Here is a 115343-nt window from a genome sequence, read left to right on the forward strand (position 1 = left end):
TGGGTTGATAGGCCGGATGTGGAAGCCCTGTAAGGGGTGGAGCTGACCGGTACTAATAGGCCGAGGGCTTGTCCTCAGTTGCTCGCGTCCACTGTTTGGTTCCCGGGTTGCGAACAGTCGCACCGGTGAACATGCAAGAACACCTAACTGAAGAGTGTGCTTGTTCGCTTGGACTCTGTCGCAGTCCTGCCGTCATGGCGGGGCTGACCCGATAGCGTTTCGGTGGTCATAGCGTTAGGGAAACGCCCGGTTACATTCCGAACCCGGAAGCTAAGCCTTTCAGCGCCGATGGTACTGCAGGGGGGACCCTGTGGGAGAGTAGGACACCGCCGAACAATCTTTCCAGACCCCTGGTCCTGGCCTACGTGCTAGGACCAGGGGTCTTTTGCATGCACTCACGCAGCGCGGTGTCCCCGTGGATACGGGAGACTTGTACTACAGCAGCACGATTCGAGGAGTCACGTCGATGTCCAACTCGCCTGAAGACCGGCCCGAGCGTCCCGAACGCCGGGACTCGCGCCCGAACGGCGGTGGCGACCGTGGGGGTTACCGCAGCGGCGGCCCGCGGCGGGACGGTGACCGCCCGAGCGGCGGCGGCTACCGCCGCGACGACCGTCGTGACGACCGCCCGCGCTCCGACGACCGACGTGACGACCGCAGGGACGACCGTCCCCGTGGGCCGCGTCGTGACGGTGACCGTCCCGGTGGTGGCGGTGGTTTCCGTCGTGACGACCGGCCGCGTTCGGACCGTCCGTACGGTGGCGGCAGCGGTGGCGGGTTCCGCCGCGATGACCGCAGGGACGACCGCCCGCGTGATGACCGGCCGCGCTACGACCGTCCCCGTGACGACCGGCCTCGTGACGATCGCCCGCGCTACGACCGACCGCGGGATGACCGTCCCCGTGACGACCGCCCGCGTTTTGACGACCGCAGGGACGACCGTCCCCGTGGGCCGCGTCGTGACGGTGACCGTCCCGGTGGCGGTGGTGGTTTCCGTCGTGACGACCGGCCGCGTTCGGACCGTCCGTACGGTGGCGGCAGCGGCGGCGGGTTCCGCCGTGACGACCGCAGGGACGACCGCCCGCGGGACGACCGTCCCCGCGATGACCGGCCGCGCTACGACCGCCCTCGTGACGACCGCCCGCGTTTTGACGACCGCAGGGACGACCGTCCCCGTGGGCCGCGCCGTGACGGTGACCGTCCCGGTGGTGGCGGTGGCTTCCGCCGTGACGACCGTCCCCGCGATGACCGGCCGCGCTACGACCGTCCCCGTGACGACCGCCCGAGGTACGAAGGCTCGCGGGACGACCGTCCGCGCCACGACGGCCCGCGCGAGGACCGTCCCCGCTACGACCGGCCCAGGGACGACCGTCCCCGTGGCCCGCGCCGGGAGGACGACCGCGGCGGCTTCCGCCGTGACGACCGTCCCCGTGACGACCGTCCGCGCTATGACCGCGACCGCGACCGCGACCGCGGCCGGGACGACCGGCCCCGTGACCGTGACGACCGTCCGCGCGGACCGCGCCGGGAGGGCGGCGGCGACCGCGACCGCGGCGGGTACGGCGGCCGGCGTCCCTTCGTGGAGGGGCGCGGGCGGTTCGAGAACCGCGGCGGCGGCCGGGACGACCGCCGGGAGGACCGCGAGCCGGTGCGCCGGCTGCCGATCCCGGACGAGGTCACCGGGAACGAGATCGACCCGAGCGTGCGCCAGGAGCTGATGAGCCTGCCCAAGACGCTCGCCGACGACGTCGCCCGCAACCTGGTCATGGTGGCCCGGCTGCTGGACGAGGACGCCGAGCAGGCCTACGCGTACTCGCGGGTCGCGCTGCGCCTGGCGTCGCGCGTCGCGGCCGTACGGGAGGCGGCGGGCTTCGCGTCGTACGCCAGCGAGCGGTACGCCGAGGCGCTGGCCGAATTCCGCGCGACGCGGCGGATGACCGGCACGGTCGACCTGTGGCCGGTCATGGCGGACTGCGAGCGCGGGCTCGGGCGCCCCGAGCGGGCGTTGGAGATGGCCGGTGCGCCCGAGGTGCACAAGCTCGACAAGGCCGGCCAGGTCGAGATGCGGCTCGTCGCCGCGGGTGCCCGGCAGGACATGGGGCAGGCCGAGGCGGCCGTCGTCACGCTGCAGAGCTCGGAGCTGGCGTCGCACGCGGTGCACCCGTGGACGGCGCGGCTGCGCTACGCCTACGCCGACGCGCTGCTGGCCGTCGGCCGGGAGCACGAGGCGCGCGACTGGTTCGCGAAGGCGGCGGAGGCCGACCACAGCGGCACCACGGACGCGTCCGACCGTCTCGCGCAGCTCGACGGCGTCGAGTTCGTCGACGCCTTCGACGGCTCGGACGCAGAGGACGCGACCGACGCGACCGAGGCAACGGAGCCGGAGGCCGCCGAGTCCGAGGACCGCTTCGCGGACGTCGACGACGCGGACGACGCCGGTACGGCCGATGACGCGGTCAGCGACGAGGACGACGAGGACGAGGTTGACGACGACCACGACGACGTGACCGGCGACGACGACGGCAAGGCGCCCGCAGAAGCGCCCACCGCGCCCACCGCCGCCCCCGCCGAGGACGACGACCTCACCGACGAGGCCGAGCCCTCCTCCTTCCTGGACTCGCCCTTCCGCGCGCCCGCGCCGGGCAGCGACCAGGACTGATAGGCAGCACCTCCGGAGGGAGGGGCGGCGGGCTCCGGCCCGCGGCCCCTCCCTCCCCTCATTCCCGGCCTGCGGTCATTCCAGGTCCAGACTGCGCATGACGAGCCCGCTCGCAGGTTTCGGGCCGAAGGACGTGGACTTGCGCGGCATCATCACGCCCTGCCGGGCCAGGTCCATGACGACGCTCTCCCGTACCGGGTGCATGAGCACGGCCGTGCCCGCGTGGCGGCGGGCCTGCTGCACGGCGGCCTCCGCGGTGTGCAGGTAGCCGATGCGGTCGGGGGAGTCGGGGATCTGCCAGATGTGGTCGAGCAGCGCGGAGTGCAGCACGGTGGCGTCCAGCCGGCGCCACGCCTCGGGCCGGTCGGCGGGCACCCAGCGGTCCAGCCGCGCCAGGTCCGGCCGGTCGAGCAGGTGGAAGCCCGCCTCCCCCGACAGCAGGAAGGCGGTGCCGTCCGCGGCGGCCCCGGCCAGGGCGTCGAGCGCGGCGCCCAGGTCGTGCCCCGGCAGCGGGCGGACACGGAAGTACGGCCGCGCGGCGTCCAGCGCCCGGGCCACCGGCAGGTGGTGCAGGACGCGGTGGATGGCGCGGACCCGCAGCGGGTGGCGGGCGGTGTCGACGAGCAGCACGAGGCCGTAATCCCACGCGGTGCCCGCAGGGTGGTCCGCCTGGAGCCTGCGGTAGGTGGCCCAGCGGTGGTGGCCGTCGGCGATGAGGGCCTGGCGGCGGGCGAGGTCGGCGTGGACCGCCGCGTGCTCGGCGGGGTCGGTGAGCGCCCACAGGCGGTGCCGGACGCCGTCCTCGGTCGTCGTCGCGAGCAGCGGCTCGCGCGCGTCCGCGGTGGTGTCGACGAGGGACGCGGTCGCGTCGCCGTCGCGGTAGGCGAGCAGCAGGGGCTCCAGATTGGCGCCGGTCGCGCGCATGAGGGCGGCGCGGTCGGCGACCGGGCCCGGCATGACGTCCTCGTGCGGCAGCACCACACCCGCCTCCGGCGGGGAGAGCCGCAGGGCGCCGATGACGCCGCGCTGAAGGTGGTCGCCGTCGCGCTGCTCGTAGACGTACAGCGCGGGCCGCGGGTCCGCGGCGAGGACGCCCGCCGCGCGCCAGGCGGCCAGCGTCCGGGCGGCCTGGCGGTGCTGCTCCGCGGGCGTCTCCGCGTCCGGCAGGATGAGCCGGACGACGTTGTACGGGTCGGCCGTCTCCAGGTGCCGCTGCCCGTCGGGGCGCACGACCACGTCGTACGGCGGCGAGGTGACCGCGGCGAGGCTGCCGACACGGGCGGCGGCGTACCGCAGACCACGGAAGGGAGCCAGGTCGAGGCCCCGCGCAGGAGGGGGACCGGGGTGGGGTCCGTCGTCGGGTCCGGGGTGGGTCATCAGCGCATGCTACGTCCGCGACCGGCATGGGGGATGATCGTCGAGGACAACGACACGACCTGCACGGCCGGAGCGGCCGGACGACGAGGAGCGAGCCTCAGCCATGACTGACCGGACCAGTCCGAGCGGCAGCGCGCAGCCGCTCGACACCGCGTACGACACGGCGCTGCTCGACCTCGACGGGGTCGTCTACAAGGGCGGCGACGCCATCGATCACGCCGTCGAATCCCTCACGGCCGCCCGCAAGGACGGGATGCGGCTCGCGTACGTCACCAACAACGCCGCCCGCACGCCCGCGGCCGTCGCCGAGCACCTCACCCACCTCGGCGTGCCCGCCGCCGCGGAGGACGTCATCACCTCCGCGCAGGCGGTCGCCCGGCTCATCGCCGACGAGGTGCCCGCCGGCTCCAAGGTCCTCGCGGTCGGCGGCGAGGGACTTTTCGCCGCGCTCCGCGAACGCGGCCTGGAACCCGTCGAGTCCGCTGCCGACGACCCAGCCGCGGCCGTCCAGGGATACGGGCCCGAGCTGCGCTGGTCGCAGCTCGCGGAGATGGCGTTCGCGGTGAACGCCGGGGTGCCGTGGTTCGCGTCCAACACCGACCTCACCATTCCCAGCGCGCGGGGGATCGCGCCCGGGAACGGCGCGGCCGTCGAGGTCGTACGGATCGCCACGGGCGGCAGCCCGCGGGTCGCCGGGAAGCCGCTGCCGCCGATGCACCGGGAGACGGTGATCAGGACGGGGGCGAAGCGGCCGCTCGTGGTCGGGGACCGGCTCGACACGGATATCGAGGGGGCGTATGCGGGAGGGGTCGACTCCCTCCTCGTCCTGACCGGGGTCACCACGGCGGCGGCTCTTCTCGCCGCGGAGCCGCGGCATCGGCCGACGTACGTCGCCCGGGACCTGCGGGGGCTGCTCGCCCCGCACCCCGAGGTCACGTGGTCCTCCGAGCAGGCGCGTTGCGGGGCGTGGGCCGTGGCGCCCTCCCGCTCCGGCCTTTCCCTCACCGGTGAGGGCGACCCCCTCGACGGCCTCCGCGCCCTCTGCGCCGCCGCCTGGACCCGTCCGGACCTGGACCCTTCCGCAGCGCTGGACGCGCTGGGCCTCTAGCGTTTTCCCGCGCCTGGCGGCGCGGGGTGTTTCCCACCCCCAGCCACCCGTGCAGATGAGGGGCGTGTGCACGCCTTCCTGTGGGGGTGCACCGCCGTCGGGGGCTACCCGCAGTCCCTCACACATCCACCCCCACCGGCAGGCAGCCGCCAACGCTCCCGGGAGGGGGACGGTGCGGGGTGCCCCCGCAGGAATGCGCACGCAAGACCCGCCACCTACCCCCATGACGTCAGACGCGCATTCCGAGGAGGTGCCCCGTGCCGGCACCCGACCCCACGGCCGCACGCAACGCGCGATGCCCCGCCGGGTAACAACAGGGGCGCGAGGAACTGCGCGAGCAACCCACCACCGGCGGACGATCGCGCAACACACCGCACCCCCCACCCCGAAGCGCAGCCCCCTACGTCGACTCCTCCAGGAGCGCGTCCTCCGTCGTGCCCGCGCGCCAGTAACCCGTGAAGCGGACGGCGGGGCGGGGGAAGGCGCGGGGGCCCACGAGGTGGCGGCGGACCTCGCGGACGAGGGAGGCTTCGCCCGCGAGCCACGCGTAGGGCCGCCCGGCGGGGAGCGTGGCGGCCGCGACGGCCTCGGCAAGGGACGCGGGCCGGGTCAGCCAGCTGACCTCGGCCTCGCACTTCGTCGGGAGCTCCACCCGGTCAGCAGGATCGCCCACCGAGATCCACGCCTTCACCGGCGTACCCGCCGGCAGCCACTCCAGGATGCCGGCCACCGCCGGCACCGCGGTCTCGTCCGCGCACAGCAGCACCCAGTCCGTCCCCTCCGGCGGCCGGAAGTCGACCCCGCCGTTGTCGGTGACGACGGGGGCGAGGAGCGCGAGCCGGTCGCCGGGGGCGGCGGCGGAGGCCCAGCGGGACGCGGGACCGAGGTCGCCGTGGAGGGCGAAGTCGATGTCCAGCTCGTCGGGGTCGCGCCGCACGTCGCGGACGGTGTATGTGCGCATGATGCCGCGCACCGCGGGGTCGAGGGCGCGCCAGCGCGCGTACCAGTCGGTGTCGAGGACGTCGGGCAGGACGGGCGCGTCCTGCCCCGCCTGCGGCAGGAAGAGCTTGAGCCGCTGGTCGCGCCCGCCGCTGACGACGGCCCCGAGGCCGCCGACCCCCCCGAGGCCGGCGCCGCCGGCAACCGCGCCGAACACGACCCGCACCAGCGACCGCGACAGCCGCTCGGTGCGCAGCACCTGGACGTCGAAGAAGCGATATGTCGGCTCGGCCATGGCGTCAGCTCACCTTCTTCGCGCCGGTGACGGTCTTGGTCAGGGCCTCCAGCTGATCCGCGCACTTCGCGTAGGAGAAGATCGGCTCGCTGGGCCAGGGGAAGATCTGCCCGGCCTTGACGGCGGGCATCTGCTGCCAGGTGGGGCGCCCGGTGAGGTCCTTGGGCTGGAGGGTCGCCGAGCGGCTGTCGAGCATGAGGACGTCGGCCTTGTACTTGTCGGCGTTCTCCCAGCTGAGCGTCTCGAAGAAGCCGCCTTCGACCTTGTCCGGGACGATGAAGTCCACCCCGAGGCTCTTGTAGTACGTCAGGTCGGCCGCCGAGGAGGGCGTGGAGACGTAGAAGGAGTCGGCGCTCGCCGAGCAGGCCATGACGGTGATGCCGCCGGCGGCCTTCGCGGCGGCCCGCAGATCGGCCGAGGCGGTCTCGAAGCGGGTCTTGGCGGCGGCGTTGACGGCGGAGCCGAGGTCCGCGCCGAGGGCGGTGGCGAGTTCGGCGTAGCGCTGGAGCGGGGTGGTGAGCGGGACACCGGCGACATTGACGGCGACGCTGGGCGCGAGGGCGAGGATCTTGGCGCTGCTCTGCTCGGGCACGTACCAGAGGGTTTTGGCGTCGTAGGTGTGGCTGACGAGCAGGCCGGGGCCGAGGGCGGCGTACTTCTCGATGTTGAACTCGCCCCAGACGTTGCCGATGACGGTGACCTTCGTGACGTCGAGGTCGCCGGCCTGCGGGTCGGGGGAGCCGTCCTTGCGAGTGGTGGGGCCGAAGACGCCGGCGCACTCGACGCCGTAGTCGTGCAGGGCCGCGGCGGAACCGACGTACGCCACCAGGTTCTTCGGCGCCTTGCCGAGCGAGACGGCCTTCTTGCGGTCGTCGGTGAAGCTGAAGGGCCCGGACGCCCCGGCGCCCGCCGACGCCGAGCCGGAGCCCGAGCCCGAACCGGAGCCGGAATCCGCGCCGGAACCTGAACCGGAGTCGGAACCGCCGCAGGCGGCCAGCAGCGCGCCGGCGCCCAGCGCACCACCGGCGGCGAGCACACCGCGGCGGGACATTCCGGACGTACGGGAAGGGGTACGGGGCGAGGTCATGGGAGGGTGCCGCTCTGCTCGGAAGTACGTTAGCGAGGTTAGGCTAACCTAAGCTCCGTGTTGGTTGACCAGGACTCCCCACCCCGCGCCCCCGCCGCCCCCGCCACGGGCCCCAGCGCCCGATCGCAGGTCACCCGTGGTGCCGGGCTGCTCGCGGCCCTCGCGGTGCTGCTCGCCGTCGCCGCGGCGAGCATCGCGGTCGGCGCCAAGGACATCCCGCTCGACCAGGTCTGGCACGGCCTCTTCCACTACGCCGGCACCGACGACGACGTGGTCGTCCGCAAACTCCGGCTGCCGCGTACGGTGCTGGGCCTCATGGTGGGCGCGGCCCTCGGCGTCGCCGGCGCCGCGATGCAGGCCCTCACCCGCAACCCGCTCGCCGACCCCGGCCTGCTCGGCGTCAACGCGGGCGCGGCCGCGGCGGTCGTCACCGGCATCAGCTTCTTCGGCGTCACCTCGCCGAGCGGGTACGTGTGGTTCGCGCTCGCCGGCGCCGCCGCCGTGTCCGTGCTGGTCTACGCGATCGGCGGCAGCCGCTCCGCGACCCCGGTACGGCTCGCGCTCGCCGGAACGGCGGTGACCGCGCTGCTGCAGGGCTGGAGCAGCGCCGTCCAGCTCACCGACAGCGTCGCGCTGGACCGTATGCGGTTCTGGCAGGTCGGCTCGCTGGCCTCCGCCGACATGGCGACCGTGCGGCGTATCGCGCCCTTCCTCGCCGTCGGCGCGGTGCTGGCCTTCGCCGCCGCCCGCCCGCTCAACGCGATCGCGCTCGGCGACGACACCGCGCGCGCCCTCGGCGCCCGGCTCACCGGCACCCGGGTCGCCGTGATGGCGGCGATCACCCTGCTGTGCGGGGCGGCCACCGCGGCCTGCGGGCCCATCGTCTTCGTCGGCCTGATGGTCCCGCACATGGTGCGCGGCATCACCGGACCCGACATGCGCTGGACGCTGCCCTACGCGGCCGTCCTGTCACCCGTGCTGCTGCTGGGCTCGGACGTGCTGGGGCGGCTGCTGACACGGCCCGCCGAACTCCAGGTCGGCATCGTCACCGCGGTCGTCGGCGGCCCGGTCTTCATCGCGCTGGTCCGGCGCCACCGGACGGCCGAGCTGTGAGCCGCGAGCGGGCCGGGGACCGTACCCTCCGCCACGTCCGCACCCCGCGCGGCGGGCTGTCGCTGCGCGTCGACCGGCGCGCCGCGCTCGCGGGGGCGGGCCTGCTGGCCGTCGCGCTCGGCGCCGCGGTCGTGCTGGTCGGCACCGGCGACTACGCCGTCGCGCCCGCCGACGTCCTGCGCACGCTGGTCGGGCACGGCACCGCGGGCCAGGACTTCGTGGTGCGCCAACTGCGGCTGCCGCGCGTGCTGGTGGCGCTGCTGGTGGGCGCGGCGCTCGGCATGGCGGGCGCCGCCTTCCAGAGCGTGTCGCGCAACCCGCTGGGCAGCCCCGACGTCATCGGCTTCGGCCAGGGCTCGGCGGCGGGCGCGCTGCTGGTGATCGTGCTGGCGCACGGCTCGTCCCTGGAGGTCTCCGCGGGCGCGATCGCCGGCGGGCTGCTCACCGGCCTCGCCGTCTACGCGCTCGCCTGGCAGCGCGGGATGCACGGCTACCGGCTGGTGCTCGTCGGCATCGGCGGCTCCGCGATCCTCGCCGCCGTCAACAGCTACCTGCTGGTGAAGGCGGACTTCGTGGACGTCGCCCGGGCCGTCATCTGGATCAGCGGCTCCCTCGACGGGCGCGGCTGGGAGCAGGTGTGGCCGCTGCTGGGCTGCTGCGCCGTCCTGATGCCGGTGCTGCTCGCGCAGGGCCCCGCGCTGCGGATCACCGAGATGGGCGACGACGCGGCCCGCGCGCTGGGCGTCCGCGTCGAGCGGGTGCGGCTGACCGCCGTGCTCTGCGCGGTGCTGCTCACCGCCGCCGCGACCGCCGCCGCCGGGCCCATCGCCTTCGTCGCGCTCACCGCGCCCCAGCTCGCCCGCCGGATCACCCGCACGCCGGGCGTCGGCCTGCTGCCGTCGGCGCTCATGGGCGCCGCGCTGCTGGTGCTCGCCGACCTCGCGGCGCAGCGCGCGTTCGGCTCCGGCCAGGTGCCGGTCGGCGTCGCCACCGGGGTGCTCGGCGGCGGCTACCTGCTGTGGCTGCTCGTCGAGGAGCGCCGGGCGGGCCGGATATGACCCCCGCCGCCCACCGGTCGCGGACCGGACCGCGTACGTACCCACCGCCGCGCGGCGCACGCACCGAACACCACCGAACGACCGCTCCGGGAGCAGCAGTATGACCAGTCGCCATGCCGACACATCGACGGGCAGCACCGGGGAGCCGCGGCTGCGGGCCGACGCGGTGACGCTCCGGTACGACCGGCGGGTCGTCACCGAAGGGCTCAGTGTCGACATACCCGACCGCTCCTTCACCGTCGTGGTCGGCCCCAACGCGTGCGGCAAGTCGACATTGCTGCGTGCGCTCGCCCGGCTGCTCAGGCCTGCCGAGGGCAGGGTGCTGCTGGACGGGCGGGCGATCGGCGGCCTGCCCGCCAAGTCCGTGGCCCGTACCCTCGGGCTGCTGCCGCAGACCTCGGTGGCGCCCGACGGCATCACCGTCGCCTCGCTCGTGGCCCGCGGCCGCTACCCGCACCAGGGGCTGCTGCGGCAGTGGTCGGCCGAGGACGAGCGGATCGTCGCGGAGTCCATGGCCGCCACCGGTGTCGGCGCGCTCGCCGGGCGCCGGGTCGACGAACTGTCCGGCGGGCAGCGGCAGCGGGTGTGGATCGCGATGGCCCTGGCCCAGGAGACACCGCTGCTGCTGCTCGACGAGCCCACCACCTACCTCGACATCCAGCACCAGATCGACGTCCTCGACCTGTGCGCGCGACTGCACGAGGAGGGCGGGCGCACGCTCGTCGCCGTCCTGCACGACCTCAACCAGGCCGCCCGCTACGCCACCCACCTGATCGCGATGCGCGACGGGCGGATCGAGGCGCAGGGGCCGCCCGCCGAGGTCATCACCGCCGAGCTGGTCGAGCGGGTCTTCGGGGTGCCGTGCCGGGTCATCGAGGATCCGGAGAGCGGGACCCCGCTGGTGATCCCCGCGGCCCGCCGCCGCAAGGGCGCCGCCGTCACAGCAGCGAGCGCAGCCGCAGCACGTCCCGCAGCGACGCCTGCACCCTGACCCGGCCGCTGCCCCACGCCTTCGCGAAGCCCAGCTCGCCGCCGACCATCGCGACCAGGTCGTCCCCGGTCATCGTCAGCCGGATCTGGGCCTTGTCGGCAGGGACGCCCGGCACGGCGGTCACATCGGTGATCGTGCCGTCCGCCAGCCGCCCGGTGAAGGTCGTGTCCAGGTCGGTGATCCGGCAGCTCAGCGAGCGGTCCAGGGCGGTGGCCGAGCGGAGGTCGCCCTCGGCCTCCGCCATCTTCCGCGCCAGCTGGTCGAGTGCGGTGCGGCACTCATCGAGGGTGGCCATCGGAGCGGTCTCTCCCGGTCGCGGTTACGTCGCCACGACCGTACCGCAGGGCACCGTCGGCGGGCCGACGCGACCGGAGGCGGTAGCGTCTTGACCACGGGGGTCCGCGCGCGGGCCGCCGGCCGGACGATGTGTCAACGGGCGAGGCGAGGAGTGAGAGCGATGCGGGACGCGCTGCGTACCTGTCTGCAGATCGCGGGCGGCCTGACCGAGGCCACCCGCCGCCGTGCGGTCGACGCGGCCAGGGACATGCTGGACCAGACCGGCATCGACGTGGACGCCGTGCAGCGGCGGATCAACTCGGCCATCCCGGCGGAGGTGCAGACGCTCGCCGACGAGCTGATGGCCGCCGGTCGCGCCAACCGCGACCTGCTGCTCGGGATCGTCCGGGAGGAAGTCGACAAGACGATGAGCCGGGTCGGCCGGCTCGCCGACGAGGTCACGAAGGTCGGCGTCGTGCTGGAGACGCTCGAACGCCGGATCCGCAACCTGGAGTCGGACGCACCGGAGGAGGAGCGGCCGCCCGCCGCCGCGAAGCCCGCGCCGTCCGCGCGGCCCAAGCCCGCGCCCGCGCCGCCGGTGGAGCACGTGCCCGTCACGACCGAGCCGCCCGCGCCGGCGAAGAAGGCGGCGCCCGCGGCCCGCAAGTCCGCCGCCGCCAAGCGGGCCACCACCGCCAAGTCGGCCGCCGCCCACCAGACGACGGCTCCCACGAAGGCCGCGGCGAAGAAGTCCGCGGCCCGCGCCTCGGCCGCCGCGGGCAGGAAGGCCGCCGCCACCCCGAGGACGACGGCGAACCCGCGCCGCACGACCGCGGCCACCGCGCAGGACGCCGCGGCGCAGACCCCGGCGCCCGCGGCGAAGAAGAGCGCGGCGAAGAAGGCGCCCCCGGCGAAGAAGGCGGCCCCGGCCAAGAAGGCGGCCGCGAAGAAGGCCGCCGCCCCGGCCTCCGGCGGCGCGGCGCCCGCGAAGAAGGCCGCGGCCGGGAAGACCGCGGCGAAGAAGGCTCCCGCGGCGAAGAAGACGGCGCCCCCGGCCCCCGCGAAGACGCCCCCCGCCTCGGACTTCTCCGGCGCCACGCCCGCCAACGAGGCCGCGGCCAAGAAGACGGCCGCCAAGAAGGCCGCCGCGAAGAAAACCGCGGCCGAACGGCCCGCCGCCGCGAAGAAGACCGCCCCCGCCAAGAAGTCCGCGCCCTCCGCCGGATCCGGCGATGAGTGAGCCCGCCGCCGAGCCGGGCCCGTACGCGGGACGCGCCGCCTACGCCGGGTCGCCCGCGGACGTGCCGGGCGTCGTCCCCGGGCAGGGCGCCGGGCCAGGCGTGTACGCCGGGCGGGGCGGTCACGGCGAGCCCCCGGCGGATCTGCCGGTCGGTGTGCCGGGGCAGGGCGTCGAGTCCGCCCCGTACGCGGGACGCGCCGCCCACGCCGAGCCGCCCGCCGATCTGCCCGGCGTCGTCACGGAGCAGGAGCCCGGGGGCGTGCCCGAGCAGCGTGCCGCCGGCGACGAGCCTGCCGCGTACGCCGAGGACGTCCCCGCGCGGCCCGAGCCGCTGGGGGTGGTCGTCCCGGCGACCGGGAACGCCGACGTGGACGCGGCGCTCGCCCGGCTCGCGGACGCCGACGAAATCCCCACGCACTCCCACATCGAGGTGTACGAGGATGTGCACCACGGGCTGCGCGACGCGCTCGCGGCGCTGGACGAGAACAGGAGCTGAACCGTACGTGGCAGTGGCACGACGCCGCCTCGACGCCGAACTGGTGCGGCGCAAACTCGCGCGCTCGCGCGAGCACGCCGGCCAGCTGATCGCCGCGGGCCGGGTGACGGTGGGTGGCGCCACCGCGACCAAGCCCGCCACGCAGGTGGAGACCTCGGCCGCGCTGGTGGTCGCCGAGAGCGGGGACGACCCGGACTACGTCTCGCGCGGCGGCCACAAGCTGGCCGGCGCGCTCGCCGCCTTCCAGCCCCGCGGGCTGGCCGTCGCCGGCCGCCGGGCGCTGGACGCGGGCGCGTCCACCGGCGGCTTCACCGACGTCCTGCTGCGGGCGGGTGCCGCGCAGGTCGTCGCCGTCGACGTCGGCTACGGGCAGCTCGCGTGGTCCCTGCAGAGCGATCCGCGGGTCGTGGTGAAGGACCGCACCAATGTGCGGGAGCTGACGCTCGACCACATCGACGGCGAGCCCGTCGACCTGGTCGTCGGCGACCTGTCCTTCATCCCGCTCGGCCTGGTGCTGCCCGCCCTCGTACGCTGCGCCGCGCCCGGCGCCGACCTGGTGCTGATGGTCAAGCCGCAGTTCGAGGTGGGCCGCGAGCGGCTGGGCAGCGGGGGAGTGGTGCGCAGCCCGCAGCTGCGCGCCGAGACCGTGCGCACGGTGGCCGGGCAGGCGGCCGGACTCGGGCTCGGCGTGCTCGGCGTCACCGCAAGTCCTTTGCCAGGGCCCTCGGGGAACGTGGAGTATTTCCTGTGGCTGCGCGCCGGCGCCCCCGCGCTGGATCCGGCCGATGTCGACCGTGCCGTGGCGGAGGGGCCGAACCGGTGACCATCGTGAGCGAGACGCAGAACCGTACCGTCTTCCTGCTGACCCACACCGGCAGAGCGGCCGCGATCCGCAGCGCCGAGCGGGTCGTGCAGGCCCTGCTGCGCTGCGGGATCGGCGTGCGGCTGCTCGCCGAGGAGGCCGTGGACCTGCCGCTGCCCGAGGCGGTGGAACTGGTCGCGGTGGCCGGTCCCGAGGCCGTCGAGGGCTGCGAGCTGATCGTCGTGCTGGGCGGGGACGGGACGCTGCTGCGCGGCGCCGAGTTCTCGCGCGCCTCGGGGGTGCCGCTGCTCGGCGTCAACCTCGGGCGGGTCGGCTTCCTCGCCGAGGCAGAGCGGGACGACCTGGACAAGGTCGTGGACCGCGTCGTCACCCGCGACTACGAGGTCGAGGAGCGCATGACCCTCGACGTGCTGGTGCGCAACGACGGCTCGGTTGTGCACACCGACTGGGCGCTCAACGAGGCGTCGGTGGAGAAGGCGTCCCGCGAGCGGCTGCTGGAGGTCGTCACCGAGGTCGACGGCCGGCCCGTCTCCCGCTTCGGCGGCGACGGCGTGGTCTGCGCGACCCCGACCGGCTCCACCGCCTACGCCTTCTCGGCCGGCGGGCCCGTGGTGTGGCCCGAGGTCGAGGCGCTGCTCATGGTGCCGATCAGCGCCCACGCGCTCTTCGCCAAGCCGCTCGTCACCTCCCCGCGGTCCGTGCTGGCGGTCGAGGTGCAGCCCGAGACGCCCAACGGCGTGCTGTGGTGCGACGGGCGGCGCACCGTCGAACTGCCCGCGGGCGCCCGCGTCGAGGTCCGGCGCGGTGCCGTGCCGGTGCGGCTGGCACGGCTGCACCACGCGTCCTTCACCGACCGGCTGGTGGCCAAGTTCGCGCTGCCCGTCGCGGGCTGGCGCGGCGCCCCGTCGTAGCCGGCGGGGAGCCGACCGACCGGCGGGCGTCGCGCCGGGCACGGAAAACCTCGTATGGTCGTATCCGTGTTGGAGGAAATGCGGATCCGGTCGCTGGGTGTCATCGAGGACGCCGTGGTGGAACTCTCACCCGGCTTCACCGCGGTGACCGGCGAGACCGGTGCGGGCAAGACCATGGTCGTCACGAGCCTCGGCCTGCTCCTCGGCGGCCGGGCCGACCCCGCCCTCGTGCGGATCGGCGCGGGCTCCGCGGTCGTCGAGGGCCGCGTGACGATGAAGCCGGGCGACCGCGCGGCCGTACGCGCCGCCGAAGCCGGGGCGGAACTCGACGACGGCGCGCTGCTCATCAGCCGCACGGTGTCCGCGGAGGGCCGCTCGCGCGCGCACCTCGGCGGGCGCAGCGTACCCGTGGGGGTGCTCGGCGACCTCGCCGACGACCTGGTGGCCGTCCACGGCCAGACCGACCAGCAGGGCCTGCTGCGGCCCGCGCGGCAGCGCGAGGCGCTCGACCGCTACGCCGGTGCCGCGCTCGGCGCGGCGCTGGAGAAGTACGGGGCCGCCTACCGGCGGCTGCGGGAGACCGCTGCGGAGCTGACCGAACTGACCACCCGGGCCAGGGAACGCGCCCAGGAGGCGGATCTGCTGCGCTTCGGCGTCGAGGAGATCTCCGCCGCCGAGCCGCAGCCCGGCGAGGACGCCGAACTCGCCGCCGAGGCCGAGCGGCTCGGGCACGCCGAGGCGCTCGCCTCCGCCGCGACCCTCGCGCACGCCGCGCTCGCCGGCAACCCCGAGGACCCCGAGAGCGTCGAGGCCGGCAGCCTCGTCGCGGGCGCGCAGCGCGCGCTCGACGCCGTCGCCGCGCACGACCCGGCCCTCGCCGGGCTCGCCGGGCGACTCGGCGAGCTGGGCATCCTGCTCGCCGACGTGGCCGGCGAACTCGCCGGTTACGCCGACAACCTGGACGCCGACCCGCTGCGGCTCGCCGCCGTCGAGGAGCGCCGCTCCGTCCTCGCGCACCTCGTCCGCAAGTACGGCACCGACATCGACGAGGTCCTCGCGTGGGCCGGGCAGAGCGCCGCCCGGCTCGCCGAACTCGACGGCGACGACGACCGCATCGCCGAACTCACCGCCGAGCGCGATGCGCTGCGGGCCGAGCTGGGCGCGCTCGGCCAGCACCTCACCGACCTGCGCACCGAGGCCGCGGAGCGGTTCGCCACCGACGTCACCGCCGAACTGGCGTCGCTGGCGATGCCGCACGCGCGCGTCAGCTTCGCCCTCCGGCAGAACGAGGTGCCCGCCGCCGAGGCGGAGTCCGGCATCGAGATCGGCGGCCGGGCCGTCGCCTACGGGCCCACCGGGGCGGACGAGGTCGAGCTGCTGCTCGCCCCGCACCCCGGCAGCCCCGCGCGGCCCATCGCCAAGGGCGCGTCCGGCGGTGAACTCTCCCGCGTCATGCTCGCCGTCGAGGTCGTCTTCGCCGGGTCCGACCCCGTCCCGACGTACCTCTTCGACGAGGTCGACGCGGGGGTCGGCGGGGCCGCGGCGGTCGAGGTCGGCCGCCGCCTCGCGCGCCTGGCGCGGACGGCGCAGGTCGTGGTCGTCACCCACCTTCCGCAGGTCGCCGCGTTCGCCGACCGGCAGCTTCTGGTCGAGAAGACGAACGACGGTTCCGTCACGCGGTCGGGTGTCACCGCGCTCGACGGCGAGGCCCGCGTCCGTGAGCTGTCCCGCATGCTCGCGGGCCAATCCGATTCCGAATTGGCCCGAGCGCACGCCGAGGAGCTCCTGGCTGCCGCCCGCACCTCCCTCTGACCCTCCCCCGGCGGGGGCTGCGGCTGCCCTTGCGCAGGGCGGTGCTTATCAGGGGCGCGGGGAACTGCGCGAGCAACCCACCACCGGCCGGTGGTCCGGACACGACAGCAACTGCCCCTTCGGGTCGGTGACTACCCGCGCCCCCGGTGGGGGCTGGCCGCGCAGTTCCCCGCGCCCCTGCGGGGCGCCCCGCGCGGCCCCTGCGGGGGCAAGGGGCGTCACCCGTACGGGTGGTTCGGGGGGTCGGGGGACCCGGGGAAAGGGGCCCGCGCAAGGGCCTGCTCTTGCGGGGGCTGGCATGCTGGATGCCGTCGTCCAGATCTCAAGGAGCGGTAGGCCGCGTGACTCGCACCTCGGAGCCCTTCGCCGGGCAGCTGCACGCCGTGCACGTGCTGGGCACGGCGGCGGGTGCAGGCGCCGGCGCGCACGTCAGCTCGCTCGTGGGCGGGCTGGTCGCGCGCGGGGTCGAGGTCACGGTGTGCGGGCCGGCGGGCGCGGAGGCCGACTACGGGTTCGGCCGGACGGGCGCGCGGTTCGTGCCCGTCGACCTGGGCGTGCGCCGGTCGCGCGCGGACGCCCCGGTGGTCGCGGCGCTGCGCGCCGCCTTCCACGGCGCGGGCGTGGTGCACGCGCACGGCCTGTGGGCGGGCTTCCTCGCCGCGCTCGCGCTCGGCGGGCGGCGCGTCCCGCTGGTCCTGACGTGGCACGGCGGCGCCCCGGCGGAGGGCGGCCGCGGGGTGGTGCTGCGCTGGCTGGAGCGCCGGGCGCTGCGTACGGCCACCGTCGTGCTCGGTGTGTCCTCGGAGCTGGTGGACCGCGCCCGCGCGCTCGGCGCGAAGGACGCGCGCTTCGCGCCCGCCGCGGTGCCGCGCCCGGCGGGCCGGCCGCCGCTCCCGCCCGAGGAGGGGGAGCGGCTGCGGCAGAAGACCCGCGCCGACCACGGCGCCGTGGACCGCCCGCTGCTGCTCTCCGTCGGCATGCTGGAGCCGCAGCAGGGCCACGACCTGCTGCTGGACGCCGCCGGGCTGTGGGCGGGGCAGGATCCGGCGCCGCTGGTGGCCATCGCGGGCGAGGGCGGCCGGCGCGCGGAGCTGGAGCGGCGGATCGAGGCCGAGCGGCTGCCGGTCGTGCTGCTCGGCGCCCGCGACGACGTCCCCGACCTGCTGGCCGCCGCCGACCTGGTGGTGCTGCCCAGCCGCTGGGAGGCCCGCCCGCTGATGGCGCAGGAGGCGCTGCACGCCGGGGTGCCGCTGGTGGCGACCGACGTGGGCGGGACGCGCGAGCTGGTCGGCGACGCGGCCGTCCTCGTGCCGTACGGCGACCCGCTCGGCCTGGCCCGCGCGGTCGCCGATCTGATGGCCGACCCCGCCCGCCGTACCGCCCTGTCCGTGGCGGGCCGCGCGCAGGCGGCGACCTGGCCCTCCGAGGACGACACGGTGGCCCAGGTGCTCAGCGTCTACGACGAGCTGACCCAGCGGGCGTGAGCCGCCGGGCCCGCCGTAAGCGGTTCCGCACCGCGCGTAGAGGCGGCGCGGACCGGCTCAGGCGCGGAAGGCGCCGACCGCGGTGAGCCGCAGCGCGGTGTCGATGAGCGGCACATGGCTGAAGGCCTGCGGGAAGTTGCCGACCTGGCGCTGGCGGCGCGGATCCCACTCCTCGGCGAGCAGCCCCAGGTCGTTGCGCAGCGACAGCAGCTTCTCGAACAGCCGCCGCGCCTCCTCGACCCGGCCGATCATCGCGAGGTCGTCGGCGAGCCAGAAGGAGCACGCGAGGAAGGCGCCCTCGTCGCCGGGCAGGCCGTCGAGGTTGTCGTCGCCGCTGGTGTCGGTGCTGGAGGTGGGGTAACGCAGCACGAAGCCGTCGGAGGTGGACAGCTCGCGCTGGATCGCCTCGATGGTGCCGATGACCCGCTTGTCGTCCGGCGGCAGGAAGCCCATCTGCGGGATGAGCAGCAGCGAGGCGTCCAGCTCCTTGGAGCCGTAGGACTGCGTGAAGGTGTTGCGCTCCTTGTCGTACCCCTTCTCGCACACGTCGTAGTGGATCTCGTCACGCAGGTCCTTGAGCCGCTCCAGCGGCCCGTCGACCTCGCCGGACTCGATGAGCTTGACGGTGCGGTCGACCGCGACCCAGGCCATGACCTTGGAGTGCACGAAGTGCCGGCGCGGGCCGCGCACCTCCCAGATGCCCTCGTCGGGCTCGTTCCAGTGCTTCTCCAGGTAGCGGATGAGCTTGAGCTGGAGCACACTCGCGTAGTCGTTGCGGGCCAGGCCCGTCATGTGGCCCAGGTGCAGCGCCTCGGTGACCTCGCCGTAGACGTCCAGCTGGAGCTGGTGCGCGGCGCCGTTGCCGATCCGGACCGGGGTGGAGCTCTCGTAGCCCGGCAGCCAGTGCAGCTCGTTCTCGCCGAGCTCGCGCTCGCCCGCGATGCCGTACATGATCTGCAGATTCTCCGGGTCGCCGGCGACCGCGCGCAGCAGCCACTCGCGCCAGGCCTGCGCCTCCTCGCGGTAGCCGGTGCGCAGCAGCGAGGACAGGGTGATCGCGGCGTCCCGCAGCCAGGTGAAGCGGTAGTCCCAGTTGCGCACCCCGCCGATGTCCTCGGGCAGCGAGGTCGTGGGGGCGGCCACGATCCCGCCGGTGGGGCCGTACGTGAGCGCCTTGAGCGTGATGAGCGACCGGACCACCGCCTCGCGGTAGGGCCCGGTGTACGTACACTGCGCGACCCACTCGCGCCAGAAGTCCTCGGTCGCGGTGAGCGAGCCCTCCGGGTCCGGCAGCGCGGGCTGCGGCTTGTGGGAGGGCTCCCAGCTCACGGCGAAGGCGACGCGGTCGCCGGGCCCGACGGAGAATTCCGAGTACGTCGTCAGGTCCTTGCCGTACGTGTCGACCTCGGCGTCGTACCAGACCGAGTCGGGCCCGGCCACCGCCACCGTGCGGTCGCCGACCTTGTGCACCCACGGCACCACCTGGCCGTACGCGAAGCGCATACGCAGCGCCGAGGACATCGGGACGCGGCCGCTGACGCCCTCCACGATCCGGATCACCTGCGGGGCGCCGTCGCGCGGCGGCATGAAGTCGATCACCCGGACCGTGCCGCGCGGGGTGTCCCACTCGGACTCCAGTACGAGCGAGTCGCCGCGGTAGCGGCGGCGTGTCGCGGGCGGCGGCGGGGTGCCGTGGTGGGCGGGGCCCAACCGCCAGAAACCGTGCTCGTCGGTGCCCAGCAGCCCGGCGAAGACGGCCGGGGAGTCGAAGCGCGGCAGGCACAGCCAGTCGACCGTGCCGTCGCGGCAGACCAGTGCGGCGGTCTGCATGTCTCCGATGAGTGCGTAATCCTCGATACGCCCGGCCACGTGCTTCTCCAGTCGAAACGACACCGCCGCCCCACGGACGGGGGCGGTCTTGCGGTCTGGGGATATTCGACGAGCTCTTGATCCGGGAGCGGGCGGGATGATGCCGTGCCGGCCGGCTCGCACAGGTGCGTCCCCGCAGAATACGTCGTCGCGGGGTGCCGGTGTGCGTCTCCGGCGATCTTCGCTGGGCCGCACGGGTGCAGTAGGGGGCGCACTTCGGCATATGCGCAGGCGAACGGCCACATGGCCGGGGTGTGGCGGTTGTGTGGCCGAGGTGTGCCGGTGGTCCGGCCGAACCCCGGCGGTGGTCTGGCCGGGGGGCAACGGTGGTCCGTCACGGATCGTATACGGTCCGTCGGCCCCGGCGGAGGCTGTCCGGCGGGGCAACGGTGGCCCGTGCGGAGGCCGCCCCGGGACCACTTTCAGGGGCAATGGTGACCCGCCGGGGTGCCGCGCACCGTCGCTGCCCTGCACCGCTGATACCCTGGTAGCCCGTGGGCCGGTGGGCTGAACCACTGAACCGCCCGACGGCGCTCCGCGAGCGAGCACCGTCCCGACCTCACCTCGCGACCACGGGAGCCCCCTTTGGCTATTGCGCCGAAATCCACGATGACCAAGCACATCTTCGTCACCGGCGGTGTGGCCTCCTCGCTCGGCAAGGGGCTCACGGCGTCGAGTCTCGGCGCACTGCTGAAGGCGCGGGGCCTGCGGGTCACGATGCAGAAGCTCGACCCGTACCTGAACGTCGACCCCGGCACCATGAACCCGTTCCAGCACGGTGAGGTCTTCGTCACCGACGACGGCGCCGAGACCGACCTCGACATCGGCCACTACGAGCGCTTCCTCGACGTCAACCTCGCCGGCTCGGCCAACGTCACGACCGGCCAGGTCTACTCCACCGTGATCGCCAAGGAGCGGCGCGGCGAGTACCTGGGCGACACCGTCCAGGTCATTCCGCACATCACCAACGAGATCAAGTCCCGCATCCGGCGCATGGCCACCGACGACGTCGACGTGGTGATCACCGAGGTCGGCGGCACCGTCGGCGACATCGAGTCGCTGCCCTTCCTGGAGTCCGTGCGCCAGGTCCGGCACGAGGTCGGCCGCGACAACGTCTTCGTCGTACACATCTCGCTGCTGCCCTACATCGGCCCGTCCGGCGAGCTGAAGACCAAGCCCACCCAGCACTCGGTGGCCGCGCTGCGCAACATCGGCATCCAGCCCGACGCGATCGTGCTGCGCGCCGACCGCGAGGTGCCGACCGCGATCAAGCGCAAGGTCTCGCTCATGTGCGACGTCGACGAGGACGCGGTGGTGGCCGCGATCGACGCGCCCTCCATCTACGACATCCCCAAGGTGCTGCACACCGAGGGCCTGGACGCGTACGTCGTGCGCCGCCTGGACCTGCCCTTCCGCGACGTCGACTGGACGCAGTGGGACGACCTGCTGCGCCGCGTCCACGAGCCCGCGCACGAGGTCACGGTCGCGCTCGTCGGCAAGTACATCGACCTGCCCGACGCCTACCTGTCGGTGACCGAGGCGCTGCGGGCCGGCGGCTTCGCCAACAACGCCAAGGTCCACATCAAGTGGGTGCTGTCCGACACCTGCAAGAGCCCGGCGGGCGCCGCCGAGCAGCTGCGCGACGCCGACGCGATCTGCGTGCCCGGCGGCTTCGGCGAGCGCGGCATCGAGGGCAAGGTCGCCGCGATCACCTACGCGCGGGAGAACCGCATCCCGCTGCTCGGCCTGTGCCTGGGCCTGCAGTGCGTCGTCATCGAGGCGGCCCGCAACCTGGTCGGCATCGCCGAGGCCAACTCCACCGAGTTCGACCCGGCCACCGCTCACCCGGTCATCTCCACCATGGCCGAGCAGCTCGACATCGTCGGCGGCAAGGGCGACCTGGGCGGCACCATGCGCCTGGGCACCTACCCCGCCAAGCTCGCCGAGGGCTCCATCGTCCGCGAGGTCTACGGCGACCAGCCGTACGTCGAGGAGCGCCACCGGCACCGCTACGAGGTCAACAACGCCTACCGCGCCGACCTGGAGAAGACCGCCGGCATCCTCTTCTCCGGCACCTCCCCGGACAACAAGCTCGTCGAGTACGTCGAATACCCGCGCGACGTGCACCCCTACCTGGTGGCGACCCAGGCGCACCCCGAGCTGAAGTCCCGCCCGACCCGGCCGCACCCGCTCTTCGCGGGCCTGGTCAAGGCGGCGGTCGCCCGCAAGGCCGGCTGACCGGCCGGATCCCCCCGCGTCACATTCCCCCTTCCCGGAAGGCGCAGCATGCTCAAGGACACCCCGGAGGAGTGGCAGGTCACGGCCACCGCCACGCCCTTCACCGGAGCGAAGACCAGCGTCCGCAGCGACCGGGTCGTCATGCCGGACGGCAGCACGGCGACCCGCGACTACCAGGTCCACCCCGGTTCGGTGGCCGTCCTCGCCCTCGACGACGACAACCGGGTGCTGGTACTGCGCCAGTACCGGCACCCGGTACGCCACCGCCTCTGGGAGATCCCGGCCGGCCTGCTCGACGTCCCCGGCGAGAACCCGCTCCACGCGGCGCAGCGCGAGCTGTACGAGGAGGCGCACGTCAAGGCGGAGGAGTGGCACGTGCTCGCCGACGTCTACACGACGCCGGGCGGCTGCGACGAGGCCGTGCGCATCTTCCTCGCCCGCGGCGTCTCCGAGGCGGAGGGTGACCGCTTCGCGGTCTCCGAGGAGGAGGCGGACATGGAGCTCGCGCGCGTCCCGCTGCCGGAGCTGCTGGCCGGCGTGCTCGCCGGGGAGCTGCACAACAACTGCCTCGTGGTCGGCGTCCTCGCGGCGCAGGCCGCGCTTTCCGCTGCCGCGGGTGTGTCCGGGCTCCGCCCCGCCGACGCGCCGTGGCCGGCCCGCCCCTTCGAGAGCTGACCGCTGCGCGGGGCTTTTCGGGGGCTGCGGCTGCGCGCCGCGGAGGCTGCGCATGCCGCGCCGGGCACCATCAGGGGCGCGGGGAACTGCGCGAGCAACCACCCACGTGGCGCGGGTAGTCACCGGCCCGGAGGGGCAGTTGCTGTCGTTTCCGGACCACCGGCCGGTGGGTGGTTGCTCGCGCAGTTCCCCGCGCCCCTGAAAACGCTTGCCCGGCGTGGCGGGGCGTGCCCTCCTGGGCGGGGGAAGGCCTGACACGGGGCCCCCGGCGTCAACTACGCTCACGCCAAAGCTCACCCGCAGGGTAAGGAGTGGCCAGCGTGGACGACGGCACCCTCCCGCGGGGGCGCGGGAACGCGCAGGTCACCCCCCTTCCCCCGCCCCCGGCGGGCTTCTGCGGCCGCAAGCGCGAACTCGCGGAGCTGGCGGGGGAGATCGGCCGCCCGGGGCTCGGCGGCGAGCGCCCGGACGCGCCCCGCGTCCTGCTCGTCGCGGGCCGCCCCGGCACCGGCCGCACCGCGCTCGCGCAGCGGCTGGCCGAGCAGGTCGCCGACCGCTACCCCGACGGGCAGTGGTTCGTGCGGCTGACGGGCCCGGCGGGCGTACCCGTGCCCGCCGAGGAGGCGGCCCGCGGGCTGCTGCGGGCGCTGGACGCGCCCGAGGGCGCGGACCTGCGGGCGGCGACCGCGGGGCGGCGGCTGCTGCTCGTGCTGGACGACGTCGCGTCCGCGGACCAGCTCACCGCGCTGCTGCCGGCGAGCGCGGGGAGCCTGGTCGTGGCCACGTCGGGCGGGCCGCTGCCAGGGGTGCCCGACGTACGCCCGTGCACCCTGGGCGGCCTGGACACCCCCGCCGCGGTCGAACTGCTGGCGCGGGCGATCGGCGAGACCCGGGTGACATGCGACCCCCGCGGCGCGGAGTCGCTCGTGCACGTACTGGCCGGCCACCCCACCGCCCTGCGCCTGACAGCGGCCTGGCTGGCCGCCCGCCCCGGCGTGTCGGTCGCCGACGCGGCGCTGCGGCTGCGCGACATCCCCCCGACCCCGCCGACCCTGCCCGAGCGGGAGGCTCCCGGCATTTCGCCAGGCACCGGTGGTTCGCGCGGCGCGGCCGGGCGGGGGGCGTCCGCCGCCCCGCTTGCGCAGCCCGCGCCCGGGGCAGTCCGGCGAGGCGCACCCGCGGCCGGGCGGGGGACACCTGCCGCCCTGCCCGAGCGGGGGGCGTCCGCCCTCCCGGGCGCGCAGACCGCGGCCGGAGCGGCCGGGCGAGGGGCACCCTCCGCGCCCGGCGCGGCTTCCCCGTCCGAGCGGGAGGCTCCCGGCATTTCGCCAGGCACCGGTGGTTCGCGCGGCGCGGCCGGGCCGGGGGCGTCCGCCGTCCCGGGCGCGCAGCCCGTGCCCGGGGCGGCCGGGCGGGGGGTGCCCGCCGTCCCGGGCGCGCAGAACGCGGCAGGCGTCAGCGGGGGTGCGGTCGCGCCCGGGGAGCTCGTGCGGGCGTTTCGGATGGTGTACGAGGGGTTGCCGGGGGGTGCGGGGCGGATGTTGCGGCTGCTGGTGCTGGCTCCCGCGGGGGTGGTGGACGCGCAGGGGGCGTCCGCGCTCGCCGGGTGTCCGGTGGAGGCCGCGCAGGGGGCGCTGGAGGACTTCGTACGGGGTGGGCTGCTCGCGGGCGGGGCGCAGCGGTACGCGGTGCCGGGGTGCCTGGAGGGGCTGCTCGGCGCGCTGCTGGCGGCGCGTGAGACGCCCGCGGACGTCACGCTGGCGCGGGCCCGGATGCTGGAGCGGACCGTACGGCTGCTGCTGTCGTGCCGGGCGGCGCTCGCGGGGGAGCCGCTGGACGAGGCGGTGCCCCGCGCGCAGCGCTTCGACTCGGCCCCCGCCGCCGCCGGCTGGCTGGAGGCGCGGCTCCCGGCGCTGCTCGCGGCGTCGCGCGCGGCCGTCGCGGACGGCGAGCTGGACACGCTGGCCCGCCGCCTGGTCGCCGCGCTGGTGCGGGCGCTCGCCGCCTTCCCCGGCGGCGACGCGATGGCCGCCGAGCGCTACGAGCTGCACACGCTCGTGCTGGGCGTCGCCGAGCGGCGCGGGCTGCGCCGGGAGGAGGCGGCCGCGCTCATCAACCTCGGCGACCTGGACGCCCGCGCGGGCCGTACCGACCGCGCGCTCGACCGCTACCGGATCGCCCTGGACGCCGCCCGCGCCGCCGACGACCGGCAGGCCGAGGGCCGGGTCCTGGAGTCGCTCGGCGGCACGTACCTGGAACGGCGCGACCCGGGCCGCGCGCTGGACTGGTACGGCCGCGCCCTCTCGCTGCGCCAGGGCACCGGCGAGCAGGCCGACCAGGCGCGGCTGCGCGGCAGGATCGCCGTCCTGCTGGCGCACGGCGGCCGTTTCGGGCCCGCGCTGCGCGAGTGGCGCAAGGCGGCCGGGCTGCACAAGCGGCTCGGCGACCTGACGGGGCAGGCCCGCGCGCTCGCGGAGGCGGCGCGGGTGCAGGAGGCCGCGGGGCGCCCGGAGGACGCGATGCGCAGCTGCCGGGACGCCCTCTACTGGGCCCGGCAGGCGGGCGACCGGCGGCTGGAGGCGGCGCTGCTGCTGCGGCTGGCGGATCTGCTGGACCGGCTGGGCGACCCGGAGGGCGCCCGGCTCCAGCGGGAGAGCGTCCAGCGGATGTCCGAGCGGGCGTCGGCCGCCGCCGCGCCCGGCACCGCCGCCGTACCGGGGCCCTCCGCCGCGCCCGGTCCGGAGAGCGCCCCGGCCCCGGACACCGCCCCGGATGCCGCCTCGGACACCGCCCCGGACGCCGCGCGGCCGTGATCCGGACGCAACTCCGGGGTCACGAAGTGACGGGATCATGAGACGTCGCGCCCGTCTCTGATCAGGCGCGACCCGTCGCCAGCCTACGAAAATGCCAATACCGCTCAGAAAATCAACCACTTTGTAAGGCTGGACAGCAGCTCCTCCTTCACTAGACTGGGCCATGCCGCGCACAACGCGGTCAGGTCCGACGTGTCGTGCCAACCTGCACCATGTCAGGACAATCTCACCCAACCACCCCTGGGCAACCCTGAGCGCAAGGACCGTGATCGACGTGAAGGTGGGCATCCCCCGCGAGGTCAAGAACAACGAGTTCCGCGTGGCCATCACCCCGGCCGGCGTGCACGAGCTGGTGCGAGGCGGGCACCGGGTCGTCGTCGAGGAGGGCGCGGGCGCGGGCTCGTCCATCCCGGACGAGGAGTTCGCGGCGGCCGGCGCGGCCGTTCTCCGTACCGCCGACGAGGTGTGGGCCGAAGCCGATCTGCTGCTCAAGGTCAAGGAGCCGGTCGCCGAGGAGTACCACCGGCTGCGCAAGGACCAGACGCTCTTCACCTACCTGCACCTCGCGGCCTCCCGGGCGTGCACGGACGCGCTGCTGGAGTCCGGCACCACCGCGATCGCGTACGAGACGGTCGAGACGCCCGACCGCCGGCTGCCGCTGCTGGCCCCGATGTCCGAGGTGGCCGGGCGGCTCGCCCCGCAGGTCGGCGCCTACCACCTGATGCGCTCGGCGGGGGGCCGCGGTGTGCTGCCCGGCGGGGTGCCCGGCGTGCAGTCCGGCCGCGCGGTCGTCATCGGCGCGGGCGTGTCCGGCTGGCACGCCACCACGATCGCGCTGGGCCTGGGCTTCCACGTCACGCTGCTCGACAAGGACGTGAACAAGCTGCGCGAGGCCGACAAGGTGTTCGGCAACCGCGTGCAGACCGTCGCGTCCAACGCGCTCGCGCTCGAACAGGCCGTGCTGGAGGCCGACCTGGTGGTCGGCGCCGTCCTGATCCCGGGCGCCAAGGCCCCCAAGCTCGTGACCAACGAGCTGGTGTCGCGGATGAAGCAGGGATCCGTCCTTGTCGACATCGCGATCGACCAGGGCGGCTGCTTCGAGGACTCGCGCCCCACCACGCACGCCGAACCGACCTTCACCGTCCACGACTCGGTCTTCTACTGCGTCGCCAACATGCCCGGCGCGGTGCCCAACACCTCGACGTACGCGCTGACCAACGCCACGCTGCCGTACATCCTGGAGATCGCCGGCCGCGGCTGGCAGGAGGCGCTGCGCCGCGACCCGGCCCTCGCGCTGGGTCTCAACACCCATGAGGGGCAGGTCGTTTACGGTCCGGTGGCCGACGCGCACGGACTCGAACCGGTCGAACTGCGCACACTGCTGGGCTGACCGGGACATCCGCCGGCGCCACGGCGGCCCCGAAGTGCCAACTGTGCACCTACGGCCGGGTCTTGCACGCGCGAGACCCGGCCGTTCGTGTCGTTACGCCCTTGACAGAGGGGTGTTCGGTTGCCGACACATCGTGCCGTGTCCGGCGGATTGTGTTGCTGTGAACCACCGACACGCCATAGAGTCGCGAAACGTCGGCTGTAGTCACGCTGACCTGTTGAGAAGTTTCCTGGTCCCCAAGGAGGTAAGACGACTTGTGAATGAGTCGACATTTGCTCCCGGGAGTGGCCAACCAGCAATGACCGTCGGCTCCGTCGCCGTGCACACCTTCGAGTCACGCAGAGCCGAACCCGCCGACCCACAAAGCGCGTACGCCATGGGCCCTTACGACGACAACGACGACCTGCAAGACGGTCAGTTCTACGACCCCGACGCCGAATACGAGCCCGACCCCGAGTACGCCGCGACGCTCGCGCCCGACGCCGCCCGCCAGCGCCGCGAGCGCGTCGGGCCGACCGGCCGCCCGCTGCCGTACTTCCCGATCCCCAACCCGCTCACCGACCACGGTCCGGCGAAGATCGTCGCGATGTGCAACCAGAAGGGCGGGGTCGGCAAGACCACCTCGACCATCAACCTGGGTGCCGCGCTCGCCGAGTACGGCCGCCGGGTGCTGCTCGTCGACTTCGACCCGCAGGGCGCGCTGTCCGTCGGGCTCGGGGTCAACCCGATGGAACTCGACATCACGGTCTACAACCTGCTGATGGAGCGCGGGCTCGCGGCCGACGAGGTGCTGCTGAAGACCGCGGTGCCCGGCATGGACCTGCTGCCGAGCAACATCGACCTGTCCGCCGCCGAGGTGCAGCTGGTCAGCGAGGTCGCCCGCGAGTCGGCGCTCGCGCGCGCCCTCAAGCCGCTGCTGCCCGACTACGACTACATCGTGATCGACTGCCAGCCCTCGCTCGGCCTGCTCACGGTCAACGCGCTCACCGCGGCGCACTCCGTGATCGTCCCGCTGGAGTGCGAGTTCTTCGCGCTGCGCGGTGTCGCGCTGCTCACCGAGACGATCGAGAAGGTCCGCGAGCGGCTCAACCCCGAGCTGGAGCTCGACGGCATCCTCGCCACCATGTACGACTCGCGGACCGTGCACAGCCGCGAGGTGCTCGCGCGGGTCGTCGAGGCCTTCGACGACCACGTCTTCCACACCGTCATCGGCCGCACCGTGCGTTTCCCCGAGACCACCGTCGCGGGCGAGCCCATCACCACCTACGCCTCCAACTCCGTCGGCGCCGCCGCCTATCGCCAACTCGCCAGGGAGGTGCTCGCCCGGTGCCACGCCGAGTGACCCTGCCGGGCGCCGACGAGCTGTTCCGGACCACCGGGGGTGCGGCGCTCCAGGCCCCGCAGCCCCGGCAGCAGCCGCAGCAGCAGCACTCCGGGGGCGAGGCGCAGGGCGACACCCGGCAGCGTCCGGCCCAGGAGCAGGCGGGCGGGACGGCCGGCGGCGAGCAGGACACGGCCGGCGAGGAGCGGGGCGGCAGCGAGCCCCGCGACGCCGGCCACGGGCAGGGCCGCGACCGCGACGACAGGGACCGGCAGGACCGCAACGGCCCAGGCGCCGCCGAGCACGGCGGGCGGGACGTCCCGGTCGGCCGCCGCCCGCAGGTCGGCCCGAGCGGCACCGTCAACGGCACCGCACCCGCGGCCCCGCCGCAGGTGCCCGCCCAGCCCGGTGGCCCCGGCGGCTCCGCCGGCCAGCACCCGGCGCCGCCCGCCGCACAGCAGGGGCCCGCGGCTTCCGCCGCCCGCCGCAAGGCACCGCGGCAGAACCGCCGCCCCAGCGGGCGCGAGCGGCACGACGAGAAGATCACCGTCTACGTGTCCGCCGAGGAACTGATGGACCTGGAGCACGCCCGGCTGGTGCTGCGCGGCGAGCACGGCCTGGCCATCGACCGCGGCCGGATCGTCCGCGAGGCCGTCGCCGTGGTGCTCGCGGACCTGGAGTCACGCGGCGACGCCAGCATCCTCGTACGGCGGCTGCGCGGGCGCTGAGCCGCGCCGCGGCCGCTCCGGGGGGAGGTAACCTGCCGATTCCCGCCCCCGCACACTGGACCTCGATGCCGACCTCCCCGACCGACCCCGCCGACCGACCCCGCCGCCGCCTCGGCCGCGGCGTCCCGACGCACGCGGAAACGCCGTCCCCGGCGGAGGACGTACGGGCGGACGTACCGCCGGACACGGTGGAGGCAGCGGAGCCGGCGGACGTACCGAGGCCCGTGGACGTACCGCCGCCGGTGGACGCGACACCAGGCGCGGCGGCCGGGGAAGCGCCGGACGGGCCCGCGGACGGCGGGGACGGCTCCGGTGACGGCGGCGACGGCTCCGGGGACGGGGAAGAGGCCGACGACGGGCGCTTCACCGTACGGCTGCACAATTTCGAGGGGCCCTTCGACCTGCTGCTCCAGCTGATCGCCAAGCACAAGATGGACGTCACCGAGGTCGCGCTGTCGAAGGTCACCAACGAGTTCATGGCGCACCTCCACGGCATGGGCCCGGACTGGGATCTCGACCAGACCACCGAATTCCTGGTCGTCGCCGCCACGCTGCTGGACCTCAAGGCCGCCCGGCTGCTGCCCGCCGCCGAGGTCGAGGACGAGGCCGACCTCGCGCTGCTGGAGGCCCGCGACCTGCTCTTCGCACGGCTGCTCCAATACCGCGCCTACAAGCAGATCGCCGCGATCTTCGCCGAGCGCCTGGAGCACGAGGCGCTGCGCCGCCCGCGTACGGTCGGCCTGGAGCCGCAGCACGCCGAGCTGCTGCCCGAGGTCGTGCTCAGCATCGGCCCCGAGCGCTTCGCGCAGCTCGCCGTCAAGGCCATGCAGCCCAAGCCGCGGCCGCAGGTCTACGTCGACCACATCCACGCCCCGCTGGTCAGCGTGCGCGAGCAGGCCGAGCACGTGATCGCGCTGCTGCGCGAGCGCGGCAGCGCCAGCTTCGGCGAGCTGACCGCGGACGCCCCCGACACGCTCACCGTCGTGGCCCGCTTCCTGGCGCTGCTGGAGCTCTACCGGGAGAAGGCCGTCGGGCTCGACCAGGAGGAGGCGCTGGGCGCCCTCCAGGTCCACTGGACGGGCGGCGAGCAGGCGCCGGACGCCCCGCTGGTGACCGACGAGTTCGACCAGGAGGCCGGGCCGGGGAAGCAGGGGAGGCCCGGGAAGCAGAGCAGGCAGGGCGAGGGGGCCGCCGCCGGGAGCGCGGCGGCCGGGAACGGAGCACAGGGATGACCGAGGTGACGGATCTCACCGCGGGGCTGGAGGTGCCCGAGCAGCAGCCCGCACCCGCCGGGCTGCTCTCCGCGGCCACCGCCGGGCTGGAGCTGAAGCCCGCGCTCGAAGCCGTCCTCATGGTGGTGGACGAGCCCGCGACCGAGGAGCAGCTCGCGAAGGTCCTGGACCGGCCGCGGCGGGCGATCGGCAGGGCGCTGCGCGAGCTGTCCGACGACTACACGCGCGAGGGCAGGGGCTTCGACCTGCGGCTGATCGCCGGCGGCTGGCGTTTCTACACCCGCCCGGACTTCGCGCCCGCGGTGGAGAAGTTCGTCCTGGACGGCCAGCACGCCCGGCTCACGCAGGCCGCCCTGGAGACGCTCGCGGTCGTCGCCTACCGGCAGCCGGTCAGCCGCTCGCGGGTCTCGGCGGTGCGCGGCGTCAACTGCGACGGGGTCATGCGCACCCTGCTGCAGCGCGGGCTGGTCGTCGAAGGTGGGACGGAACCCGAGACAGGTGCGATCCTGTACAGGACGACGAACTACTTCCTGGAACGCATGGGCCTGCGCAGCCTCGACGAGCTGCCCGAGCTCGCCCCGTTCCTGCCGGAGGCGGACGCGGTCGAGGCGGAGTCCCAGGAGGGGCTGCCGTCGTTCGATCCTGACGCGCCGGACGAACCCTCGACACTTGCGAAGACGGACGACTGATGCGAAGCAGCGACAGGAACAGCGGCGCCGACCGGACCCCCAGGAGCGGAGGGGGCGCCCCCCGGCGGGGCACCGGCACGGGCGGCCGGGGCGGCAGCGGCAGCTCCGACCGCCGCGGCGACGCGCCCCGCCGTGGTGACGCCCCCCGCCGTGGTGACGCCCCCCGGCGCGGTGAGGGCGGCGGCCGCGACGAGGCCCCGCGCCGCGGCGACGGCGGCCCGCAGCGCCCGCGCAAGCCGCGTCCCGAGGAGCGCCGCTACGACGTCGGCGACACCGGCCAGTCCGGCGCGAACAAGCCCGGCGGCATGCCCCGCACCAAGCCCGGCGGCCCCGGCCCGGCCGGCAACCGCGGCCGCGGGCGCGGCAGCGTCCCGGCCCGCCCCCGCGAGCTGGACGCGCAGATCGAGGAGCGCAACCGGGAGCGGCACAGCAAGCCCAAGCTCAACCTGCCCAAGACCTTCCCCGGCGCCGAGCAGGAGGGCGAGCGGCTGCAGAAGGTGCTGGCCAGGGCGGGCATGGGCTCGCGGCGGGCGTGCGAGGAGCTCATCGAGCAGCACCGCGTCGAGGTCAACGGCCGGATCGTCACCGAGCAGGGCCTGCGCGTCGACCCCGAGCACGACGAGGTCAAGGTCGACGGCCTGACCGTCGCGACCCAGTCGTACCTGTTCTTCGCGCTCAACAAGCCCGCGGGCGTCGTCTCCACCATGGAGGACCCGGACGGGCGGCAGTGCCTCGGCGACTACGTCACCAACCGGGAGACCCGGCTCTTCCACGTCGGCCGGCTCGACACCGAGACCGAGGGCCTGATCCTGCTCACCAACCACGGCGAGCTGGCCCACCGGCTGACGCACCCGCGCTACGGCGTGCAGAAGACCTACCTCGCCGCGATCCAGGGCCCGCTGCCCCGCGACCTGGGCAAGCAGCTCAAGAGCGGCATCGAGCTGGAGGACGGCTGGGCGCGCGCCGACCACTTCCGCATCGTGCAGAACACCGGCAAGAACTACCTGGTCGAGGTCACCCTGCACGAGGGCCGCAAGCACATCGTGCGGCGCATGCTCGCCGAGGCCGGCTTCCCCGTCGACAAGCTCGTGCGCACCAGCTTCGGCCCGATCCCGCTGGGCGACCAGAAGTCCGGCTGGCTGCGCCGGCTGACCAACACCGAGGTCGGCATGCTCATGCGCGAGGTCGACCTCTAGAGCGCGGGTGCCGGGTCCGGCGCGTCCTCCGCGGAGGCGCGCCGGACCCGTACCAGGAAGTCCTCCACCCGCGCCCGGTCCGGCTCGGCGGGCAGCGGGGTACGGGCCGCGGCGGCGTCCACCTCCTCGTGCAGCGTCCGCATCCGGGCGCGCACCTCTTCCCAGCCGACCTCGCCGCGGCGCACCGCGAGCAGCTCCTCGCGGTCGTCGCCGACGTCGACCGTCAAGGTGCCCGTACGCAGCAGGTCGCGGCAGGTGATCAGCAGCCGCAGCAGGTGCATCGCGTGCTTCCAGCGCGGCGCGCCCTCCCGCCGGATGTCCGCCTCCACCTTGCCGAGCTGCTGCTCGGCGTAGCCGCGGAAGGACGCCTCCACCTGGCGGGAGAGGAACGCGTCGCGCAGCTCCAGCAGCTCCCGGCCGGTCGCGTCGGCGTGCTCCACCAGCGGCGAGTGCAGGCACTCCAGCAGGTTGGGGTTGGCGCGCAGCGCGAGCGAGCAGAAGCGCTCGATCTCCCAGGAGAACTCCTCCTCACGCGGCCCGGTGACATGCGTCGGCGGCTTGTCCAGCCGCCAGAAGAGCGGCGTCGGCGCCACGAAGACCCCGCGCCGGTCGGTGTCGCTGCCGTCCGTCGCGAGCCCGAACGCGCGCGAGCCCATGACACACGCGTAGACCGTGTGCTCCCGGACCAGGTCGTGCCCCAGCGATTCGCGCATGGGGGCGATTATCGCGACCGCGTCGGCATTCTGCCGGGGAATTCCTGCTTCGGACGGTGAGCGGGTGGTCGACGGGGAGTACGGGACCGCTGGGGCCGCCTTCGGCCGGCCGCGCGTCTCGCAGTGCGGTCCCGGGTCTCGCGGCGGGCCCGCGCTGGCTACGCTGGACGCCCAGGTTCCCCCGCCCCCGTACCCCCAGGACACCCCCACGTGAGAACCGCACTGGTCATCGGCGCAGGGCTCATCGGCACGTCCGCCGCGCTCGCCCTCAGCGCCCGCGGCGTCGACGTCCGGCTCAGCGACCACGACGAATCCACCGCCCGCACCGCGGCGGCGCTCGGCGCGGGGAGCCTGTACGAGGCGGCGGCGGGCGCGCCCGTGCCCGTCGACCTGGTGATCGTCGCCGTGCCGCCCGCGCACGTCCCGGCCGCCCTCCGCGACGCGATGGCCCGTGGGCTGGGCCGCGGCTACCTCGACGTCGCCAGCGTCAAGGGCGGCCCGCGCCGCGACCTGGAATCCCTCGGCGGCGACCTCACCCGCTACATCGGCACCCACCCGATGGCGGGCCGGGAGCGCTCCGGTCCGCTCGCGGCCACCGCGGACCTCTTCGACGGCCGCCCCTGGATCCTCACCCCGACACCGGACACCGACACCGAGGTGCTCAACCTCGCGCTGGAGCTGGTCGCGCTGTGCGGGGCCGTCCCCGTCGTCATGGACGCCGACGCGCACGACCGCGCCGTGGCGCTCGTCTCGCACACCCCGCAGCTCGTCTCCAGCATGGTCGCCGCCCGGCTCCAGCACGCCGAGGACAGCACGGTGCGGCTGTGCGGGCAGGGCATCCTCGACGTCACCCGTATCGCCGGTTCCGAACCCGCGATGTGGATGGACATCCTCGCCGCCAACCCCGGCCCCGTCGCCGACGTCCTCGCCGACATCGCGACGGACCTCGGAGCGACCGTCGAGTCCCTGCGGGCGCTGCAGAGCGCCGACGAGGACAAGCGGCGCGGGGGCGCGGAGGGCGTCGCGGACATACTGCGGCGCGGCAACGCGGGCCGCAGCAGGGTCCCCGGCAAGCACGGGACGGCGCCGGCGGCGTACGAGGTGGTGGCCGTCCTCATCGGGGACCAGCCCGGCGAGCTGGCCCGCCTGTTCGCCGACGCCGGCGCGGCGGGGGTCAACATCGAGGACGTGCGGATCGAGCACAGCACCGGCCAGCAGGCGGGCCTCGCCCAGCTCTTCGTCGAGCCCCGCTCGGCCCCCGTCCTCAGCGCGGCCCTGCGCGACCGCGCCTGGTCCCTGCGGGTCTGAGCCCCGGGGCGTCGGAGGGGGCGCCGGGAGGCCGGTAACCTTGGGGGAATGGCCCGGCGGCGAGCCGGTTGGCACGACAAGGGAAAGGCCCACCGTGGAGAACCCGGTGATCGTCGCGATCGACGGCCCGTCCGGCACAGGCAAGTCCAGCACGTCCAAGGCGGTCGCCGTCCGGCTGGGGCTGAGCTACCTCGACACCGGCGCGCAGTACCGGGCCATCACCTGGTGGATGCTGGCGAACGGCGTGGACGTCGCCGACCCCGCCGCGATCGCGGACGCGAGCGGCAAGCCCGTCATCGTGTCCGGCTCCGACCCGCTCGACCCGCGGATCACCGTCGACGGCGTGGACGCCTCCGGCCCGATCCGCTCGCAGGAGGTCACCGCCGCGGTGAGCGCGGTCAGCGCGGTGCCCGAGGTGCGCACCCGCATGGTCGAGCTCCAGCGGGCCGCCGCGGCGGCGGCCCCGGCCGGCATCGTGGTCGAGGGCCGCGACATCGGCACCACCGTGCTGCCCGACGCCACGGCGAAGATCTACCTGACCGCCTCCGCGGAGGTCCGCGCGGCCCGCCGCAGCGGCGAGCTGAAGGGCGCGGTGAGCGTCGCCGCGACGCAGGAGGCCCTGGTCAAGCGGGACGCCGCCGACTCCGGCCGGAAGACCTCCCCGCTGGCGAAGGCCGCGGACGCGATAGAGGTCGACACCTCGGAGCTGACCCTGGACGAGGTCGTCGACCGGGTCGTCGCCCTGGTGGGGGAGAAGAAGGCGACCGCGAGGTGACGACCGCACCGCCCAGTCCGCGCGGCGCCGCCGTCGCCCGCGGCATCGGCATCGGCCTGATGAACGGCCTGTGGCGCCCCCGCGTGCTCGGCGCCTGGCGCGTCCCCGCGCAGGGCCCGGTCATCCTGGCCGGCAACCACGCGCACAACGTCGACGGCCCGATGCTCATCGGCACCAGCCCGCGCCCCCTGCACTTCCTGGTGAAGAAGGAGGCCTTCGTCGGGCCGCTGGACCCGTTCCTGCGGGCCATCGGCCAGATCGAGGTCGACCGTACGGGTGCCGACCGCGCCGCGATCACCAACGCCCTGAAGGTGCTGGAGAACGGCGGTGTGCTGGGCATCTTCCCCGAGGGCACGCGCGGCACGGGCGGCGACTTCGCCCAGCTGCGCGCCGGGCTCGCCTATTTCGCCGTACGCTCGGGAGCGCCGGTCGTTCCGGTCGCTGTGCTCGGCAGCGCCCGCAAGGGCCGGCTGGTGCCGCAGCTCCCGCCGCTGCGCAGCCGTATCGACGTCGTGTACGGGGAGCCGTTCACAGCCGTCACGGAGGGCGGGCGGCGCACCCGGGCCGCGATGGACGCCGCGACCTCCTACATCCAGGAGCGGCTGACCGCGCACATGGCCGAGGCCCGGCGGGCCACCGGCCGCTGAACCACCGCCGCCGCACCGCGGCCGGCCCCCCGGGGCCGGACGGTGCCGCGCGCACCACTGTTGACCGACGGAGAGACCGATGGACCAGCACGACCAGCACGGCGACACCGGCGCGCTCGGCGACGCCGAGTACGCCGAGTTCATGGAACTCGCCGCCGAGGAGGGCTTCGACCTGGAGGACGTCGCCGACGACGTCGCGGCGGCGGGTCACGGCCCGCTGCCGGTGCTCGCCGTCGTCGGCCGGCCGAACGTCGGCAAGTCGACCCTGGTCAACCGGATCATCGGCCGCCGCGAAGCGGTCGTCGAGGACCGTCCGGGCGTCACCCGCGACCGTGTGACGTACGAGGCGCACTGGAACGGCCGCCGCTTCAAGATCGTCGACACCGGCGGCTGGGAGCAGGACGTGCTCGGCATCGACGCCTCGGTGGCCGCACAGGCGGAGTTCGCGATCGAGGCGGCCGACGCGGTCGTCTTCGTCGTGGACGCCACGGTCGGCGCGACCGACACCGACGAGGCCGTCGTCAAGCTGCTGCGCCGCGCGGGCAAGCCCGTCGTGCTCGCCGCCAACAAGGTCGACGGCCCCTCCGGCGAGGCCGACGCGGCCACACTGTGGAACCTCGGCCTCGGCGAGCCCTTCCCGGTCTCCTCGCTGCACGGCCGCGGCACCGGCGACCTGCTCGACGCCATCCTGGAGGCGCTTCCCGAGGCCCCCGAGATGACGTTCGGGACCACGGTCGGCGGCCCGCGGCGCATCGCGCTCATCGGCCGTCCCAATGTCGGCAAGTCGTCGATGCTCAACAAGATCGCCGGCGAGGAGCGGGTGGTCGTCAACGAGATGGCCGGCACCACCCGCGACCCGGTCGACGAGCTGATCGAGCTCGGCGGCAAGACCTGGAAATTCATCGACACCGCGGGCATCCGGCGGCGCGTCCACCTCACCGAGGGCGCCGACTACTACGCGAGCCTGCGCACCGCCGCCGCCCTGGAGAAGGCCGAGGTCGCGGTCATCCTCGTCGATGTCGCCGAGACGCTCGCCGAGCAGGACATGCGCATCATCTCGATGGCCGTCGAGGCGGGCCGCGCGGTCGTCATCGCCTACAACAAGTGGGATCTGCTGGACGAGGAGCGCCGCTTCTACCTGGAGCGGGAGATCGAGCGCGACCTCGTCCAGGTGCAGTGGGCGCCGCGGGTCAACGTCTCCGCCCGCACCGGACGGCACGTCGAGAAGCTCGTCCCGGCGATCGAGACCGCGCTCGCCGGCTGGGAGACCCGGGTGCCCACCGGCAGGCTCAACGCCTTCCTCGGCGAGCTCGTGGCCGCCCACCCGCACCCGATCCGCGGCGGGAAGCAGCCCCGCATCCTCTTCGGCACCCAGGCCGGGACCAGGCCGCCGCGCTTCGTGCTCTTCGCCTCCGGCTTCCTGGAGGCGGGCTACCGGCGCTTCATCGAGCGCCGGCTGCGCGAGGAGTTCGGCTTCGAGGGCACACCCATCCAGGTCTCCGTGCGCGTCCGCGAGAAGCGCGGCCGCAAGAAGTGACCGGACCGCCCGGGGGCCCCGCCCCCGGGCGGCGCCGTCTCACAGGTCGTGCAGCCGGTTGTCGCCCTGCCCCGGCGGCAGCGCGGCTGGACCGTTCCCCCGGTGCCGCCCCGGCGCGGCGGGCGGCACCTGCGGCTGCCACATCCCGAAGCCGTTGAACTGCAGCGACTCCTCGCCCGTCCGGTCCCCGGGCAGCGTACGGAAGAGCCGCCGGTATTCGCGGTAGAGCGCGTCGTAGATCGGTGTGGCAGAACCACCGCTCACGTCGGCGTCCTGCGCTCTGCGCATGGGCGGGATGTAGCGCTGGAACGGGGACCGGGAGGAACCGTCGAAGATCTGCACGTACCGCCCAACGACCCGGCTTCCCCGCGGGATGCGGGCCGCCCGGCTGAACTTTCCGCGGGGCGGTACGCCTCCGCGCCGCACGGGGCGGGCGTTTCGCGCCGGCGGCGCCCCTGGAAAACGCCCACCCCGCGCGGCGCGGCAGCGGCGGTCAGGTTCCGGACAGCGGCATCGCGGCGGACACCAGCTGGCCCCTGGCGCACGCGCGGTCGAGCGCCTCGCGCAGGAGGTCCTCCCGGGGCTGCCGCCCGACCGACCCGGCGGGACCGGCGTAGACGAACACCGCGTTCGTGCGGTGCACGGCGGCCCGCCAGCCGTCGCTGACCTGGAGCGGCTGGTGCGCCTGCCACCACGCGGCGGCGGGCGCGCCGCCCACCGGGGGCTGGAGCACGGCGTGCAGCCTGCCCATGGCCAGCAGCACCGACCAGCCCCCGAGCGGGGACGGCGGCGCCGAGAGGTCGAGCTGCGGCATGAAGCCCTGCTCGATGAGCAGCGGCAGGAAGTCGTCGCCGCCCCCGGTCGCGCCGGCCCGGGCGACGGGCCCGGTCGGCTCGATCACCAGCGCGGGGTGCAGCGCGTCCTCGACGATGATCAGCCCGCAGGTGATGCCGAGCACGGCCTGCCGCGGTACGGCCTCCGGCGCGGGCGCCGGGGCGGGTACGTGCGCGGGCCGTACCGGCGAGTGAAACGGTACGGCAGGTGCGGGCGGCGCGGGCTCCTCGCCGGCGATGCTGCGGACCGCGCCCTGCAGCTGCTCCTCGGCGACCGGGACGACCTGCGACGGGATGCAGGCGGCGTGGGCGAAGGCGAGCACCGCGGTCTCTTCGCCGACGAAGAGCACCGTGCTGGTCCGCTCCTGCGTGCTGTCCCCGGGGGTGCGGCAGGACGAGCAGTCGTACGTGCCCGGGGCGTTCTCGCCGGCGAGGAGGCGCCTGGTCTCCTCCTCGCCGATCTCGGCTCGTACCTCGTCGCTCACGTCGAGCAGGGGCGCCACGGGAGTCTCCTTGGTCCGTTCGGCCGGGCCTGCCCCGGCGCACTGTGACAACGGACGGTCTGCGCGCGGAGTCACGGTTTGCGCTCCCGTCGCTTGCGACCCGCACGCCGGACTGGGCCGAACGGGTGCGCCGGAGCGCGGGACGGGGCGCGGCTCCCTCAGGAGCGGGGGAACGCGTGCTTAGCGTGGGCCGATGAGCGAGAAATCGTCTTATCGTCATGTGTCGAGGTGCCAACGCGCCGCCGCTGTCGCCGGTTTCGGCGCCGTGGCCGTCCTGCCGCTGGCCGCCCAGCCCGCGGCGGCCGCGCAGGCGCCCTTCCCCGCGCGTCCGACGGCCGCGCTCGGCGGCGTCCCGGCGGCCGGGCTCCCGGCGATCGGCTTCCCGGCCGGCGCCCCGCGGACCGGTGTCCCGGCGGCCGCGGGCGTACCCGGCCTGCCGTCCGGCGTCCCGGAGGCGCCGCCGCGCGCCCGCTCCGTCTGGGACGACCTCGCTCAGTGCGAGAGCAGCGGCGACTGGCACATCAACACCGGCAACAGCTTCTACGGCGGACTCCAGTTCTGGCAGCCGACCTGGGAGGCGTTCGGCGGCCTGAAATACGCCGCGCGGGCCGACCTGGCCACCCGCGCGCAGCAGATCGCGATCGCCGAAGCAGTGCTGCGGGAGCAGGGCTGGGGTGCCTGGCCGGTGTGCTCCAAGCGGCTCGGGCTCAGCGGCAGGGCGGCCTCGGTGCACGCCGTCGAGTCCGGCGAGACGCTGGCCGGCATCGCGCGTGCCGAGGGTCTTCCGGGCGGCTGGCAGAAGCTCTGGACGCTGAACAAGAAGGCCGTCGGCGCCGACCCCGACAAGCTGATGCCCGGCACTCTCCTCAGCCTGAAGTGAATTGCGCGGCGCGTGCCGGAGGCCGCGCGGAATGCCGGGCGGGCCGCCCGTTCTCCGCCCGCCTCCGGCCCGCCGCCTGAATCCCGGTTGAACTCCGGCCGAACACCCGGTGCCGCCGGGATCCGGGGCCCGGCCGCCCGCCGCGCCCCGGGCCCGGGGGCCCGCGGCGCGACGGAATTCCGCCGCCCGATACCCCGCCACCGCCTCGCCCGGACCGGGCGAGCGGCCCGGAAGGCGCCGTCCTCCGGGGAGTTGGCGGGTGTCCGAATGGCAATCCGTCCCGCTATAGCGGCCGCCCGTGAGTGGCGGGCATTGCAGCGAGTTGTGTGTAAATCGTGTGCACAGGAATTTCCGGCCCACTGTTATTCACCCAGGCGCAATGTCCGCGATGCACGATCCGTGACGCGAGCACGGCAGCTCCTCGCGGGGCAGGGCGGCGCCAGGAGCGGCGGCGGCCTACGGTGGCAGGCATGGCCCCCGCATCGCACCCCGAAGACCCCCGTCCCGAAGACCCGCGCTCCGAAGGCCCCGGCCGCGAGGAGCCCCGTTCCGAAGACCCCCGCCCCGGCGGGCCGTCCGCGCGGAGCACTCCCGCGCAGCCCTTCCCCGGCGGCATCCCCGCCGACGACCTGGACGCCTATGTCGGCCTGCCGCAGCGCGAGGCCGAGCAGCGGGCGTACGAGCGCGGCTGGCGGCCCGTCCGCAGCCTGCCGCGGGACGCGGTCGTGACCATGGAGTACGTCGCCGGGCGGCTCAACTTCACGCTCGACGGCGGCCGCGTCGCCCGCTGCTGGACCGGCTGAGGCCCCCGGGCCCCGGGCCCTTGCACGGGTGCGGGCCGGGTGCCGTACCGCCGTGGCGGCGGGGCACCCGGCCCGGAGCCGGTCGAAGGGGGTGGAGGGGCGGCGAGAGGGCCGCGGGGGGTCAGCCGGCGATGCCGCGGCCGCGGGCCTGCTGGTGGACCAGCGGGCCCGCCGAGCGCGGGTGCTCGCTCTGCTGCGGGCGGCGGCTGCCGGCGGGGGTCGTCGTGGTGCGCTCGTGCCGCCCGGCCGTCTGCCGGGCCGCGGTCGCACGGGCCGCGGTGTGCGGGCCCTTCGCCGTGACCGGCTGGCGCGGCGCGGACGTGCCGTCCGGGCCGTCGTCGTCGCCGTCCGCGCGGGCCAGCGCCCCGGCCGGGACCGCGGTCAGCGACCGGGCCGTACGGCGGCTCCCGCGGTGGAACAGCCGCGCCCAGCCGGCGGTCAGATGGGCCTCGGCCGAGGCCATCGCCGGTTCGAACCAGGGCAGCGCCAGCAGGATGAGGAGCCCGGCCGCCCAGCCGAGCAGCACGTCGCTCACCCAGTGCGTGCCGAGGTAGACCGTCGTCGCGCCCACGCCGAGCGCCAGCAGGGCGCTCGCGATCGAGCCCCAGCGCCGCGCGCGCGGTGTGGTGCCCAGATACGCCAGAACGCCCCAGGTCACCACCGCGTTGGCGGTGTGACCCGAGGGAAATATGTCGCCGCCGGCGAACATCTCGGCCGATCCGACGCTCGTCGCGTAATGCGGGCCGAGCCGTCCGAGGCCGTACTTCACGGCCCCCACGGTGATGTTCAGCAGCAGCAGGGAGGTGCCCAGGACCAGCAGCGGATACAGCGTCCGGCGGCGCCACGCCCGCCAGCTCAGCCACGCGAGCACCATCACGGCCGTGGGGCCGCGCTGGCCGAGGACCACGAAGTAGTCCAGGAAGGCGTGGATCTGCGGCCACTGCTTGTAGGGACGCCACAGCATGACCTGCCAGTCGAGCGTCACCAGCTTGGACGTGGTGAGGACACCCACGACGATGGCCACGTAGACGGCCAGCGTCGCACCGAACAGCCATACGCGTGTTCGACTCATCCGGCCGAGGGCCCGACGTGTCGGGCGCTCCGCGGCGCGGTGGAGCCTGTCATCGGTACGCACCCAATTGACGTTACAGCGTGTGACGGCATGGGTCGGCCGATAGGGCTGCTTTGTAATGACGATGTGATGTGGACTGCGTCTCACCACCCCTTTGGAGGACGGGGTTTCGGCGGAATGCGGTCCGCGCGGGCGGTTAACCCAGGGGTGGTGATACTCACATGAGCGTCTTCTTATTTATCGCTTATTTCCCTCACCTTTCTCCCTGGTTTCCCGTCCGCTGAGCGGACGCCGGTGACCGGCGGTGCCCGCCCCCGCGGCCTGCCACGACTGCCCCTGCACCCCGCCGCGGCCGCCCCCGCACCCCGCCGCGACCGGCCGCGCCGCCCTCGCCGGGCCCTGGACGCGGGCGAGACTGGTCCGTAACGTCGGCGTGGCCGTCGTTACCACTGCTAGTTTTCCGGCCGGAGGTCCCTGCCATGCCGCCCGCTTCCGCCCTGCCGCCGTTCGACCCCTACGACCCGCTGGGCCTGGACGACCTGCTGAGCGACGAGGACCGCGCGGTCCGCGACACCGTACGGGCCTGGGCCGCCGACCGTGTGCTGCCGCACATCGCCGGCTGGTACGAGCGCGGCGAGCTGCCCGGCATCCGCGACCTCGCGCGCGAGCTGGGTGCGATCGGGGCGCTCGGCATGCAGCTCACCGGCTACGGCTGCGCGGGGGCCAGTGCGGTGCAGTACGGGCTGGCCTGCCTGGAGCTGGAGGCGGCCGACTCCGGCATCCGCTCGCTGGTGTCGGTGCAGGGCTCGCTCGCCATGTACGCGATCCACCGCTTCGGCTCCGAGGAGCACAAGCAGGAGTGGCTGCCGCGGATGGCCGCGGGCGAGGTCATCGGCTGCTTCGGCCTCACCGAGCCCGACCACGGCTCGGACCCGTCCGCGATGCGCACCCGGGCCCGCCGGGACGGCACCGACTGGGTGCTCGACGGCCGCAAGATGTGGATCACCAACGGGTCGGTCGCCGGGGTCGCCGTCGTGTGGGCGCAGACCGAGGACGGGGTGCGCGGCTTCGTGGTGCCGGCCGGCACCCCCGGCTTCAGCGCTCCGGAGATCCACCACAAGTGGAGCCTGCGCGCGTCCGTCACCAGCGAGCTGGTCCTGGACGGCGTCCGGCTGCCCGGCTCCGCGGTCCTCCCGGAGGTCACCGGGCTGCGCGGCCCGCTCAGCTGCCTCAGCCACGCCCGCTACGGCATTGTGTGGGGGTCGATGGGCGCCGCCCGCGCCAGCTTCGAGGCGGCGCTGCGCTACGCCCGCGAGCGCGAGCAGTTCGGCCGCCCGATCGGCGGCTTCCAGCTCACCCAGGCCAAGCTCGCCGACATGGCCGTCGAGCTCCACAAGGGCATCCTGCTGGCCCACCACCTGGGCCGCCGGATGGACGCCGGGCGGCTGCGCCCCGAGCAGATCAGCTTCGGCAAGCTCACCAACGTCCGCGAGGCGATCGAGATCTGCCGCACGGCCCGGACCGTCCTCGGCGCCAACGGCATCTCGCTGGAATACCCCGTCATGCGGCACGCCACCAACCTGGAGTCGGTGCTCACCTACGAGGGCACGGTCGAGATGCACCAGCTCGTGCTGGGCAAGGCCCTCACCGGATTCGACGCCTTCCGCGGCTGACGGCCGCCCCACCTGTCCACCGCCGCGTGTCTCCATGTGGACATGCGGCAGGACGCGGTGCAGCCGCCGCGGCTGCCGCGGGCCGGCGGGGCGGACGCGCCCGGCCGGGTGCGCGGACCGACGCTCGGGGCCCGTGCTCGGGCCGGCGTCCGGGTCCGGGCGCACGGCAGGACTCCCACCGGACGCGCGCCGCGCGGTCCGGTGAGAGCCCTGCTCAGCTCTGGTTGAAGAAGCCGTCGCCGCCGCGGCGGTCGTCGGCGTTGAGCACCGAGTAGTCGGCGGGGGTCAGCAGGAAGACCCGGTTGGCGACCCGCTCGATGGAGCCGCGCAGGCCGAAGGTGAGGCCCGCGGCGAAGTCGACGACGCGCTTGGCGTCACCGGACTCCATGGCCGTGAGGTTGACGATCACCGGGACGCCCTCCCGGAAGAGCTCGCCGATGCCGCGCGCGTCCCGGAAGCCGTCAGGGGTGACGGTGGCGATCCGCCGGCCCTGTTCCAGCGCGGCCTCGTTGGCGATCCGCACCCGCGGATCGGTCACCCAGCTGTCGACACGCTGGGACTGGGGGCCCTCGCCGTAGTCGGCGTACTCCTCGTCGTAGTAACCCTCGCCGCCGTTGTCGTCGACGAGGCCCAGCCAGGCACTCGCCCGTCGAACCGATCCCATGGACGCCTCCTCTCTCGCACGCGGTCAGTACCGTCCGTCCGCAGGTCCTATCGTCGTTCATGATGTGGATAGTCCGCCAAGCGGATAGCCGCCACTCGGGCGAGTTGTGACGGTACTGGCACACACGATAGTGGCGTACCGTCAGGCTGCCGGAGGTGTAGGGAAGGTGACGATCCGATGGGAACGCATTTCACGTCCGGGTGAAGCGTGCGGCCGTACGGCCCCGCACGGGGCTGACCGGCCAGGACGCCGGCACCGTCGCTGACGGGGCGCCGGCGGCGGCGCGGCCCGGATCCGGGCGGACCACCATGATGCATTCTCAGCCGATGTTCCGACAGGCGTTAACATGACCAGCGCTCACTTCAACCGAGCTTGAGCGAGCGCGAACCGAGTTTGCCTGTGACCCGCGGGAATTGCGGGGCACGCGGGGTCAGCGGGGGGAATGCATGTTCGGCATCATCAGGCCGTGCCGCCACCGAATGTCCGAGGGAATGGCCGCCTCGTGGGTCGCCCACCTGTGCGGGCTGTGCCTGGCGCTGCGGGACGGCCACGGCCAGGTGGCGCGAATAGCCACCAACTACGACGGTCTGATCATCTCCGTCCTCGTCGAGGCGCAGACGGCCGCCGACGGCGGGCAGCAGCGCCGTACCGCGGGACCGTGCCCGCTGCGCGGGATGCGCACCGCCCCGGTCGCCACCGGCGAGGGCGCCCGGCTCGCGGCCGCGGTGTCGCTGGTGCTGGCGTCGGCGAAGATGCGCGACCACGTCGAGGACCGGGACGGCGCCTACGCGCGGCGCCCGGTCGCCGCCGCGGCCCGCGGGGTCGCCCGCCGCTGGGACCGGGCCGGCGCCCGTACCGGCGAGGACCTGGGCTTCGACACGGCGGTGCTGGTCGACGCGATCGGCCGGCAGGGCGCGATCGAGGCCGCGGTCGGCCCCGGCACCCCGCTGCTCGCCGTCACCGAACCCACCGAGACGGCGACCGCCGCGGCCTTCGCCCACACCGCCGTCCTGGCCGGGCGCCCCGGCAACAAGGCGCCGCTGGAGGAGGCCGGACGGCTCTTCGGACGGCTCGCCCACCTGCTGGACGCCGTCGAGGACCTCGCCGAGGACACCCGCACCGGCGCCTGGAACCCGCTCACCGCGACCGGTACCGGCCTCGCCGAGGCCCGCCGGCTGTGCGACGACGCGCTGCACGGCATCAGGCTCGCGCTGCGCGACACCGACTTCGCGGACTCCGCCTCCGGGCGGCTCACGCATGTGCTGCTCGTCCACGAGCTGGGACGGTCCGTGGACCGGGTGTTCGGCGGCGGCAGCTGCGCCCACCCCGCGCACCGCGAGGCGCAGGCGGCGGACGGCGCGGCGACCGGGATCGCCGTGCACGACAGCGGCATCCAGGCCGGCGGCTTCCAGCCCGGTGGCGTCCAGGCCAGTGGCAACCCCTTCGGCCCGAATCCGTACGCGCCGAACCCGCCGGGCAGCCCGGCCGATCCGGGCCAGAGCCCCTACGCCCCGGGCGGTCCCGGCATTCCGGGCGGCTTCCCGCCGCCGCCCGGGCCCCCGCGCCGCCGCGGGCTGCTGGCCGGGTGCCTGGTCTTCACCGGGCTCTTCTGCACCTGCCAGATGTGCTGCGCGACGCACGAGAACCCGTGGAGCCGCGAGCGCAAGGAGCCGTGGTGCGACGACTGCGACTGCGACGGCTGTGACGGGTGCTGCGATTGCTGCAACTGCTGTAACGGCTGCGATGGCTGTGACGGTTGCGACTGCGGGTGCGACTGCTGACAGCGGCCGCCCGCGGGTTCACGCGAGGGGCGGGCGGCGTCTGCGGTGGTGTCGCGTCCCGCGGGATTGCCCGAGGGAGGGGCGGGAGTGGGGCGAGACCGGCTGTGTGAAGGCGGGTGATCCGTCGAGGCGGGTCAGCGACCGCAACACGAGGCCGACCACACTCGACACAGGTCGATGTGGCCGCGGGTGACGAGCCGGCAGCTGCGCATGGCCACAGTGCAGCAGCCGCCACCGCGATCCGTCAACGTGCCGAGACGCCGTGTCCACAAGCTGGACATGCTTGACAGCGGGTCACTTCGGCGGCTTAGCCTCGTGTCAAGCCCTGGTGGCCCAGTCGCGTTGAGGGACGCGACGGCTCTGTGTGAAGGCACCCGCCCGTGCCTCTTCCGCGTGTCGACGGAGCCTTCGCATGCCTGCCCACACCTCGCTTCCCTCCTTCCGCCCCCTGCCTTCCGGTCGCTCCGGGCCCTCCGCCTCCGCGCTGCGCCCGCCGCCCGCCGCCCCCTTCGTCCGCGGCCGCACCCTGCACCTGGCCGCCGCGATAGGCGGCGGCCCGCCGCAGGAGGCCGCGTACTACCGGGAGCTGGCCCGGCTCGCCGAGGCCGGCGGGCTGGATTTCGTGACCCTCGGTCCCGGAGCGGCCGGCGGCGGGCTGCTGGACGCCGTCGCGCTGCTCGCCGGGGTCGCGCCCGCGACCGACCGGATAGGCGTGGTGCCCGCGGTCCTCGCGTCCGGCGCCGAGGCCGCCGACCCGCTGGTCATCGCCCCCGCGCTGGCCGCCCTGGACTGGGTCAGCCGCGGCCGGGCGGGCTGGGCGGTCGAGATCCCGGCCGCGCCCGCCCCGCGGGTCAGGGGGCGTACGCGGCCGCCGCGGCCCGAGGCGCTCTGGCGGGCGGCCGGCGACACCGCCGAGGCCGTCCGGCGGATGTACGGCGCCCCCGGCGGGCCGCTGCCGCCGCGGGCCGCGCCCGTCACCGTGCTCGACGCCACCGAACCCGCCGCCCGCCGGACCGCCGCGCGGCACGCCGACCTGGCCTTCGTCCGCGCCGTGGGCCCCGAGGACGCCGGGCGGGCCAGGGCCGAGGTGCGAGCGCTCGCCGCCGAGGCCGGGCGCGGCCCGGAACCGCTGCCGGTGCTCGCCGACCTCGCGGTGGACCTCTGCGGCGGCGAGCGCGGCCCGGAGCCCGGCGCCGAGATCGCGCTCGCGGCGGACGCGTCGGGCGGTGTGCTCTTCCGCGGCGGCCCGGTCGACCTCGCCGACCTGATCGCCGACTGGCAGCGGCAGGGCGCGGTCGACGGCTTCCACGTCCGCCCGGTGGAACCCCGCCGTGACCTGGAGCGCTTCGTCAACGGCACCGCCGCGCTGCTCCAGCACCGCGGGCTCTTCCGCTCCTTCCACCCCGGTTCGACGCTCCGCGAGCACCTGGGCCTGCACCGGGCGGGGAATGGGCCGGGCGCCGCCCCGCTGCCCGCCCCCGTGGGCCGGGCCCGTACCGGGGCGGGGTCGTGACCGGGCGTCAGTCCGGCGGGGTACGGCCGCTGCACCTGGCCGTGCTGCTGCCCGCGGGGGGCGGCAGCGGGGCCGGGGAGCCGCCGGACTTCGCCGAGTGCGCCGCGCTCGCCGGGGCCGCCGAGCGCGCGCTGTTCGACTTCGTGCTGCTCGACGGCAGCGGCGGTCCCGAGCCGGTCACGGTGCTGCACGCGCTGGCCGCGCTGACCGAGCGGATCGGGCTGGCCGTGGCCTTCCCGGCGGGGGCCGCGGGCCGGGCGCCGTACGACCTGGCCCGCCGGATCGCCGTACTCGACCGGCTCAGCGGCGGGCGCGCGGGCGGCCCGCCGGGCCGGTCCGGCGAGATCGCCGGGCCCCAGGGGCGGCCGGTGGCAGTGGACTTCGGCGGCACCCCCGAGGTGCTGCTCACCGGCCGGACGCCCGGCGTGCGGCGCCGCGGGCGGCGGGTACGGGTCCTCTCCCGGCTCGACCTCGCCGGCTCCGTGCCCGCCGCGCCGGATCTCGCGGAGCGGCTGCACGCGCAGGTGCAGAGCGCCGCGACGGACGGCTTCGTGCTGGCCCCCGACCCGGCGGCGGGCGGCGCGGGCCTGGACGCCTTCGTGGAGCAGGTGGTGCCGCTGCTGCGCGAGCGCGGGTCGCTGCGCACCGCGTACACGGGCACGACGCTGCGCGAACACCTGGGGCTGCCGCGGCCGGCGGGGTGAGCGGCGCGGAGGCGGGGCGGGCGCGGGGCGCGGTGCCGGATGCGGGGTGCGGGTGCCGGGGGAGTGCGTAGGGCGTGCGGGGGCGCGCGCCTGGGGTCCTTGGCAACTCCTGGTGCGCCGGGCGCGTTTGGGACCGCCGGGGTGCATGCGTTACGGGGAGGTTTCCGGGGCGAAGGCCCTCTTGTGTGTTCCCTGTGGGCCCTGAATACTCCCATGAGTGCCCGTCAGGCTGAGAGCGCGCCCGCTCATCCGTGCGCACTTGACAGTACATCGACAAAAATGACGGGTGCTGACCAGCACCGACAAGAGCCACCTCCATCCCCACAGGAGGATCGAGTGAAGTCCACCCGACGCATACAACTCCTTGCCGTCACGAGCGGCATGCTCGCCGCGACCGCCTTCGCCGTCCCGTCCGCCGGCGCTCTCACCCCTGCCGCCGGCGCCGCGAAGGCGTCCCCCGGGGCGGCCGCATCGCTGGCCGCCACCCTCGGTGCCGAGCGCACCGCCGGGTCGTACTACGACAGCGCGACCGGGACCTCGGTCGTCAACGTCACCAGCACGTCCGCGGCCGACGCCGTACGCTCCGCCGGCGCGACCCCGCGCCTGGTCGCCCACAGCTCCGCCCAGCTGGCGAAGGCCGCGAACGCGGCCGAGGCCGCCGATGTCGCGGGCACCTCCTGGGCGGTCGACCCGCGCACCGACACCCTCCAGGTCAACGCCGACAGCCGGGTCACCGACGCCCAGCTCTCCGCGCTCGTCAAGGCCACCGCGGGCTACGGCGACGCCGTCCGCGTCAACCGCGTGGCGGGCAGCTTCAGCAAGCTGCTCTCCGGCGGCGACCCGATCCTGACCACGCAGTGGCGCTGCTCGGTCGGCTTCAACGTCCGCAGCGGCAGCACGTACTACTTCCTCACCGCGGGCCACTGCACCGAGGGCTACCCCGACTACTACACCAGCTCGAGCACGTACATCGGCCCGACCGTCGGGACGAGCTTCCCCGGCAACGACTACGGCATCGTCCGCTACGACAGCTCCGTCGCGCACGACGGCACCGTCGGCAGCCAGGACATCACCAGCGCCGCGAACGCCTACGTCGGCGAGCACGTCACGCGCCGCGGCTCCACCACCGGCGTCCACAGCGGCACCGTCCAGGCGCTGAACGCCACCGTCAACTACGGCAACGGCGAGATCGTCTCGGGCCTGATCCAGACCAACGTCTGCGCCGAACCGGGCGACAGCGGCGGCTCCCTCTACGACGGCACCAAGGCCATCGGCCTGACGTCGGGCGGCAGCGGCAACTGCTCCTCGGGCGGCACGACCTTCTTCCAGCCGGTCACCGAGGCGCTCAGCGCGTACGGCGTCAGCGTCTACTGACGGTCCGCCGGCGGCGCCCCGCGCGCCACCAGTCGCGCCCCCGCTGTTTCCCTGGGCAGCGGGGGCGTACCGCTGCCCGTACGCGGAGCGGGCCGGCGGGGCTGTCGGCGGGCGCTGGCACACTGGCGGCATGCTGGAAACCTCCGCGCGGCTGCTGCGCCTGCTGTCGCTGCTCCAGTCCCGCCGCGAGTGGAGCGGGCCCGAGCTGGCGCAGCGGCTCGACGTGACCGCGCGGACCGTCCGGCGGGACGTCGAGCGGCTGCGGGCGCTCGGCTACCCCGTGCACGCCGCCCCCGGTACGGCCGGCGGCTACCGGCTGGGCGCCGGGGCCGCGCTGCCGCCGCTGCTGCTGGACGACGAGGAGGCGGTCGTCGTCGCGCTGAGCCTGCGCACCGCCGCGCGGGCGAGCGTCGAGGGCATCGAGGAGACCTCGCAGCGCGCGCTCGCCAAGCTCGAACAGGTCCTGCCGTCCCGGCTGCGGCACCGCGTCCAGGCGATGCAGGCCGTCACCGTGCAGCCGCCGGGCCCCGGTCCGAACGTCGCCCAGGACGTGCTGACCACGCTCGGCGCCGCCTGCCGCGACCACGAGCAGCTGCGCTTCGACTACCGCGACCACGGCGGCAGCACCACCCGCCGCAGCGTCGAGCCCTACCGCCTGGTGCACCACTGGCGGCGCTGGTATCTGCTGGCCTACGACGTCGAGCGCGGCGACTGGCGCACCTTCCGGGCCGACCGCATCGAGCCCAGGACACCCACCGGCCCGCGCTTCACCCCGCGCGAGCTGCCCGAGGACGCCGCGTCGTACGTCGCCAAGGGCGTCACCCAGCGCGTCTACCGCTACCAGGCGCGCATCGTGCTGCACGTCGCCCCGGGCTTCCTGGAGTCCAACGGCTGGACGGGCTTCGGCACGGTCACCGCGCTGGACGACGGGACGTGCGAGCTGCGCACCGGCTCCGAGACGCTGGAGGCGCTCGCGATGTACGTCGGCATGCTGGGGGTCGAGTTCGAGGTGATCGAGCCGCCGGAACTGAGCGTACGGCTGCGGGAGGTGGCGGACCGGCTGGTCCGGGCCGCCGACGCGTCCCAGGAGCGGGCGGCGGCGGACGCGCCCTAGAGGTCGGGCCCCTGCCCCTGCCTCTGTTCCGGCCCCTGTTCCGGTTCCGGTTCCGCCAGCGGGAGGACCATCGCCGTCACGCCGATCCCGACCGTGCCCGGCGCGTGCGGGGCCTGTGCCGCGTCGTGCAGCTCCTCGAAGAGCGCGGCGAGCCGGTGCCGGAAGCCCGTCCAGACCTCGGGCGCGACCCACAGCTCCGCGTCCGTGGTCACCCCCTCGGCGCCCGGTGCGCGCCGGCCCGCGCGCTCGCGCAGGTTGTGCGCCATGGCCTCGGCGATCAGCCGGACGCCCTCGTGGCGCTGGTCGGACAGCGGGGAGCCGTGCACCGCCCGGTAGCGGCGCTCCCGCCCGCCGCGCTTCTCGCGCACCTCGGCCAGCTCGACCAGCCCGACCGCGTCCAGCCGCCGCAGGTGCTGGCTGGCGAGCGCGTGCGAGATGCCCAGCTCGCGGGACAGCTCGGCCGCGGACAGCGGGACGTTCCAGACCAGCGAGACGATGCGCAGCCGTACGGGGTGGGCGAGGGCGCGGAGCAGGGGGTCCGTGGTGCTCATACGCCCATTGAACCGCTTCCGCTTCCGGGGGCGGGGTGCGGTCGGCGACTCCCAAGCATTAGGTTGGGGGTCATGTCCGTACGGGAGGTGCTGCGCGACCGCGGCGCGGCGACGTATCTGGGTGGGGTCCTGGTCTCCGGGTTCGGCGACTCGGCGATGATGCTGGTCGCCGGGGTGTGGGTGAAGACGCTCACCGGCTCCAGCAGCCTGGCCGCCGCGGTGAACGCGTGCCTGTGGGCGCCGACCCTCTTCGGGCCGCTGCTCGGCACCGCCGCCGACCGCTTCCGCAGGCGCCCGCTGCTGGTCGCGGTGAACGCCGTGCTGGCCGTGCTGCTGCCCGCGCTGCTCGCCGTGCGCGCGGGCGGGGACGTGTGGCTGCTGCTGGTGGTGCTCACCGCGGTCGGCGTCGGGTCGGTGCTGTGCGACGCCGCCCAGGCGGGCCTGGTGGTCAGCGCCGTCCCGGCCGAGCTGCGCGGCGATTTCAACGGCCTGCGGATGACCGTCAACGAGGGCATGAAGCTGCTCGCCCCGCTGGCCGGCGCGGGCCTGTTCGTCCGCTGGGGCGGCGGCGCGGTCGCGGCGCTGGACGCCGTCACCTTCGCGCTGGCCGCGCTCGCCTTCGCCGCCCTGCGGGTGCGCGAGCAGCCGCCCGTCCCGCCCGCCGGGTCCTGGCGCGAGCAGACCGCGGCGGGCGTACGGGCGCTGCGCGGCAATCCGCTGCTGGTACGGCTGGTGGGCGCGGGCGGGGCGGCCCTGCTGCTGTCCGGGGTCAGCAGCGCCGCGACCTACGCGCTGGTCGACGACGGGCTGCACCGCCCGCCCGCCTTCGTCGGCGTGATCTACGCGGTGCAGGGCGCGGGCTCGGTGGTGGCCGGGATCGCCGCGGGCGCCGTCATGCGCCGGATGCCGGAGCGGGTCTTCGCCGCCGCCGGGCTGCTGCTGTTCAGTGCGGGCGTCGGGATGCGGGTGGTGCCGTCGCTGCCGACCGTGTTCTGCGGGGCGGTGGCGATCGGGATCGGGCTGCCGTGGGTGGTCGTCGCGGCCTTCACCGCCGTCCAGCAGCACACCGAGCCCGCGCTCGTCGGCCGGGTGGCCGCCGCCGCGGGCACCGTGGTCTTCGGGCCCACCGCGCTCGCCACCGGGCTGGGCGCGGGGCTCGTCGCGCTCGCCGACTACCGGATCCAGCTCGCCGGGTCCGCGGCGGCCGGCGCGCTCACGGCGTGGCTCCTGCTGCTGCGCCGCCCGCGCCCCGCCGGCCGTGACGGAAATCTCCCGGCGCCCCGCGGCCGGGACACCGGCGCCAAGTCGCCCACCCCGCCCGGGAGATGACGTACGAGGTCCGGATCCGGCCGCCCCTTCCGGCGGCCGGATCCGCTGCTGCGCCCTGCTTCGGCTCGCTGACCTGGGGCAACCGCGATACGCTAATCGAACGAACGTACGAGAAACGTTCGGACGACTGGCCGAAATGGGGTGGGGCAGTGGAGGTGCGACATGGCGGGCTTCGCGCATCTGCATGTCGCATCCGGTTACTCCGAGCGCTACGGCGCCGCGCACCCCGAGCAGCTCGCCGCGCGGGCGGCCGAGCGCGGCATGGGCGCCCTCGCGCTGACCGACCGGGACACCGTGACGGGCGCGGTGCGCTTCGCGCGGGCGTGCGCCGAGCACGGCGTCCGGCCGGTCTTCGGCATCGACCTCGCCGTCGCGGCCCTCGCCCCGCCGCCGCCGGGAGCGCGCCCCGGAGCGCGCCCCGGACCGGCGGCCGGAGCCCGGCGCACCCCGGTGCGCGGCGGTGCGCACGTCGTCGAACCGCCATTGCGCTTCACGCTGCTCGCCCGCGACCGCGAGGGCTGGGCGCGGCTGTGCCGGATCACCTCGGCGGCGCACGCGGGCACCGCGTCCGGCGCGGCGCCCGTGGAGGTCCCGTGGGAGGCGCTGCGCGAGCACGGCGGCGCCGGGCTGACCGTGCTGCTCGGGCCGACGTCGGAGCCCGTGCGCGCGCTGGCCGCGGGCCGCGAGGACGTCGCGGTGGCGCTGCTGCGGCCCTGGTGGGAGGTCTTCGGCGAGGGCCTGCGCCTTGAGGCGGTCGTGCACGGCCGGCCCGGCACCGGTCCCGGCTCGCTGCGGCTGGCCGCCCGTACCCTCGCGCTCGCCGACCGCACCCGTACGCCCGCGGTGCTCACCAACGCCGTCCGCTACGCCGACCCCGCCCAGCACCGGCTCGCCGACGTCCTGGACGCCGCCCGGCTGCTGCGGCCCGTCGACCGGCGGCGCCTGGACGGCGGGGAGCGCTGGCTCAAGGACGAGCCGGAGATGGCCCGGATCGCGCAGCGGATCGCCGAATGCGCGGGCAGCGGCCCGCGCCGGGCCGGGCGGCTGCTCGCCGACACCGCCGCGGCCGCGGCCGCCTGCCGCCTCGACCCGCAGGCGGACCTCGGCCTCGGCACCCGGCACTTCCCCGAGCCCGAGGTCGTCGGCGCCGCCCGGGGCGGGGCGCGCGACGAACTGCGGCGGCGCTGCGCCGCGGGCCTGGAGCGGCGCGGCCTGGACCGGGAACCGGCGGTGCGGGAGCGGCTGGAGAGCGAGCTGGGCATCATCGGCGAGCTGGGCTACGACGCGTACTTCCTGGCCGTCGGGCAGGTCGTCGCCGACATCCGCGAGCTGGGCATCCGGGTCGCCGCCCGCGGCTCGGGCGCCGGGTCGATGGTCTGCCACGCCCTCGGCATCGCCACCGCCAACCCGCTCGACCACCACCTGCTGTTCGAGCGCTTCCTCAGCGAGCGCCGCCGCAATCTGCCCGACATCGACATCGACGTGGAATCGGCGCGGCGGCTGGAGGCGTACGACGCGGTCTTCCGCCGCTTCGGCCACGAGCGGGTCGCGGTCACCGCGATGCCCGAGACCTACCGGGCCCGCCGGGCGCTGCGCGACACCGGGCTCGCGCTCGGCATCCCGCCGCACGACGTGGACCGCATCGCCAAGAGCTTCCCGCACCTGCGGGCGGCCGACATCACCGGCGCGCTGGCCGAACTCCCCGAACTGCGCGCCCTCGCCGCCGAGGCGCCGCGCTACGGGCCGCTGTGGGAGCTGGCCGAGGGGCTGGACTCCCTCGTCCACGGCATGGCCATGCACCCGTGCGGGGTGATCATCAGCGACGCGACGCTGCTGGACCGGCTGCCGGTGCAGCCCACCCCGCAGGGCGACTACCCGATGGCGATGGCGGCGAAGGAGGAGGTCGAGGCGCTGGGCAACATCAAGCTCGACGTGCTGGCGGTGCGGATGCAGTCGGCGATGGCGCACGCCGTCGCCGAGATCGAGCGCGCCACCGGCGACCGGATCGACCTGGACGACCCGCGGCAGGTCCCGCTGGACGACGTCTTCGCCTTCAAGCTCATCCAGGCCAGCAACACCATCGGGATGTTCCAGCTGGAGTCGCCCGGCCAGCAGGACCTGCTCTCCCGGCTCCAGCCCCGGGACGTCCAGGACGTCATCGCCGACATCAGCCTCTTCCGCCCCGGCCCCGTCCAGGGCGGCATGCCCGAGCGCTACATCGCCGCCCGGCACGGCGGCGACCCGCACTACGCCCACGAGGCCCTGGAGCCCGTGCTCGCCGACACCTACGGCGTGACGATCTGGCACGAGCAGGTCATCGAGACGCTGCACGTCATGACCGGCTGCGACCGGGACCGGGCGGAGGTGGGCCGGCGGCTGCTCGGCGACAAGGAGCAGCTGCCGCTGATCAGGGAGTGGTTCCACCGGGCCGCCGCCGCCCGCGGTTTCTCCGCCGCGGTCCGCGACGAGGTGTGGGCCACCGTCGAGGCCTTCGGCGCGTACGGCTTCTGCCGCGCGCACGCCGTGGCCTTCGCCGTGCCCGCGCTCCAGTCCGCGTGGCTCAAGGCGCACTACCCGGCCTTCCTGCTCGCGGGCCTGCTGGAGCACGACCCCGGCATGTGGCCCAAGCGCGTCATCGTCGCCGACGCCCGCCGGGGCGGGGTGCCCGTGCTGCCCGTCGACGTCAACCGCTCCCGGGCCGGGCACGTCGTGGAGCGGGCCGAGGGGGAGCGCTGGGGTGTGCGGCTCGCGCTGGCCGGGGTCCGCGGGATCACCGCGGAGGAGTGCGGGCGGATCGCCGCGGGCAGCCCGTACGCCTCGCTGTCGGACTTCTGGCAGCGCGGCCGCCCCAGCCGCCCGGTCGCCGAGCGGCTCGCCGAGATCGGCGCGCTCGACGTGCTGCACGACGGCCGGCTCACCCGGCGCGACCTGCTGCTCCAGATCGCCGAGCTGCACCGGCAGTCCCGCGTCCGCACCGCGGGCGAGGGCCAGCTGCCGCTGGACACCGGCGCGATCGGCGGCTCCGAACCCAGCGGGGTGCCCGAGCTGACCGGCCGGGAGGCCCTCGGCGCGGAGCTGGACGCCCTCGGCATCGACGTCTCCCGGCATCTGATGGAGCACCACCACCGGCTGCTGCGGGAGATCGGCGCGACCGACGCCGCCCACCTCGCCGCCCTCCCCGCCGGCCGCCAGGTCCTGGTCGCCGGGGTGCGCGCCGCGACCCAGACCCCGCCGATCGCCAGCGGCAAGCGCATCATCTTCGTGACCCTGGAGGACGGTTCAGGGCTGGTGGACCTGGCCTTCTTCGAGGACTCCCACGAGGCCTGCGCGCACACCGTCTTCCACTCCGGGCTGCTGCTGGTGCGCGGTACGGTCCAGGTCCGCGGCACCCGCCGCACGGTCGTCGGCACCATGGCCTGGGATCTGGAGAAGGTCGCCGCCACCCGGCGCGACGACGGGCCCGAGGCGGCGCTCGCCCTCCTGGGCGCGCAGGACCCCCACCCGACTCCGGCGCAGCCCCCCGGCCGCACCCTCGCCGACGGTACGGCCGGCGCCCGCCTCCACCCCTACGCCGACCTCCAGCCCCCCGGCACCCGCACTGCCGACCTGCGCCGCCTCGGCCACCGCAGCTCGGGAAGCGCGGGATGACGCGCACACCCCGCCGTGAGGGCGCCCTCACGGCGGCGTTCACGGGCGCCCGCCCGGAGGTGCGTCCCGGGCTTCGCCCGGAGGGCTGCCCGGGCGCGGAGGCCGTCGCGCCGCTGCCGCCGCGGCCCGCGGGGCGGCCGGATCCCTTTGCGCCGGCCGCCGCCGGTGGGGTCCCTGCAGGCCCGCAGGCCGCTCCCGCCCTGGCCGCTCCCGGCCGTACGGACCCGGCCGCCCCCGGCGGTACGGTGCCGGCCGTACCGGGCGGGGGGCGGACGCGGCACATTGCGCATCTGCGGCTGCACGGCACGCTCGACGACGGGCGCTACGCCGCCGTGCTGGCCCTGCTCGGGGACATCACCCCGCACGTCCAGGCCTTTCCGCCCGACGCCGTGCAGCTCGATCTGACCTCGGCGCTGCGCTACTTCGGGCAGGATCCCTACGAGCTGCTCCAGATGGCCCGGATGCGGCTCATGGCGATGTACGGCATCGCGAGCAGCGCCGGTCTCGCGGGCAACCGGATGCTCGCCGCGATGGCGGCGGCGTCGGAGCCGCGGCAGGCCACGCAGATCCCGCGCGACCAGGACGCCACGGAGCGCTGGCTGCGCCCCCGCCCGCTGACCGCGCTGCCCGGCGTCGGGCAGGCCACGGCCGCCGCCCTCGGCCGCTACGGTCTGCATACCGTCGGCCAGGTCGCCGACCTGCCCCCGGCGACCCTCCAGCGGATCCTGGGCGCGGGCCCCGCCCGGCTGCTGGCCGAGCGCGCCCGCGGCCGCGACCCCCGCCCGGTCACGCCCCAGGCCCCCGCGGCCCAGCTGGCCGCCGACCTCCGCTACGAGCGGGACTGCCTGGATCCCGCCCGGCACCACCAGGGCGTCCTCGGCCTCGCCGAGCAGCTCGGCCGCCGGCTGCGGGCCGGGCGCCAGGTCACCGGCGGCCTCACCCTCACCGTCCGCTACGCCGACCGCAGTTCCACCACCCGGACCCGCGCCCTGCCCGAACCCACCGACCACTCGCCCGACCTGGCGGCCGCGGCCCTCGGCATCCTCGCCTCGCTGGGCCTGCAGCGCGCCCGGGTACGCTCCCTCGCCCTGCGCGCCGACCGGCTCGCCCCGCGCGAGGCCGCCCACCGCCAGCTCAGCATGGACCCCGCCGAGGACCGCGCCCGCGCCCTGGAGGCGGCCGCCGACCGCGCCCGCCACCGCTTCGGCCCCACCGCCGTCCTCCCGGCCACACTCGCGGGCCCGGAGCCGCCGGGCACCTGAGACGGCGCCGCCGGCGTGACGTGCCGACCACCTCCTTCGCGACGTGCGGGACACGGAACGGAGGCGGCAGCAGTGAGCCGTGCGAGTACGTCGGACGCGCCACGTTCGTGCCGGGCATCGCCGGCGCCGCGGAGTGTTCTGCGGCCGATGCCGGAGAGCCGGCGGTGAGCGCCCCGCGAGAACCGCCGGGCCGGAGCGTGGTGCTCCGGCCCGGCGTCCTCCTCGCCGACGGTTGTGCTTCCGCGGCTAGCTGTGCGTGTTGAGTACGTTGGTACGGGCGAGCGACCAGGAACCGGCCGTGCTCGCCCACCCCTGCGGCTGGCTGAGGAACACCCCGGGACGGGTGGCCGAGCCGGTCAGGACGGACGTGTAGACGCCTCCGCTGCCGTCGTCGTTCAGGGCGGCGAGGTCGTCGATTCCGTCGCCGTTGAAGTCACCCGCGACGCTCTGGTTCGGTACGTCCTCGGAGGCCACGGCATCCGAGACCGGTTCGCCGAAGGTCCCGGACCCGTCGGACGCCGAGGTGAAGGTGAACAACTGCACACCCCTGACCAGACCTCTCAGGACGACGTCGTCCTTGCCGTCGCCGTTGAAGTCGCCGGCCTGCACCACGATGGAGTCGAACGGTCCGAACCGCAGGAGCTGGTGCTCTCCCCCGTTCGCACCTGACCAGCCGTTCTTCGGCGCCTGGAAGGCGCCCGTCGGTGTCGCGGCGAAGTTCCACAGCGTCACATGGCTGTCGTCGTAGTTGTAGAGCACGGTGATGTCGTCACGGCCGTCGCCGTTGAAGTCGCCCGTGACGAACTTGCCGCCGGTGATCCACCAGTTGCCCGCCGGCGACGTCCAGGCCAGGAAAGGGGCGTTGAAGCCGCCCTGCACGTTCGCGGTGAAGGTCCACAGGCTGTCGTGGCCGTCGGGGTAGTCGTACCAGGCGGCGAGGTCGTCGCGGCCGTCGCCGTTGAAGTCGCCGGACTGGAAGTGGGAGCGGGTGTAGTCCCATTTGCCCGGGACCGCGGTCCAGGAGGGCGTGGCCGCCCCGAACTTCCCCGCTCCGTCGCCCAGCAGCGTGAACAGTTTCACCGAGCCGTCGTCGTATCCGTAGAGGGCCGACACGTCCCCGATGCCGTCGCCGTTGAAGTCACCGGTGGTGTAGCGCGCCCCCGGCGCCCACCAGTTGCCGGCCGGCAGGCTCACCCCGGTGACCGGGGCCGAGAGTTTCACCTGCGATGCCGAGGTGGCGGACGCGAAGGTGTGCACCGCGTCGTGGCCGTCGGCGTAGTCGTACCAGTCGGCGACGTCACTGAGTCCGTCGCCGTTGTAGTCGTGGCGCGCGGCACTTCCGCTGCTCCACAGGGACTGGCCCTTGACGTTGTAGACCACCAGGTTTCCGCGGTCCTGGAGCAGTGCGTAGCCGCCGGGCTGCGGGGTGTTCGAGGTCCACAGCGTGGTGCTGCCGTCGGCCGCGCAGACGACGAGGTTGCCGTCGGCCTGCATGCGCGCGGTCGCGCCGGGGTTGCCGCCGGTGTGTGTGGACCAGACGCTGGTGCCGCTGTTGTTGGTGATGACCAGATTGCCGTCGCTCTGCATGGTGAGCTTGGCCGAGCGGGAGGTGAAGCTCGCACCGGTGGACAGGCTCGTGCCGGCCGGGACGCGTGTGCCGCCGACGACGCCGTCGATGCTGAACTGGGTCCCGTACGCGCTGAGAGCGCCGCCGGTGTAGGTGCCGAACCAGCCGACCATGGTGTTGTCGGCCTTGCGCGCCCAGAGGTCGGGCTTGCCGTCCCCGTTGAGGTCGCCCGCGCCGAGGACCGCGTAGCTCGCCGTCAGGCCGCCTCCGACCTTCACCCGTTGGGCCGGGTCGCCCCACGTGGCGGGGTCGACGACGCCCGGCTGCTCGCCGGTCCTGCCCAGGGAGCGGAAGAGGCCGCCGGTCGTGGTGTCGCGCAGCAGCAGGTCGGGCAGGCCGTCGCCGTTGAGGTCACCGGGCGCGACGACGGTGAAGTGGTTCCAGTCGCTGCCGCCGACGAGCACCGGGTCGCCGTGCACGTCCAGGCGCTTGCTGCCCCGGTCACCGTAGTACGCGTAGAGCAGCGTGCCTTCCTTGACCAGCAGGTCGGGGGCTCCGTCGCCGTTGATGTCACCGGGCGCGACGATCTGGTCGGCGTCGTGCCAGTGGTCGTCGGCCGTGGTGCACCCGTCGGGGTTGTCGTCGGTCGGTTCGCTGATCGCCGGGCAGGCGACGTCGAGGCGCTGCTTGCCGCCGTCGACGCCGGACACCGTGGCGATGCCGGATCCGTTGTTCGGGTACTCCCACAGCTCCTTGCCGCTGCCGCTCGACGACGGTTCGAGGGTGACGAGGTCGTTGTAGCCGTCCTGGCCCCAGTCGCCGCGCGAGGCGGTCTGGGTGTCCTCGAACGTCTGGCCCCCGTTGGTGGCGGCGGAGAAGCGTCCGTTGCCCTGGCCCGCGTAGGTCAGGAGGGTTCCGTTGGAGTCGACGTTCCAGATGTCGTCGTTGCCGTCCCCGTTGACGTCGGCCGGGTTGTCCCGAACACCGGAGCCGGCCGCGTAGTACACATAGGTGGCGGTGTCCGATCGGTTGCCGGCCGCGTCGATGCTGAACGCGTAGACGAAGTGCGGGCCGTAGCCCGGGGGCGTGATCCGCACGGTGGCCGAGGCCCCGGGCGCCACGTTCGTGTACTGCACCTCGGGGTCGTAGTCGGTGTACCAGCCGTACTGGGCGGCGTCGGCCACACCGTTGGCGGAGAGGGTGAAACCGGCGGTCTGGCGGGCCTTGCCCGTGTCGGGGGGCCAGCCCGCGTCGCCCGGCGGGAACACGGTGGAGTTGATCACCGGGGGATGGGCGGGACGGGTGCGGTCGACAGAGAAGGCGCAGACCTGTGACCAGCCCGAGGCCGCGTTCATCGCGTCGGTCGCGTTCACCTTCCACGTGTAGCTGCCGGTGGGCAGGTCGGCGTCGGGCACGACGAGCGTGACGACGCGGCCGTTGAGTGCGGGGACGGTCTGGTTGACGACCGCGGTGCCGGAGCCCGCGGGGAACACCTGGAAGCGCGCGGTCAGGTTCCCCGCGTCCGCGTCCTTGACGGTGGCGTGCAGGCTGACGGTGGTGTTGCCGATCAGGCCACCGGCCGAGCAACTGGTCTTGGGGTTGGTCCCCAGCGCGCTCGGCGGGTCGGGGACGTGGTTGTAGGTCGTCTCCAGGACGGCCGTCTTGGGATCGAACTTCTTCCAGCCGAAGGTGTCGGACTCGTTGGACGCGTACATGCCCAGCGTGATGCTGGAGTTGGAGTGCGCCGCGGCCGCCTTGACCGTCGGCGTGACGTTGAACTCCAGGTTCCCGCCCGGGCAGGCCGAGCTCCAGCCCTTGGCGTCGTCGACGGTCGAGACCGGAACGGAGCCGATCTTGGCCGGCTGGTGGTTCCAGGTGGTCTTGCTGGAGATGGGGCCGGTCTGCCAGAGCTCGACGGGCCGGTCCTGGCACGACCAGGACCACGTGTTCTTGATCCGGAACGTCGAGGAGATGATCCCCGCGCCCTTGATGTTGGAGATGTCCATCTGGAAGAACGAGCGGGACAAACCGTACGTCTCGTTCTCGTAGCCGACGCGCGCCACCTCGTTGGCGTTCCAGTACGAGGTGGAGGGGTACTTCCTGTACACCCGGGTCCAGTTCTGCCGCTTGCCCCACGCGAAGGAGGGGTCGATGTAGACCGGGTACCGGGTGTCGGCGCCGGTCAGCAGCGACTGGTCCGGGGTGATCGACAGGGTGTCGCCGTTCACGGCGGTCGCCATCTGGGCGTCCTGCGCGCCGGGCGGCGGCTCGAACGGGTCGTCGGCCGGGGCGTCCGCTGCGTCTGCCGGCTGCGCGGTGGCCGCGGCGCGGGACGCGGTGGAGGAGGCCGCGGACGCCGGGGGGTCCTCGCTGGTCTGCGTGGTCGAGTCCCACATCAGCGGGGTGGGGCTGGTGAAGACGGTCTGACCGGCGGGGTCGCTGGCGGTGACGCTGCCCGTGTCGGGATCGGTGGCCACCGACAGGCCCACCGTGCTCATCGTGTAGCGGAGGGTCGCGAGCCGCGGGTTGTCGGCGGCCTGCGCCGTCTTCACCACGATGAGCTGCGAGAAGCCCTCGACCTCCGCCTTGAGCTGGAGATCGACCCCGGGCAGCACGTCGGCGTAGGTCGCCACGTTCCCGTCCAGGGTGGGAGAGGGCAGGGGGTCGGGCCAGGACAGGGTGAGGGTGCGGCCGTCCTTGATGCCGGTCAGCAGGGGGCCGCTGCCGCCGCCGGAGAAGCGGACGGCGACGGTGGAGGCCCTGGGGACCACGGTGCCGTCAGTGTCGGTCACCAGTGTCGGGTCCGTCGGCACCCACGCACCGGAGCGGAACACCCGTACCGGCGAGCCGTAACGCCGGATCGAGAACGAACCGTCCGGATTGGCCCACTCGTCCGAAGGTTCGGTGCGGGCCGACACCACCTCGGCCGGCTGGCCGCTCGCCTGTGCCTGCTGCAGAGCCTTGTCCTCGTCCGACAGCGAACCGTCGCCGGCGGGGTCGTCCGTCGCGGAGAGCGCGGTCTGCCGCCCGACGGTGGCACTGCCGGTGCCCGCTTCCGCCGCCTGCGGCAGGAAGGCGGCGATACCTGTTGTTAGTACAACGGTCACCGCGACATTTCTTGTGTGCCATTTCGGTGAATGCCGACGGCGTCGAAATCGGAACATGTAATTCCTTTTATTTGTGGATGGGCAACCGCTGTCGGACTCTATAGCCAGGTCCTCGCGCGCGGTGGCTTTCGGTCGGGCGGAGATGTGCGCAGAGATATCCACGTCCTTTGTGTCTGGCGGAACCGGTGACCCCGCTGTTAATGTCTGGCCGTCATTCGCCAACGACTTTCAGGGGTGGGGTGTCGGCGTGGGCCGGTTCGGGTTGCGCGTGATGACGGTGTCAGCGGTCCTGGGGGTCGCGGCGGGGCTTCTTTCCCCCGTGGCGACGGCCGAGAAAGCCGTCGGCCTGTCGTTGCCGAAGGTGCACCAGCCGGTGACGGTTCCGGTCGCACCGGTCGCCTTCGGGGGGTCGGCGAAGCGGCCGAACGCGGCAGCGGTGCACGGGAAGGCCCCTGCGGCCCGATGGCCCGCGGCGGGGCAGGCCGACGCCTCGCCCGCGCGCGCACCTGTGCGCGCCGGCACGCTGCCGGTCCGGGTGGCCGACCCGTCCGGAGCCCTGCGTACCGGCCAGTCGTTGGCCGCCAAGGTCCGGGTGGCCGTGGCCGACCGTGCCACGGCGCAACGGGCCGGCGTCGACGGCTTGCTGCTGTCAGTCAATCGCAGCGACGGCTCCGGGCGGTCCGCCCCGCTCGACGTCGACGTCGACTACGCGGACTTCAAAGACGCGTACGGCGGTGACTGGGCGGCCCGGCTGCACCTCGCACAGCTGCCCGCGTGCGCGCTGACAACGCCCGACGAGCCCGGATGCCAGGTGCGCACCCCGGTCCCGACCACCAACGACACCACCGCGGCCACCCTTTCCGCGCAGGTGACCGCCACCGCCGGTCCCACCGTCCTGGCAGCCGAAGCCGGCGCGTCGGGTTCCTCGGGGACGTACGCCGCCACGTCGCTCAACTCCTCGGGTACCTGGAGCGCGGGCGGCTCGACCGGTGCCTTCAACTGGTCCTACCCGATGGCGGCACCGGCCGTGCCGGGCGGGCTGCAACCGGATGTGTCCTTCGGCTACAGCTCCCAGGCGGTCGACGGCCGGACGTCCGCCAGCAACAACCAGCCGTCATGGATCGGTGACGGCTGGTCGTACGAGCCGGGGTTCGTCGAGCGCAGCTACAAGCCCTGCGACGACGACCAGGACGGCGGCACCAACACCACCAAGGTGGGTGACGAGTGCTGGTACAACGACAACGCCACCTTGTCGCTGGGAGGGAAGTCCACCGAGCTCGTCCACGACGCCAGCCGCGGCTGGCATCCGGCCGACGACTCGGGCGAGAAGGTCGAGAAGCTCGACGGGGCGGTCAACGGGGACGACAACGGCGAGTACTGGAAGATCACTACCACCGACGGCACCCAGTACTACTTCGGTCTCAACCGCCTCCCGGGGTGGACCGGCTCCACGACCCCGGAGACCGACTCCGCGTGGACCGTGCCCGTCTTCGGCAACCAGTCGGGCGAGCCGTGCTACGACGCCTCCTTCGCGTCGGCCTGGTGCCAGCAGGCCTGGCGCTGGCAGCTGGACTACGTGGTCGACGTCCACGGCGACGCCATGGCGTACTACTGGAACAAGGAGACCAACCGGTACGGCCGCGACGTGAGCAGCACGACCGGCGACGCGACGCCGACCTCGTACACGCGCGGCGGCTACCTCGACCACATCGACTACGGGCTGCGCAAGGACGCCGTCTACTCCGGCAAGGCCATGGGCAAGGTGCTCTTCGCCACGGACGAGCGCTGCCTGTCCGGCTGCGGCACCTTCGACGCCGACCACGCCGCGAACTGGCCGGACACGCCGGTCGACCAGTACTGCAAGGACGGCGCGACGGAGTGCAAGGACCAGTACGCCCCGACCTTCTGGTCCCGGCGCAGGCTGACCCAGGTCACGACCCAGGTCCTGACCGGTGGCGCGTACAAGGACGTCGACTCCTGGAAGCTCAGCCAGGGCTTCCCGCCGGCCGGCGACGGCATCTCCACCCCGATGTGGCTGAACTCGATCACCCGCACCGGACACGACCTCGCGGGCGGCAGCCTGTCGCTGCCTGCGGTGACCTTCGCCGGTGAGCAGCACGCCAACCGGGTCGACAAGACCGGTGACGGCCTCGCGCCCTTCGTCCGGCTGCGCATGTCCGAGATCACCACCGAGACCGGCGGCACCATCGGCGTGTACTACGACGACCCCGGCTGCACCGCCGCCCACCTGCCACCCGCCGACGCCACGAACACCACTGCCTGCTACCCCGTGAAATGGGAGGACGGGGACAACACCAAGACCGACTGGTTCAACACCTACCCCGTCGAGCGGGTGGTGGAGGGCGACAACCTCGCCGACACCCCGGACAAGGTCACCTCCTACGCCTACCTCCAGGGGGCCGCGTGGGGGAAGTCGACCGACGAACTCACCAAGGCGGCCGACCGCACGTACTCCGTTTCCCGCGGCTACGGACTCGTGCAGACACGTACCGGTGCGGGCTCCGACCCGCGCACGCTCAGCGAGGCGCGGTACTTCCGCGGCATCGACGGCGCGGCCGTCAAGGACTCCACCGGCGCCGCGGTCACCGACCGCGAGCAGTTCGCGGGCATGGAGCGCGAGATCGTGACCTACGATGGTGACGACACCTCGAAGCCCGTGACCGCCACCGCCTACACCCCGTGGCGGTCCGCGCCTACCGCGGTCCGCGCCCGCTCCGACCTGCCCGACCTCGTGGCCTACCACACCGGCCCCGCCGACCAGCAGAACCGCACCACCGTGACCGGCGGCACCCGCACCACCGCCACCCACACGACCTACGACGCGTACGGGATGGTCAGCACGGTCTCGTCCACCGGCGACACCCAGAAGACCGGCGACGAGACCTGCGCGACGACCACCTACGCCCGCAACACCGACCTGTGGCTGCTCGACAAGCCCGCCGAGACCGAGAACGTCGACAGGCCCTGCGGAACCGACGCCACCCTTCCCGACGACATCCTGGGCCACACCCGCACCTACTACGACGGCGCCACCTCGCTCACCGCGGCGCCCACCAAGGGCGACGTCACCAAGGTCGAGCAGATCAACGGCACCGGAACCGGCTACGACCAGGTGTCCGCTTCCCCGGCCGACGGGTTCGACATCTACGGGCGCGCCCTGCAGAGCGCCGACGCCTACGGCAAGGTCACCACGACCACGTACACACCGGCCACAGGCGAGACCGCCACCCTCAGCGTGGTGACCAACCCGCTGAAGCAGACGACGACGACCGTGGTCGACCCGGTGAACGGCCAGGTGCGGAGCACCACCGACGCCAACAACCGTGTCACCAGCACCACGTACGACGCCCTCGGCCGAGCGACGCAGCGGTGGACGCCCGCCCACACCCAGGCCGACTTTCCGGACCGCCCCAGCTACACGTACGCCTACACCGTCCGCAACGACGGTCCCGTGGTCGTGACGACGCAGACCCTCAACTACCAGAACGTCTACCGGCCCGGCTACGCCTTCTACGACGGGATGCTGCGCGCCTACCAGACGCAGGCGCCGTCGCCCGACGGCTCCGGACGGCTCGTCACCGAGACGCTCTACGACACCCGTGGGACGGCCTGGCGCGGCTCGGGCACCTACTACGCCGACGGCGCGGCGGAGCCCGTACCGGTCACCGGCGAAGAACTCCACTACCCCGCTTCGACGGACACCGTCTACGACGGGGCGGGGCGAGTCGTCAAGGTCGTCAACAAGAAGTTCGGCGACCCGGTCGAGACGACCACCACCTCGTACACCGGAGACACCATCACCGTCGTACCGCCGGCCGGCGGCACCGCGGTGACGACAGTCGTCGACGCGCTCGGGCGTGCGACCGCGGTGGAGGAGTACACCGACACCGCACGTACCAGGACGCAGACCACGACCTCCACGTACGACGCCCACGGACGCCTGACGCAGGTCCAGGACCCGACAGGTGCGAAGTGGACGTACAGCTTCGACGTCCGTGGGCGCAAGACCGGCGAGGACGACCCAGACAAGGGCCACACCACGACGGCCTACGACCAGGGCGACCGCATCACCGACGTCACGGACCCGCGTGGGTACACGCTGCACAGCGACTACGACAGCCTGGGACGCCAGACGAAGCTCACGTCCACCTACCAGGGCGCCACCACCACGCTCTCCGAGTGGACGTACGACACGGCGACAGGCGGCATCGGGCAGCCGGCCAAGTCCGTCCAGTACGTCGGCGGGCAGCCGTACACCAGCGAGGTCACGTCCTACACCAGTCTGTACGCACCGGCGGTCTCCCAGGTGACCGTACCCGGCACCGGCGGGCTCGCCGGCACCTACAAGTGGACGACGGCCTACTACCCGACCGGGCAGGTGAAGTGGATTCGGCAGCCGGCGCTGGGCGGCCTCCCGCAGGAGGACGTCACCCCGCTGTACACGGCGAACGAGGCGCTCCCCGTGACGCTCAGCGCCGGATCGGACGCCCTCGTGTCCAACACCGTCTACGACCACTACGGGCGCATCACCCGTGAGGAGCTCGGGGCCTTCGGGCAGAGGGTCTACAACTCCTATGAGTACGACGAACACACCGGTGCGCTGACCGACCAGATCACCGACCGGGACACCGCGTCCCAGCGGGTCGACGCCACCCACTACACGCACGACCCGGCGGGCAACGTCACCTCGATCACCGACACCACGGGTCAGGACGCGGCCGCCGTCACCGACACCCAGTGCTTCGTTCTGGACGCCCTGCGCCGTGTCACCGACGCCTGGACGCCTGGCACCGGCGGCGCGTGCGCCGGCGGCCCCTCGGCCGCCACCGTGGGCGGCCCCGACGCGTACTGGACGTCCTACAGCTACGACGCCTCCGGCGACCGCACGTCCGAGACCCAGCACGCGACGGCGTCCGGACCCGCCGTCGACACCGTTCGCACCTACGCGGCCCCGGCCGCCGGCACCCATCAGCTGTCACGGGTGACGCAGACAGGGACCGCTCCGCACATCGACAGCTACACCTACGACGCGGCCGGCAACACCGAGACCCGCACGTCGGACGGCGGCTCCCCACAGTCACTCGACTGGAACGCGCAGGGGCACCTCGCCTCCGTCACACAGGGCGCCACCACACTCGCCTCGTACACCTACGACGCCGGCGGCAACCGCCTGACCGGCACCGACTCCTCCGGGACCACTCTCTACCTGCCCGACGGCAACGAACTGCTCCTCAAGCCGGACAGCACCCTCGTCGGCACCCGCTACTACGACTTCAACGGCACGACCGTCGCCATGCGGAGCGGCGGGAAACTCACGTACCTGATCGCCGACGCCCACGGCACCGCGACCACCCAGATCGACGCCGCCACCCAGGCCGTCACCCGCCGCAGGACCACCATCTTCGGTGCCCCGAGGGGTGCCTCCGCTCCCGGCTGGCAGGGGACGAAGGGCTTCGTCGGCGGCACCACCGACGCCGCGACGGGACTCACGCACCTGGGCGCCCGTGAGTACGACCCCGCCACCGGCCGCTTCGTCTCCGTGGATCCGCTGCTGGACTTCACCGACTCGCAGCAGATCAACGGCTACGCCTACGCCGACAACAACCCCACGAGCATGAGCGACCCCACCGGGCAGATCCCGGACGACTGCTTCCGGCTGGCCAGTTGCCATCTCACCAGCTCCGGCTGGGTGGGTGAGACAACCGCGCAGGCGAAGCGGGACCAGGCGGAGAACGAGGCGCACAAGAAATGGGTGAAGGCATGGGCCCCGCCGACCAAGGACTCCCAGGACCTGAGCGCGGACCTTTTCAAGTACATGAGGAATTCCCCGCTGGGGGACAGCTACTGGGACACCCCGGACGGTGCCACCGGTAAGCCCCACAGCGTCTGCTTCGGTCGCACCGCCTGCAACAAGGCGTACGTGTACCTCCTGGAGAATCCGGACGACATCGTGGGGGCCAAGGACATAGCGGCCACCTACTGTCTCGTCCACTATGCCGAGTGCACACGTGACGCCCGCAATTTCGAAGCCTCGCGAAAAACGATGGGCGAGGCCGCACTCCTCTTTGCGGGCGGTGAGGGTGCCGCGGTCGCGGACGGCGTCGGAACCGCGGAAAAGGACTTCGCCAGCGCGCTGGAGAAGGTCATCGGGGACGACGACGCCATAGGCCAGTGCAGTTTCGATCCGGATACCCGGATTCTCCTCAAGGACGGCAGGACCAAGCCGATCGAGGACGTGCGGGTCGGCGACGAGGTCGAATCGGCGAACCCGGAGAACGGGAAGCACCGCGGCGCCCGTCAGGTCACGGCGACCTTCGTCCATCTCGACTCCGACCTGGTCGACGTGGTCGTCCTGAACGGTGACGGCACGACCGCCACTCTCCACACCACGAACAACCACCCGTTCTGGGACGACAGCGCCCACGCCTGGACCCGGGCAGGGGCCCTGCCGCAGGGCCACCATCTGGTCACGGACACGAACGCGTCCGTGACGGTGGCCGCGATCCGGCACCTCCCGAGTCCCGCCCAGGACATGTACAACTTCACTGTCGAGGGGCTGCACACGTATTACGTGCTGGCGGGCGGGACGGCGGTTCTCGTGCACAACACGGGGGCCATGTGCTTCACCGCGGGCAATCCGCGTGTCCGTCCGATGGATGCCGAGCAGAAGGGGGACATCGTGGTCGACGACGACGGATTCGTGCACCCTCCGTCCGCCGGGGACCTGCAGGCGGTGCACGTACGGGGGTTGTCGGTCTTCGATACGATCGCGCACATGGAGGACGCCGGGCTGACCGGTCGTCCGATGGTGACGGAGGGACCCCTCCCCGACGGCCTTGCCATGATCGCGGACGACGAGGACGCAGGTGGAAGCATGCCGACGGGACATTCCACCATCTACCCCACGCGGAGCATGCCGTTCGAGGAATTCGAGAACCTGATCAACAGTATGGAATGGGAGCGGGGCGGCCCGAACATGAAAAGGAAGAAGTAGCGTGCCTGCGGACGACCGGACGACCGATCAGGACCTGTGGGCGGCGGTCGTCGCGGCGGAACAGCAGGCTGCCGCGGCTCGCGCCGCCTTCCACCGGAACGCCGGGTCCCGTCGGCAGGTGCTGGCGGCAGGCCTGCGGGGGCACTCGGCCTGGGAGCGGGGCGCGGCTCTCTCGTGCCTCGAAGCCCAGCCGGACGACGTTCCGGAGCTGCTCGACCAGCTGGTCGGCCTCGCCCTGCTGCCCGGATGGGCGGGCCGGGCCAGGCGGGTGATCGACCGGGGGCGTCGCGAAGCCGTGCTGCCGGCCGTCCGGCACATCGTCGACACGCTCCTGCCCACCGCGGAGGCGGACCACTACCGCAGGCTGGCCGAACTGCTCGACCACCTCGCGGACCGGCCCGCGCTCCACGCACTGGTCGAGAGGGCCGCGGCGAGCGACGACGAGGAGACCCGGGAGGTGGCCGTGGACTTCGCGTCCTGAAAGGCCCGGCCCCGGGCGGGGCTGTGCCAGGATCCCCGGTATGACGCTGGAGATCACCATCGACGCGGCCTCGGCCGTACCGCCGTACGAGCAGTTGCGCGGGCAGATCGCGGACGAGGCGCGGGCCGGGAGGCTGCCCGTGGGGTACAAGCTGCCCACCGTGCGGGGGCTGGCCGAGCAGTCGGGGCTGGCGGCCAACACGGTCGCGAAGGCCTACCGGGCGCTGGAGGCCGACGGGGTGATCGAGACCCGGGGCCGGCACGGCACCTACGTGGCCGCCGCCGACGCCCGGGCCCGCGAGGTCGCCGCCGCGGCCGCCGGGTACGTCGACCGGGCCCGCCGCCTCGGCCTGGACCGCGCGGCCTCGCTCGCCGCCGTCGAGGAGGCGCTGCGCGCGGCGTACGGGGACGCCGGGGAGTGACCCGCCGCGGGGGACCGCTACAGGTAGAGCCCGTCGGCGGCCTGCGGGGCGGGGCGCAGGGCCGGGTTGGCGCCGCGGCGCAGTGCGTAGAGCTCGGCGAGCGTCGCGCCCTCGCGGCCGATGCCCTCGGAGGTGCCGAGCCAGCCGGTCGCCTCCTCGCGGGTGAGGGGGCCGACCTCGATACGGGCCAGGCAGCGGCCGGGGCGGACGACCGCGGGGTGCAGGCGCTCCAGGTCCTCGTTGGTGGTGATGCCCACCAGGACGTTGCGGCCCTGGCCGAGCAGCCCGTCGGTGAGGTTGAGCAGCCGGGAGAGGGCCTGGCCCGCGGCGTGCTTGGCCTGGCCGCGGATCAGCTCGTCGCAGTCCTCCAGCAGCAGCAGGCGCCAGCGGCCGCCGGACGCGCCCTCGTCCTCGCCGATCGCGATGTCCATCAGGTAGCCGATGTCGTTGAAGAGCCGCTCGGGGTCCAGCACGCAGTCGACCTGGCACCACTCCCGCCACGAGCGGGCCAGCGTGCGCAGCGCCGACGTCTTGCCCGTGCCGGGCGGGCCGTGGAGCAGCAGCAGCCGGCCGGTGATGTCGTCGACGCCGAGCTTCATCAGCCCGTCCATCGCCTCGGCGACCTTCGCGGTGTAGTTGCCGCGCAGCTCCTCCCACGGCGCGGCGGTGATCTGCCGGGCCGTGCGGTGCGGGCCGCGGCGCTGCGAGACGTACCAGAAGCCCATGGTGACGCTCTCCGGCTCCGGCTCCGGCGTGTCCTCCGCGCCTTCCACGGCCGAGCCGAGCACCTTCTCGGCCAGCTCGTCGGTCACGGCGGTCACCGTGACGTCGGCGCCGCGGCTCCAGCGCGAGACCAGGACCGTCCAGCCGTCCCCCTCGGCGAGCGTGGCGCTGCGGTCCTTGGCGCGGGCCTGCCGCAGCACGGTGGCGTCCGGGGGCAGCAGGGTGCGGCCGGGCTTGACGCTGTCCAGCGCGGCGCCGCGCGCGAAGGGCTGCTCACCGGCGGCGAAGCGGCCCACGAAGAGGGCGTCGACCACGTCGGAGAGCGAGTCGCCGTCGTCGAGGCCCATCTGGAGGGGGAGAGCGCGGTGCGGTGCGGTCGGACCCGTTGCCGGGCCCGCGGCCGGGTCGGCGTCCGGTCCGGACTCCGCTGCCGATGCTGCTGGAGTGGTGGGCGGCACGTGCCTCCTCGGCTCGCCGGATGTCACGGACATGAGGCCATGATCCGTCAGAACCACCCGATCGGCCCAGCGCTTTTCGGATCCTTGCGGCGGGCCCCGGGGACCCTCCCGGCGGGCCGCACGGGCACCCCCGACCGGCGGGTACCGTGGTGGGCGACGGTGCGGGACGCTGTCGAGGGAGCGTCAACACCCTTGAAGCGGTGGTGAATCGGGCATCATGGTCGGACGGGGGATGCACGGGTGACGCGGCGGGGCGATAGGGTTTAGCCTGCCCGGGCCGGGAGCCCTCATCAGGGTGGGGAGAGTCATGGAACAGATAGCGATGCGCAGCAGGCCGAGAGTGCCTGCCATCAATGCGGGAACGGGCGCGTCCAGCGCTCGGCTCGACCGGCATCTGTCGATACTGGCCGGCCCCGCCGTACCCCAGCGCGAGGCCGAGGAGGCGACCGTGCTCATGCGCGAGCTGACCTCGCGTCCGGTGAGCCACGCCACGGCCAGCCGCAGCGCCCGGGTCTCGCTCTTCGCCCCGCTGCGCCGGCTGCGCAGGTCGCTGTTCGGCAACCGCCGCTGACCGCCTCCGGCTGCCGCTGAGCAGCCGCTGCCGCGTACGGTGCCGGTCCTCGGACGCGGCGGCCGGGCGTCGGCGTGCCCTTCTCTCCCCCTTGCCTGCGTCCAGCCGCGCCCGCCTCTCCCCGCGGGCCGACCGGCGCCCCGGGCCGCACTCTCCCCGCCCGCCCGGTGCGCTCACACCAGTGCGAACTGCCCGTCAGGACCCTCTTCCCGGTGGTCGAGCACGGACGCGGGGCGGCGCCTCGCCGCCGGCACCGGCAGCACCCCCGTGTCCCGCAGCTCCGCCGCGCCCACCCCGCCCCGGCCCTGCTCCCTCTCCTGACCCTGCCCCGGCCCCGGCTGCGGGGTCAGACGGCGGGCCAGCTCCCGGCGTTCGGCGTCCAGCTCGGCGAGCAGCGTCAGCACGCTGACCGTCTCCAGCAGCTCCGAGGTGCTGGACCTGGTCCACGGCGGCGGGCGCAGCGCCTCCAGCGAGCCGGGCGGGCCCGGCGCCGTACGCCGCTCCCACCACGCCTCCAGGACCCGCACCCCGCCGGCCGTGCGCTGCCACGCGGCGGGGGAGACGGGCGAGACGCGGCCCGCGCCGATCCGCAGCTCGCGCTGCTCCGGGTCGTACTCCAGCTCGCCGGGCCCGGGGGCCGCGGGCAGCGGCGCGCGGACGTAGGGGCGGCTGCCGCCGGGCAGCCGGGGCCCTCCGGGGTCGCGGCCCGCCGCCGGGTCCGCGAAGCGGGCGCCGCGGGTGTGCAGCCACACCAGCCGCTCGCCCAGCGCGACGCCGGCCCGCCACTGCTCGGGACCCGCCGCGAAGGGCACACGGCAGCCCTCGGGCGCGGCGTACCCGGCGGCCGCCACCCAGGCCAGCACGTCGTACGCGCTGACCCCGGCCCCGTACGCCGCGGACAGCGCCTCCAGCAGACCCGGCGCGAGATTCGGGTCCCGGCCGCCCGGCTGCCGGAACAGCGGGCGGATCCGGCCCGGGCGGCCCGCCGGGGAGCGGCCGTCGGGCAGCAGCGCGGCGAACGTCACCGGCGGCTCCTCCGCCTCGGGCACGAACGCCTGCTCCACCGCGAAGACCTGATGCCCGTCCAGCACCCGCCACAGCTCCGGCCGGGCGGCGTCCACCAGCCGGTGATCCGGTATCAGCCACTGCCGGTCGTAGGCCCCGTGCGCGATCGGCACCGGCTCGGGGCACGGCCCCTCCTCGCGCGCCAGCGCCGTGGTGGCCGTGCGGTGCCCCGGCAACTGCCCGACCCTGCTGTGCAGCCCGCGCGCCCGGCTGGGGTGCAGCAGCGCCTCCCGCTCCTCCTCGCCCGCCGCGGTGAACAGCGCCCAGCGTGCCCGCAGCGTCGCCGCGTCCGGAGCCACGGGCCAGCCGCGGCCGATGCGCAGCGGCGCCACGGACCAGGGCATCAGGTCGTGCAGCAGAGGCGCGTTGTCGCTCACCGCACGCATGCTACTGACGCCGCTCAGCGCGCCTCCATCGTCACGGTGAAGGAGAAGCGGTCTCCCCGGTAGTGGATCCGCACCACGTCCACAGCCTGCCCCGACTCGTCGTAGGTGACTCCCGTGTAGTGCAGGATCGGGCTGAGCAGGGGCACCTGCAGCAGCCGGGCCGTCTCCGGATCGGCCAGCCGCGCCTCCACCGTGTCGGTGATCCGGCTGATCCGCACCCCCAGCACGTCCTTGAGCACCTTGGTCATCGGCCAGCGCTCCAGATCGGCCAGGTCGATCCTCGCGGCGGTCTCCGGGCGGAGGAAGTTCTCCGCCCAGTTGGTCGGCTCGCCCTGCTCGTCGCAGCGCAGCCGGCGGAAGGCCACCGCCTCGTCCAGCCCGGGGAAGTGCTCGCGCACCCCGGGCGGCAGCGACGCCGGGCCGTGCTGGAAGACCGCGGTGCGCCCCCCGGACTGCTGCGCCACGATCGCGTCGACCGAGCCGAGCAGCCGCACCGGGGCGCCGCGCAGCGCCGTCGGCTCGATGAACGTGCCCCGCTTGCGGTGCCGGGAGATCAGGCCCTCGTCCTCCAGTTCCTTGAGCGCCTGCCGCATGGTGAGCACGCTCACCCCGTAGTGCCCGGCGAGGGCGTCCTCGGTTGGCAGCCGCAGCGGGTCGTCCTGGTGGCGGCCCAGTATCGACGCGCGCAGCGACTGCGAGACCTGGTACCACAGCGGCAGCTTGCGGTTCAGGACCAGGGAATCCGGGGCGAAGGGAGAGGCGGAGGGGGGAGAGGCGGAGGAGGTCACAGCCGGAAGTTTCTCTCAAGGCCCTCCCACACCGCGTCGTAGTCCGGCTGCCGGTGACCGGCGGACAGGGCGAACTCGGTGGGCACGACCGGCCAGCGCGTCTCGAACATGAACGCCAGCCCGTCGTCCACCCGCTGCGGTATCAACTCGGCGGTGCTGGCCCGGTCGAAGGTGGTCCGGTCGGGGCCGTGCGCGGACATCATGTTGTGCAGCGAGGCGCCGCCGGGCACGAAGCCCTCCGCCTTGGCGTCGTAGGCGCCCTCGATCAGGCCCATGAACTCCGACATCACGTTGCGGTGGAAGTACGGCGGGCGGAAGGTGTCCTCGCCGACCAGCCAGCGCGGTGCGAAGACCACGAAATCCGCACCGGCCAGGCCCGGGGTGTCGGAGGGCGACGTCAGCACCGTGAAGATCGACGGATCCGGGTGGTCGTAGCTGATCGACCCCAGCACGTTGAAGCGGCGCAGGTCGTACAGGTACGGCACATGGCTGCCGTGCCAGGCCACCACGTCGAGCGGCGAGTGGTCGTAGCGCGCCGACCACAGATTGCCGCCGAACTTGTTGACGACGTCCGTTTCCTCGTCCCCGTCCTCGTACGCAGCGACGGGGGCGAGGAAATCCCGCGCGTTGGCGAGCCCGTTGGCGCCGATCGGGCCCAGCTCGGGCAGTTGGAAGGGGCGGCCGTAGTTCTCGCACACATAGCCGCGGGCGGTGCCGTCCGGCACGTCGACCGCGAAGCGGACACCGCGCGGGATCAGCGCGACCTGGCCCGGCTCGGCCCGCAGCCGGCCGAACTCCGTCCGCAGCAGCAGCGCGCCCTGCTGCGGCACGATCAGGAACTCGCCGTCCGCGCTGGAGAACACCCGCCCGGCCATCGCGCGGTTGGCGCCGTACCAGTGGATGCCGATCCCCTCGCGGCGCAGCACATCGCCGTTGCCACCCACCGTGACCAGGCCCTGCACGAAGTCGGCCGGCTCCTCGGGCAGCGGCAGCGGCCCCCAGCGCAGCCGGTTGGGATCGGGCTCCACGTCCTGGAACGGGCCGCTGCGCAGCGCGCCGTTCGGCACCCGGTGGAAGGGGGGATGCGCGGCGGAGGGGCGGATCCGGTAGAGCCAGCTGCGCCGGTTGTGCGCGCGCGGCTCGGTGAAGGCGGTGCCGCTCAGCTGCTCCGCGTACAGCCCGAAGGGCGCGCGCTGCGGTGCGTTCCGCCCCACCGGGAGGGCGCCGGGCACCGCCTCGCTGCTGTGCTCGTTGCCGAAGCCCGGCGAGTAGTCGAGCCCCTTGCCCGCCCCGTCGCCGCCGAGGTCTTCCCTGCCGAAGTCGTCCATGATGCGCTCCCCGCTCGCGTTGCCGTCGTGATTCCTATGCTGAACCATAGGAATCACGACGGCAACCCTCGCCCGGGCGCCCTGTGGACAACTCCGGACGACCCCCGTGCGCCCGGATCGCACCCCGCCGGCCGGTCCGGCCCCGGCCGTCAGGCCGGTGCCGCACCGACCCGGCCCCGGGCCTCCGGGACGGCCGCGCCCAGCTCCCGCAGCACCGCCGCCGCGATCACCGCGTGGCCGCGGGCCGAGGCGTGGACGAGGTCGGCGCTGTAGAGGGCGCGGTCGCCGGCCGCCGGGTGGCCGTACATCTCGACCACCAGCGCCCCGTGGCGCTTCGCGGCCCGGCGCACGATGTCGCCCAGCACCGCGAGGCCGTCCTCCAGCGGGCCGCCGCGCAGCTCGGGCACGGCGGCGGTCACGTTCAGCAGGGAGAAGGTGAAGACGGTGGTGCCCGGGACGGCGAGGCTGCCGAAGAGCAGGTCCATCTCGGCGGCGACCGCGTCGGGGGAGAAGCCCGGCAGCAGCAGGTCGTTGCCGCCGCAGACCACGGCCACCAGGTCGGGCGCGAAGGCGGCGGCCCGCTCGGTCTGCCCCGCGCGCACCTGGGCGGTCGTCAGCCCGCGGACCCCGAGGTTCAGATACTCCAGGCCGGGCGCGGCGGCGTGCAGCGCCTCCGCGGTGCGATCGGCCCAGGACGCCGTGCGGTAGCCCGGGAGCGGATCGCCCAGGCCCTCGGCGAGGCTGTCGCCCAGCACCGCGAAGCGCCGCCAGGGCGCCCCGCGCAGCAGCGCGCCGCTCTCGCCCTCGGCGAGGCAGTGCGGGTCGGTGGCCTCGGTGGGGCGGCCGCCCGCGCCGGAGGATCCGGCGTCGGGGTCGTGCGTGCGGTCCACGTCAGGACTCCTTCGGCAGGGTGCGGGTCATGGCCAGGCCCACCACGGCGGCGCCCGCGGCCAGCAGCGCGCAGACCAGGAAGACGTCGCGGTAGGCCTGCGGCCCGGCGATCCCGTGCGCGGCGATCACCGACGCGGTGGCGGCGACGCCGAGCGACCCGCCGAGCTGCCGGGCCGTCGTCGTCATGCCCACCCCGGAGGCGAACTGCTGCGGCGGCAGGGACCGGGCCGCCGCCGTCGACAGCGCGGTCAGGGCGCCGCCGAAGGCCGCGCCGCCGACCAGGCCCATCGGCAGCCACAGGGACAGGAAGTGCGCGTCGGCGCCCAGGCCCAGATACATCCAGACGCCGACCGCGGTGAACGCCGCCATGGAGACCGCGACCACCGCGGGCAACTGGTGCGGTTTGGCCCGCTTGCCGACCGCGACGGCGGCGACCGCCGAGGTCAGGGCTCCGGGGGTGACGGCGAATCCGGCCTTGAGTACCGAGTAGTGCCACACCGTGGTGAGGAACAGCGGGCTGCTGAGCAGCCAGGCGAAGAGCGCCGCCCCGGTGAAGGCCGCGGCGGCCGACGACACCGCGAAGGTCGGGTTGCGGAAGAGCGAGATCTCGACGGCGGGCACCCGGTGGCGTGCGGACCGCAGCAGCGCGAGCGCGATCAGGGCCGCGCCGCCCGCGACGCTCGCCACGGTGGCGGCCTCGCCCCAGCCCCAGTCGCTGCCCTTGGTCAGCCCCAGCACCAGCAGCGCGATGCCCGCGGTGACGGCGGTCGTGCCGACCGGGTCGGGCAGCTGCCGCTGGGCGCCGGTCCGCTCCGGCAGGCCGCGCAGGCCCGCCAGGACGAGGGCGGCGCCGACGGGGACGTTGATCAGGAAGACCGCGCGCCAGCCGAAGGCGTCGACCAGGACGCCGCCGAGCGCGGGACCCGCCGCCGTGGCCATGGAACCGGCCGCTCCCCAGGCGCCTATGGCCGCGGGAAGGCGCTGCGGCGGGGTCGTGGCGAGCAGCAGTCCGAGCGCCGCCGGGATCATGCCCGCCGCTGTGGCGCCCTGCAGGGCGCGGGCGGTGATCAGCAGCGGCAGGTTCTGCGCGACGGCGCACAGCGCGGAGGTGAGCGTGAAGCCGGTGAGCGAGGCCAGGAAGAGCTTCTTGCGGCCGAAGGCGTCGGCGATACGCCCGGCCGGGGTCAGCAGCGCCGCGAAGAGCACGGCGTAGCTGCTGACCACCCACGACAGGTCGGAGACCTTGTCCGCGGGGAAGCTCTTGGCCAGGTCGGGAAAGGCGACGTTGACGACGGTGGTGTCGAGGAACGCGATGAAGGTCGCCCCCGCGCTGAGCAGCAGCACGGTGCCGGGCTTCGCCGGGGAGCCGCCGTCCGGGCCGGGGGACGGGCCGGCGGACGGGCCGGCGGATGCGGCGGTGGACGTGGCGGGGGACGGGCCGGCGGATGCGGCGGTGGGGGCGGAGGGATTTGAGGGACCGGCGGGAGGAGACATGGCCTTCCTTAGCCTCGGCAAAGAAACATACTTGCGGTACGGAACATACATACCGTAGGTATGTGACTGTCAAGCGGTGCTGTTGGCTAGGGTGGGGACACGGATCGCACACGGGCGGGGGCGGCGCCGCGCCGAAAGACGCGGCAAGGCGGGCAGGACAGGAGGACGGCCGTGACGGCAGCGCGTACGGCGACCGGGCACAGCGCGGGGCAGCCGCGGGTGCGCCCGACGCAGCAGGAGCGCTCGGACGCGACGGTCGAGGACCTGCTGGCCGCCGCCCGCGCCCTCTTCGCGACCGCCGGGTACGCCGCCACTTCCCTGGACGCGGTCTGCGAGCGCGCCGGGGTGACCAAAGGCGCGCTCTACCACCACTTCTCCGGCAAGAAGCAGCTCTTCGCGGCCGTCTACGCCCGCGAGCAGGAACGCCTCAACGAGCGGATCACCGCCGCCTACCGCACCGTCACCGACCCGTGGGGGGCCGTCCTCGAAGGCTGCCGCGCCTACCTGGAGGCCTCGCTCGACCCCGGTGTGCAGCGCATCACGCTCCTCGACGCGCCCGGCGCCCTCGGCTGGGAGGCGATGCGCGAACTCGACGACAACTGCCGCGAGCTGACCCGCAGGGGAGTCGCCCGCGCCATCCGCAAGGGCGCCCTGCCCGACCGCCCGGCCGACCCGCTGACCTCGCTGCTCTACGGCGGCCTGAGCGAGAGCGCGATGGCCATCGCCCGCGCCGGCGACCCGCAGGCCGCGCTGGACGACGCGCTCACCGACCTGCGCCGGCTCTTCGACGCCCTCGCCGCCGGGAGCTGACCGGATGGCGGGCGACGGCGGCCAACCGGGCGCGGACAGCGGCCTGCTGCGCCGCACGCCCGTCCAGCAGCGCAGCACCGAGCGGCTGGAGCGCATCCTCGACGCCTGCGCGCGGCTGCTCGACGAGGGCGGCTACGAACGGCTCAGCACCAGGGCCGTCGCCGCCCGCGCCGGGGTGCCGATCGGCTCGGTCTACCGCTTCTTCGCCGACAAGCGCGCGATGGCCGACGCCCTCGCGCACCGCAACCTCGACGAATTCCTGGCCAGGACCGCCGCCCGGCTCGACGCCCCCGGCGCCGCGAGCGGCTGGCGCTCCGCCGTCGAGGTGCTGGTGGACGAGTACACCGCCATGAAGCGCACCGCCCCCGGCTTCGCGCTGCTGGACTTCGGGGTGCCCGGCGAGACCAACCACGACCTCGCCGAGCGGATCCCCGCGCTGCTCGGCGACCGCCTCACCACCGACCCCGCCGACCCGCGGCTGCGCATGGCGCTGACGGTCGCCGTCGAGGCCGCGGACGCCGCGCTGCAACTGGCCTTCCGCACCGACCCGGCGGGCGATCCGCGGCTCGTCGCCGAGACCAAGGCGCTGCTGCTCGCCTACCTCGCGACGGTCCTGGACTGACCGCGCGAGCGACGGACCCGGCCGCGGCCGCGTACGCCGGGCCGCACACGGCCGTACCGGCGCCGGTACGCATCTACCGGGCCGCCCAACGGCCGGAATACGCCCCGAGGCGGCGGCCCACGGCGGTGCGGTGCGGGCGCACGCCCCCGGGCGCGCGGGCGCGCCGGGCAGGACCGGGCCCGGCGGGCCCTGGCACCGTAAAACTATCGGCGCTAGTTTGGGTGTCGGACGCAAGCACTCGGAAGGCGGCAGGTGGAGCATGGCTGACGGCGCGCGGACGGACGGCAAGGCGGAAGAGGCAGGCACGGGCCGCCCGGCGGAGGACGCCGCCGCGGCGGCGCGGGCCGCGAGCGGCGGGAAGGTCTACCCCGGGCGGGAGGCGCTGTTCGTCGCCGGGGAATGGCGGCCCGCCGCCGGTGCGGGACTGATCGAGGTGCTCGACCCGACCACCGAGCAGGTCGTCGGCCGGGTCCCGGCAGGTGACGCGCAGGACGTGGACGCCGCCGTACGGGCCGCCCGCGGCGCGCTGCCCGGCTGGGCCGCCACCGCGCCCGCCGCACGCGCGGCCGTTCTCGCCGCCGCCCGCGACCTGCTGGCCGCGCGCCGGGAGGAGGTCGCCGCGACCGTCTCCGCCGAGCTCGGCGCGCCGCCCGCCTTCGCCGCCGCCGTGCACGCCGACCTGCCCACCGCCGTGCTGGCCGGATACGCCGAGCTGGCCGCCGCGCACCCCTTCGAGGAGCGCATCGGCAATTCCCGGGTGCTGCACGAGCCGGTCGGCGTCGTGGGCGCGATCACCCCGTGGAATTACCCGCTGCACCAGATCGTCGCCAAGGTCGCCCCCGCGCTCGCCGCGGGCTGCACGGTGGTGCTCAAGCCCGCCGAGGACACCCCGCTCGTGGCGCAGCTCTTCGCGGAGATCCTGGCCGCGGCAGGGCTGCCCGCCGGGGTGTTCAACCTGGTCACGGGCCTCGGCCCGGTCGCAGGAGCGGCGCTCGCCGAGCATCCGGACGTCGACCTGGTCTCCTTCACCGGCTCCACCGCGGTCGGGCGGCGGATCGGCGCCGCGGCCGGATCGGCCGTCAAGCGCGTCGCGCTCGAACTCGGCGGGAAGTCCGCCAACGTCATCCTGCCCGGCGCCGACCTGGCCAGGGCCGTCAACGTCGGCCTGGCCAACGTCTTCGCCAACTCCGGCCAGACGTGCAGCGCCTGGACGCGCATGCTGGTCGACGCCGAGCGCTACGACGAGGCCGTGGCGATCGCCGCGGCCGCCACCGCCAAGTACGTGCCGGGCGAGCGCCTCGGCCCCGTCGTCAACGCCAGGCAGCGCGAGCGCGTCCGCGGCTACATCCGGCGCGGCATCGAGGAGGGCGCCCGGGTCGTGGCGGGCGGCCCCGACGCGCCGGACGGCCTGGAGCGCGGCTACTACGTCCGGCCCACCGTCTTCGCGGATGTCGCGCCGGACATGGCGATCGCGCAGGAGGAGATCTTCGGCCCGGTCGTCGTCCTGATCCGCTACGAGGACGAGGAGGACGCGCTGCGCATCGCCAACGGCACGGTCTACGGTCTCGCCGGAGCCGTGTGGGGCGCGGACGAGGACACCGCCGTCGCCTTCGCCCGCCGCATGGACACCGGCCAGGTCGACATCAACGGCGGCCGGTTCAACCCGCAGGCCCCCTTCGGCGGCTACAAGCAGTCCGGGGTGGGCCGCGAACTGGGTCCGCACGGTCTGGCCGAATACCTCCAGACCAAGTCGCTCCAGTTCTGACGCTCGGCCGCCCGCGCAAGGCCCCGCCACCCGTGCGCACCGATGTGACGTCACATCGACAGATCGACAAGACGTCACCGCGCGGGAGCGGCCAAGGCCTCGCACCGCCCCCGCACCAGTAGGCTCACCCGTCCGCCCCGCCGTACCGATCAGGAGACAGCCGTGGTCCGCGCCGCCGTCCTGCCCGCCGTCAACGCACCGCTGGTCGTCACCGACATCGAGCTGCCCGACCCCGGGCCCGGCCAGGTCCGGGTGCGGCTCGCGGCCGCGGGCGTCTGCCACTCCGACCTGTCGCTGTCCAACGGCACGCTGCGCCAGCCCGTCCCCGCGGTGCTCGGCCACGAGGGCGCCGGGACGGTCGTCGCCGTCGGCGAGGGCGTCGGCCATGTCGCCCCCGGCGACCCGGTGGTGCTCAACTGGGCGCCCGCCTGCGGCCACTGCCACTTCTGCGGGCTCGGCGAGCCGTGGCTGTGCGCCAACGCGGGTGCGGCGGCCGCGCAGCCGTACGCCACGCTCGCCGCCGACGGCACCCCGCTCCACCCGGGCCTGGGCACCGCCGTCTTCGCCGAGGAGACCGTGGTGTCCGCGGGCGCCGTGCTGCCGCTGCCGCCGGGCGTGCCGCTCACGGACGCCGCGCTGCTCGGCTGCGCGGTGCTGACCGGCTACGGCGCCGTGCACCACGCGGCGGCCGTCCGCGAGGGCGAGTCGGTCGCCGTCCACGGCATCGGCGGCGTCGGGCTCGCGGTCGTCCAGGCCGCGCGGATCGCGGGCGCCGGACGGATCGTCGCCGTCGACGTGGCGCCCGGCAAGGAGGAGCTGGCGCGCGCGGCGGGCGCGACCGACTTCCTCGTCGCCGGTGAGGACACCGCCCGCGCCGTCCGCGCTCTGACCGGCGGCTACGGCGCCGACGTCGCCGTCGAGTGCGCGGGCCGCGCGGAGACGATCCGCGCCGCCTGGTCCTGCACGCGGCGCGGCGGGCGGACGACGGTGGTCGGCATCGGCGGCCAGGACCAGAAGGTCACCTTCAGCGCGCTGGAACTCTTCTACTTCGGGCGGACGCTGGCGGGCTGCGTGTACGGCAACTGCGACCCGGCCGTCGATCTGCCCGTCCTGGCCGAGCATGTGCGCGAGGGCCGCTTCGACCTGTCCGGCATGGTCACCGACCGGATCGGCCTGGACGGCATCCCGGCGGCGTTCGAGGCGATGACGGCAGGCCGCGGCGGCCGGGCCCTCGTCGTCTTCTGAGCCCCCGCCGGGCCCGTATCCGTACCGCTCGCCACCGTCAGGCCGCCGGCCCCGTATCCGTACCGCCCGGCCGCGTCACAGCGCCGGGTCCACCATCGCCAGCCACGGCTCGTGCGCGCCGCCGAACGGGCCCGCGCACCGCGCCACGGCGTCCATCAGCCACTCCGCGGAGGCCTGCGCGGAGGCGATGACGTCGGGCGGGTAGCCGTACCGCACCTGGTGCTCGGCGAATTCGTCCTCGTCGACGAGGATCGGCGCCGCCGCGTCGCGCTTGCGCAGCACGTCGAGGTCGAGGTCGACCATCGTCACCTCGTCGCGCGAGGGCCACTGCGGCGGCGTGGTGATGTCGCAGTAGATCTCGGTGCTGCGCGGCGCCGCGTTGAAGACCGCCGTCCACCACGCGTCGCGCGGGAAGAGCAGGACGTGGGCCTCGGCTATCGTCACGTCCGGGTCGTGCCCCTTGCGCATCACGCCGTTCGGCGGCAGCCCGAGCCACACGCCGTGCTCGTCCTCACCGAGCCGGTGCATCCGCAGGTTCCAGTGCAGAGTGCCGTCGTATTTGTGGTAATTGACCTGGACGAGGCCGTGCGCGCTCGGTGCTGCTGAATCCGGAGTCGACATGGCGCCATCCTGTCAGCCGCCGTCCACCGCCCGGCCGTCTTCGGACATTCCGTCCCCGCCGCCCACCTCGGCCGCGTACCGGAGGGCGAGGCCGTCGATGAGCGCCCGCAGCCCCGTGTCGAAGGCGCCCTCGTCGACCCGCTCGCGGTGCTGTGCGAGCAGGTGGGCCTGGCCGAGGTGCGGGTAGTCGGCCGGGTCGTACGCGGCCTCGTCGCCGACGAAGCCGCCCGCGAAGGAGCCGAGGGCGGAGCCCGTCACGAAGTAGCGCATCGCGGCGCCGATCCTGGTGGCCTGGGCGGGCGGCCAGCCCGCCGCCACCATGCCGCCGAAGACGGCGTCGGCCATCCGCAGGCCCGCGGGGCGCAGCCCGGGGCCGACCGCCAGGAAGGGCACGATGTTGGGGTGCGCGCTGAGCGCCGCGCGGTAGGAGCGGCCCCACGCCAGCAGCGCCTGCCGCCAGCCGGACCCGGCGAGCGCCCCCGCCGTGCCGCCGCCGTCGAACATCGACACGTCGACCTGCCCGACGACGGTGTCGGCGACGGCGTCGAGGATCGCCTCCTTGGTGGCGAAGTGGTTGTAGAGCGAGGGGCCGCTCACGCCCAGCTCCGCCGCGAGCCGCCGGGTGGACAGCGCGGCCAGGCCCTCGGCGTCGACGAGCGCGAGCGCGGTCGTGACGATGCGGTCGCGGCTCAGCAGAGGCTTGCGGGGGCGGGCCATGCGGCACATAGTAGGGGCTGCCGACAGAAAACTAGCGATGGTAGTTTCCGCGGCCACCGGACCGCGCGCCCGGGGCGGGGAAGGGCATCGCGCCGCAGGGGAAGGCGGAAGGGACATGGCCGTGACGTTCGGGCTGTCCGCCGAGCAGGCCGACATGAAGGCGCTGGCCAGGGATTTCGCCGAGCGGGAGATCGTCCCGTACGCGGCCGCGTGGGACCGCGCCGAGGCCGTGGACCGGGCGATCGTCAAGAAACTCGGCGCGGTCGGCTTCCTGGGCCTGACCATCGGGGAGGAGTACGGCGGCTCGGGCGCCGACCACCTGGCGTACTGCCTGGTCACCGAGGAGCTGGGGCGCGCGGACTCGTCCGTGCGCGGCATCGTGTCGGTCTCCCTCGGCCTGGTCGCCAAGTCCGTCGCGCAGTGGGGGAGCCAGGCGCAGAAGCGCCACTGGCTGCCCCGGCTCACCTCGGGCGACGCGATCGGCTGCTTCGGACTCACCGAACCCGGCACCGGCTCCGATGCGGCGAACCTGACCACCCGCGCGGTCCGGGACGGCGACGGCTACGTCATCACCGGCGGCAAGACCTTCATCACCAACGGCACCTGGGCCGACGTCGTCCTGCTCTTCGCCCGCACCGGCACCGCCGCCGACGGCCACCGCGGGGTCAGCGCCTTCCTCGTCCCGGCCGACGCCCCCGGCCTGACCCGGCGGGAGATCCACGGCAAGCTCGGGCTGCGCGGCCAGGCCACGGCCGAGATCACCCTCGACGCCGTCCGCGTCCCCGCCGACGCGCTGCTCGGCCCCGAGGGCAAGGGCTTCTCGGTGGCGATGTCGGCGCTGGCCAAGGGCCGGATGTCGGTCGCGGCGGGCTGCGTCGGCATCGCCCAGGCGTGCCTGGACGCCGCGGTCGGCTACGCGGGGGAGCGCGAGCAGTTCGGCGCACCGATCGCGGGGCGCCAGCTCGTCCAGGAGCTGCTGGCCGACATCGCCGTGGACGTGGCCGCGGCCCGCCTGCTGACCTGGCAGGTCGCCGACCTCATCGACCGCGGGCAGCCCTTCGCGACCGAGTCGTCCGTCGCCAAGCTGCACGCGAGCGAGGCGGCGGTGCGCTGCGCGAACAACGCGCTCCAGGTCTTCGGCGGCTACGGCTACATCGACGAATACCCGGTGGGCAAGCTGCTGCGGGACGCCCGCGTCATGACGCTGTACGAGGGCACGAGCCAGATCCACAAGCTGCTGATAGGTCGCTCCCTCACCGGGGTGTCCGCGTTCTGAGACCTCCTGCTGCCGCTAAGCGCTTGCTCACCCGCCCGGGTAAGGTGTGACCCTGACAACCGCGCGGCCGGCTCTCCCGGCCGTGTCAACGGGTCCGAGGAGCGTGCGAGCGATGAGTGCGGAGGCGGCGACCGGCGAGGCGTGGGAGGACGTCACCCCCGACGCCGCCAGGCGGCTGGTGATCGCCGCGGTGGAGGCGTTCGCCGAGCGCGGCTACCACGCCACGACCACCAGGGACATCGCGGGGCGGGCCGGGATGAGCCCCGCGGCGCTCTACATCCACTACAAGACCAAGGAAGAGCTGCTCTACCAGATCAGCAAGGTGGGCCATCTGCGCTCGCTGGCGATGCTGGGCGAGGCACGCGACAGCGGCGGCACCGCCGCCGACCGGCTCGGGTCGGCCGTGAGCGCCTTCGTGCGCTGGCACGCCGAGCACCACACCACCGGGCGGGTCGTGCAGTACGAGCTCGGCGCGCTCGCCGAGGACCACTACGCCGAGATCGTCGTGCTGCGGCGGCAGAGCGAGGACGCGATCCGTACGATCATCGCCGACGGGGTGGCCGCCGGGGAGTTCGACGTGCCCGAGGTGCCGGGCACCACGCTGGCCGTGCTGTCGCTGTGCATCGACGTGGCCCGCTGGTTCAACCCCGCAGGGCGCCGTACGCCCGACGAGGTCGGCGCGCTGTACGCCGACCTCGTGCTGCGGATGGTGGGGGCGGACGGCGGGGAGTGACCGGCGGGCGCCGGGCGGCTCACAGGTAGAAGCGCGCCACCGTCTCGGCCACGCACACCGGCTTCTCCTCGCCCTCGCGCTCGATCGTCACCCGGGTGACGACCTGGAAGCCGCCCTTCGCCTCCGCCACGTCGGCGATCACCGCTGTGGCGCGCAGCCGCGAGCCGACCGGTACGGGAGCGGGGAAGCGCACCTTGTTGACGCCGTAGTTGACGCCCATCCGCACGCCCTCGACACGGAAGAGCTGCGGCGTCAGCGACGGGATCAGCGACAGCGTCAGGAAGCCGTGCGCGATCGTGCCGCCGAAGGGGCCCTGCGCCGCCCGCTCCGGGTCGACGTGGATCCACTGGTGGTCGCCGGTGGCCTCCGCGAAGGCGTCGACGCGCTTCTGCTCGATCTCCAGCCAGTCCGTCCAGCCGAGCTGTTCACCGACGGCCGCCCGCAGCTCGTCGGGGGAGGCGAAGACGCGGGGCTGCTGGGACATGGGCGGGGCCTCCGGGCGGTGACGGGTTTCGCGGGCCATTGCGCCGGGAAGATCTGGCGGGTTTCCAAGCGCTTGCTCAGCATGGTTCCGGCTCTTCCGGCTGTCAACGCCGCCCGCCGCCCGGCGCGTCCGGCACGGCATGGCGGTCCGGTGGGGCGGGCGCGGCAGGAGCAGGCGCCGTCGTGGGAGCCGTCAGCGCGTCGAGCGCGGGGCGCAGCGCCACGAGCCGGTCGAGCATGCCGAGCTGCGCGGCGATGTCCGGCACGGCCATGCGCAGCACCAGATGCCGGGCCCCCTGCGCGACGTATCGGCCGAGCTTGTCCACGACCGCCTCGGGTGTGCCCGCCGCCAGCGCCTGGATCGCCGCCATCTCCGTAAGCGGCAGCCCGTAGTTGGCCCGCGCGTACGCCTCCAGGGCCGCCTGCCCGCCGTCCGCCGCGTCGGTGAGCAGGACGTTCACGAAGAGGGCGGGGCTGAACGGCGCCGCCCCGCGTCCCGCCTCCGCCGCGGTGGCGCGGATGGCGGTGAGGCCGGCGCCGTAGTCCGCGGGGTCGGGCGGGTAGGGCATCCAGCCGTCGTAGAGGCGTCCGGTACGGGCCAGCGCGGCCTCGGTGGCGCCGCCCAGCCAGACCGGCGGGCCGCCCGGCCGGAAGGCGCGGATGCCGGGCGCGACGTCGTCGAACCGCAGCACCTCGCCGTGGTAGGTGACCGGGCCCTCGCCCGTCCACAGCCGCCGCCACAGCTCCACCGTCTCGTCCAGCCGCCGGAAGCGGCGCGGCCACGGGGTGCCGGCCATCGCGTAGACGGGCCGCCCGAAGCGCCCGGGAAATCCCGCGCCCACCCCCAGCACCAGCCGCCCGCCGGACAGCAGGTCGACGGAGGCGATCGTCTGCGCGGCCTGCACGGGCGTGCGCAGCGCGGGCAGCAGCGCTCCCGTGCCGAGCGTGACGCGCTCCGTCACGGCGGCGAGCGCGGCGAGCGTGCTGAGGGCTTCGAGCCGCGGCGTGAGCAGCGAGTCGGTGACCCACAGCGAGTCGAAGCCGGTCCGCTCGGCCCGTACGCCGAAAGCGACGGCCTCCCGCGGATCCGTTCCGGCCTCCCACTGGGCGGCGGTACTGGGCACGAAGACCCCGAGCCGTACGCGGTCGGTGGTGGCGGAGGTGTCGGGGGCGGTGGTCCGGTCGGCGAGTGCGCGTGTCATACCGCCGATCGTCGGGAGCCGCGGGCATGCGCTCAATTCCCGGCAGGGAATGGCCGGTGCGAGCGGGCCGGGCTAGAAAGGACCCGTGGACGCCTCTCGTAGCACCCTCCCCCCGACGGCCCAGACAGCTCCGACCGCCCCGGCGGCCCGGACGGCTCCGGCGGCCCGGACGCCCGGGGAGCCGCGGCGCCCGCCCCACGGGAGCGCACGGCCCGCGGGGCGCCCCTCCGCGGGCCTGACCTTCTCCGAGGCGCTGCGCGCCAGCCGCACCCGGCGGCGGCTGAGCCAGCTGGAGCTGGCGCTGCGCGCCGGGACCACGCAGCGGCACATCAGCTTCATCGAGAACGGCCGCTCCACGCCCGGCCGCGCGCTCGTCGCCCGCATCGCCGACTCGCTCGCGCTGCCGCTGCGGGAGCGCAACGGGCTGCTGCTGGCGGCCGGTTACGCGCCCGTCCACCCGCAGCGCGACCTCACCGACCCCGCGCTCGCCCCGGCCCTGGAGGCGCTGGACCACATCCTGACCGGCCACCTGCCCTACCCGGCGATCGTCGTCGACCGTTACGGGGACCTGGTCGGCGCGAATTCCGCCTTCGGCGTGATGACGGAGGGCTCGGACCCCGCGCTGCTCGGCCCGCGGGCCAACATCCTGCGGCTGGCGCTGCACCCGGCGGGCATGGCCCCGCGCATCCGCAACTTCCCGCAGTGGGCCCGGCACGTCATCGAGGCGCTGCGCGAGGAGCAGCGGCGCAACCCCGACGACCGGCTCGCGGCGCTGTACGACGAGCTGGCCGGGTACGTGCCCGCGCCCGGTGAGGGCGCCGACGCCGCGCTGGGCTTCACCGTGCCCATGGAGCTGGACTCCGTCGCGCGCGGGCCGCTGCGCCTCATGACGACCGTCGCGGTCTTCGCCACCGCCGCCGACGTCACCATCGCGGAGCTGAAACTGGAGGCCTTCCTGCCGGCCGACCGCGCCACGGCCGACGCCTTGCGGCAGGATTCCTGACACACCCGAGCAGCAACCTGAGCACGAGCACGAGCACGCACCCGAAGACCGAGGAACCGCATGAGCCTGCGCCACCACGAGATCGCCGAATCCCGGCACCGCATCCTCAACCCCGTCACCGAGGAGAAGCTGATGCTGCTCGGTGACATCTGCCGGCTCGGCAAGGGGCAGCGGCAACTCGATCTGGCCTGCGGCAAGGGCGAGATGCTGGTCCGGTGGGCGGAGCGGTACGGCACGACCGGCACCGGCGTCGACCTCAGCGAGGTCTTCCTGACCGCGGCCCGCGAGCGGGCCGCCGAGCTCGGGGTCGCCGACGCCGTGGAGTTCGTCCGCGGCGACGCGGGCGCGTACGACGCGGAACCCGGCGCGTACGACGTCGTGTCGTGCATCGGCGCGACCTGGATCGGCGGCGGCCTGACCGGCACGATCGAGCTGCTGCGCCCGGCGCTGCGGCCCGGCGGCCTGATGCTGATCGGCGAGCCCTACTGGAACGAGCCCGCCCCCGAGGGCGCCCTGGAGGCGAACGGCCTGGAGCCGGACGACTTCGCGTCGCTGGCCGGCACGCTGGACCGCTTCGAGGCGGCGGGCATGGACCTGCTGGAGATGGTGCTCGCCGACGGGGACAGCTGGGACCGCTACGCCGCCGGGCAGTGGTTCGCGATCTCCGACTGGCTGCGCGACCACCCGGCCGACCACCCCGACGCCGACGACATGCGCGCCTTCCTCGCCCACGCCCGCCGCACCCACCTGGAGTGGAACCGCCGGTATCTGGGCTGGGGCGTCTTCGTGCTGCGCGCGGCGGGCTGACGCGGGCCGCCCCGCGGTTCCGCGGCGGCGAGTTGTGGGGAAGTCGAAAAGCTGACGCATGTTCATCTTCCGGGCTGGGTTAACCGGCGGTAACCTCCGCGCACCGGCTTCCGGAAGGAGCAGAAATGCCGCTACGGACCCCACGACGGATCGGCAGAATCGGCGTGCTCAGAACGGCCGCCGCGAGCGCCCTCCTCGCGCTCGCGGCGACCCTCGTGGCCCCCACGTCACCGGCCGCCCACGCCGCCGACACGAACGACTACTGCGCGGGCCAGTGCGCCGACATCCTGCCGCCCGGCGAGAACGGCAACGCCACCCTCGCCGACATCCTCGCCAACAAGGCGCTCGGCACCCGCCCCGCGCACACCGCCGACCAGCTCGGCCCGTACGCCGCGCTCGCCGACGGCTACCCGACCCTCACCGACGCGACGATCACCAAGTTCTTCAACGACGCCTCCTTCGGCGTCCCCGCGGGCCAGGTCGCCTCGGTCAGCAGCCCGCGCTCCGACGTCACCATCACCCGCGACAAGGCCACCGGCGTCCCGCACATCAAGGGCACCACGCGCGAGGGCACCGAATTCGGCGCCGGATACGCGGCCGCGCAGGACCGGCTCTGGCTCATGGACCTCTTCCGGCACGTCGGACGCGGCGAGCTGTCGTCCTTCGCCGGCGGGGCCGCCGCCAACCGCGGCCTGGAGCAGGAGTTCTGGCGCCAGGCCCCGTACACCGAGGCCGACCTCCAGGCGCAGGTCGACTGGCTCGCCAACAACTCCGGCACGCGCGGGCAGCAGGCGCTCGCCGACGCGCAGAACTACGTGAACGGCATCAACGCCTACATCACCGCCTCGAAGAACGGCCGCTACTTCCCCGGCGAATACGTGCTCACCGGCCACGTCGACGCCATCACCAACGCCGGCACCATCGAGCCCTTCCAGCTCACCGACCTGATCGCGCTCGCCTCCGTGGTCGGCGCGCTGTTCGGTACCGGGGGCGGCGGCGAGGTGCAGTCGGCGCTGTCGCTGCTGGCCGCGCAGCAGAAGTACGGCGTCGCGCAGGGCACGGACGTCTGGGAGTCCTTCCGCGAGCGCGACGACCCCGAGGCGACCTCGACGGTCCACGACGGCACCAGCTTCCCGTACGCGGGCAAGCCCGCCACCGCGCAGGGCGAGGCACTGCCCGACCCCGGCTCCGTCACCGCCGAACCGCTCGTCTACGACGCGACCGGCGGCGCCAAGCTCACCACCACCGCGAGCCCGGGAGTGCTGCCCGGCAACCTCTTCTCCACCAAGAAGGGCATGTCCAACGCCCTCCTCGTGAGCGGCGCGCACACCGCGAGCGGCCACCCGGTCGCCGTCTTCGGCCCGCAGACCGGCTACTTCGCGCCACAGCTGCTGATGCTCCAGGAGCTCCAGGGCCCCGGCATCAGCGCCCGCGGCGCCTCCTTCGCGGGCCTGGGCATGTACGTCGAGCTGGGCCGCGGCCAGGACTACGCCTGGAGCGCCACCTCGGCGTCCCAGGACGTCACCGACACCTACGCCGTCGAGCTGTGCCAGGACGCGACGCACTACCTCTTCCACGGCCAGTGCACCGCCATGGAGAAGCTGGAGCGCACCAACTCCTGGAAGCCCACGCTCGCCGACTCCACGGCGGCCGGCTCCTACCGGATGCAGATCTGGCGCACCGCCTACGGCCCGGTCGAATACCGCGCCACGGTGGGCGGCAAGGCCGTCGCCTACACCCAGCTGCGCAGCTCCTACCGCCACGAGGCCGACTCGATCATCGGCTTCCAGGAGCTGAACGACCCGGGGTTCGTCCACGACCCGGCGTCCTTCCAGGCCGCCGCGAAGGACATCAACTACACCTTCAACTGGTTCTACGCCGACTCGCAGCACATCGCGTACTACAACAGCGGCACCAACCCGGTACGGGCCGCCGGCGTCGACCCGTCCTTCCCGGTGTGGGCGCAGGCGGCGTACGACTGGCGCGGCTGGGACCCGGCGGTCAACACCGCCTCCTACACCCCGCCCGCCCAGCACCCGCAGTCCGTCGACCAGGACTACTACATCTCCTGGAACAACAAACAGGCGCCCGGATACACCTCGGCGGGCTTCGGCAACGGCTCGGTGCACCGCGCCGACCTGCTGGAGGACCGCGTCAAGGCGCTCGCCCGGACCGGCGGGGTGACCAGGTCCGCGCTGGCCAAGGCGATGGACGACGCGGCGCTGACCGACCTGCGCGGCGAGGACGTGCTGCCCGACCTGCTCCAGGTCGTCAACAGCGCGCCCGTCACCGACGCGCAGGAGGCCGCGGCCGTGCAGCAGCTGACGGCGTGGCAGGCGGCGGGCACCAAGCGGCACGAGTCCTCGCCGGGCTCGCACGCGTACGCGAACGCGGACGCGATACGGGTCATGGACGCGTGGTGGCCGCTGCTCGTGCAGGGTGAATTCCAGCCGGGGCTCGGCAGCGACCTCTACACGGCGCTCACCGCCGACCTCACGGTCGACGAGTCGCCGTCCGCCGGGCACGGGCCGACGGGCTCGCACGCGGGCAGCTCCTTCCAGTACGGCTGGTGGAGCTATGTCGACAAGGACCTGCGCAAGGTGCTGGGGCAGCCGGTGGCCGGGCCGCTGGCGCAGTCCTACTGCGGCGGCGGGCAGCTCGCGGCCTGCCGCGACATGCTGCTGAGCACGCTCAAGCAGGCCGCCGCGGTGCCGGCCACCACCGTCTACCCGGGCGACGACGGCGGCTGCTCGGCGGGCGACCAGTGGTGCGCGGACTCCATCGTCCAGCGGCCGCTCGGGGGTGTCACCGACGACCGCATCAGCTGGCAGAACCGCCCGACCTACCAGCAGGTCGTGGAATTCCCGGCACACCGCTGAGCAGCCGCCGAGCGGCTGACCAAGCGGCTGATTGAGCGGCGACCGTCCCGCCGCCCGACCCGGCCCTGACCGTGTCGGCGACAGCGGCCCTGCGGGGGGCCGGCCTTCCGAGGTCGGCCCCCTCCGGGCTCACCGCGGGCCTCAGGGGCCGCGGAGGTCTGTGGCACTGCTACGCGACGAGCGCGCCCGCCCGCAGCATCAGGCGGGCCAGATCCGGGTGGCAGATGTCGCTGTGGGCGCCGGACGGGGGGCCGCCGTGGCAGACGGTTGCCGAGGCGTCGACGCTCACGCAGCCCGCAGGCGGGAAGCCCTTGCCGAGGGCCGCGGCCAGGGCCAGCGCGGGAGCGGTCGGCAGGCCGTGGAAGCCGTCGTGGCCCAGCGCGCCCCAGCGGTCGTCGCCCAGCAGGGAGCGGTCGTCGCCGGAGAGCCGGGAGGCCAGCGGGTAGAGGATGCCCAGCGCGGTGTCATGGCGGGAGTGGGCTGCCACGATCGGCCCGTGCACCCGGTGCTGCATCCCGTCGAGCGCGCCGCCGGGGGAGAAGGCGGAGTGCGAGAAGGCCCCCTGGAGCAGGGTGACCGACGCGACGTTGTGCGCCGCGGACGGCAGCCCGGCCAGGGCGAAGGAGACCAGCCGGGCGCCGAAGCTGTGCCCGACCAGATGCACCCTCGTCCAGGGCGCGCGCTCCGCCAGCTGCCCGAGGAAGGGGCCGACGCCCGCCTTGCCGACCTTCCCCGCGCGGCCCTTCATCGCGAAATACGTCGCCTGGCGCAGCAGCTCGTGCGCCCCCGACCAGATCTTCTTGCCCAGCGCGCCGAGCAGCGCCTCCGCGTCGCCCTCCGGGCCCACCGTCGCGGCCACCGCGTCGGCCAGCTCGCCGCATATCGCCTCCGCCTTGCCGGTGAGGAGCGCGGGCAGCGCGGCGCCCGCCCCTTCCTCTCCCGGTCCGGCGAAATCCTGCGCCAGGGCCGCGGATTCCGGCCCCGCTCCGGTCAGTGCGCGCACCAGCCCCGCGAATTCCTCCAGGGCCTCAGGCTCGTCCGGCTGCCGCCGCAGCAGCTCCGCGATCCGGTCGGCCTCCGTGTCGTGGCCGGGCAGTACCCGCTTGAGGGCGGCGATGTCCGCGGCGACCGCGATGTCCCTGGCGGCGCCCGCGTCACCACCGGGCGCGGCGACGGCGGTGCGCGGGAAGTCCGCGATCGGCTCGTCCGAGAAGCGCATGGACGGCCAGTGCACCCCGACATACCCCGGGCGCACGGCCGGGAAGGCGGCCAGCAGCCCGGGGAAGGGCGCGTAGAAGCGGTCGTAGAGGCGGCAGGCGCTGGACAGGTCGTTGTTCCAGCCGTGGGAGAAGAGCACCAGGTCGGTGTGCTCGGCTGCGTGCGCGAGCAGCGCGTCACGCTGCTCCGGGTCGGGATCCCCGTCCGCGTCGAACGTCAGATCCCAGTACGGCTGCACACTTTTCACGGCCATGGCTCCCCCTCGCCTGTCCCAGATCCGGGAAAGATCCGTGATTGTCCGCTCTGCACCCATCATCCCGACCTCGCCCGGCCGCGTCCATCCCTCCGTCGGGTGAAGCCCGGTCAACCCGCCTTGCCGCCGCAGGTCGTGCGCCCGGCCGCCCCTCCCGCCATCCCTTCCGCCACCCTCCAGTCACCCCGCCCCTCCGGCCCTTCCGCTTCAGTGACCGACCGCTTAGTATGCGGACGGGGGAGAGGCCGGACGTCGAGTCGAGGGAGACACGATGGTGGTGGAAGCACTCCGCGGTGCGCGGGTGGTCGTCACGGGCGCGGGCGGCGGCATCGGTGCCGCGCTCGCGCGCGCCTTCGCGGCCGAGGGCGCCCGGGTGGCCGTCAACGACCTCGACGCGGACGCCGCCCGCAAGGTCGCCGACGAGATCGGCGCCGCCGTCGTCGCCGGGGACGCCTCCGGCATCGTGCCCGCCGCCCGTACCGCGCTCGGCGGCGGCATCGACGCCTTCTGCGCCAACGCCGGCGTCGCGACCGGCGGCGGCCCCGAGACCGACGACGCCGCGTGGGAAGCGGCCTGGGACGTCAACGTCATGAGCCATGTCCGCGCCGCCCGCGCCCTGCTGCCCGAGTGGCTGGAGCGCGGCGGCGGGCGCTTCGTGTCGACCGTGTCGGCCGCCGGGCTGCTGACGATGGTCGGCGCCGCGCCGTATTCGGTGACCAAGCACGGCGCCCTGGCCTTCGCCGAGTGGCTCTCGCTCACCTACCGCCACCGCGGCGTCCGGGTCCACGCCGTCTGCCCGCAGGGGGTGCGCACCGCGATGCTGGACGCCGCCGGGCCGGCCGGCGAGCTGGTGCTCGCGCCCACCGCGATCGAGCCGGAGGACGTCGCGCGCGCGGTGCTGGCCGGGATCACCGACGAGCGCTTCCTGATCCTTCCGCACCCCGAGGTCGCCGACTACTACGCCGCGCGCGCCGCGGAACCCGAACGGTGGCTCCGCGGGATGAACCGGCTGCAACGCGACTACGAGGCCGCGGTGGCGGACCGCGCCGGGAAGGAGCAGGACGCATGACCGGATACGCCGACCAGCCGTGGCTGCGGTTCTTCACCGAGGAGCAGCGGCGCGACCAGGACTTCCCGCCGTCCGTGCTGCACGGCTTCCTGGCCCGCGCCGCCGAGCACCCCGAACACCGCGCGCTCGCCTACTTCGACGGCGCCCTGACCTACGGCGAGCTGGACGCCCTCTCCGACGGCCTGGCCCGCCACCTCGCCGACCGCGGCTTCGCCCCCGGCGACCGGCTCGCCGTCCTGCTGCAGAATGTGCCGCAGTTCGTGGTGGCCCTGCTGGCGGCGTGGAAGGCGGGCGGCGCGGCCGTTCCCGTCAACCCGATGTACAAGCGCCACGAGCTGGCGCACATCCTCGGCGACGCGGGCGCCACCGCCCTGGTCTGCTCCGAGCGCGCCTGGGCGGAGTACGTGCGGGAGACGGTCGCGCAGTCGCCCGTGCGCATTGCGCTCACCGCGTGCGAGCGGGATCTCCAGACGCGCGACGACCCGCGCGTGCTCGGCGGGCCGCGGATGCCGGCCGACGACGCCGAGGACGTGCTCGCCGCCGCCCGGGCCGCCACCGGGCCGCGCCCGCAGATACCCCTTCCCGCGGCCGGTGACACCGCCCTGATCAGCTACACCTCGGGTACCAGCGGCCGCCCCAAGGGCGCGCTCAACACCCACGGCAACCTCTCCTTCAACGCCCACCGCCAGGTGCGCGTCCAGGCGCTGCCCGCCGATTCCGCGGTCTTCGCCCTGGCGCCGCTCTTCCACATCACCGGCATGGTGTGCGAGCTGTCCGCGGCACTGGCCGGCGGCCACACCCTGGTGCTGGCCTACCGCTTCGAGCCCGGCGTCGTCCTCGACGCCTTCCGCGAGCACCGCCCCGCCTACACCGTCGGCCCCGCCACGGCCTACATGGCGCTGCTGGCCCGCCCGGACGCCGCCCCCGAGGACTTCGCGTCCTTCCGGCTCATCTCCTCCGGCGGCGCCCCGCTGCCGCCCGCCGTCGTCGAGGCCTTCCGGGCCCGGGCCGGCGGCCTGTACCTGGCCAACGGCTACGGGCTGACCGAGTGCGCCGCCCCCTGCGCGAGCGTCCCGCCCGGCTACGAGGCCCCGGTGGACGCCGCGTCCGGCACCCTCGCGGTCGGTGTGCCGGGACCCGGCACCATGGTGCGGATAGTCGACGACGACGGCGCCGAGGTGCCCTTCGGTGAGACGGGCGAGATCGCGGTCAGCGGCCCCATGGTCGTCCCCGGCTACTGGAACCAGCCGGAGGCCTCCCGCACCGCCCTCCCCGGCGGTGAACTGCGCACCGGCGACATCGGCTTCATGGACGCCGAGGGCTGGCTCTACGTCGTCGACCGCAAGAAGGACATGATCAACGCGTCCGGCTTCAAGGTGTGGCCGCGCGAGGTCGAGGACGTCCTCTACACCCACCCCGCGGTGCGCGAGGCCGCGGTCGTCGGCGTCCCCGACCCCTACCGCGGGGAGAGCGTCAAGGCGTATGTGAGCCTGCGTCCCGGCGCAATTGCCGAGCCGTCGGAAATCGTGGCCTATTGCCGCGAGCGGCTGGCCGCGTACAAATACCCCCGCGAGGTGGAGGTGCTGCCGGAGCTGCCCAAGACCGCCACCGGCAAGATCCTCCGCCGAGAGCTGAAGGCCGAGGCCGGATGACGCGATGACGGCCGGATAAGGTCCATAGCGGCCAGGAACGGCTGTTACGGGGAGTACGAGGAAGGGGCAGGCGGATGGCACGCGGGACCACGGGGGAAGGCGGCGGCACGGGGCGCTCCGAGGGCGGCGGCCAGGCCGCGGCGGTGCCCGAGCGGCTGCTCGCCGAGGCGACCCGGCTGTTCGCCGAACGCGGCTACGACCGGACCTCCGTCCAGGAGATCGTCGAGGCCGCGGGCGTCACCAAGGGCGCGCTCTACCACTACTTCGGCTCCAAGGACGACCTGCTGCACGAGATCTACGCCCGTGTGCTGCGGCTCCAGACCGAGCGGCTCGACGCCATCGCCTCCCGCGGCACCCCGGTGCCCGAACGGCTCGCGGAGGCCGCGGCCGACGTCGTCGTCACCAGCATCCAGAACCTGGACGACACCAAGATCTTCTTCCGGTCGATGCACCAGCTCAGCCCGGAGAAGCAGAAAGCGGTAAGGGCCGAGCGCCGCCGCTACCACGAGCGCTTCCGCTCGCTCGTCGAGGAGGGCCAGCGCGACGGCCACTTCCGGCCGGAACTCCGGCCGGACCTGGTCGTCGACTTCTTCTTCGGCTCCGTGCACCACCTCGGCACCTGGTACCACGCGGACGGGCCGCTGTCCGCGCAGCAGGTCGCCGGTGAATTCTCCGACCTGCTGCTGCACTCGGTGCGGCGGTCCTGACCCCGACGGGAGCACCCGCGTGAAGGCATGGCGCGTCCACAGCAACGGCGAACCGCGCGAGGTGCTGCGCCTCGACGAGATCCCCGAGCCCGAGCCCGGCCCCGGCGAGGTGCTGCTGCGGGTACGGGCCGCGGGCGTCAACTTCCCCGACGCGCTGCTGTGCCGCGGCGAATACCAGATCCGCCCGCCGCTGCCCTTCACACCCGGCGTGGAGATGTGCGGCGAGATCGCGGCGCTCGGCCCCGACGTGACGGACCTGACCGAGGGCGACCGCGTCATCAGCACCGCCGCCCTGCCCGGCGGGGCCTTCGCCGAATACGCCGTCGTGCCCGCCGCGGGCGTGCTGCCCGCGCCGGAGGCGCTGGACGACCCGGCCGCCGCGGTGCTGCACATCGGTTACCAGACGGGCTGGTTCGGGCTGCACCGCCGCGCCGCCCTCCGCCCCGGCGAGACCCTGCTCGTGCACGCCGCGGCGGGCGGTGTCGGCAGCGCCGCCGTCCAGCTCGGCAAGGCCGCGGGCGCGTACGTGATCGGCGTCGTCGGCGGTGCGCAGAAGGCGGCGGCCGCCCGCGAGCTGGGCGCCGACCTGGTCGTCGACCGGCACACCGAGGATTTCGTCGCCGCCGTCAAGGACGCCACCGGCGGCCGCGGCGCCGACGTCGTCTATGACCCGGTCGGCGGCGACGCCTACACCCGCTCCACCAAGTGCATCGCCTTCGAGGGCCGCATCGTCGTGGTCGGCTTCGCCGGCGGCACGGTCCAGACCCCCGCCCTCAGCCACGCCCTGGTCAAGAACTACTCGATCCTCGGCCTGCACTGGGGCCTCTACGCCACCCGCGCCCCCGAATCCGTCCGCGCCGCCCACGCCGAGCTGTCCGCCCTGGCAGCGGAAGGCACCATCCGCCCCCTCGTCACCCCCCGTCCGCTGTCCGAAGCCCCGGACGCCGTCCAGGCCGTGGCCGACGGCCGCACGGTGGGCCGGCTGGCGCTGGTGCCCTGACGATCCGGCGCCCCGGAAACCGCCGCGGCGCTCTCCGGGGCTGGTACGGTCGCGGGGTCGGCCACCGCGCGCCGCGGTGGACATGTGGGAGTCCGGCTCCCGGGTGGGTGGGCATGTCCGAGAGGCATGCCCCATGCGGAGTTACGCCGCCCTGCTGCGCACCCCCGAGATCCGCGTCCCCCTCCTCGCCACCGTCCTGGGCGCCCTCCCGCTCGGCATGCTGGGCCTCGCCCTGCTGCTGTACGCCCGCGGCCTGAGCGGGTCGTTCGCCGCCGGAGGCCTCGCGACGGGCGCCTTCGGCCTCGGCAACGCCCTGGGCATCACCGCCCAGGGCCGGCTGATGGACCGCCACGGGCAGGCCCGCGTGATCGTTCCGGCGGGTGTGGCCTGCGCGCTCGGCTCCGTGGCGCTGGTCGCCGCGCCCCCGTCCGCGCACCGCACCGCGTTCACGGTCGCGGCCTGCGCCGGGCTGGGGCTCTGCGTGCCGGCGACGACAGGCGCCATGCGCGCCCTGCTCGCCGCGCTCGTCCCGGACCCCGGAGCGCGCCGCGCCGGGTACGCACTCCTCGCGGTGCTCTTCCAGCTGGCCGTGCTCGGCGGCCCGCTGCTCACCGCGCTGCTGCTGGCCCTTGCGGGGCCCGGGGCCGCGGTCCTGTCCGGCGGCCTGCTGGCCGGCGCGGCCGCGGCGCTCTTCGGCTCCTCGCGCGCCTGCCGCAGCCGCCGCCCGGCCCGGAGCGGACGCCACAGCGGCGCGGGCACGGGCCGCGGGCTCGCCGTCCTGCTGGCGCTCACCGCGGGGACGGGGGTGTCCGGGGGCATGACCGCCGTCGCCGTGCCCGCGGCCGCGCTGGCCACGGGCAGCGCCGCCGCGAGCGGGGCGCTCATGGCCGTGTCCGCGGCAGGCGAGGTCGCCGCGGGCCTCGTCTACGGCGCGCTGCCCGTCCGCTGGACCGCCCCGGCCCGGATCCTGCCCCTGACGCTCGCGGCCGCGGCGGCCGCGGTCGGCCTCGCGGCATGGGCGGCGCCCGTCCTCGTCGCGCTCTTCCCCGCGCTCTTCCTGGTGGGGGCCTGCTCGGGGCCGTCGGCCATCGCCGCCTCGGCGCTGCTGGACACGCTGGCCCCGCGCGCCGCCCTCACCCGGGCGTACACGCTCATGGTCGGCTGCTACCTGGTGGGCGGCGCCGCGGGCAACGCGGTCGGCGGCGCCCTGGTGCAGCGGCTCGACTCCCGGGGCTGCCTCGGCGCCGCCGCGGGATGGCTCGCACTGCTGCTGGTCGCGGCGCTGCGGGGGCGCCGCGAGCTGGGTGCTCAGGAGGTGTAGCGGGCCAGTTCGCGGCGGGCCAGGGAGCGGCGGTGGACCTCGTCGGGGCCGTCGGCCAGGCGGAGGCTGCGGGCGCCGGACCACAGGCGGGCGAGGGGGGAGTCCTGCGAGACGCCGGCGGCGCCGTGGGCCTGGATCGCGCGGTCGACGATGCGCTGGACGGTGGCGGGGGTGGCGATCTTGATGGCCTGGATCTCGGTGTGGGCGCCCTTGTTGCCGACGGTGTCCATCAGCCAGGCCGTCTTGAGCACCAGCAGCCGCAGCTGCTCGATCTCGACGCGCGAGTCGGCGATCCACTCCTGCACCACGCCCTGCGCGGCCAGCGGCTTGCCGAAGGCGACCCGGTCGGCGGCCCGGCGGCACATCAGCTCCAGCGCCCGCTCGGCCATGCCGATCAGCCGCATGCAGTGGTGGATACGGCCCGGCCCCAGGCGGGCCTGGGCGATCGCGAAGCCGCCGCCCTCCTCGCCGATCAGATTCGCGGCGGGCACCCGCACGTCGTGGAAGACGACCTCGGCGTGGCCGCCGTGGTCGGCGTCGTCGTAGCCGAAGAGCCGCATGCCGCGGCGTACTTCCACGCCGGGGGTGTCGCGCGGGACGAGGATCTGGCTCTGCTGGCGGTGCCGTTCGGCGGTCGGGTCCGTCTTGCCCATGACGATGAGAACGGCGCAGTCCGGATTCATCGCCCCGGAGATGTACCACTTGCGGCCGTTGACGACGTAGGTGTCGCCGTCCCGCTCGATGCGGGTCTCGATGTTGGTCGCGTCGGACGAGGCGACGTCCGGCTCGGTCATGGCGAAGGCGGAGCGGATGTCGCCGGACAGCAGTGGCTCCAGCCACTCCTTGCGCTGCTCGGGGGTGCCGAACTCGGCGAGTACCTCCATGTTGCCGGTGTCCGGCGCGGCGCAGTTGAGGGCGGCCGGGGCCAGGAAGGGGCTGCGGCCGGTGATTTCGGCCAGCGGCGCGTATTGCAGGTTGGTCAGGCCCGCGCCCAGCTCACCGGGCAGGAACAGATTCCACAGCCCCTGCCGCCTGGCCTCGGCCTTCAGCTCCGCCACGACCGGCGGCACCGTCCAGTGCTTCTCCGGCCCGGCCTGCTCGTGCTGCGCGGCGAAGACGGCCTCGGCCGGGTACACGTGCTCGTCGAGGAAGGCGCCGAGCTTCGCGCGCAGTTCCTCGGTGCGGGCGTCGAAGGCGAAGTCCATCGTGCTCAGTCCTCCTGATGGGGTGCGTGCGGTGCTTCCGGTGCGCGCGCGGCGGTCGGCGTCGCGGCCCGGGGCAGGCGGTGTACGGTGCGCAGTCCCCGGTCGATGAAGAGCGGGACGACGGCGCCGATGCGGTCGAAACCGGCGCCGAGGGTCTGGCCGAGGGTCCAGCGGTAGTGGATGCCTTCGAGGATCACGGCGAGTTTGAAATACGCGAACGCGGTGTACCAGTCCACGTCCGACACGTCCCGCCCCGAGCGCAGCGCGTACCGCTCCACGATCTCGGCGGCGTCCGGGTGGCCCGGAGCGCCGGAGGCGGTGGGGACGGGGAAGCCGGGGATGTCGTGCTGCTCGCCGTACATCACCAGCAGGCCGAGGTCGGTGAGCGGGTCGCCGAGCGTGGACATCTCCCAGTCCAGGACGGCGGTGAGGCGGTCGTCGGCGTCGAAGAGCACGTTGTCGAGGCGGTAGTCGCCGTGCACGACAGCGGGCGCGGGGGAGGCCGGGAGCGCCCGGCCGAGCGCGGCGTGCAGCTCGTCGATGCCCTCCAGCTCGCGGCTGCGCGAGGCGTCCAGCTGCTTGCCCCAGCGGCGCAACTGCCGGTCGAGGAAGCCCTCGGGCCGTCCGAAGTCCGCCAGGCCCACCGCGCCGGGCTCCACCGCGTGCAGGTCGACGAGGGTGTCGACGAGGGTGAGGGCGAGGGCCCTGGTGCGCTCGGGCCCGAGCGCGGTCAGCTGGTCCTCGGTGCGGTAGGGGGTGCCGGGGACGAAGTTCATGACGTAGAAGGGCGCGCCGACGACCTCGGTGTCCTCGCACAGCAGCACCGTGCCGGGCACCGGGACCGCGGTCGGGGCGAGCGCGCTGATCACCCGGTGCTCGCGGCCCATGTCGTGCGCCGTGGCCAGGACGTGGCCGAGCGGCGGGCGGCGGACGACCCAGGTGCCGGCGCCGTCGGTGACCCGGTAGGTGAGGTTGGAGCGGCCGCCCTGCACCAGCTCGGCCCGCAGCGCGCCGGTCACGAGGCCGGGGCGGTGCTCGTCGAGGTGGCGGCGCAGCCGGTCGAGGTCCAGGCCCCGGGGGTGGTCGGTGTCGGGCGTTCGGGTCATGTGCTGATCGTACCGACTGGTCGGTATGGGGTCCAGTTCCCCGCGAGGACCGGCGCGTGGCCGGTGCGCCGCCCGGGCCCGCGTCCGGCTCGTTCGCCGCGTTGACGACCCGCGCGCGGCCCGCATAAGCTCCGGTCTTATGGGTGAACGTGATTCATATATGCAGACAGTAGGTCCTGCCGGCGCTTCCGGCCCTTCCGCCGCGTTCACGATCGCCGAGGTGCGCCTGACCCCCATCCTCATCGCCGATCCGCCGCTGCTCAACACCCACGGCGTCCACCAGCCCCACACGCCCCGCCTCGTCGTCGAGATCGTCACCGCCGACGGTACGTCCGGCATCGGCGAGACCTACGGCGACACCCGCTATCTGGATCTCGCCGCCCCGCTCGCCGCCGCCCTGCCGGGGCACCGGGTCACCGACCTGAACGGCCTCTTCACACTCGCCGAGCGGGTGTGCGGCGAGGTCACCGGCACCTCCGACTCCGTCGCCGCCGGCGGCCTGCGCGGTGTCCAGACCGCCGACAAGCTGCGGCTCTCGGTCATCTCCGGCTTCGAGGTCGCCTGCCTCGACGCGCTCGGCAAGATCCTCGGCCTGCCCGTCCACGCCCTGCTCGGCGGCAAGGTCCGCGACACCGTCGACTACAGCGCCTACCTCTTCTACAAGCTCGACGGCCACCCGCAGGGCCAGGGCGAGCCCGACGACTGGGGCGCCGCCCTCGACCCGGCCGGCGTCGTCGCCCAGGCCCGCCGCTTCGCCGACACGTACGGCTTCGGCTCCTTCAAGCTCAAGGGCGGCGTCTTCCCGCCCGAGCAGGAGATCGCCGCGATCCGCGCGCTGGCCGAGGCCTTCCCCGGCCGGCCGCTGCGCCTGGACCCCAACGGCGCCTGGTCGGCGCAGACCTCGCTGCACGTCGCCCGCGAACTCGCCGACGTGCTGGAGTACCTGGAGGACCCGGCCGGCAGCACCGCCGAGATGGCCGAGGTCGCGCAGGGCACGGACGTGCCGCTCGCCACCAACATGTGCGTGACGACCTTCCAGGAGATCAAGGAGGCCTTCGCGCGCGACGCCGTCCAGGTGGTGCTGTCCGACCACCACTACTGGGGCGGGCTGCGCAACACCCAGCAGCTCGCCGCCGTCTGCCGCACCTTCGGCGTCGGTCTGTCCATGCACTCCAACACCCACCTGGGCATCAGCCTGGCGGCCATGACGCACGTCGCGGCCACCGTGCCCAACCTCGACTACGCGTGCGACTCGCACTACCCGTGGCAGACCGAGGACGTCATCACCGAGCGCCACGCCTTCACCGGCGGCGCCCTGACCGTCTCCGACCGGCCCGGCCTCGGCGTCGAACTCGACCGCGACGCCCTCAAGACGCTGCACCAGCGGTGGCTCGACGACGACGGCACGATGCGCGACCGCGACGACGTCGCCGCGATGCGCAAGGCCGACCCCGCGTGGCGCGCCCCCAGCGTGCCGCGCTGGTGACGCGGCGGCCGGCGCCGTAAACGATGCCGTAGGGCGTACGCGGGGCAGGGCGCGGGCCGGCCCGGCGGTCTCCCGGGCCCGGGTGCGGGTCAGTACGGCAGTACGCCGGTGCCGGCCCGGCGGTCTCCCGGGCCCGAGCCGCAGGTCAGCGCGGCAGTACGGCCAGTGCCCGTTCGGCGATCTCCCGGGGCCCGCCGTCCAGGGGTACGGCGGCCCCGGGCTCGTCCGCGTCCAGCGGCTCCAGCGCCTCGAACTGCGAGCCGAGCAGCCCCGCGGGCATGAAGTGCTCCGTGCGCGCCGCCAGCCGGGAGCCGATCAGCTCCGGCGTGCCGTCCAGGTGCAGGAAGAAGACCCCGTCCGCGGCGCCCCGCAGCCGGTCCCGGTAGCGGCGGCGCAGCGCCGAGCAGCTCACCACGCCGCCGCGGCCGCCCCGCCCGGCGATCCAGGCGGCTATCGCGTCCAGCCACGGCGCCCGGTCGGCGTCGTCCAGCGGCTGCCCGGCCGCCATCTTGGCGATGTTCCCGGCCGGGTGGAAGTCGTCGGCCTCTGCGTACTCCACGCCCAGCCGCTCCGCGAGCAGCCCCCCGACGGTCGACTTCCCGGAGCCCGAGACCCCCATCACCACGACCACCGTGCGCGCCGCCGGTCCAGCCGTCATCGCCCGTGCCTCCCTCAGCCGCCGATACGCCCGCGGAGCCGTACGGTACGCGCGGCCCCGGCCCCGCGGCGTCCCGCCCGCCGGGCTACCCGTGGATACTACGCACCCGCCCGGCGGGGTTCACCACACCGCCGCGGCGCCGAAGGCGGCGAGGGCGAGCATGCAGGCCGCGACCGCGAGGGCGACGGCGTGCGGGAGGAGCCGCGGGCGGGGGAAGCCCAGCTGCTGGATGCGGTGGTGGGCGAGCCACAGGAAGGCCAGGAAGACCAGGGCGGCGAGGCCGACCGCGAGGGTGACGTAGGCGCCGCCGTGCAGGGCCTGGCGGCCGGCCAGCACCGCGACGACCGCGCAGCTCAGCGTGGTGCGCCGCCACGCCAGGCGGGTGCGCTCCGGCTGGAGCCCGGGGTCGCGGTCGGTCTCGACGGGCAGCCGCCGGGAGGTCATCCGGCCCAGCCCGCGACCACCACACCGACCATGACCAGCGCGATCACCCCGATCAGCACCGCCAGCGCGGCGGGGAAGCGGGAGACCGGCAGGTTGGCGCCGTGCCGCATGGCCCGCTCGCACCGCACCCAGTGGTTGACCGCCCGCAGGGTGCAGGCGACACCCCCGGCGAGCAGGGCGAGGGCGAACGTCACCCGGGCCCAGTGCGTCAGATGGTCGGTGAGGAACTGGTCGATGGCGAAACCGCCGCCGATCAGCGCGAGCGCGGTGCGGATCCAGGCCAGGAAGGTCCGCTCGTTGGCGAGCGAGAAGCGGTAGTCCGGAGTCTCGCCCTCCTCCTGGACCCGGGCCGGCGCGAACCACAGCCGGACCGCGTCACGTCCGCCGTCCAGCCGCTCGAATATGCTCACCCGTCCACACTAAGCGGTGCCGCCCCGGCCCACCCGCGGGCCCTGTCCCCGGCCACCCGCCACCCCGTTCACCTGCGGCGACGCTGCATCGCCGCGTACACCAGCACCACCAGGGCCACGACCAGGACGACGGACACGACGATGACGGCGGTGTGGTCGCCGCCGCCCGAATCCCGGCGGGGCGCGATGTCGGCGAGCAGGACGGTGGCGGTGCTGGTCGTGGTCATACGGTGCCTCCGGCGGCAGCGGTGGTCGGGGTCGTGGTCGTGGTGGCGGGGGCGGCCTTCGGGCCCATGCCCAGGACGAGCATCAGCAGGACCGGGAATTCCAGGTAGGCGTGGTAGCTGGCCAGCGCCGCGTAGACCGAGGTGCCCTGGTCGTAGTCGCTCACGAACAGCGCGGCGAGCGCGGCGCCCGCGCCCAGGCCCAGCGCCCACGCCCGGCGGGCGTTCAGCACCGGCACCCGCCGCTCGAAGGCCGCGGTCGCGTCGGGCGCGTAGCGCGGCATGAACCACACCCACACCAGGTAGTGCATGAGCGCCATGAAGGCGAAGACGGTGATGAAGCGCAGGTCGGCGCCGCTGTGCAGCCACGCGGGAGGGGTGTACGTCGCGGACAGCCGCCGCGTCCAGCCGGAGCCGGAGCCCATCAGCGGGTCGAACGCGCCGGCCAGGATCAGCGCCGGGATCACCAGCACCCAGCCGGCCTGCACCGCGCGGAAGAGCCGGCGGCCGCGGCCCATGCCGCGCGACCACTCCCACAGGAAGACCAGCGGCACCACGTTGTGCAGATGCGTGAGGACGACGAAGTGGTAGGCGGGGAAGCTCAGCGACGCCGTCGTGGACGCCGCGATCACCGCACCGGCGCCCGCCAGCACCCACGGGCGGTGCCGCAGCGCGTGCACGCACGCCACCGCGAGCAGCCCGTACGCCAGCAGGATCTCGCCGTCGCGGGTCGCCGCCGAGGCGGGCAGCACCCGGCACAGCACGATGCCGGTGATCAGCGCGGCCAGCAGCCGCAGGAAGGCGCCGTGCAGCACCTGCTCGAAGCGGCCCGCCATGTAGCGCAGCTCCAGCACGTTGTGCAGGATGCCCAGGCTCGCCAGCCCCACCACCGCCGTGCCCGCGGGCATCCGCAGGGACACGGCCAGGACCGCCACCGTCAGCAGCGCGAAACCGGCGACCGGGCCGCTGCCCACCGCTCCGGCACCGTCGCTGCCGCGGATCCGGCCGCGGACACGCGGACCGCCCGCGGCCACCCCCGCTCCGACCGCACTGGCCATGGCTTCCCTCCCCGTGACACGATCCCGCCGTGTCCTATCCCGCGGCCCTCGCCCTCACCGTGGCGACCGAGGTGCCCGTCTACACGGCCGCGCTGGCCGCCGCGTCCCAGGCCCCGCCCGGGCGTACGGCGGGCGCCGCCGTGATCGTCAACTGTGTGACGCACCCGCTCCTGTGGTGGTTCCTCCGCCATGTGCCGCTTGCCGTCTACTGGCCCGCCTTCGCCGCCGCCGAGGCCGCGGTGGTGCTGGTGGAGGGGTGGCTGACGGCACGTCTGCTGCGGCTGCGCGGCCCCGCGCCGTACGCGGCCTCGACGGCGGCGAACGCGGTGTCGGTGCTCGCGGGCCTGCTGCTGCTCTGAGCGGCAGCCCGCAGGGGGTCATCCCCGCCCGGGATGCTCCGCCCGCCAGTCCTGCAGCCGGTGGTAGGCCTCCAGGCCGTCCGGCACCCACTGCCACTCCGCCAGCCGCCGCGTCAGCTCCTCCTCCGTCAGGAAACCGTGCCAGGCGACCTCCTCGGGCTGCGGCGCCACCGGCAGGTCGCAGCGCACCCGGTAGACGGCGGACCACCAGCTGTGCGCGCCCTCCTCGTAGAGGAAGCGGAAGAGCGGCTCCGGCCGCGGCAGCCCGCTGACCCCCAGCTCCTCCTCGGCCTCGCGGAGCGCCGCCTCGTCGTAGGACTCGCCCGTGCCCAGCACGCCGCCCACGAAAAGGTCGTACAGCGACGGGAAGATCAGCTTCCGCGCGGTGCGCCGGTGGACGAACACCCGTCCGGCGCCGTCGGTCACGAGCACGAACGCCGCGCGGTGGCGCAGGCCGCGGGCGTACGCGTCGGCGCGCCGCGCCCGGCCGACGACCACGTCGTGCTCGTCCACGATGTCGATGACCTCGTCCGCGGAGAGGCCGGCGGCCGCGTCCCCCTGAATGCCTTCGCTCATACGGCGATTCAACCACCCGCTCCCGCGCCCGGACGGGCGCCCCGGTGCATGATCGACGCATGAGCAACCTCGACGTGAAGCCCGCGGCCACCGTCTGCGGCGGCCGCCAGGACGTGTCCGCCGCCCCTGTCCACGAACTGCTCACCGCCCGCACCGTGCCGCTCGGCGAGAGCACGCAGGTGCGCAGGCTGCTGCCGAACCTCGGCCGGCGCATGGTCGGCGCCTGGTGCTTCGTCGACCACTACGGGCCCGACGCTCCCCCTGGGCCTAGCGGCCCGGGAGGTACCCCCATCGCCCAGGAGCCCGGCATGCAGGTGCCGCCGCACCCGCACACCGGCCTGCAGACCGTCAGCTGGCTGCACGAGGGCGAGGTGCTGCACCGCGACAGCCTGGGCAGCAAGCAGACCGTACGGCCGCGCGAGCTGGGCCTGATGACCTCCGGCCGCGGTATCTCGCACTCCGAGGAATCCCCCCGGGAGCACGCGCGCTACCTGCACGGGGCCCAGCTGTGGGTCGCCCTGCCCGGCACCGCCCTGGACATCCCGCCCGCGTTCGAGCACCACCCGGAGCTGCCCACCGTCACGGGCGGCGGCCTGCACGCCACCGTCATCCTCGGCGACCTCGACGGCACCGTCTCGCCCGGCACCACCCACACCCCCCTCGTCGGCGCCGACCTCACCCTCCCCGAGGGCACCCGCGCCCGCCTCCCCCTCCAGCCCGACTTCGAGTACGCGGCCCTCCCGATGTCCGGCTCCACCGACGTCGACGGCGTCCCCCTGACCCCCGGCTCGATGCTCTACCTCGGCGCCGGCCGCACCGAACTCCCCCTCCATGCCACCACCGACAGCTCCCTGATGCTTTTGGGCGGCGAGCCCTTCGCCGAACGCATCGTCATGTTCTGGAACTTCGTCGGCCGGTCAGGTGAGGACATCGTAGAAGCCCGCGAGGCCTGGCGCACCGGCACCCGCTTCGGCGAGGTCCACGGCTACGCGGGCCCCCGCCTTGAGGCCCCGGCGCTCCCGGCGACGCCGCTGAAGGCACGGGGGCGGGTGCGGTGAGCTGGGGTTTTCCGGCTGCCGCCGCGATCCCCGACGCGCTCCGCCGCGGCGGGCACCGCGGCCCCGGGAGGGCACGCCGAAGCCGTGGCGGGGCCGTCGCGGACCCGGTCCGGAGGGCCTTGGCGGTTCCCTTGTGGGACCGGCTGTGACCTGGCATTCCAGGACTGATGCTGACCCGATGCTGAGTTTACTGACGTGTCATCAGATGACTCTGAGCTGCGGATGTGCGCACAAATCTCGTCTTCGGCCGGACCGGCGTCCGGAACGACCATGAGTTCACGCGAACGGGCGAATTTCCGCCTTGGGCGGGCCCTGGCGAGGGGCGTTGGCCGGGTGCCCGGCTCGTCACAACTGGGCGCATCGCCCCGGCGCTGCTCGTGGAGGGTTCGCCAGCGACCACCTCTGACGATGCGGAAGGCGACAGTGGGCGGTCACTTCAGGTGGCCTGGCTGTTCGCCGTCTTCGGCGCGCCGTGCCGGCCGTGGTCGGCGCAGCCGGATCGGTGTTCGGTCCCCTCTGGAGGGAGCTTGCCTGTCCTGAGGTAAGTTCGCGCCATCGTCACGTTTGGACTGCGTGATCGCGGTGAAGTTTCGTGCCGAGCAGAGAGGGCCGACGGCCTGTTGGTTCGGAACCTCAAGTGCACACGCGACACGCGGTTCGCACCGAAGGATAATGTCGGATATTGACCCACTTGACCCCCGCGTGCTCCTGTCAGCAAGACCCCACCGGGCAGGACTACGCTGGTCAAGTACCGTGGCCGTCGCCCTCCGGGTCGACGGAGGATCGCAACCCGTACACCCGGGCCGTCGCCGCGGCGAACAGCACCAGTGGCCGTCGCCCTCCGGGTCGACGGAGGATCGCAACCGCTCCTTCGCCATCAAGGTGCAGCGCAGAGTCCGGGGTGGCCGTCGCCCTCCGGGTCGACGGAGGATCGCAACCGGCTCTGGCGCGTCGACTTCGACCGCGACGTCGAGGGTGGCCGTCGCCCTCCGGGTCGACGGAGGATCGCAACCCCGCGGCCTCGGCGTCCAGGACCCGCGTGGCCTCGTGGCCGTCGCCCTCCGGGTCGACGGAGGATCGCAACGTCGCGCCAGCCGCAGCCGTCGTGGGCCTCGTGGTGTGGCCGTCGCCCTCCGGGTCGACGGAGGATCGCAACTTCGCCCATTTCCACAGGCAGACGATCGCGACGGTGTGGCCGTCGCCCTCCGGGTCGACGGAGGATCGCAACGGTCTCACCGGGGAGCGCTGGCACGCCCCCGCGATCGTGGCCGTCGCCCTCCGGGTCGACGGAGGATCGCAACCGCGGGACCTACCCGCCCACCGACACCGGCTCGTCCGTGGCCGTCGCCCTCCGGGTCGACGGAGGATCGCAACTGCCACCGCAAGTACGACGAGACCGACGCCGTGCAGGTGGCCGTCGCCCTCCGGGTCGACGGAGGATCGCAACATTCGCCCGACTGAGGCCAGGTGTGTCGGTTACCCACGTGGCCGTCGCCCTCCGGGTCGACGGAGGATCGCAACTACCCCGAGGTGGCTGAGCACCTGCGGGCCCTGGAGGTGGCCGTCGCCCTCTGGGTCGACGGAGGATCGCAACCACCCGACCTCCTGCCCGGTCTGATGACCCACGTAGTGGCCGCCGCCCTCCAGGACGGCGGAGGATCGCAACGGGACCAAGACCGTCTCCGCGTACGCCAGGTGACACGTGGCCGCTGGCCCTCCGGGACGGCGGAGGATCGCAACCAGAAGTACTGGATAGTGGAGCAGCACACGGACCGGCGGTGGTCGTCGCTCTCCGGAGCCCGGCGCCGCTGTGATGCGGGGACCAGCAAGAAATTCTCGGTTCTTTGGGGCTGGCGCGTCGTGGCGTCCGCAGGTGCGGTTGACAATCAGTGCTCAGCGGGCGTCATGCCGCCCGCTGAGCACGGCGCCCTGGCCGGTAAATGAAGGTCTTGGCAGGGCGTGGGTAGTCGCGAATGTCACTCCGTGACAGTTTCGATCCTCAGCAACTTGCGAAGAAGCTGCCGCTACTTCCCGCCCTCGAAGACGGTTGCCGCATTTATACACGAAGCTTTGAGGAGAGCGCCTCTCCGTTGGCTATTAATCTTTTCTTATTTTGACGTGCTTCGGTGTCGTCCGGTGAGGAGGGCCTGCGTTTTGCTACTTTCGTTCTGTCAAGGAGTAAGTGCACTTTAGCCACCAATGAGGTGGGCAAGTGAGGGGTCACATGTCCGGTGGGCTGCCGAGGAATCCCTGGATTACTCGGATCATTCGATCAACTGGTAATCTCTGTCTCTCTATTTTTTCGCAAGTTGTAGTCAGATTGATTTTCTGGATTCTGAAGTAAATTCACGTGCTCTTCCGTGGCGTACCGAGGATTCCAAGCGTCCGCCCATGAAGAATTGGAGCCAGGTCGTGCTCTATCGCTCCCTCACAGGACCAAATCCTCCCGGTGCGGTAGCGCGCTCGCGACACCCAGCGTGTGGACGTCCCTGAAACCGTTCGGCGGGAGGCGGTACACGCGGATGTTGTCGGTGTCCGCGTCGATCACGTGGTCCAGCTTGGCCAGGAGTTGGAGGAGATCCTTCTCGTCGGCGACGATCTCGAAGACGGACTTCTGGACGCGTAACCCATAGCCCTCGCAGAGTTTGGCGACCCGTCGCAGTCGGCGGCGACCTTCCGGCGACGTGGTGTCGACGTCGTAGGTCACGAGGAGATCGGTCACTGGGCGGTCCAGGGCAGGTAGCCGGGGAGTTCGCCGCGCAGGTGGCGGGCGAGGATGCGTGCCTGGACGGTGGGGAGGAGTCCTGCGGGGGCCTCGCGGCCGGCAAGTGGGTGTTCCCAGGGCTGGGTCTTCCAGTCCTGCCAGGCTGCGATGACGGCCTTTCGGCCGTCGTCGGTGAGACGCACGGCGCCGCCCGTCACGTTTTCGAAGTGCTCAGAACGCAGCTGTCGGCGGTTGAAGAGGGTGAGGGCGAAGCGGTCGGCGAGGACGGGGCGGAATTCCTCCATCAGGTCGAGTGCGAGGGCGGGCTTACCGGGGCGCAGGCCGTGGAGGAAGCCGATGTACGGGTCGAGGCCAACCTGTTCGGCCGCTCCGTGGACGAGTCCGCGGAGGAGGCCGTACGTGAAGGAGAGCAGGGCGTTGACGGGGTCCGTGGGCGGGCGGCGGTTGCGGTGGGTGAAGGCGGGGATGCCTTCCGCGGGGCGCAGCGCGTCGCGCAGGGCGGCGAAGTAGGCACGGGCCGCGTTGCCCTCGATACCCATGACGATGTCGAGCGACTCTGCCGTCGCCGTGGCCGCGAGGGCGCCTTCGAGCTCGACGATCACCGCGCGCATACGGTCGCGCGGCGCGGCGGTCGCGTCCCGGGCCGCACGCAGGAGGATCCAGCGGCTGTTCCGGATCTTGCCGGCGACGATGTTGCGTGCGATACCGAGCCGTGCCACGGGGTCGTCGTGGAGCTGGTGCTGGGCGTGCCGGAGCAGGACGTTTCCGTGCACGGCGCTGTCCAGCCTGGCGAGGTAGCGGCCTCCCTGGGTCATCCAGGTGACCGGGCGGTTGTCCTGGGCGCAGCGGGTGATCAGCTCGGTGGACAGGTCGACGTGGCCGTACACCACGATGCTCTCGATGCGCTTGAGCGGCAGGATCTTGCGCCCTGCCACGTCGGGTATCCGGACGCGCAGCGAGTCCTGCTCCAGACGCAGCTGCGTGCCCTGGGTCTGGACGTAGAGGGTGTTGAGGAGTTCGGTGGTCACTCGTCGCCGTCCGGAGCGTTGTCGATGCGGTAGAGGTCGGTGAGGGCTCGTTGGAAGCGGTCGGTCGCCGCGAGGACGTCGGGCATGCAGCCGGTCACCATGGAGCAGCGTCGGCAACGGCCATCGGCGAGCGCAGCCGGGAGGGTCTGCCCCGCGAGCAGCGCTCGTACGGCGACGGTCACCTCCAGGACGCGGGCGCGTAGTGGCTCGTCGACAGCGAGCAGATGACGTCGTCGGTCTGCGGCCGAGTAGATCGCGGCTTCGGGGACCGGGCGGTCGAACATTCCCTCCAGGCACATCGCCTGGGCCGCGACCTGGATGTCCGCCGGTCCTCCGGGGATGTAGCGGCCCGATTTGTGTTCGACGGGCAGGATCCGGCCGTCGGCGTGGATCTCCACGGTGTCGCAGACGCCGGTCAGCCCGTGGCCGTCGTGCCACACGGGCAGCGCGTGGAGCGTGCGGACACTGGCCCGACGTTGCGCGCCCGGCGTGTCGACCCGCTGGTGGAGAAGGGTGCCGCGGACGGTTGCCGCGTCATCGGTGAAGGCGTCCTCCAGGAGGATCAGCCCGCACTGCCTGGGGCAGTAGGTGTAGTGCTCCAGGGAGGAGAGGGAGACCTGCACGAGGCCTGCCTCCCCCTGCCCGCCCCGAGCGGTGGTGGCGGTCACGTCACTGGGCGATCGTCCGAAGGGTCGTGAGGGTGACGCCGGCGGGCAGGTCGGCGTCGTGGATCTCGACGGTCCCGTAGTCGGTGAAGGACCGGGCGCCGGCGTCGCCCAGGGGCTTCACGGCGACGAGGTCGAGCAGGGTGTGGGCCGGTGCGCGCCCGAAGGCGTCCTCGTGGGTGAAGACGTAGAGGCCGCGCAGAGCCATGTTGGCGCGGGCGGCGGCCCGGTCGTGGTCGAACATGAGGGTGAAGGCACGCCAGAAGGTGGCCAGGTCTTCACTGTTCACGCCGGTGCGGGCGGCGAGGGGGGCGCTGAAGTGGCCGGCGCCGCGGTACAGGCCGTAGGGCACGATGTGCTTGGAGCCCATCTCCGTCTCCTTCCCCCCTTCCGTCTTCTTGGGGTCGGGGTCGTTCCACGCGTCGACGTCCTCCTGCTTGGTGGGCGTGACACGGGTGATCCCGATGTCGAAGGGCGTGACGGGGTCGATGCTGCGGGAAAACCCGATCTGCACGGGCCCCTGCACCCGGCCCGCCTGCTTGTCCTTCTTGCCGGTCGACATCACGGCCCCGAACATGCGCACGTCGAAGAAGTTCTGGCACATCCAGGCCTGGGCGCTCTTCTTGTCGCGGGCGTTGCCCTGATCGGCCGCGTAGGCGCGCTCGTGCTGGGCGTTGAGGGCGACCCCGGCCTCCACGTAGATCTCGTAGCCGGGCCTCTTCTCGTGCTCGTTGAACATCGCGACGGTGTTGCGGATCTTCCGCTTGATCGCGACGTCGGTGATCAGGCCCTGTCCGGTGATCGGGTCGGTACGGGGCATCCCGCCGTTGTCGGGGTCGCCGTTGGGGTTGCTGTCGAGGCAGTCGACGAGGAAGACGAAGTCGTGCTTGCGGGTGGGGTCGAGGTGCGGTGCGACGCTCACGTCGGTACTCCTTGCGTGGAACGTAAGAGGGCGGATCAGGCGGTGGTCGGCTCGTCGGACGCCTTCCTGGCGTCCTTCTCGGCCTTGCGGGCGCGGCGGGCGGCGAGGTCGTCGGCGCGCTGGTGCTCGTAGCCGATGACGAACCGCGCCTGCTGGCGGGGAGTGAGATGGACGGGCAGATGGTCGATGCCCTGGAAGATCTCCGTCAGCCGGTTCTCCAGGGCGACGCCGGCGCCTTGGTTGTCACGGCGCAGCCGCTTGAGGTGGGCCATCGCGTCGAAGCGCAGGTGGGTGAGAGTCGTCCCCGGGGCGGTGGCGGCCGTACGGAAGTGCTTGTCTCGCAGCGTGGTGTTGAGCTTCGGCAGGGCGGCACGCTGGATGGCCTCCAGGACGGCGAATGCGCGCCCGCAGAGGTACGGGACGTCGGGCTGGTCCGGGTCGAGGGTCGGCATGAGGTGGTCCTCGGGGTAGGCGGAGCGGTTGAGAATCAGGCGCAGCAGCGCGATGCGCGGGGCGTCGACGCGGGCGTCGGCGTGGATGCGCAGCAGCAGGCGGGGCAGTACCCAGGCCGGTAGCGGAGCGCGGTGCAGGGCACTGTGCACGAGGGCGGTCTGCATGCCGTGCGGGGCGGTGTCCTTCACGTAGCGGTCGCCGCTCGCCCGTCCCATGCACAGCGTCAGCTGCCACAGGGGTACGTACTGCGTCTCGCCGGTCCAGCCGTTGTGCACGCCGTGGTCCTCGTACCAGGCTCCCAGGTTGGCCTGGAGCTGCTCCACGGGGAGATCCAGCCACTCGCGGACGACGACGCGCGCGTTGTTGAGGCCGAGGGTGAGGCTGTGGAAGTCGTCGGGGGAGACCAGCTGCCCGGCCACGGGGTCGGGGGCCTTGTGGAGCACGGAGATGGCGTGGCTGATGGCCGCCGGATCGGGCTCGCCGCCGAAGAGCAGGGCCTCCAGGGTGTCCTCGGTGTTCTCGCGCGTCCACCAGACCATGACCCCCTCGCCGGGCATGCGGTGGTGGTGGCCAGGCCGGGACAGGAGATGGTTGAGACCGGCCATGGCCCTGGCGCCGCACCGATCGCAGATCGGCGTGTTGGCGAGCTGCATGACACCGTTGCGGCCCTGGGCCGACGTGTTGATCGAGACCAGCTGCCCCTCGTTCGTCCCTCCCGCGCTAGGGATCGCGCCCTTCTTGACCGGCTCGGGAATCGTGGCGAGCAGAGCGCCGTACTCGCCGCACACCAGGCAGAGGCCGACCTCGCCGCCCTTGCGCTCGCGGGCTACGAGAGCCCACAGCTTCTTTGCCGAGGGCTCCTCGTGGAGGAACTGCGTCCCGACCATCAACGCCACGGTGTCCTTGGCGTCGATGTCCGGGAGGTCCTGCTTGAGTCCTGCGAGGGCGTCCGAGGCGAAGAACCTTCGTACGGCGTCCGCGCGCGCATCCCCGGCCTGGCCCTCGGCCCACCGCAGGACCAACTCCCGATAGGCGGCGTTCCGCCGTTCGGCCTCGGTCGTCTCCTTCTCCGAGGGACCGGCCGTCTTGTCAGCGGTCTTGGGCAGACCGAGGACGAACTCCGCGGTGTCCACCAGCAGGTAGGGCGGCACCTTCGTGCCGGACCGCTGCACATAGGGAACCGGCTGGATCAGTGCCTGGTCCCGCGACTTCGCCGGTACGCGCCTGTCCCGCAGTTCCGCGTCGGCCCCGTCCTCGGCGATGTCCAGGATCCAGTGGATCTGCTTTTCCCGGTAGAACTCGGCCGGCAGCGTCTCGGCAACGTGATCGGCGTACGCGGTGAGCTTCTGCAGCAGCACGCCGTCACCGTCCGGCCCGGGCGGCACGCTGCGAGCCGGACGGCATGGCGACCGCCTCGTCCGGCAGCGGCGCGAGCGGTACCTCCATGACCCCTTCGCTGACCGAAGCACGGAACCAGCGGTAGCGCTCGCCCTGCGGGGTGTAGGCGATGGAGTGCAGCATGAGGCCCAACTCCTGAGTGCAGTCCCGCTGGACCTCGTAGGCCGGGTCGGCGGGACCGAACTGGGCCGTGAATTCCCGGCAGCCGAAGAACGGCTGTGAGAAGCACGCACCGCGCTCCACCCTCTTGCGGAGTTGCTGGCGGTACTTCTCCTCGGGGCTCTCTTCCTGCGAGATGGTCACGACCTGCGCGTGGATCCGGTAGCGGACGTCGCGCAAGGCGACGGTGTTGCGCTGGTCGCGATCCTCGGAGGCGTCGTAGCGGGCCGTGCGGTCCGTACGGAGCTGCGCCACCCGCTGGTCGGAGATGCCCGACTGCACCTCGTTGCGACGGACCTGCATCCACCGGATCGGGGCAAGCACCTCGATCTTGGTGATGGCGTAGTTGAACTGCGGTTTCCAGAAGATCGACTCCAGCAGCCCGGTGGCGGCCGAAGGCGTCATCACGGGGTAGCTGACCCGCTCGACCTTCAGCTCCGGCCTCGTGAAGCAGGCCAGGTCACCCCAGGTCTCGACCACCAGGTCCGGGAAGGCCCAGCCGCCGTTGCCACGCCGTTCACGGCGGGCACTCGGCAAGGACGTACTCACACCATTCCTCCTTGGACTCACACGCCCACGACCGGTTCGCGCCGCGTCCACCCACGGAGTGGGCGACATGCGGTGAGCAGATAGTGTCTCAGAGTAAGCACAACTGGTCGTAAAACATGAGAAGTTGGGAAAAACAATTCAAATCTGGTAGGCGCTGCGGTCTTCCCGACGGCTGGGGTCCAGGCCCCGTTCCACGTCGTAGCTGCCCAGCCACAGCACCAGGTCGCCGACCACCGGCTCCGCGAGCCCCGCCTGCAACGCGTCGTCGACCTCGTTCCGCGGCAGGGAGGCGATGTGGGGCTGGAGCCTGCGAAAGACGCCCGACAGATCCTTGAGGCGCCCGTACGGGTCGCGCAGGGCGGCGACGTCCGCCTCGATCTCCTCCGCGGCGGTGTCCTCCCGGATGACCAGAACGGGTCTCGCGTGCTGGTTGTCAATCATCTGGAAGAGCCTGTCCACCTCGGGGAAGTCGAGCCCGCGGCGGGCGCTCTCGACGTCCTCACCCATCGGCCGGCCGCCGCTCCCGAGATAGGCGTACCGCTTGCCGTAGTAGCTGCGCAGGGAGGCCAGATCGTCCGGCGCTGCGAGGTCGGGACCGAAGTACAGCTCGGTCGCCTGGAGCGCCGACTTGTAGACGCCGTCGTTCGGCTGACTGCCGTCGCTCGGCCGGAAGACGAC

Annotated in this window: 93 protein-coding genes, 2 rRNA genes, 2 pseudogenes and 1 CRISPR repeat array (1 of these 98 running past the window's edge); of the genes and pseudogenes, 58 read left to right on the top strand and 39 right to left on the bottom strand. The window is 73.9% G+C overall.

What is annotated here, in order from left to right; genetic code table 11:
* Both ACH4SL_RS23785 and rrf read left to right on the top strand, forming a co-directional pair.
* Nucleotides 1-76 (top strand): 23S ribosomal RNA (locus tag ACH4SL_RS23785); the annotation flags it as partial.
* Between the two features lie 142 nt (nucleotides 77-218).
* Nucleotides 219-335 (top strand): 5S ribosomal RNA (rrf, locus tag ACH4SL_RS23790).
* A gap of 26 nt (nucleotides 336-361) precedes the next feature.
* On the opposite strand, the gene ACH4SL_RS23795 is transcribed toward rrf, so the two are convergent.
* Complete coding sequence (locus ACH4SL_RS23795) at nucleotides 362-1321, bottom strand: hypothetical protein (RefSeq protein WP_398448797.1); 960 nt, start codon at nucleotides 1319-1321, stop codon at nucleotides 362-364.
* Between the two features lie 381 nt (nucleotides 1322-1702).
* On the opposite strand from ACH4SL_RS23795, the pseudogene ACH4SL_RS23800 reads away from it, so the two are divergent.
* Nucleotides 1703-2485 (top strand): annotated as a pseudogene (locus ACH4SL_RS23800) (hypothetical protein); the annotation flags it as partial.
* Nucleotides 2486-2734: 249 nt separating this feature from the next.
* On the opposite strand, the gene ACH4SL_RS23805 reads toward ACH4SL_RS23800, so the two are convergent.
* Entirely contained in the window at nucleotides 2735-4036 is a 1302-nt protein-coding gene (locus tag ACH4SL_RS23805; RefSeq protein WP_398448799.1) for a DUF1015 domain-containing protein, read from the bottom strand.
* A 103-nt stretch (nucleotides 4037-4139) separates the two neighbouring features.
* Between ACH4SL_RS23805 and ACH4SL_RS23810 the strand changes: the two genes are divergently transcribed.
* On the top strand, nucleotides 4140-5144 hold the full coding sequence (locus ACH4SL_RS23810; protein WP_398448801.1) for an HAD-IIA family hydrolase: 1005 nt from the start codon (nucleotides 4140-4142) through the stop codon (nucleotides 5142-5144).
* Between the two features lie 400 nt (nucleotides 5145-5544).
* Here ACH4SL_RS23810 and ACH4SL_RS23815 read toward each other — a convergent pair whose 3' ends face one another.
* Nucleotides 5545-6378: a siderophore-interacting protein gene (locus ACH4SL_RS23815; protein ID WP_398448803.1), complete on the bottom strand. Its 834-nt coding sequence runs from the start codon at nucleotides 6376-6378 to the stop codon at nucleotides 5545-5547.
* A gap of 4 nt (nucleotides 6379-6382) precedes the next feature.
* Nucleotides 6383-7465 carry an ABC transporter substrate-binding protein gene (locus ACH4SL_RS23820; protein WP_398448805.1) on the bottom strand — a complete coding sequence of 361 codons (1083 nt, stop codon included), beginning with the start codon at nucleotides 7463-7465 and terminating at the stop codon, nucleotides 6383-6385.
* A 57-nt stretch (nucleotides 7466-7522) separates the two neighbouring features.
* Between ACH4SL_RS23820 and ACH4SL_RS23825 the strand changes: the two genes are divergently transcribed.
* From ACH4SL_RS23825 to ACH4SL_RS23835, 3 genes are all read left to right on the top strand, one after another.
* Complete coding sequence (locus ACH4SL_RS23825; protein ID WP_398448807.1) at nucleotides 7523-8578, top strand: FecCD family ABC transporter permease; 1056 nt, start codon at nucleotides 7523-7525, stop codon at nucleotides 8576-8578.
* Nucleotides 8575-9636, top strand: coding sequence for a FecCD family ABC transporter permease (locus tag ACH4SL_RS23830; RefSeq protein ID WP_398448809.1), 1062 nt, complete (start codon nucleotides 8575-8577; stop codon nucleotides 9634-9636). The genes ACH4SL_RS23825 and ACH4SL_RS23830 overlap by 4 nt, the downstream gene beginning before the upstream one ends.
* Nucleotides 9637-9736: 100 nt before the next feature.
* Complete coding sequence (locus ACH4SL_RS23835) at nucleotides 9737-10627, top strand: ABC transporter ATP-binding protein (RefSeq protein WP_398448811.1); 891 nt, start codon at nucleotides 9737-9739, stop codon at nucleotides 10625-10627.
* On the opposite strand, the gene ACH4SL_RS23840 is transcribed toward ACH4SL_RS23835, so the two are convergent.
* Nucleotides 10575-10922: a sterol-binding protein gene (locus ACH4SL_RS23840; RefSeq protein ID WP_398448813.1), complete on the bottom strand. Its 348-nt coding sequence runs from the start codon at nucleotides 10920-10922 to the stop codon at nucleotides 10575-10577. The genes ACH4SL_RS23835 and ACH4SL_RS23840 overlap by 53 nt on opposite strands.
* Before the next feature lie 162 nt (nucleotides 10923-11084).
* On the opposite strand from ACH4SL_RS23840, the gene ACH4SL_RS23845 reads away from it, so the two are divergent.
* The 6 genes from ACH4SL_RS23845 to ACH4SL_RS23870 all read left to right on the top strand — a co-directional run bounded on the left by ACH4SL_RS23845 (nucleotide 11085) and on the right by ACH4SL_RS23870 (nucleotide 17669).
* Nucleotides 11085-12143: a histone gene (locus tag ACH4SL_RS23845; protein WP_398448815.1), complete on the top strand. Its 1059-nt coding sequence runs from the start codon at nucleotides 11085-11087 to the stop codon at nucleotides 12141-12143.
* Nucleotides 12136-12639 carry a hypothetical protein gene (locus tag ACH4SL_RS23850; protein ID WP_398448817.1) on the top strand — a complete coding sequence of 168 codons (504 nt, stop codon included), beginning with the start codon at nucleotides 12136-12138 and terminating at the stop codon, nucleotides 12637-12639. Before ACH4SL_RS23845 ends, ACH4SL_RS23850 begins: the two co-directional genes overlap by 8 nt.
* 13 nt (nucleotides 12640-12652) lie before the next feature.
* Entirely contained in the window at nucleotides 12653-13462 is an 810-nt protein-coding gene (locus ACH4SL_RS23855) for a TlyA family RNA methyltransferase (protein WP_398449602.1), read from the top strand.
* Between the two features lie 5 nt (nucleotides 13463-13467).
* Entirely contained in the window at nucleotides 13468-14373 is a 906-nt protein-coding gene (locus tag ACH4SL_RS23860) for an NAD kinase (RefSeq protein WP_398449604.1), read from the top strand.
* Nucleotides 14374-14427: 54 nt separating this feature from the next.
* On the top strand, nucleotides 14428-16185 hold the full coding sequence (gene recN / locus ACH4SL_RS23865) for a DNA repair protein RecN (RefSeq protein ID WP_398448819.1): 1758 nt from the start codon (nucleotides 14428-14430) through the stop codon (nucleotides 16183-16185).
* A gap of 341 nt (nucleotides 16186-16526) precedes the next feature.
* Nucleotides 16527-17669, top strand: a complete 1143-nt coding sequence (locus tag ACH4SL_RS23870) for a glycosyltransferase family 4 protein (protein WP_398448821.1) — start codon at nucleotides 16527-16529, stop codon at nucleotides 17667-17669.
* A gap of 57 nt (nucleotides 17670-17726) precedes the next feature.
* Here the strand turns inward: ACH4SL_RS23870 and ACH4SL_RS23875 are convergent, their stop codons facing one another.
* On the bottom strand, nucleotides 17727-19562 hold the full coding sequence (locus ACH4SL_RS23875; protein WP_398448823.1) for a glycoside hydrolase family 15 protein: 1836 nt from the start codon (nucleotides 19560-19562) through the stop codon (nucleotides 17727-17729).
* Nucleotides 19563-20147: 585 nt separating this feature from the next.
* On the opposite strand from ACH4SL_RS23875, the gene ACH4SL_RS23880 reads away from it, so the two are divergent.
* The 9 genes and pseudogenes from ACH4SL_RS23880 to ACH4SL_RS23920 all read left to right on the top strand — a co-directional run bounded on the left by ACH4SL_RS23880 (nucleotide 20148) and on the right by ACH4SL_RS23920 (nucleotide 31820).
* Nucleotides 20148-21776, top strand: coding sequence for a CTP synthase (locus tag ACH4SL_RS23880; protein ID WP_398448825.1), 1629 nt, complete (start codon nucleotides 20148-20150; stop codon nucleotides 21774-21776).
* A 48-nt stretch (nucleotides 21777-21824) separates the two neighbouring features.
* Nucleotides 21825-22451 (top strand): NUDIX domain-containing protein, encoded by a 627-nt coding sequence (locus ACH4SL_RS23885; RefSeq protein WP_398448827.1) that lies wholly within the window; start codon nucleotides 21825-21827, stop codon nucleotides 22449-22451.
* A gap of 320 nt (nucleotides 22452-22771) precedes the next feature.
* A complete protein-coding gene (locus ACH4SL_RS23890; RefSeq protein WP_398448829.1) occupies nucleotides 22772-25264 on the top strand; it encodes a tetratricopeptide repeat protein in 2493 nt (830 codons plus the stop codon).
* Nucleotides 25265-25538: 274 nt separating this feature from the next.
* Nucleotides 25539-26654, top strand: coding sequence for an alanine dehydrogenase (gene ald / locus ACH4SL_RS23895; RefSeq protein WP_398449606.1), 1116 nt, complete (start codon nucleotides 25539-25541; stop codon nucleotides 26652-26654).
* Between the two features lie 412 nt (nucleotides 26655-27066).
* Nucleotides 27067-27996: pseudogene (locus ACH4SL_RS23900) on the top strand (ParA family protein); the annotation flags it as partial.
* Nucleotides 27981-28703, top strand: a complete 723-nt coding sequence (locus tag ACH4SL_RS23905) for a hypothetical protein (protein WP_398448831.1) — start codon at nucleotides 27981-27983, stop codon at nucleotides 28701-28703. The pseudogene ACH4SL_RS23900 and the gene ACH4SL_RS23905, both read left to right, overlap by 16 nt.
* 65 nt (nucleotides 28704-28768) lie before the next feature.
* The gene (locus ACH4SL_RS23910; protein WP_398448833.1) at nucleotides 28769-29935 is read left to right on the top strand and encodes a segregation and condensation protein A; all 1167 of its coding nucleotides are present in this window, start codon (nucleotides 28769-28771) and stop codon (nucleotides 29933-29935) included.
* Complete coding sequence (gene scpB / locus ACH4SL_RS23915; protein WP_398448835.1) at nucleotides 29932-30624, top strand: SMC-Scp complex subunit ScpB; 693 nt, start codon at nucleotides 29932-29934, stop codon at nucleotides 30622-30624. The genes ACH4SL_RS23910 and scpB overlap by 4 nt, the downstream gene beginning before the upstream one ends.
* Entirely contained in the window at nucleotides 30624-31820 is a 1197-nt protein-coding gene (locus ACH4SL_RS23920; RefSeq protein ID WP_398448837.1) for a pseudouridine synthase, read from the top strand. Before scpB ends, ACH4SL_RS23920 begins: the two co-directional genes overlap by 1 nt.
* Here ACH4SL_RS23920 and ACH4SL_RS23925 read toward each other — a convergent pair.
* Nucleotides 31817-32533 (bottom strand): DNA polymerase beta superfamily protein, encoded by a 717-nt coding sequence (locus ACH4SL_RS23925; protein ID WP_398448839.1) that lies wholly within the window; start codon nucleotides 32531-32533, stop codon nucleotides 31817-31819. The genes ACH4SL_RS23920 and ACH4SL_RS23925 overlap by 4 nt on opposite strands.
* Nucleotides 32534-32743: 210 nt before the next feature.
* Between ACH4SL_RS23925 and ACH4SL_RS23930 the strand changes: the two genes are divergently transcribed.
* The 4 genes from ACH4SL_RS23930 (at nucleotide 32744) to der (ending at nucleotide 36800) form a co-directional block, all read left to right on the top strand.
* Nucleotides 32744-33841: a prephenate dehydrogenase gene (locus ACH4SL_RS23930; protein ID WP_398448841.1), complete on the top strand. Its 1098-nt coding sequence runs from the start codon at nucleotides 32744-32746 to the stop codon at nucleotides 33839-33841.
* A 94-nt stretch (nucleotides 33842-33935) separates the two neighbouring features.
* The gene (gene cmk, locus ACH4SL_RS23935; RefSeq protein WP_398448843.1) at nucleotides 33936-34616 is read left to right on the top strand and encodes a (d)CMP kinase; all 681 of its coding nucleotides are present in this window, start codon (nucleotides 33936-33938) and stop codon (nucleotides 34614-34616) included.
* Between the two features lie 59 nt (nucleotides 34617-34675).
* Entirely contained in the window at nucleotides 34676-35263 is a 588-nt protein-coding gene (locus ACH4SL_RS23940) for a lysophospholipid acyltransferase family protein (protein ID WP_398449608.1), read from the top strand.
* Between the two features lie 79 nt (nucleotides 35264-35342).
* Nucleotides 35343-36800: a ribosome biogenesis GTPase Der gene (gene der, locus ACH4SL_RS23945; protein ID WP_398448845.1), complete on the top strand. Its 1458-nt coding sequence runs from the start codon at nucleotides 35343-35345 to the stop codon at nucleotides 36798-36800.
* A gap of 39 nt (nucleotides 36801-36839) precedes the next feature.
* On the opposite strand, the gene ACH4SL_RS23950 is transcribed toward der, so the two are convergent.
* On the bottom strand, nucleotides 36840-37088 hold the full coding sequence (locus tag ACH4SL_RS23950; RefSeq protein WP_398448847.1) for a hypothetical protein: 249 nt from the start codon (nucleotides 37086-37088) through the stop codon (nucleotides 36840-36842).
* A 205-nt stretch (nucleotides 37089-37293) separates the two neighbouring features.
* Nucleotides 37294-38136: a hypothetical protein gene (locus ACH4SL_RS23955; protein WP_398448849.1), complete on the bottom strand. Its 843-nt coding sequence runs from the start codon at nucleotides 38134-38136 to the stop codon at nucleotides 37294-37296.
* A 193-nt stretch (nucleotides 38137-38329) separates the two neighbouring features.
* Between ACH4SL_RS23955 and ACH4SL_RS23960 the strand changes: the two genes are divergently transcribed.
* Both ACH4SL_RS23960 and ACH4SL_RS23965 read left to right on the top strand, forming a co-directional pair.
* Nucleotides 38330-39016: a transglycosylase family protein gene (locus ACH4SL_RS23960; RefSeq protein WP_398448851.1), complete on the top strand. Its 687-nt coding sequence runs from the start codon at nucleotides 38330-38332 to the stop codon at nucleotides 39014-39016.
* 470 nt (nucleotides 39017-39486) lie between these two features.
* Nucleotides 39487-39819, top strand: coding sequence for a hypothetical protein (locus ACH4SL_RS23965; protein WP_398448853.1), 333 nt, complete (start codon nucleotides 39487-39489; stop codon nucleotides 39817-39819).
* Nucleotides 39820-39940: 121 nt separating this feature from the next.
* Here the strand turns inward: ACH4SL_RS23965 and ACH4SL_RS23970 are convergent, their stop codons facing one another.
* On the bottom strand, nucleotides 39941-40891 hold the full coding sequence (locus ACH4SL_RS23970; RefSeq protein WP_398448855.1) for a phosphatase PAP2 family protein: 951 nt from the start codon (nucleotides 40889-40891) through the stop codon (nucleotides 39941-39943).
* Between the two features lie 479 nt (nucleotides 40892-41370).
* On the opposite strand from ACH4SL_RS23970, the gene ACH4SL_RS23975 reads away from it, so the two are divergent.
* Nucleotides 41371-42564, top strand: a complete 1194-nt coding sequence (locus ACH4SL_RS23975; protein ID WP_398448857.1) for an acyl-CoA dehydrogenase family protein — start codon at nucleotides 41371-41373, stop codon at nucleotides 42562-42564.
* 214 nt (nucleotides 42565-42778) lie between these two features.
* Here the strand turns inward: ACH4SL_RS23975 and ACH4SL_RS23980 are convergent, their stop codons facing one another.
* On the bottom strand, nucleotides 42779-43228 hold the full coding sequence (locus ACH4SL_RS23980; RefSeq protein ID WP_398448859.1) for a cell division protein SepF: 450 nt from the start codon (nucleotides 43226-43228) through the stop codon (nucleotides 42779-42781).
* Between the two features lie 446 nt (nucleotides 43229-43674).
* Between ACH4SL_RS23980 and ACH4SL_RS23985 the strand changes: the two genes are divergently transcribed.
* The 5 genes from ACH4SL_RS23985 to ACH4SL_RS24005 all read left to right on the top strand — a co-directional run bounded on the left by ACH4SL_RS23985 (nucleotide 43675) and on the right by ACH4SL_RS24005 (nucleotide 49714).
* Nucleotides 43675-45009, top strand: coding sequence for a DUF5685 family protein (locus ACH4SL_RS23985; protein WP_398448861.1), 1335 nt, complete (start codon nucleotides 43675-43677; stop codon nucleotides 45007-45009).
* 412 nt (nucleotides 45010-45421) lie between these two features.
* Nucleotides 45422-46522, top strand: coding sequence for an LLM class flavin-dependent oxidoreductase (locus ACH4SL_RS23990; protein WP_398448863.1), 1101 nt, complete (start codon nucleotides 45422-45424; stop codon nucleotides 46520-46522).
* Complete coding sequence (locus ACH4SL_RS23995) at nucleotides 46519-47226, top strand: LLM class flavin-dependent oxidoreductase (RefSeq protein ID WP_398448865.1); 708 nt, start codon at nucleotides 46519-46521, stop codon at nucleotides 47224-47226. The genes ACH4SL_RS23990 and ACH4SL_RS23995 overlap by 4 nt, the downstream gene beginning before the upstream one ends.
* Before the next feature lie 381 nt (nucleotides 47227-47607).
* Nucleotides 47608-48600, top strand: coding sequence for a S1 family peptidase (locus ACH4SL_RS24000; protein WP_398449610.1), 993 nt, complete (start codon nucleotides 47608-47610; stop codon nucleotides 48598-48600).
* A 130-nt stretch (nucleotides 48601-48730) separates the two neighbouring features.
* Nucleotides 48731-49714, top strand: coding sequence for a helix-turn-helix transcriptional regulator (locus tag ACH4SL_RS24005; RefSeq protein WP_398448867.1), 984 nt, complete (start codon nucleotides 48731-48733; stop codon nucleotides 49712-49714).
* Here the strand turns inward: ACH4SL_RS24005 and ACH4SL_RS24010 are convergent.
* Entirely contained in the window at nucleotides 49711-50265 is a 555-nt protein-coding gene (locus ACH4SL_RS24010; RefSeq protein ID WP_398448869.1) for an ArsR/SmtB family transcription factor, read from the bottom strand. The genes ACH4SL_RS24005 and ACH4SL_RS24010 overlap by 4 nt on opposite strands.
* A gap of 72 nt (nucleotides 50266-50337) precedes the next feature.
* Here ACH4SL_RS24010 and ACH4SL_RS24015 point away from each other — a divergent pair, with 72 nt between their 5' ends.
* From ACH4SL_RS24015 to ACH4SL_RS24025, 3 genes are all read left to right on the top strand, one after another.
* Nucleotides 50338-51594 (top strand): MFS transporter, encoded by a 1257-nt coding sequence (locus tag ACH4SL_RS24015; protein WP_398448871.1) that lies wholly within the window; start codon nucleotides 50338-50340, stop codon nucleotides 51592-51594.
* 162 nt (nucleotides 51595-51756) lie between these two features.
* Entirely contained in the window at nucleotides 51757-55242 is a 3486-nt protein-coding gene (locus ACH4SL_RS24020; protein WP_398448873.1) for a DNA polymerase III subunit alpha, read from the top strand.
* 245 nt (nucleotides 55243-55487) lie between these two features.
* Nucleotides 55488-56504 carry a DNA polymerase thumb domain-containing protein gene (locus ACH4SL_RS24025; protein WP_398449612.1) on the top strand — a complete coding sequence of 339 codons (1017 nt, stop codon included), beginning with the start codon at nucleotides 55488-55490 and terminating at the stop codon, nucleotides 56502-56504.
* A 246-nt stretch (nucleotides 56505-56750) separates the two neighbouring features.
* Here ACH4SL_RS24025 and ACH4SL_RS24030 read toward each other — a convergent pair whose 3' ends face one another.
* The gene (locus tag ACH4SL_RS24030; protein ID WP_398448875.1) at nucleotides 56751-61178 is read right to left on the bottom strand and encodes an FG-GAP-like repeat-containing protein; all 4428 of its coding nucleotides are present in this window, start codon (nucleotides 61176-61178) and stop codon (nucleotides 56751-56753) included.
* A 373-nt stretch (nucleotides 61179-61551) separates the two neighbouring features.
* Here ACH4SL_RS24030 and ACH4SL_RS24035 point away from each other — a divergent pair, with 373 nt between their 5' ends.
* The 3 genes from ACH4SL_RS24035 to ACH4SL_RS24045 are packed head-to-tail and all read left to right on the top strand — an operon-like array spanning nucleotide 61552 to nucleotide 69095.
* Nucleotides 61552-68193 carry a polymorphic toxin-type HINT domain-containing protein gene (locus ACH4SL_RS24035; protein WP_398448877.1) on the top strand — a complete coding sequence of 2214 codons (6642 nt, stop codon included), beginning with the start codon at nucleotides 61552-61554 and terminating at the stop codon, nucleotides 68191-68193.
* A 1-nt stretch (nucleotide 68194) separates the two neighbouring features.
* Entirely contained in the window at nucleotides 68195-68674 is a 480-nt protein-coding gene (locus ACH4SL_RS24040; protein ID WP_398448880.1) for a hypothetical protein, read from the top strand.
* Between the two features lie 40 nt (nucleotides 68675-68714).
* Nucleotides 68715-69095 carry a GntR family transcriptional regulator gene (locus tag ACH4SL_RS24045; protein ID WP_398448882.1) on the top strand — a complete coding sequence of 127 codons (381 nt, stop codon included), beginning with the start codon at nucleotides 68715-68717 and terminating at the stop codon, nucleotides 69093-69095.
* 17 nt (nucleotides 69096-69112) lie between these two features.
* Here the strand turns inward: ACH4SL_RS24045 and ACH4SL_RS24050 are convergent, their stop codons facing one another.
* Entirely contained in the window at nucleotides 69113-70309 is a 1197-nt protein-coding gene (locus ACH4SL_RS24050; protein WP_398448884.1) for a DUF5925 domain-containing protein, read from the bottom strand.
* Between the two features lie 274 nt (nucleotides 70310-70583).
* On the opposite strand from ACH4SL_RS24050, the gene ACH4SL_RS24055 reads away from it, so the two are divergent.
* Nucleotides 70584-70847, top strand: a complete 264-nt coding sequence (locus ACH4SL_RS24055) for a hypothetical protein (RefSeq protein WP_398448886.1) — start codon at nucleotides 70584-70586, stop codon at nucleotides 70845-70847.
* Between the two features lie 173 nt (nucleotides 70848-71020).
* Here the strand turns inward: ACH4SL_RS24055 and ACH4SL_RS24060 are convergent, their stop codons facing one another.
* The 5 genes from ACH4SL_RS24060 to ACH4SL_RS24080 all read right to left on the bottom strand — a co-directional run bounded on the left by ACH4SL_RS24060 (nucleotide 71021) and on the right by ACH4SL_RS24080 (nucleotide 76799).
* On the bottom strand, nucleotides 71021-72298 hold the full coding sequence (locus tag ACH4SL_RS24060) for a type ISP restriction/modification enzyme (protein ID WP_398448888.1): 1278 nt from the start codon (nucleotides 72296-72298) through the stop codon (nucleotides 71021-71023).
* A 14-nt stretch (nucleotides 72299-72312) separates the two neighbouring features.
* Nucleotides 72313-73086, bottom strand: coding sequence for a GntR family transcriptional regulator (locus ACH4SL_RS24065; RefSeq protein ID WP_398448890.1), 774 nt, complete (start codon nucleotides 73084-73086; stop codon nucleotides 72313-72315).
* Complete coding sequence (gene hmgA, locus ACH4SL_RS24070) at nucleotides 73083-74414, bottom strand: homogentisate 1,2-dioxygenase (RefSeq protein ID WP_398448893.1); 1332 nt, start codon at nucleotides 74412-74414, stop codon at nucleotides 73083-73085. The genes ACH4SL_RS24065 and hmgA overlap by 4 nt, the downstream gene beginning before the upstream one ends.
* 149 nt (nucleotides 74415-74563) lie before the next feature.
* Nucleotides 74564-75304, bottom strand: coding sequence for an SGNH/GDSL hydrolase family protein (locus tag ACH4SL_RS24075; RefSeq protein ID WP_398448895.1), 741 nt, complete (start codon nucleotides 75302-75304; stop codon nucleotides 74564-74566).
* 1 nt (nucleotide 75305) lies between these two features.
* Nucleotides 75306-76799 (bottom strand): DHA2 family efflux MFS transporter permease subunit, encoded by a 1494-nt coding sequence (locus ACH4SL_RS24080; RefSeq protein ID WP_398448898.1) that lies wholly within the window; start codon nucleotides 76797-76799, stop codon nucleotides 75306-75308.
* A 171-nt stretch (nucleotides 76800-76970) separates the two neighbouring features.
* Here ACH4SL_RS24080 and ACH4SL_RS24085 point away from each other — a divergent pair, with 171 nt between their 5' ends.
* The 4 genes from ACH4SL_RS24085 to ACH4SL_RS24100 all read left to right on the top strand — a co-directional run bounded on the left by ACH4SL_RS24085 (nucleotide 76971) and on the right by ACH4SL_RS24100 (nucleotide 81241).
* Nucleotides 76971-77609: a TetR/AcrR family transcriptional regulator gene (locus ACH4SL_RS24085; protein ID WP_398448900.1), complete on the top strand. Its 639-nt coding sequence runs from the start codon at nucleotides 76971-76973 to the stop codon at nucleotides 77607-77609.
* A 4-nt stretch (nucleotides 77610-77613) separates the two neighbouring features.
* Nucleotides 77614-78231 (top strand): TetR/AcrR family transcriptional regulator, encoded by a 618-nt coding sequence (locus ACH4SL_RS24090; RefSeq protein WP_398448902.1) that lies wholly within the window; start codon nucleotides 77614-77616, stop codon nucleotides 78229-78231.
* Nucleotides 78232-78490: 259 nt separating this feature from the next.
* A complete protein-coding gene (locus ACH4SL_RS24095; RefSeq protein WP_398448904.1) occupies nucleotides 78491-79996 on the top strand; it encodes an aldehyde dehydrogenase family protein in 1506 nt (501 codons plus the stop codon).
* Between the two features lie 162 nt (nucleotides 79997-80158).
* The gene (locus tag ACH4SL_RS24100) at nucleotides 80159-81241 is read left to right on the top strand and encodes a Zn-dependent alcohol dehydrogenase (protein ID WP_398448906.1); all 1083 of its coding nucleotides are present in this window, start codon (nucleotides 80159-80161) and stop codon (nucleotides 81239-81241) included.
* Between the two features lie 75 nt (nucleotides 81242-81316).
* Here ACH4SL_RS24100 and ACH4SL_RS24105 read toward each other — a convergent pair whose 3' ends face one another.
* Nucleotides 81317-81862: a DUF402 domain-containing protein gene (locus tag ACH4SL_RS24105; protein ID WP_398448908.1), complete on the bottom strand. Its 546-nt coding sequence runs from the start codon at nucleotides 81860-81862 to the stop codon at nucleotides 81317-81319.
* A gap of 12 nt (nucleotides 81863-81874) precedes the next feature.
* A complete protein-coding gene (locus ACH4SL_RS24110; RefSeq protein ID WP_398448911.1) occupies nucleotides 81875-82579 on the bottom strand; it encodes a TetR/AcrR family transcriptional regulator in 705 nt (234 codons plus the stop codon).
* Nucleotides 82580-82694: 115 nt separating this feature from the next.
* Here ACH4SL_RS24110 and ACH4SL_RS24115 point away from each other — a divergent pair, with 115 nt between their 5' ends.
* The gene (locus ACH4SL_RS24115; RefSeq protein ID WP_398448913.1) at nucleotides 82695-83855 is read left to right on the top strand and encodes an acyl-CoA dehydrogenase family protein; all 1161 of its coding nucleotides are present in this window, start codon (nucleotides 82695-82697) and stop codon (nucleotides 83853-83855) included.
* 112 nt (nucleotides 83856-83967) lie between these two features.
* On the top strand, nucleotides 83968-84588 hold the full coding sequence (locus ACH4SL_RS24120; protein ID WP_398448915.1) for a TetR/AcrR family transcriptional regulator: 621 nt from the start codon (nucleotides 83968-83970) through the stop codon (nucleotides 84586-84588).
* A 19-nt stretch (nucleotides 84589-84607) separates the two neighbouring features.
* On the opposite strand, the gene ACH4SL_RS24125 is transcribed toward ACH4SL_RS24120, so the two are convergent.
* On the bottom strand, nucleotides 84608-85072 hold the full coding sequence (locus tag ACH4SL_RS24125; protein ID WP_398448917.1) for a MaoC family dehydratase: 465 nt from the start codon (nucleotides 85070-85072) through the stop codon (nucleotides 84608-84610).
* A gap of 103 nt (nucleotides 85073-85175) precedes the next feature.
* Entirely contained in the window at nucleotides 85176-86273 is a 1098-nt protein-coding gene (locus ACH4SL_RS24130) for an LLM class flavin-dependent oxidoreductase (RefSeq protein ID WP_398448919.1), read from the bottom strand.
* A gap of 235 nt (nucleotides 86274-86508) precedes the next feature.
* Here ACH4SL_RS24130 and ACH4SL_RS24135 point away from each other — a divergent pair, with 235 nt between their 5' ends.
* The 3 genes from ACH4SL_RS24135 to ACH4SL_RS24145 all read left to right on the top strand — a co-directional run bounded on the left by ACH4SL_RS24135 (nucleotide 86509) and on the right by ACH4SL_RS24145 (nucleotide 90962).
* Nucleotides 86509-87276 carry a helix-turn-helix domain-containing protein gene (locus ACH4SL_RS24135; RefSeq protein ID WP_398449614.1) on the top strand — a complete coding sequence of 256 codons (768 nt, stop codon included), beginning with the start codon at nucleotides 86509-86511 and terminating at the stop codon, nucleotides 87274-87276.
* Between the two features lie 60 nt (nucleotides 87277-87336).
* Nucleotides 87337-88083, top strand: a complete 747-nt coding sequence (locus tag ACH4SL_RS24140) for an SAM-dependent methyltransferase (protein ID WP_398448921.1) — start codon at nucleotides 87337-87339, stop codon at nucleotides 88081-88083.
* 125 nt (nucleotides 88084-88208) lie between these two features.
* Nucleotides 88209-90962 (top strand): penicillin acylase family protein, encoded by a 2754-nt coding sequence (locus ACH4SL_RS24145; protein WP_398448923.1) that lies wholly within the window; start codon nucleotides 88209-88211, stop codon nucleotides 90960-90962.
* A gap of 169 nt (nucleotides 90963-91131) precedes the next feature.
* Here ACH4SL_RS24145 and ACH4SL_RS24150 read toward each other — a convergent pair whose 3' ends face one another.
* Nucleotides 91132-92433, bottom strand: coding sequence for a serine-threonine protein kinase (locus tag ACH4SL_RS24150; RefSeq protein WP_398448925.1), 1302 nt, complete (start codon nucleotides 92431-92433; stop codon nucleotides 91132-91134).
* Nucleotides 92434-92704: 271 nt separating this feature from the next.
* Here ACH4SL_RS24150 and ACH4SL_RS24155 point away from each other — a divergent pair, with 271 nt between their 5' ends.
* From ACH4SL_RS24155 to ACH4SL_RS24175, 5 genes are all read left to right on the top strand, one after another.
* A complete protein-coding gene (locus ACH4SL_RS24155; RefSeq protein WP_398448927.1) occupies nucleotides 92705-93502 on the top strand; it encodes an SDR family oxidoreductase in 798 nt (265 codons plus the stop codon).
* Complete coding sequence (locus ACH4SL_RS24160; RefSeq protein ID WP_398448929.1) at nucleotides 93499-95154, top strand: AMP-binding protein; 1656 nt, start codon at nucleotides 93499-93501, stop codon at nucleotides 95152-95154. Before ACH4SL_RS24155 ends, ACH4SL_RS24160 begins: the two co-directional genes overlap by 4 nt.
* Before the next feature lie 74 nt (nucleotides 95155-95228).
* Nucleotides 95229-95861, top strand: a complete 633-nt coding sequence (locus ACH4SL_RS24165) for a TetR/AcrR family transcriptional regulator (protein ID WP_398448931.1) — start codon at nucleotides 95229-95231, stop codon at nucleotides 95859-95861.
* Nucleotides 95862-95880: 19 nt separating this feature from the next.
* The gene (locus tag ACH4SL_RS24170) at nucleotides 95881-96861 is read left to right on the top strand and encodes an NADPH:quinone oxidoreductase family protein (protein ID WP_398448933.1); all 981 of its coding nucleotides are present in this window, start codon (nucleotides 95881-95883) and stop codon (nucleotides 96859-96861) included.
* A gap of 133 nt (nucleotides 96862-96994) precedes the next feature.
* Nucleotides 96995-98182 (top strand): MFS transporter, encoded by a 1188-nt coding sequence (locus ACH4SL_RS24175; protein WP_398448935.1) that lies wholly within the window; start codon nucleotides 96995-96997, stop codon nucleotides 98180-98182.
* Here the strand turns inward: ACH4SL_RS24175 and ACH4SL_RS24180 are convergent.
* Both ACH4SL_RS24180 and ACH4SL_RS24185 read right to left on the bottom strand, forming a co-directional pair.
* Nucleotides 98170-99387 (bottom strand): acyl-CoA dehydrogenase family protein, encoded by a 1218-nt coding sequence (locus ACH4SL_RS24180; protein WP_398448937.1) that lies wholly within the window; start codon nucleotides 99385-99387, stop codon nucleotides 98170-98172. The genes ACH4SL_RS24175 and ACH4SL_RS24180 overlap by 13 nt on opposite strands.
* A 5-nt stretch (nucleotides 99388-99392) precedes the next feature.
* Nucleotides 99393-100493 carry a phosphotransferase family protein gene (locus ACH4SL_RS24185; protein WP_398448939.1) on the bottom strand — a complete coding sequence of 367 codons (1101 nt, stop codon included), beginning with the start codon at nucleotides 100491-100493 and terminating at the stop codon, nucleotides 99393-99395.
* 160 nt (nucleotides 100494-100653) lie between these two features.
* On the opposite strand from ACH4SL_RS24185, the gene ACH4SL_RS24190 reads away from it, so the two are divergent.
* Nucleotides 100654-101979 carry a glucarate dehydratase family protein gene (locus ACH4SL_RS24190; RefSeq protein ID WP_398448941.1) on the top strand — a complete coding sequence of 442 codons (1326 nt, stop codon included), beginning with the start codon at nucleotides 100654-100656 and terminating at the stop codon, nucleotides 101977-101979.
* 145 nt (nucleotides 101980-102124) lie between these two features.
* Here ACH4SL_RS24190 and ACH4SL_RS24195 read toward each other — a convergent pair whose 3' ends face one another.
* The 5 genes from ACH4SL_RS24195 to ACH4SL_RS24215 form a co-directional block, all read right to left on the bottom strand.
* Nucleotides 102125-102637: a gluconokinase gene (locus ACH4SL_RS24195; RefSeq protein ID WP_398448943.1), complete on the bottom strand. Its 513-nt coding sequence runs from the start codon at nucleotides 102635-102637 to the stop codon at nucleotides 102125-102127.
* A 120-nt stretch (nucleotides 102638-102757) separates the two neighbouring features.
* Nucleotides 102758-103081 (bottom strand): DUF202 domain-containing protein, encoded by a 324-nt coding sequence (locus ACH4SL_RS24200; protein ID WP_398448945.1) that lies wholly within the window; start codon nucleotides 103079-103081, stop codon nucleotides 102758-102760.
* A complete protein-coding gene (locus ACH4SL_RS24205; RefSeq protein ID WP_398448948.1) occupies nucleotides 103078-103491 on the bottom strand; it encodes a YidH family protein in 414 nt (137 codons plus the stop codon). The genes ACH4SL_RS24200 and ACH4SL_RS24205 overlap by 4 nt, the downstream gene beginning before the upstream one ends.
* A 68-nt stretch (nucleotides 103492-103559) precedes the next feature.
* Nucleotides 103560-103718: a hypothetical protein gene (locus ACH4SL_RS24210; protein WP_398448950.1), complete on the bottom strand. Its 159-nt coding sequence runs from the start codon at nucleotides 103716-103718 to the stop codon at nucleotides 103560-103562.
* Entirely contained in the window at nucleotides 103715-104773 is a 1059-nt protein-coding gene (locus tag ACH4SL_RS24215; protein ID WP_398448952.1) for a hypothetical protein, read from the bottom strand. Before ACH4SL_RS24215 ends, ACH4SL_RS24210 begins: the two co-directional genes overlap by 4 nt.
* A gap of 29 nt (nucleotides 104774-104802) precedes the next feature.
* Between ACH4SL_RS24215 and ACH4SL_RS24220 the strand changes: the two genes are divergently transcribed.
* A complete protein-coding gene (locus tag ACH4SL_RS24220; protein WP_398448954.1) occupies nucleotides 104803-105132 on the top strand; it encodes a hypothetical protein in 330 nt (109 codons plus the stop codon).
* An 18-nt stretch (nucleotides 105133-105150) separates the two neighbouring features.
* Here the strand turns inward: ACH4SL_RS24220 and ACH4SL_RS24225 are convergent, their stop codons facing one another.
* A complete protein-coding gene (locus tag ACH4SL_RS24225) occupies nucleotides 105151-105708 on the bottom strand; it encodes an NUDIX domain-containing protein (protein ID WP_398448956.1) in 558 nt (185 codons plus the stop codon).
* Between the two features lie 59 nt (nucleotides 105709-105767).
* On the opposite strand from ACH4SL_RS24225, the gene ACH4SL_RS24230 reads away from it, so the two are divergent.
* Nucleotides 105768-106766 carry a pirin family protein gene (locus ACH4SL_RS24230; protein ID WP_398448958.1) on the top strand — a complete coding sequence of 333 codons (999 nt, stop codon included), beginning with the start codon at nucleotides 105768-105770 and terminating at the stop codon, nucleotides 106764-106766.
* Between the two features lie 753 nt (nucleotides 106767-107519).
* Nucleotides 107520-108506: direct repeats of the CRISPR family, unit length 37 nt; unit sequence GTGGCCGTCGCCCTCCGGGTCGACGGAGGATCGCAAC.
* 688 nt (nucleotides 108507-109194) lie between these two features.
* Here ACH4SL_RS24230 and cas2 read toward each other — a convergent pair.
* The 7 genes from cas2 to ACH4SL_RS24265 all read right to left on the bottom strand — a co-directional run.
* Entirely contained in the window at nucleotides 109195-109488 is a 294-nt protein-coding gene (gene cas2 / locus ACH4SL_RS24235) for a CRISPR-associated endonuclease Cas2 (protein ID WP_398448960.1), read from the bottom strand.
* The gene (cas1c, locus tag ACH4SL_RS24240) at nucleotides 109485-110519 is read right to left on the bottom strand and encodes a type I-C CRISPR-associated endonuclease Cas1c (RefSeq protein WP_398448962.1); all 1035 of its coding nucleotides are present in this window, start codon (nucleotides 110517-110519) and stop codon (nucleotides 109485-109487) included. The genes cas2 and cas1c overlap by 4 nt, the downstream gene beginning before the upstream one ends.
* A complete protein-coding gene (gene cas4, locus ACH4SL_RS24245) occupies nucleotides 110516-111187 on the bottom strand; it encodes a CRISPR-associated protein Cas4 (RefSeq protein WP_398448964.1) in 672 nt (223 codons plus the stop codon). The genes cas1c and cas4 overlap by 4 nt, the downstream gene beginning before the upstream one ends.
* A 1-nt stretch (nucleotide 111188) precedes the next feature.
* Nucleotides 111189-112106, bottom strand: coding sequence for a type I-C CRISPR-associated protein Cas7/Csd2 (gene cas7c / locus ACH4SL_RS24250; RefSeq protein ID WP_398448966.1), 918 nt, complete (start codon nucleotides 112104-112106; stop codon nucleotides 111189-111191).
* A gap of 35 nt (nucleotides 112107-112141) precedes the next feature.
* Nucleotides 112142-113917 carry a type I-C CRISPR-associated protein Cas8c/Csd1 gene (gene cas8c / locus ACH4SL_RS24255; RefSeq protein ID WP_398448968.1) on the bottom strand — a complete coding sequence of 592 codons (1776 nt, stop codon included), beginning with the start codon at nucleotides 113915-113917 and terminating at the stop codon, nucleotides 112142-112144.
* 4 nt (nucleotides 113918-113921) lie between these two features.
* Nucleotides 113922-114665 carry a type I-C CRISPR-associated protein Cas5c gene (gene cas5c, locus ACH4SL_RS24260; protein WP_398448970.1) on the bottom strand — a complete coding sequence of 248 codons (744 nt, stop codon included), beginning with the start codon at nucleotides 114663-114665 and terminating at the stop codon, nucleotides 113922-113924.
* Nucleotides 114666-114803: 138 nt separating this feature from the next.
* Nucleotides 114804-115343, bottom strand: partial view of a CRISPR-associated endonuclease Cas3'' gene (locus ACH4SL_RS24265; RefSeq protein ID WP_398448972.1) — the final stretch only. Its footprint extends 1710 nt past the window's final position; the window shows 540 of its 2250 coding nt (coding positions 1711-2250); the start codon falls outside the window, past its right edge; the stop codon is at nucleotides 114804-114806.

Origin of the sequence: Streptomyces sp. NPDC021020 (assembly GCF_044333285.1) — a bacterium.
Lineage (GTDB): Bacteria > Actinomycetota > Actinomycetes > Streptomycetales > Streptomycetaceae > Actinacidiphila.

Coding starts and splice junctions, on each gene's coding strand:
- ACH4SL_RS24195 (WP_398448943.1), bottom strand. CDS start 102,637: ATGACGGCTGGACCGGCGGCGCGCACGGTGGTCGTGGTGATGGGGGTC.
- ACH4SL_RS24210 (WP_398448950.1), bottom strand. CDS start 103,718: ATGACCACGACCAGCACCGCCACCGTCCTGCTCGCCGACATCGCGCCC.
- ACH4SL_RS24105 (WP_398448908.1), bottom strand. CDS start 81,862: ATGTCGACTCCGGATTCAGCAGCACCGAGCGCGCACGGCCTCGTCCAG.
- recN (WP_398448819.1), top strand. CDS start 14,428: ATGGTCGTATCCGTGTTGGAGGAAATGCGGATCCGGTCGCTGGGTGTC.
- hmgA (WP_398448893.1), bottom strand. CDS start 74,414: ATGGACGACTTCGGCAGGGAAGACCTCGGCGGCGACGGGGCGGGCAAG.
- ACH4SL_RS23910 (WP_398448833.1), top strand. CDS start 28,769: ATGCCGACCTCCCCGACCGACCCCGCCGACCGACCCCGCCGCCGCCTC.
- ACH4SL_RS23980 (WP_398448859.1), bottom strand. CDS start 43,228: ATGGGATCGGTTCGACGGGCGAGTGCCTGGCTGGGCCTCGTCGACGAC.
- ACH4SL_RS24120 (WP_398448915.1), top strand. CDS start 83,968: ATGAGTGCGGAGGCGGCGACCGGCGAGGCGTGGGAGGACGTCACCCCC.
- ACH4SL_RS24185 (WP_398448939.1), bottom strand. CDS start 100,493: ATGACCCGAACGCCCGACACCGACCACCCCCGGGGCCTGGACCTCGAC.
- ACH4SL_RS24175 (WP_398448935.1), top strand. CDS start 96,995: ATGCGGAGTTACGCCGCCCTGCTGCGCACCCCCGAGATCCGCGTCCCC.
- ACH4SL_RS23880 (WP_398448825.1), top strand. CDS start 20,148: ATGACCAAGCACATCTTCGTCACCGGCGGTGTGGCCTCCTCGCTCGGC.
- ACH4SL_RS24215 (WP_398448952.1), bottom strand. CDS start 104,773: ATGGCCAGTGCGGTCGGAGCGGGGGTGGCCGCGGGCGGTCCGCGTGTC.
- ACH4SL_RS24145 (WP_398448923.1), top strand. CDS start 88,209: ATGCCGCTACGGACCCCACGACGGATCGGCAGAATCGGCGTGCTCAGA.
- ACH4SL_RS24015 (WP_398448871.1), top strand. CDS start 50,338: ATGTCCGTACGGGAGGTGCTGCGCGACCGCGGCGCGGCGACGTATCTG.
- ACH4SL_RS23820 (WP_398448805.1), bottom strand. CDS start 7,465: ATGACCTCGCCCCGTACCCCTTCCCGTACGTCCGGAATGTCCCGCCGC.
- ACH4SL_RS24115 (WP_398448913.1), top strand. CDS start 82,695: ATGGCCGTGACGTTCGGGCTGTCCGCCGAGCAGGCCGACATGAAGGCG.
- ACH4SL_RS24045 (WP_398448882.1), top strand. CDS start 68,715: ATGACGCTGGAGATCACCATCGACGCGGCCTCGGCCGTACCGCCGTAC.
- ACH4SL_RS24055 (WP_398448886.1), top strand. CDS start 70,584: ATGGAACAGATAGCGATGCGCAGCAGGCCGAGAGTGCCTGCCATCAAT.
- ACH4SL_RS24200 (WP_398448945.1), bottom strand. CDS start 103,081: ATGACCTCCCGGCGGCTGCCCGTCGAGACCGACCGCGACCCCGGGCTC.
- ACH4SL_RS24160 (WP_398448929.1), top strand. CDS start 93,499: ATGACCGGATACGCCGACCAGCCGTGGCTGCGGTTCTTCACCGAGGAG.
- ACH4SL_RS24155 (WP_398448927.1), top strand. CDS start 92,705: ATGGTGGTGGAAGCACTCCGCGGTGCGCGGGTGGTCGTCACGGGCGCG.
- ACH4SL_RS24050 (WP_398448884.1), bottom strand. CDS start 70,309: ATGTCCGTGACATCCGGCGAGCCGAGGAGGCACGTGCCGCCCACCACT.
- ACH4SL_RS24005 (WP_398448867.1), top strand. CDS start 48,731: ATGCTGGAAACCTCCGCGCGGCTGCTGCGCCTGCTGTCGCTGCTCCAG.
- ACH4SL_RS24110 (WP_398448911.1), bottom strand. CDS start 82,579: ATGGCCCGCCCCCGCAAGCCTCTGCTGAGCCGCGACCGCATCGTCACG.
- ACH4SL_RS24000 (WP_398449610.1), top strand. CDS start 47,608: ATGCTCGCCGCGACCGCCTTCGCCGTCCCGTCCGCCGGCGCTCTCACC.
- ACH4SL_RS24190 (WP_398448941.1), top strand. CDS start 100,654: ATGCAGACAGTAGGTCCTGCCGGCGCTTCCGGCCCTTCCGCCGCGTTC.
- ACH4SL_RS23940 (WP_398449608.1), top strand. CDS start 34,676: ATGAACGGCCTGTGGCGCCCCCGCGTGCTCGGCGCCTGGCGCGTCCCC.
- ACH4SL_RS23960 (WP_398448851.1), top strand. CDS start 38,330: ATGAGCGAGAAATCGTCTTATCGTCATGTGTCGAGGTGCCAACGCGCC.
- ACH4SL_RS23950 (WP_398448847.1), bottom strand. CDS start 37,088: ATGCGCAGAGCGCAGGACGCCGACGTGAGCGGTGGTTCTGCCACACCG.
- ACH4SL_RS23920 (WP_398448837.1), top strand. CDS start 30,624: ATGCGAAGCAGCGACAGGAACAGCGGCGCCGACCGGACCCCCAGGAGC.
- ACH4SL_RS24010 (WP_398448869.1), bottom strand. CDS start 50,265: ATGAGCACCACGGACCCCCTGCTCCGCGCCCTCGCCCACCCCGTACGG.
- ACH4SL_RS24180 (WP_398448937.1), bottom strand. CDS start 99,387: ATGGACTTCGCCTTCGACGCCCGCACCGAGGAACTGCGCGCGAAGCTC.
- ACH4SL_RS24150 (WP_398448925.1), bottom strand. CDS start 92,433: ATGGCCGTGAAAAGTGTGCAGCCGTACTGGGATCTGACGTTCGACGCG.
- ACH4SL_RS23840 (WP_398448813.1), bottom strand. CDS start 10,922: ATGGCCACCCTCGATGAGTGCCGCACCGCACTCGACCAGCTGGCGCGG.
- ACH4SL_RS24165 (WP_398448931.1), top strand. CDS start 95,229: ATGGCACGCGGGACCACGGGGGAAGGCGGCGGCACGGGGCGCTCCGAG.
- ACH4SL_RS24225 (WP_398448956.1), bottom strand. CDS start 105,708: ATGAGCGAAGGCATTCAGGGGGACGCGGCCGCCGGCCTCTCCGCGGAC.
- ACH4SL_RS24130 (WP_398448919.1), bottom strand. CDS start 86,273: ATGACACGCGCACTCGCCGACCGGACCACCGCCCCCGACACCTCCGCC.
- ACH4SL_RS24140 (WP_398448921.1), top strand. CDS start 87,337: ATGAGCCTGCGCCACCACGAGATCGCCGAATCCCGGCACCGCATCCTC.
- der (WP_398448845.1), top strand. CDS start 35,343: ATGGACCAGCACGACCAGCACGGCGACACCGGCGCGCTCGGCGACGCC.
- ACH4SL_RS23925 (WP_398448839.1), bottom strand. CDS start 32,533: ATGCGCGAATCGCTGGGGCACGACCTGGTCCGGGAGCACACGGTCTAC.
- ACH4SL_RS24125 (WP_398448917.1), bottom strand. CDS start 85,072: ATGTCCCAGCAGCCCCGCGTCTTCGCCTCCCCCGACGAGCTGCGGGCG.
- ACH4SL_RS23810 (WP_398448801.1), top strand. CDS start 4,140: ATGACTGACCGGACCAGTCCGAGCGGCAGCGCGCAGCCGCTCGACACC.
- ACH4SL_RS23970 (WP_398448855.1), bottom strand. CDS start 40,891: ATGAGTCGAACACGCGTATGGCTGTTCGGTGCGACGCTGGCCGTCTAC.
- ACH4SL_RS24060 (WP_398448888.1), bottom strand. CDS start 72,298: ATGCGTGCGGTGAGCGACAACGCGCCTCTGCTGCACGACCTGATGCCC.
- ACH4SL_RS24090 (WP_398448902.1), top strand. CDS start 77,614: ATGGCGGGCGACGGCGGCCAACCGGGCGCGGACAGCGGCCTGCTGCGC.
- ACH4SL_RS24230 (WP_398448958.1), top strand. CDS start 105,768: ATGAGCAACCTCGACGTGAAGCCCGCGGCCACCGTCTGCGGCGGCCGC.
- ACH4SL_RS23965 (WP_398448853.1), top strand. CDS start 39,487: ATGGCCCCCGCATCGCACCCCGAAGACCCCCGTCCCGAAGACCCGCGC.
- ACH4SL_RS23845 (WP_398448815.1), top strand. CDS start 11,085: ATGCGGGACGCGCTGCGTACCTGTCTGCAGATCGCGGGCGGCCTGACC.
- ACH4SL_RS23975 (WP_398448857.1), top strand. CDS start 41,371: ATGCCGCCCGCTTCCGCCCTGCCGCCGTTCGACCCCTACGACCCGCTG.
- scpB (WP_398448835.1), top strand. CDS start 29,932: ATGACCGAGGTGACGGATCTCACCGCGGGGCTGGAGGTGCCCGAGCAG.
- ACH4SL_RS23850 (WP_398448817.1), top strand. CDS start 12,136: ATGAGTGAGCCCGCCGCCGAGCCGGGCCCGTACGCGGGACGCGCCGCC.
- ACH4SL_RS23990 (WP_398448863.1), top strand. CDS start 45,422: ATGCCTGCCCACACCTCGCTTCCCTCCTTCCGCCCCCTGCCTTCCGGT.
- ACH4SL_RS24095 (WP_398448904.1), top strand. CDS start 78,491: ATGGCTGACGGCGCGCGGACGGACGGCAAGGCGGAAGAGGCAGGCACG.
- ACH4SL_RS24020 (WP_398448873.1), top strand. CDS start 51,757: ATGGCGGGCTTCGCGCATCTGCATGTCGCATCCGGTTACTCCGAGCGC.
- ACH4SL_RS23835 (WP_398448811.1), top strand. CDS start 9,737: ATGACCAGTCGCCATGCCGACACATCGACGGGCAGCACCGGGGAGCCG.
- ACH4SL_RS23815 (WP_398448803.1), bottom strand. CDS start 6,378: ATGGCCGAGCCGACATATCGCTTCTTCGACGTCCAGGTGCTGCGCACC.
- ACH4SL_RS23885 (WP_398448827.1), top strand. CDS start 21,825: ATGCTCAAGGACACCCCGGAGGAGTGGCAGGTCACGGCCACCGCCACG.
- ACH4SL_RS24080 (WP_398448898.1), bottom strand. CDS start 76,799: ATGTCTCCTCCCGCCGGTCCCTCAAATCCCTCCGCCCCCACCGCCGCA.
- ACH4SL_RS23985 (WP_398448861.1), top strand. CDS start 43,675: ATGTTCGGCATCATCAGGCCGTGCCGCCACCGAATGTCCGAGGGAATG.
- ACH4SL_RS23805 (WP_398448799.1), bottom strand. CDS start 4,036: ATGACCCACCCCGGACCCGACGACGGACCCCACCCCGGTCCCCCTCCT.